The organism is Kitasatospora sp. NPDC127067 (assembly GCF_042724755.1).
GTDB classification, from domain to species: domain Bacteria; phylum Actinomycetota; class Actinomycetes; order Streptomycetales; family Streptomycetaceae; genus Kitasatospora; species Kitasatospora lactacystinica.
On the sequence record NZ_JBHXEM010000005.1, the window covers coordinates 1 to 108,498 of the forward strand.

Consider the following 108,498-nt stretch of genomic DNA (forward strand, 5'->3'; position numbering starts at 1 on the left):
CTCCGGGACCGGCTGCACCGCAAGCTGCCGCCGGAACGCCCCGAAGCGCCCCCGCCGACGCCGTACGCCGAGTGCGGCCGCTGCCACGACCCGGTGCCCCGCCCCGGGATCTGCCGCACCTGCGCGGGCCTCGGCACGAGAAGCGTCGCGGTCGGAACCGGCGCGCCCGCCACCCCCGGCGGCGTCGCCCGGGCGCGCGCGGCCCTGCGCGGGTGGCCTCGGCAGCGGGCCGCCGCAGGCTCGTAGCCGGCGAAGCCGCTCTCGGGGTGGATGATCTCCAGGTCGGTGCCGTCGGGGTCGTCGAAGTGCGCGACCCGAGTGCCGAGGGCGGCGTTCGGGGTGGCCTCGCCCGCCACGTCGTCGCCGAGGTCCTGGCCGATCACGCGTAGGCGGGCGGAGGGGTGGCGGCCGCTACCGGTTCAGTACACCCACAGTGCGCCGGACTGGCCCTTGTACTCCCACTGCTGGGCGTTGGCCCCGTTCGCGGTGGAGGAGTTGGTGATCTCCAGGACCTTTCCGCTGTGGTTCTGGAGCTTGTACCGGCTCATGCCGCCGCCCCACCGGACCTGGATCAGCTTCCACTTCGCGCCGTTCTGGCCGTTGCACGTCCACTGCTGGGCCGCGGCGCCGTTCGCGGTGGAGGAGTTCTCGATCTCCAGGCACTTGCCGCTGTGGACGTTCACGACGTTGTAGAAGCCGTCGCCCGCGGACTGCCACTGCCACTTCGAGCCGGCCTGGCCCTTGCAGTCCCACTGCTGGGCCCTGGCGCCGTTCGCGGTGGAGGAGTTCTCGATCTCCAGGCACTTGCCGCTGTCGTTCGGGAACTCGAACGTGGCCGAGAGGCCGGCGTGCGGCGCGGCGAAGGCCTGACCGCCGCCGAGGGCGGTGAGCCCGAGCGTCAGGGCGGCGATGCCGACGGCGGCGGCGGATCGCAGGGTCGTGCGGGGCCGGGTTCCGTTGCTGGACATGGATGTTCCCCCTTCGAGGGTGCTGGTGTCGGTCCGTGTCCGCCGGAGGAGCCCCCGTGGTGGACACGGCATCAGCTTGCCGATCCCCCAGGGGGGTTGTCGTTAGCAGCCGGTCCACGTCCGCTTCGCTCAGCGTCCACCCGTGGCCGTCGCGGCGGCACCGTGGCGGTAGTCGCTGGGTGGCAGCCCGTACGCGCCGCGGAAGGCGCGGCTGAAGTCGGCGGCGCGGGGGAATCCGCAGCGGGCCGCGATGGCGTGGACGGGGGTGGTGGCCAGGGCCGGGTCGGCGAGGTCGCGGCGGGCTCGTTCGAGGCGCTGGCGGCGGATCCAGGCGGCGACGGTCTCCTCCTCGGTCTCGAAGAGGCGGTGCAGGTAGCTGACCGAGATGTGGTGCGCGGCGGCGACGGCGCCGGGGTTGAGGTCCGGTTCGTGCAGGTGGGCGCGGACGAAGGCCCGGATCCGTTGGACCAGTGCCCGGCGCCGGCTCTCCGGTGGTACGGCGTCCTCGGCGTCGAGGTGGTGGGCGAGCAGCGCCGACACCAGGTCGAGGGCGGCGGCGCCCAGCCGGGGCGCGTCGCCGGTGCGGTAGGCGCCGGTGTCGGCGGCGATGCCGTTGAGCAGCTGGACGAGCAGGGCGCCCACCCCTTCGCCCCCGGGCATCCGGCGGGCGATCAGCCCGGCCACCTTGTCCGGTGGCAGCGGCACGGCCTGCCGGGGAAGGGTCAGCCAGGCCCCGCGGATCTGCCGGCGCGGATCGTCGGTGCTCACCTGGAGGGCGATGGGCCGGACGCTGTCGTACATCACCAGGTCCTGCGGGCGCCATTCGCCGTGGCCGTCGCGCCGGGCCGCCGGCCCGGCACCCGGGAACGGCAGTGAGAGGAGGTAGAACTCCGGGTCGGACGAGCGGATCAGGCGCGCCGGCCGGCGCACGGTGATCGACGGGCTCTCCATGTTCCAGAGCTGCATCTCACCGAGCGTCAGGACGCGCAGCTCCGCCCGGAAGTCGGCGGCGTGTCCCGTGCTGGCCTCGATCGGCGCGCTCATCTCGGAGAGTCGGTGCCGCCAGTACTCCAGGCGGTCCGGCGGCGCCACGTCCTCGGTCCGGTGCACCGTCTCGTCCAGCATGCCCGCCCTCCCCGACTCGCGCTTCCGGTAAGGGCATTGTCACATCACGAACGGTCTCGTTCAGGAAGGCCCTCGGGGCACCTGGTGCTGCCACTCCCGGGCGAACACCACCGAGCCCGCCTCCAGTGCCCGCAGCTGGACGACGCTGATGAAGTGTTCGGCGTCGCAGCGCAGTTGGGTGCGGGTCTGGACGGTGACGTCCCAGCCGATGTCGGGCCGCTCCAGCCGGACAGTGCGGTCGGTGCGGGCCTGGGCGCTGAGCGGGGCGCCGGCGAGCACCCGGTAGGCGGTGACGGTGTGTTCGTCGCGGACCAGGCCGTCGGGGTGGGTGCGGGTGCCGTCGGTGGCGGGGGAGAGCTCGGCGCGCCACTCGTGGCGGCCGATGTCGTGGACGGTGAGGTGTTCGGGCCGGACGGTGAGCGGTTCGGTGAGGTGGATGTCGAGCGGTGCGGGCAGCACCGGGGGCTCGAAGGTGACGGGCGGGGCGCCGACGTCGGCGGCGAGGTGGCGCACCGGCAGGCTCAGGGTGGAGCGGGACGGGTCGACGCCGTACCCGGTGTCCTCCGCGGGGGGCCAGACCCAGGGCCAGTAGACCGAGGAGAGGGCGAGCCGCAGCCGGTGCCCGGCCGGGACCGTCCAGGCGCAGGCCGCGAGCTCGACCTCGGCGTCGGGTCCGTCGGCGACCAGGAAGCCCCGGGTGACCAGCTCCGAGGTGCCGTCCGGGCCGACCGCGCACAGCCGCACCGTCACCTGGACGGGTGCCCCGTCCTCGCGCAGCCGCAGCCGGACGGTCGGGGCGCCGAGCAGCTCGACGGGTTCGGGCAGCGGCTGGGAGTCGAAGCAGACCGAGCGGCCGTCCTCCTCGCGCTGGTCCGGCGGCCGGTCGGCGGGGCGGCCGTGGGGGACGTAGGCGCCCGCGTTGAGGCCGGTGTGCTGCGGGGACCGGACCGGGACGTACCGGTCGTGGGCGGCGGTGCCGGCGGTGCGCAGCGGCCCGTCCAGGCCGTAGTGGATCTCCCGGACGTCGGGGGAGGGCCAGGCCTCGTCCCCGGTCCAGCGGGTGGCGAGCCAGGCGCGCAGGGCGGGTTCCTTGAGGGCGCCGTTGTCGATGCCGCGCAGCCAGTGGTCCCACCAGCGCAGCGTGTCGGGCAGGGCGGCCTCGGGCAGGCCGTGCGGCCAGGGGCCGATCAGGGCGCGCGCGGTGGGGGACTCGGCGAGCAGCCGCAGCACGAAGGAACAGGACGGGTCGCCCCAGCCGGCCACGGCGAGGGCGGGCACGGACACCGGGACGGTGCTCTCGCGGGGTGCGAGCCAGTCGTCGACGGGCGGCTGCAGCGCCTCCAGCCGGGCCAGCCAGGCGGCCCGCCAGGCGTCGCCGACGTGCCGCGGGTCCGGCGGCAGGGCGGCGTCGGCGACCAGGGCGGTGAGCCGGGTGTGCAGGTCGGCGGCGAGCACGGCCCCGCCGAGCCGGTGGCCGCCCTCGGGGCAGGCGGTGACGACGGCGCCGACGGTGCCGGGGGTGCGGGCGGCGAGCCGCAGGGCGGTGGTACCGGCGGTGCCGGTGCCGAGCAGGCCGAGCCGGCCGTTGCACCAGGGCCGGCGGGCGAGCCAGTCGACCACGGCGGCGCCGTCGGCGAGCTCCTGTTCGCCGCCGGGTTCGCCGGGGATGCCCTCGGAGTTGCCGTGCCCGCGGGTGTCGACCCGGACGGCGGCGTAGCCGTGGCCCGCGTACCAGGGGTGGCGGCGGGCGTCCTCGGCGGCGGTCCGGTCGGTGAGGCGGCCGCCGGAGTACTCCAGCAGCGCGGGGCCGGGCTCGTCACCGACCGGCCGCCACAGCCGGGCGGCCAGTCGGGTGCCGTCGGGCAGCGGGATGCGCAGGTCCTCGCGGGTGGTGTGGAAGGGGTAGGACGGCATGGCCGCTCCCATCGGTCCCTGGCGTCGGCCTTCCGACGGTTCGGTATTTCCGACAGTAGGGGAGGGAGCGGCCCTTTTCCTGATGAGAGGGGCCTGATGAGCGGGGCCTGATGAGGAGGCCTGGTGAGCGGGGGCCCGGTGAGAAGGTCCCGGCGAGCGGGGCCCCCGGTGGGGGCGTCCCCGGTCAGGCCTTGCTCAGCCAGGCGGTGGCGTTGAGGGCGAGGGCGGCGTCGGTGCCCGCCGGGTCGTCCCAGCCGTTGTACAGGGTGTTGCCGGACTGGCCGGTGCCGTCGTCGATCGGGGAGCTGTCGCCCCAGATCACGACCCGGCCGGAGCCGAAGGTGCTGGTGACGAAGAACGCGCCGGTGTTGCCGCTGTAGCCGGTCCGGTAGACCAGGCCCTTGACGTTCGGGTTGTCGGCGGGCTTGAGGGTGAAGGTGGTGCCGTTGCGCAGGATCGAGCCGGTGACGGTGCCGAAGGGGCCGTGCAGCACCGGGTCGGTCGGGGCGTCGGCCGCGCGCGGGTTGTCGGTGGTGATGTTGAGCAGGTCGACCGAGAAGCCGAAGGGGTCGTTGTTGTTCACCCCGTTGTTGGTCAGCAGGTCGTTGATGATCTTCGGGGAGTCCCAGCCGTCGTTGTTGCGGTCGCTGTTGTTGTGGTCGGAGACCAGGAAGAGCCCGCCGCCGTTCTTCACGAAGTTCATGATCGCGGCCTTTTCGCCCGCGGAGAAGCGCGTGTTGGGCTCCGGGATCACGAAGGTGTCGAAGTTGGCGAGGTCGAGCGCGGCGCCGGTGCCGTAGCTGATGGTGGACCCGGCCGGGAGGGTCTTCAGGCTGTACTGGCCGGTCTTCTGGAGGGCGACGCCCCAGGCGGACAGGGCGCCGGTCCAGCTCTTCTCGGTGGTGGGGTTGGCGTTCTGGGCCAGCGGGTCGGGCTGGCTGGTGCTGATGATCCAGTCGGCGTTGCCCGCGGTCTCGGCCTTGCTGTTGTCGAACAGCACCCGGTGCGGGGTGGCGCCGACGGTGGCGGTCCTGGCGGCGGGCGCGGTGAGTGCGGCGGGCGCGGCGGTGGCGGCGGGGGTGGTGAGACCGGCCGTGAGCAGGGCCGTTCCGGCGAGGGCCGCGGCGGTTCGGATGCGGATCGTCATGTGCCGTTCCTCCGTGGGGAGTTGAGGGGGCAGCGCTCAGGTTTTCGCGCGTAGAACGGGAGTATCCGCGCGTAGAGCGCGGGGTGAAAGCCCTCCGAGGTTACGAAGCCTTGTACGGGTCGTGACGATCTTCGGGAGGGGGGTGGAAGCCGGGGGAGAGCGGGGGGAGACGAATCCGTAATTGCGCATGACTTGCAACTGCGCGCACCGAGGCGGAAAGATGGCCCAGCTTCGACCGCCCGACCGAAAGGACACGATGATGACCGCCCCCCGCTGGCGCGACCGGCTCACCCGTGAGGAGTGGATCCGCCTGGCCGGAATGGGCGGATTCATCCTCGCGCTCCACGTCATCGGCTGGTTCACCCTGCTCGCGGTGGTCGAGCCCGAGCACTACGACGTCGGCGGCCAGGTGTTCGGCGCCGGCATGGGCCTGACCGCCTACACCCTCGGCATGCGGCACGCCTTCGACGCGGACCACATCGCCGCCATCGACAACACCACCCGCAAGCTGATGGGCCAGGGCAAGCGGCCGCTGTCGGTCGGCTTCTGGTTCTCGCTCGGGCACTCGTCGATCGTCTTCGGCCTCTGCGCGCTGCTGGCCCTCGGCATCCGCTCGCTGGCCGGCCAGGTGGAGTCCGACGACTCGACGCTGCACGAGATGACCGGCCTGATCGGCGTCGCCGTCTCCGGCACCTTCCTGCTGCTGCTCGGCCTGATCAACCTGGGCGCCTTCAACGGCATCCTCAAGGTCTTCCGCCGGATGCGCGAGGGCGACTACGACGAGGCGGAGCTGGAGCGCCAGCTGGAGCGGCGCGGGCTGATGAACCGCATCCTCGGCAGGGTCACCAGGGCCGTCACCAAGCCCTGGCACATGTACCCGGTGGGCCTGCTGTTCGGCCTGGGCTTCGACACCGCCACCGAGGTGTCCCTGCTGGTGCTGGCGGGCGGCGCGGCGGCCTTCTCGCTGCCCTGGTACGCGCTGCTCACGCTGCCGATCCTGTTCGCGGCCGGAATGAGCCTGCTGGACACCATCGACGGCTCGTTCATGAACTTCGCGTACGAGTGGGCCTTCTCCAAGCCGGTCCGCAAGATCTACTACAACCTGACCGTCACCGGGCTGTCGGTGCTGGTCGCGCTGGTGATCGGCTCGATCGAGCTGATCGGCCTGCTCGGCGAGAAGCTGGACATCACCAGCGGTCCGGTCGCCTGGATCGGCGCACTGGACCTCAACTTCGTCGGCTACGCCATCGTCGGACTGTTCGTGCTCACCTGGGCCGCGGCGATCGCCTACTGGAAGCTCGGCAACGTCGAGGAGAAGTGGTCGGCCGGGCTGGCCGCCGGTTCCGCGGCCGGTGCCGCCTCCGCCTCCGCGAAGTCCGAGTAGGGCGCGCAGGACCGAGGGGCCGGTGACCGGGGGTTCGGTCGCCGGCCCCTCGGGGCTTTCCGGGGGCGCGCCGGGCGGGCGCCGCGCGGGCGGCGGTTCGGGCGCCGCGGCCGCGCTACTTCAGCGCGGCGAGCACCGCCTGGGCCATCACCTGCTCGCCGGTCGCGTTGGGGTGGAACGGCACGGCGGGCGAGCCGGGCAGCGCGCCCTCGATCCAGCGGTCGTCCGAGCAGACGTCGTGCCCGAGGGTCGGCGTCGCGGTGTCCACGTAGGTCGCGCCGTTCGCGGCCGCGGTGGACTTCAGCGCGGCGTTCAGCTTGTTGAGCACGCCGTGCATGTACTCGACGTCGCCCGGCGTCACCGGCTGGCGCAGGATGCACTTCGAGCCGTCGGCGGGCAGCACGGACGGGTAGCCGACCAGCAGCACCCTGGCCCCGGGCGCCTTGGCGTGGATGCGCTTGAGGGTGTCGGCCAGCTGCGGGGCGATGGTGGTGCGGATCCGCTCGGCCAGGTCGTCGGTGCCGTACTGCCAGGACATGCTGCTCCAGTCCCAGTAGCCGTGGTGGTAGACGTCCTTGCAGGGCGTGCCGAGCGGGTTGACGACGGCGCCGGCGATGCAGGTGGCGACCAGTTCGCCGAGGCCGAGGTCGCTGGCCGCGAGGTCGTTGCCGCCGATCCCGAGGGTGACCAGGTCGGTGTCGGCGGTCACCGCGTCCAGCTGCGGGTCGTTGACCCTGATGAAGGCGTCGTACTGGGGCTGCGTCATCGCCTTGATCTTGGCCGCGGAGCAGGTGACGTCGGTGTACCGGCCGGACTTGAGGGCGGCGGCGACCAGGTGGCCGTAGTTGCGGTCGGAGCGCAGGCACAGACCGGCCGACTGGCCCGGCACGCCGGCGCCGGCGGCGTAGGAGTCGCCGAGCGCCACGTAGTGCTTCGGCGCGGCGCCGGCGGCCTGGGCGCTGGTGGAGGTGAGCGCGAGTGCGGCACCGAGGGCGACGGCGGCGAGCGCGGTGGAATTCCGGAGGTGCCGGGATTTCCGGGCAGGGCGGAGCACGATTCCTCCTGGGGGAGAGAAACGACGGGTGGGGGTCGCATCGAGCCGGGCCACAGCTACTCGCAGGTAAGTTACTGCCAGGTTTCCCGGACGTCCATGGTTTGCGCGGAAATTGCCGACATTCCGTCAGGCGGGCCCGGACGGAATTCCGCATTTCGCCCCACCGGGTGCCGAACGGCTATCGCACGGCTCTCGAACGGCTATCGCGCCACTGTCGGCGGCAATTCCGAAACGGCCCGGAGCGGAATTCACGCGGGCGGTTGTTACCCGCCGGTTGACCGGACGTCACCGCAGACCGCAGTATCGGGCGCACAGCGGCGGCGCGTCCCGGACGTGCCGCCACCGCGAGCCCCGACGGAGGACTGCGCATGGCCCTGGACGCCGACGTCATCGTCATCGGAGCGGGCCTCGCGGGCCTCGCCGCCACCGCCGAACTCGCCGACGCCGGACGGAAGGTGATCCTCCTCGACCAGGAGCCCGCCGCCTCCTTCGGCGGCCAGGCGCACTGGTCCTTCGGCGGCCTCTTCCTGGTCGACTCGCCCGAGCAGCGCCGGATGCGGATCCGCGACTCGCACGCCCTCGCCCTGCGGGACTGGCTCGGCACGGCCGGCTTCGACCGGCCCGAGGACGCCTGGCCGCGCCGCTGGGCCGAGGCGTACGTGGACTTCGCGGCGGGCGAGAAGCGCTCCTGGCTGCACGGCATGGGCGTGCGGTTCTTCCCGGTGGTCGGCTGGGCCGAGCGCGGCGGCTACCTCGCCGACGGGCCCGGCAATTCGGTGCCGCGCTTCCACATCACCTGGGGCACCGGGCCGGGGCTGCTGGCGCCCTTCGTCCGGCGGGTCCGCGCCGCCGCCGCGCGCGGCCTGGTGGACCTGCGCTTCCGGCACCGGGTCACCGGGCTGTCCGCCACCGCGGGCGCCGTCGACACCGTCACCGGCGAGGTGCTGGTGCCGAGCCCGGCAGGCCGGGGCGAGGCCAGCTCGCGGGAGGCCGCCGGGAGCTTCGAGCTGCGCGCCCAGGCCGTGATCGTCACCTCCGGCGGCATCGGCGGCAACCACGACCTGGTCCGCAAGGCCTGGCCGGCCCGGCTCGGCACCCCGCCCGCCAGGCTGCTCTCCGGGGTGCCCGCGCACGTGGACGGACTGATGCTGGAGGTCGCCGGCCGGGCCGGGGCCAGTCTGATCAACGGCGACCGGATGTGGCACTACACCGAGGGCATCGAGAACTGGGACCCGATCTGGGCCCGGCACGGCATCCGCATCCTGCCCGGCCCCTCCTCGCTCTGGCTGGACGCGCGGGGCAGGCGGTTGCCCGTCCCGCTGTTCCCCGGCTTCGACACCCTCGGGACGCTCGAACACATCATGTCCACCGGGTACGAGTACACCTGGTTCGTGCTCAACCAGCGGATCGTCGAGAAGGAGTTCACCCTCTCCGGCTCCGAGCAGAACCCCGACCTGACCGGCAAGTCGGTGCGCGGTGTGCTCGGGCGCGCGCTGCCAGGGGCCCCCGGCCCGGTCCAGGGCCACCTGCGGCACGGCCGGGACTTCGTGGTCGCCCGCGACCTCGCCGACCTCGCCCGGGGCATGAACGCCAGGACCGGCGAACCGCTGATCGACCCGGACGAGCTGCGCCGCACCGTCGAGGACCGCGACCGGCAGCTGGCCAACCCCTTCGCCAAGGACCTCCAGGTCACCGCGATCCACGGGGCCCGCCGCCACCTCGGCGACAGGCTCATCCGCACCGCCGCCCCGCACCGCATCCTCGACCCGGGCGCCGCACCGCTGATCGCCGTCCGGCTGAACATCCTGACCCGCAAGTCGCTCGGGGGACTGGAGACCGATCTGTCCTCCCGGGTGCTGCGGCCGGACGGCGAGGTGCTGCCGGGGGTGTACGCGGCCGGCGAGGCCTCCGGGTTCGGCGGCGGGGGCGTGCACGGGTACCGCTCCCTGGAGGGGACGTTCCTGGGCGGCTGCCTGTTCTCGGGCCGTACGGCGGGACGGGCGGCGGCCCGGGCGGTCGGGTAGCGCCGGCCGTCGGACAGCGGGGCCGTCGGACGGCGGGGCGCGAGGCGTGGGGCGCGGACGCGGGCGCGCGAGGTGGGAGGGGTCCCTGTCGAAGCGCCCGCGGTCCGGGCCCGGGTCCGACCCGCGGCCCGGGCGCCGGCGGGGTGACAGGTACAGTGCGGAGGCCGGTGCGCAGGGTGCCGCAGCCCAGGAGGGGTCAGGAGAACCGATGAGCCGCCGAGACCGCGACGGTGCCCGGGACCGCAAGCGGGGCGCCGGCGCCCCCGTGACCGTCACGGTGTGCCGGGGCTGCTGCTGCGGCACCGAGGCGAAGCACCCCGGGGTGGACCACGCGGGCCAGTACGAGCGGCTGCGCACGGCGGTGGGCCCGGCGGGCCGGGTCCGGGCGGTCAAGTGCCTGGACGTGTGCACCCAGTCCAACGTGGTGGTGGTGGGCCCCTCGGCCGAGGGCCGGGCGGCGGGCGGCCGGCCGGTCTGGCTGGGCTTCGTGCTGATGGACGAGATGATCGACGAGATCGCCGCCTGGGTGCGCGCGGGCGGCCCGGGCCTGGCCGATCCGCCCGGGCTGCTCGACCTCCAGCTGATCTCGGTCTCCCGGCGGGTCCGCGAGGGCCTGCCCGAGTGAGGCCGTGCCCCCGGCGCTACCGACTGATCGTCAGATCGTATTCAACCGGGACGGATCCGGGGCTGCCCGGGGGCCGTCAGCACTACCATGACCGGTGGCGCCGGGCCCTCGCGGACGGCACCGAGCCGATTCCGCGCGAGGGAGGAAGCCGATGACGACGGTCTGCCGCATCTGCGCGGGCACCGGCCGGACCGCCGGTCTCAGCTGCCGGACCTGCCAGGGCACCGGCACCACCGAGGTGGGCGGCGGGGGCGGCAACTGCTTCCTCTGCGACGGCACCGGGGTCTACGTGCGCTACCGGGTGGACGCGACCGGGGCCAAGCACGCCTACCGGGACGAGATCTGCCGCACCTGCGACGGCACCGGCAACCGGGCCGCCACCCAGTGGGACGAGCCCTCCGGCTGAGGACGGACCCGGCCGGCCGGTGGCGCGGTCCGCGGGTCCGGGCGGGCCCCCGGCACCGCCGACGACCGCTCAGTCCGGGGGACCGGTGGGGGCCATGATGCGGCGTCGAGACGGTGCGGGTACGCCCTTTACCGAATCATGGTCGAACATTGGCGTTCGAATGGTGGGTACGCTGCGACCCGTTCACCCGGCGTCCGTGCGCGATCAACGTGCCGCTGGAAGAGTCCCGCGCATGGATATCCCCAACATGGGCGTGCCGGCCAAGCTTGCCGACCGCATGAGCATGGCCGAGCAGCACGAGTACCTGCGGGCCCGTTTCTCCCGCCGCCGGATGCTGCGCGCCGGTGCCGTGACCGTGGGTGCCGTCGCCGTCGGCGGCGCACTGGGCAGCGGGACGGCCTTCGCCGCCCCGGCCGGCCCGCAGCTGCTGACCGGTGGCACGACCAGCGGCATCGACGGCGCGCTGGTCGCGCCGACCGGCCGTCACCTCCAGTTCGGCCCCGAGCCGGACACCCAGTTCCGCGTCTCCTGGCAGGTGCCGGCCCCGGTCAAGAAGCCGTTCCTGCGCTTCGGAAGGACCCCGTGGGAGCTGAGCCACAAGGTCCAGGCCGAGGTCCGCGCCCTGCACACCCCGGCGCTGACCCCGAACAGCCAGCCGGTGGACCAGTACTACCTGCACGTGGCGCTGGAGGACCTGCGCCCCGACACCACCTACTACTACGGTGTCGGCCACGAGGGCTTCGACCCGGCCTCGCAGCAGCAGATCTCCACCCTGCACACCTTCCGCACCGCGCCCTCCCGCGACCACCGCTGGGGCAAGGTGTACGAGCCGTTCACCTTCACCGCCTTCGGCGACCAGGGCGTCAGCGCGCACGCGGCCGGCAACGACCACATCATCAAGGCCCAGAACCCGGCCTTCCACCTGCACGCCGGCGACATCTGCTACGCCGACCCGGCCGGTTCCGGCACCGACCCGGACAAGTCCGTCTTCAACGCGAAGACCTGGGACGACTTCCTGGTGCAGACCGAGACGGTCGCCGCCGAGATCCCGTGGATGGTCGCGTACGGTAACCACGACATCGAGGCCTGGTACTCGCCGAACGGCTATGGCGGCGAGAACGCCCGCTTCTTCCTGCCGAACAACGGCCCGGACCCGCGCGCCGTCCCCGGCGTCTACACCTTCCGCTACAAGAACGTCGGCGTCATCTCGCTGGACGCCAACGACGTCTCCTACGAGATCCCGGCCAACCTGGGCGTCTCGGCGAACAAGCAGACCAAGTGGCTGGAGCGCACCCTCAAGGACCTGCGCAACGACGAGACCGTCGACTTCGTCGTGGTCTTCTTCCACCACTGCGCCTTCTCCACCACCGTCGCGCACGCCTCCGAGGGCGGTGTCCGCGAGGCCTGGGTGCCGCTGTTCGAGAAGTACCGGGTGGACCTGGTCATCAACGGCCACAACCACATCTACGAGCGCACCGACGCGATCCTCGGCAACAAGGTCTCGAAGCAGGTGCCGAGCGGCGCCACCATCGAGCCGGCCAAGGACGGAGTGGTCTACGTCACCGCGGGTGCGGCCGGCCGCAGCCTGTACAAGTTCGACGTGCCGGACACCTACGAGGGGCACGAGAACCACCAGGACGAGGTCAAGACCTACTACTGGAGCAAGGGCAGGGTGAAGACCCCCGAGACCATCCAGTGGTCGCGGGTGCGCTACACCGGCTACTCCTTCATCAAGGTCGACGTCACCCCGAAGCACCTGGGCCAGAAGTCGGTCATGAAGGTCACCGCGCTGGCCGAGGACGGCACGCAGATCGACAACTACACGATCCTGCGCACGGTCGGCGAGGGCTGGGACTCGAACCGCGACGACGACGGCCAGGGCGGCGGCTGGGGCTGGTAGTCCCCGAGCGGCCGGCGCTCCCCGGACGCGCCCGACGGGCCCCGGCGGTGAGGGAGGACCTCAGCGCCGGGGCCCGTACATGATGACGCCGACCCCGGCCAGGCAGACCAGCGCGCCCAGTACGTCGTAGCGGGTCGGCCGGAAGCCGTCCACGACCACGCCCCACAGCAGCGAGCCGGCCACGAACACCCCGCCGTACGCGGCCAGCACCCGGCCGAAGTTGCTGTCCGGCTGCAGGGCGGCCACGAAGCCGTACGCGCCGAGCGCCACCACCCCCAGGCCGGCCAGCCACCACGGCCGCTGCTCGCGCACGCTCTGCCAGACCAGCCAGCAGCCGCCGATCTCGGCGACGGCGGCGAGGACGAACAGGGCGACGGAGCGAAGGACGGTCATGCCGTCGAGCCTAAGGGCGTGTCCCGGGGCGTCAGCTCTGGCGGTACGTGGCCAGGAAGCGCCCGATCCGGTTGACGGCCGTCTCCAGGTCGTCGGCCCGGGGCAGGGTGACGAAGCGGAAGTGGTCCGGGCGCGGCCAGTTGAAGCCGGTGCCCTGGACGACGTGGATCTTCTCGCGCAGCAGCAGGTCCAGCACGAACCGCTCGTCGTCGACGATCCGGTGCACCGCCGGGTCCAGCCTGGCGAAGGCGTACAGCGCGCCCTTGGGCTTGACGCAGCTGACGCCGGGGATCTCGTTGAGCGCCTTGACGGCGATGTCGCGCTGCTCGGTGAGCCGGCCGCCGGGCAGCACCAGGTCGTTGATGGACTGGTGGCCGCCGAGCGCCGCCTGCACGGCGTACTGGGCGGGCACGTTGGGGCACAGCCGCATGCCGGAGAGCATGGTCAGGCCCTCCAGGTAGTCGGTGGCGTGCTGCCGCGGGCCGGAGACGACCAGCCAGCCGCTGCGGAAGCCGGCCACCCGGTAGGACTTGGAGAGGCCGTTGAAGGTGAGGGTCAGCACGTCGTCGGCCAGGGCGGCCAGGCAGTGGTGCTCGGTGCCGTCGTAGAGGATCTTGTCGTAGATCTCGTCGGCCAGCACCATCAGGTGGTGGCGGCGGGCCAGGTCGAGGATGCCCTCCAGCAGTTCCTTCGGGTAGACGGCGCCGGTGGGGTTGTTGGGGTTGATGACGACGATCGCCTTGGTGCGGGCGGTGATCTTGGCGGCGATGTCGTCCAGGTCCGGGTACCACTCGGCCTCTTCGTCGCACAGGTAGTGCACGGCCTTGCCGCCGGCCAGCCGGACCGCGGCCGTCCAGAGCGGGTAGTCGGGCATCGGCACGAGGACCTCGTCGCCGTCGTCCACCAGCGCGGTGACGGCCATCTGGATCAGCTCGGAGACGCCGTTGCCGAGGTAGACGTCGTTGACGGTGACGCCCTGGACCCCGCGCTGCTGGTAGTACTGCACCACCGCCCGGCGGGCCGGCAGGATGCCGCGCGAGTCGCTGTAGCCGTGCGCCTTGGGCAGGTTGCGGATGATGTCCTGGATGATCTCCTCGGGCGCCTCGAAGCCGAACGGGGCCGGGTTCCCGGTGTTCAGCCGCAGCACGCTGTGCCCGGCCTCCTCCAGGGCGTTGGCCTGGTCGACCACCGGGCCCCGGATCTCGTAGCACACGTCATTCAGCTTGCTGGACTGTCGAAACTCCATCTGCGGCCTCCCGACCGTCACCACCGCTCCGTTGCTTCAGCTTTGTTCTACCAAGTGTGTACTTGGAAAGTCCAACCTCTTGGCTATGCTGATCCACATGTCACGCCGAAGCTACGACCAGTACTGCGCCGTCGCCCGCGCCCTGGACGCGGTGGGGGAGCGCTGGAGCCTCCTGATCGTCCGTGAGCTGCTCGGCGGCCCGCGCCGCTACACCGACCTGCACGCCGACCTGCCCGGCGTCTCCACCGACATCCTGGCCGCCCGGCTCAAGCAGCTGGAGGCGGAGGAGCTGGTGACCCGCCGCCGGCTGGAGCGGCCCGCCAACGCGACGGTCTACGAACTGACCGGGCGGGGCCGTGAACTGCGCCCGGTCGTCGAGGCGCTGGGGGAGTGGGGGCTGGCCGCCCTCGGCGAGCAGCGGCCCACCGACGCCGTGCGCGAGCACTGGTTCACGCCCCGCGGGGCGGAGGAGTCGGCGGCGGTCGCGGCCGGCTGACGACCGCGGTCGGCTGACGACCGCGGGCGTGCCCGGTCGCCCGGACGGGGCGGCGGCAAGGCCCCCGTCGCCGACCGCCGCCCCGTGTGCCCTCAGTGTGTCCCGGGCCGATAAACGAACGATCGGCGTGCGATGAGCGCCGGGGTCCGTCGCCGCCCCGGGCGGGCACGCACGTACGATCGTCGGATCGTCGGACCGCCGGAGTCGTTCCAGGAGAGCGGAGGCCAGCCCGTGCCCACCCCCTACCGCAGCTATGTCGCCGTCGGCGACTCCTTCACCGAGGGCATGGGCGACGACCTGCTGCCGGACGGCCACTACCGGGGCTGGGCCGACCGGGTCGCCTCGGCACTGGCCGCCGAGCGCACCGACGCGCAGCCCCCGGACGCCGGCTTCCGGTACGCCAACCTCGCCGTCCGCGGCAAGCTCATCGGCCAGATCCACGACGAGCAGCTCGCCGCCGCCACCGCGATGGGGGCCGAGCTGGTCACCCTGGCCGGCGGCCTCAACGACGTGCTGCGCCCCGGCTGCGACATCGACGCGGTCGAGCGGCTGCTCGGCCGCTGCGCCGCCGGGCTGCGCGCCACCGGCGCCACCGTCGTGCTGTTCACCAGCACCGACCCCACCCGGCGCATGGCCGGCAGCGCCCGGCTGCTGCCCGCCATCCTGCGGATGAAGGCCTTCGTCCAGGAGCTGGGTCGGCAGGACGGCTTCGCCGTGGTCGACCTGTTCTCCGCGCCCTGCTTCGACGACCGCCGGCTGTGGGCCGAGGACCGCCTGCACCTCTCGCCCGAGGGCCACCGCCGGGTCGCCGCGGGAGTGCTGGAGGCGCTCGGCCGCCCCGCGGCCTTCGACTGGCGCGCCCCGCTGCCCGCCGCCGCCCCGGCCGGCCGCGCCGAGCGGCTGCGCCAGGACGCCCGCTGGCTGGGCACCCACCTCGGCCCGTGGATCGGCCGCCGCCTCACCGGCCGCTCCTCCGGCGACGGCCGCCCCGCGAAGCGGCCGGAGCTGCTGCCGTACCGCTGAGGTCCGCTACCTCTCGGCTTGGACGCTCGGCGCGTCGAGGACCAGGCTCGCCATCGGGGCGTGGGTGGTCCAGCCCATCGCCTCGTAGAGCGCCTGTCCCTCCGGCGTGCCGACCAGTACGCCGGTGTGCGCGCCCCGCTCGTGCGCGGCGGACTGGAGCGTTCGCATCACCAGGACGCCCAGGCCCCGGCGGCGGTGCTCGGGCACGGTGGTGATCTGGTCCGGTACGGCCACCGGGCCGGCCAGGCCCGCCTGGCCGCGCGCGGCGAGGTGCCCGTCCCCGGTGCGCACCAGCGCCCGGAGGACCCCGCCCCGCTCCCAGGCGGTCACGGTGTACCCGGCCGGGACCTCGGGCCGCTCGGCGGCGAGCGGCACGCTCATCAGGAAGCCCGGCGCGTCCAGGCGCCACCGCTCGTCCAGCCAGGGGCGCACCGTGGCGTCCTCGGCGAACAGCTTCAGCCAGGTGGTCGGCGCGGTGACGGTCTCGGCGAGCTTGCGGACGTCGGCCTCGGTCGGTTCCGGCAGCACGTGCCGGCCCACCTCGCCGGCCGGTGCGCCGACGTCGATGCTCCAGCCCCAGGGCTGGTCCACCGGCTCGGCGGAGCCGCGCGAGACGGCCCAGCCCGAGATCCACATCCGGACCAGGTCCCTGGTGTCCGGTTCCCGCATGTCGCCCACCCCCGTGTGTAATGGTCTCAAAGGCAGTGCATAGCTTACCGACAGCGAGGGTCGTCGGGCCAGTAGGATTTCCGGGTTCACGGCGCCGCCCGGCGCCGACTGCTGGAAGGACCCCGGAACGTGCGCGAGACCGAGCCGCCGCAGGACCCCACGGCGGCCGCGCCGACCCCGCTGGAATCCGACTGCGGCAGCTGCTTCGGCCTCTGCTGCGTCGCGCTGCCCTTCGCCGCCGGCAGCGACTTCGCCATGAACAAGGCGGCCGGCAGCGCCTGCCACAACCTCCGGACCGACTTCCGCTGCGGCATCCACGCCCAACTGCGCGACCGGGGCTTCCAGGGCTGCACGGTCTACGACTGCTTCGGCGCCGGGCAGCGGGTCTCCCAGGTGACCTTCGGCGGCCGCAGCTGGCGCGAGGAGCCGGACAGCGCCAAGGCGATGTTCGACGTCTTCCCGATCGTGCGGCAGCTGCACGAGCTGCTCCGCTACCTCGCCGAGGCGCTCACCTTCGCCGCCGCCGCTCCCGTCCACGACGAACTGCGGCAGGCGCTGGCGCACACCGACCGGCTGGCCGGCGGCACCTCCGAGGAGATCCTCGCCGTCGACGTCCCGGCCCACCGGCAGCGGGTCAGCGAGCTGCTGCTGCGCGCCGGTGAACTGGTCCGCGCCGCCGTTCCGCGCCGCCGCGAGCTCCGGGGTGCCGACCTCTTCGGCGCCCGCCTGCGCGGCGCCGACCTGCGGGGGGCCAACCTGCGCGGCGCCCTGCTCGTCGCGGCCGACCTCTCCGGCGCGGACCTGCGCCTCGCCGACCTGGTCGGCGCCGACCTGCGGGACGCCGACCTGGCCGGCGCGGACCTCGGCACGGCCCTCTTCCTCACCCAGGCCCAGCTCAACGCCGCCCGCGGCGACGCCACCACCCGCCTCCCGGACGGCCTCGCCCGGCCCGCCCACTGGCCCGAGACCGCCCCGGCCCCGGCGGCCGGCGGCCGGGCCGGCGGAGGGGCCGGGCCCCGCTCCGGCAAGGGCGGCAGCCGCCCCGCCCGGGGCGGACGCCGACGCCAGGTGTGACCGACACCCCCGCAAGCCCCGGCGGGCCGGCCGACTTCCCGCGCGGGGAGGCGGGGCTCAGCCGGTCAGCAGGCGGGCGCGCAGGGCGGCGGTCTGCTCCCGGTCGATGCCGAGGGTGCCGGTGAGGTAGGCCTCGACCGAGCCGTAGCGGTCGGCGAGGTCGGCGAGGGTGAGCCGGATGACGGCCTCCGGGGCGCGCCCGAAGGCCGGCCAGCGCAGGGTGCGGCCGGGGTGGGCGGCGTGCCAGTCGGCGACGAAGTGCGGGGTGGCGAGCTCGGTGAGGGCGAAGTCGGCGGCGATGTCGTCCTCGCCGACGCCGAGCAGGGTGAACAGCAGGGCGGCGATCAGCCCGGTGCGGTCCTTGCCGGAGGCGCAGTGGAAGACCACCGGGGCGTCGGCGGCCGTGATCACGTCCAGGGTCTGGCGGATCTCCTTCACCCCGTCCTCGGCGACCTCGGCGAAGCGGTCGGCGAGGTAGCGCCACGGGTCGAGCTCCGGGTCGATCTCGGCCTGGTCGTACGGGCGGTGCTCGATCGAGAGGTTGTGGTACTCCAGGCCCTCGAACCCGGGCACCCGGCCCTTGGCGGCGATCTCCCAGGGGTAGCGCAGGTCGATCACGGTCCGCACGCCGAGGGCGTGCAGCCGGTCGAGGTCCGCGGGGGAGTCGAGCTTGCCGAGCGAGTCGGAGCGGTACAGCAGCCCCCACCGGACGGAGCGTCCGCCGGCGGCCGCATAGCCGCCCAGGTCGCGGAAGTTGTGCAGGGCATCGAAGGAGTGGTGACGCGTCGTCATGCGCGCACTCTAGTCAGCGGCGGGCCGCTCGCCGCGGGGTGGGCCGTAGCCGTGGGCGAGCAGGTCGAAGGCGCCGGTGGCGTCCCCGACGGCCTCGGCGTACAGCTCGTCGGCGGTGCGGCCGTCCCGGATGCGGCGCCAGTTGTGCAGGGCGAGGACCCGCTGGGTGGCGGTGACCTGGGCGGCGAGCAGGGTGGCGGTGAGCTCCTGCGGCCCGGGCAGGCCGGGGCTCGCGCGCAGCGCCTCGGCCAGCGACTGCTCGGCGCGGGCCACGTACTCGCCGACCCGGGCGGCCAGGCTGGGGGTGCCGTGGACCAGGCCGGTGAAGGCGAGCACCGCGGGGTGGTCGTTGAGGCCGGTGACCGGGTCGCGCCGGGTGAGCCCGGCCAGGAAGTCCCGCAGCAGCGCGTCGAGCACCGGTTCGCCGGGCGGCCGGGTGCGGACCACCTCGGCGGCCTGTTCCTGGTGGTCGGCGAAGCGGTGGACGACCAGGTCCTCCTTGGTGGGGAAGTAGGAGAACAGCGTCGGTTTGGAGACCTCGGCGGCGGCCGCGACGTCGGCCACCGACACCCGGTCGAAGCCGTGCTCCAGGAACAGCGCGATGGCCGCCTCGGAGATGGCCCGCCGGGTCCGCTCCTTCTTCAGCTCCCGCAGTCCCGTCATGCGCCTCAGGCTAGCAGCGGGGATTGACCGGGACAGGTTTTGGACCCGGTCCTCCGGCGGGCGTGTCCCGGCCCGGGAGGGCCGCCACCGTGCACGGCGGACGGACCCTAGACACCGCGGTCGGCGAGCACCTCGCGGACGACGTGGCGGGCGTTGGCGGTCAGCGCCTGGTCGGTGTGGCGGTAGTACGGGATCGTCACCAGGGCGATGGAGAACGCCCAGGCGCGGCCGCGGGCCCACATCGCCTCGTCCGCGCGCAGGGCGGTGCGGAAGGCCGGCCGGGCGGCGGCGGGCAGCAGGTTCCAGGCGACGATCAGGTCGGCGGTCGGGTCGCCGACGCCCATCAGGGCGAAGTCGATGACGGCGGAGAGCCGCCCGGTGGGGGCGAGCAGCAGATTGCCCGGGGTGAGGTCGCCGTGCATCCAGACCGGCGGGCCGGCGTACTCGGGCAGCCGAAGCGCCTTGTCCCACAGGGTGGTTGCGGCGCCCGTGTCGATCGAGCCGGAGAGCTGGGCGATGGCCGCGCGGGTGGCGCCGTCCCGGGAGGCGAGCGGGGTGCTGCGCTGGGAGGGCGGGGCGCCGGCCGGGTCGACGGCGCGCAGCGCGTTGACGAAGCCGGCCAGGTCGCGGGCCAGGGCCTGGGGCGCGGCCAGCGCGTTGACGGCCGGGTTGGTGCCGTCCAGCCAGTGCAGCACCGACCACTCCCACGGGTAGCCGGCGGCGGGCCGGCCGACCGCGAGCGGCGCCGGGACGGGCAGCGGCAGCCGCGGCGCCAGCCGGGACAGCCACTGCTGCTCCCGCCGCAGGCCCCCGGCGGCCCACTCCACCCGGGGCAGCCGGACGGCGAGTTCGGGCCCGAGGCGGAACATCGCGTTGTCCGCCCCGGGGGCGGGGACCGGGGTGATCGGAAGGCGCTCCCACTGCGGGAACTGGACGGAGATCAGCCGACGGACCAGGGTCGCGTCGACCACCGGCCCGTCGGGGTGCATCCGGGTGGCAGCGCACATGCCCGGCAGCGTACAGCGCTGGTCGTTACCGTTCAGCCCGATTCCCGAACTGCGCACATTCCGAAGGCCATTCGAAAGCGATCAGCGGACGATCAGTCGAAGGTGACCCGCACCCCGATGGTGCCGCCCTTGCCGAAGCGCAGCACGTTGGCGGTCAGCGCCACCGCGCACAGCAGCCCGTACTTGCGCCGCAGCAGCTTCCGGTAGGCGGGCGCCCGGTCCGGGTCCAGCACCGCGGCGGCCGGCACCTGGGCGCCGAGCAGGTTCCCGCGGATGTCGCTCGGCCCGACCAGCACGTCCGAACGGTTGCGCAGGCGCTTGACCTTGCCCGTCTTCGTGACGGTGGTGAAGACCAGCGCGTCACCGTCGCGCGCGACCCACACCGGGGTGGCGACCGGAGTGCCGTTCCTCCGGTACGTGGTGAACAGCAGGTACTTGGCGGCGGCGAGCCGCTCCAACTCGGCGGCGGCATCCAGAGTGTCCATGCCCGCCAGCCTAGGAAGCGGCAACTGGGCGACGCTCAAGCCTCGGTGGAGCCGCCCGGCACGGTACCGGACGGCGCGCCACGCCCGGCCGTCCCGGGTGCGGCCGGGCGTCGTCGTCGGCACCTGCCAGAATGCAGGGCGTACGGCGCAAGCACTGATGGAGAAGGTGACCGGCTTCGTGACCACGGCAGTCGAACAGGTGGCCCAGCAGGCCCAGCAGGCGATCGAGCGGAAGATCGCCGAGGAGCTGGGTGTCCGCGAGGGGCAGGTGAAGGCTGCCGTCGACCTGCTCGACGGCGGCTCGACCGTCCCCTTCGTGGCCCGCTACCGCAAGGAGGTCACCGGTTCCCTCGACGACGCCCAGCTGCGCGCCCTGGAGGAGCGGCTGCGCTACCTGCGCGAACTGGAGGACCGCCGGGCGGCCGTCCTGGAGTCGATCGAGGCCCAGGGCAAGCTGGACGACGCGCTGCGGGCCCGGGTGCTCGCCGCCGACTCCAAGGCCCGGCTGGAGGACATCTACCTGCCGTTCAAGCCGAAGCGGCGCACCAAGGCGCAGATCGCCCGCGAGGCCGGCCTGGAGCCGCTCGCCGACACCCTGCTGGCCGACCCGGGCCAGGACCCGGCCGCGCTGGCCGCGCGGTACCTGAACGAGTCGGTCGCGGACGGCCCCGCCGCGCTGGAGGGCGCCCGGGCGATCCTGGTCGAGCGCTTCGGCGAGGACGCCGACCTGGTCGGCTCGCTGCGCGAGCGGATGTGGACCCGCGGCCGGCTGGTCGCCCGGGTCCGCGACGGCAAGGAGGGCGACGGCGCCAAGTTCGCCGACTACTTCGACTTCGCCGAGCCGTACACCAGGCTCCCCTCGCACCGCATCCTGGCGATGCTGCGCGGCGAGAAGGAGGAGGTGCTCGACCTCGACCTCTCCCCGTACGACGGCGAGTCCGAGGGCGACCTGCCCGGCGAGAACGACTACGAGCAGCGCATCTCCGCCCGCTTCGGCATCGCGGACCGCGGCCGCCCGGCCGACAAGTGGCTCGGCGACACCGTCCGCTGGGCCTGGCGCACCCGCATCCTGGTCCGGCTCGGCATCGACCTGCGGGCCCGGCTGCGCGCCGAGGCCGAGGAGGAGGCGGTGCGGGTCTTCGCCGCCAACCTGCGCGACCTGCTGCTCGCCGCCCCGGCCGGCACCCGCGCCACCATGGGCCTGGACCCGGGCTTCCGCACCGGCGTGAAGGTCGCCGTGGTGGACGCCACCGGCAAGGTCGTCGCGTACGACACGATCTACCCGCACCAGCCCGCCAACAAGTGGGACGCGGCCCTGGCCACCCTGGCCGCGCTGGCGGCGAAGCACGGCGTCGACCTGGTCGCGATCGGCAACGGCACCGCCTCCCGGGAGACCGACAAGCTCGCCGAGGACCTGCTGGGGCGCCACCCCGAGCTGAAGCTCACCAAGGCGATGGTCAGCGAGGCCGGCGCCTCGGTGTACTCGGCCTCCGCGTTCGCCTCGCAGGAGCTTCCGGAGCTGGACGTGTCGATCCGCGGCGCGGTCTCGATCGCCCGCCGGCTCCAGGACCCGCTGGCCGAGCTGGTCAAGATCGACCCCAAGTCGATCGGCGTCGGCCAGTACCAGCACGACCTGAGCGAGGTGAAGCTCTCCCGCTCCCTGGACGCCGTGGTCGAGGACTGCGTCAACGCCGTCGGCGTGGACGTCAACACAGCCTCGGCCCCGCTGCTCACCCGGGTCTCCGGGATCACCGGCACGCTGGCCGACAACATCGTGGCGCACCGCGACGCCAACGGCCCGTTCCGTACCCGCAAGCAGCTCAAGGACGTCTCCCGGCTCGGCCCCAAGGCCTTCGAGCAGTGCGCCGGCTTCCTGCGCATCCCCGGGGGCGCGGACCCGCTGGACGCCTCCAGCGTGCACCCCGAGGCCTACCCGGTGGTGCGCCGGATCCTGGCCGCCACCGGCGGGGAGCTGCGCGAGCTGATCGGCAACGGCGAGCGGCTGCGGGCGCTGCGTCCGGCGGACTTCGCCGACGACACCTTCGGCGTCCCGACCGTCACCGACATCCTCGGCGAGCTGGACAAGCCGGGCCGCGACCCGCGCCCGGCCTTCCGCACCGCGACCTTCAAGGAGGGCGTCGACAAGATCGGCGACCTGGAGGTCGGCATGGTGCTGGAGGGCGTGGTCACCAATGTCGCCGCCTTCGGCGCCTTCGTGGACGTGGGCGTCCACCAGGACGGGCTGGTGCACGTCTCGGCGCTGTCGAAGAACTTCGTCAAGGACCCGCGCGAGGTGGTCAAGCCCGGCGACATCGTCAAGGTCCGGGTGCTCACGGTGGACGTGCCGCGCAAGCGGATCGGGCTGACCCTGCGGCTGGACGACGAGGTCGGGCGCGAGCGCGGCGGCGACCGGGGCGACCGCGGTGACCGGGGCGACCGCCAGGGCCGCCCGCCGCGCCAGGAGCGCCGCGGCGGCGGTCAGGGCAACCAGGGCGGTCAGGGCGGCCGTGGCGGCCAGGACCGGCGCGGGAGCGGTGACCGGGGCAACGACCGGGGCGGCTCCGGCGGCGGTGCGCCCGCCAACAGCGCCATGGCGGACGCGCTGCGCCGCGCGGGCCTGACCGGCGGTGGCGACGGCGGCTCGGGCGACCGGCGCTCCGGGCGGCGCTGAGCCGGGACGGACGGATCACGGCCGGGGCCGGTCGACGCGTACCACCGCGTCGACCGACCCCGGCCGTGTGACCGTCCGGATCGTCGTGACCGTCCGGACGTTCAGGCCAGGACCTTCTCCTTGGCCTTCTGGTACTCCTCCTCGGAGATGGCGCCCTTCTCCTTCAGGTCCGCCAGTTTCGCCAGTTCGTCGGCGTGACTGCGGCCGGCGGCCTCGGGCCCGGACGTTGCCGCGTCCCGGACGTAGGCCTTGAAGGCGGCCTGGTTCTCCTGGGCCTGTTGGATGTCGCGCTTGGTCATCGATTGCCCGCGGGCGATCAGGTACACCAGGACGCCGATCAGGGGCAGGATGATCACCAGGACCAGCCAGCCGGCCTTGCCCCAGCCGCTGAGGTCGTGGCTGCGGAAGATGTCCGTGATGATCTTGAAAAGCAGGAAGAACCAGAGGACCCAGAGGAAGAACTCCAGCATCGTCCAGAAGATGTTGAGCACCGGGTAGTCCACGGCCAGTGAAGTGGTGTCCATGGCTGAGTAATACCATCACAAAACGGACATCTTCACTTGGTGTTCCGCCATTCAAGTGACCTTCCGCAGCCGCGGGAACGGCCGGCGGGGCCGGGTTCTCAGCCCAGGCCGGCCTGTCGGCGCAGTTCCACCGCCAGCGCGACCAGCTCGCCCCACCAGGCGTCGTGCCCGGTCAGCAGCAGCCGCTGGGCCTCCGCGGGCGGCACCGCGCGGACCTCGACCACCTGCTCGCCGTCCGTCGGGTTGGTCGGCGCGGAGTCCAGCGCCACCTCGCCCCAGCCCCACAGCCAGGCCTTCTCCGGGTGCGGCTGCCACGGCCGGTAGGGCGTCGGGTCCTCGGTGCGGCAGCGGTGCGCGCCCAGCCAGTGCGGCTCGCCGAGCAGCCGGGCGCCCGCCTCCTCGCCCAGCTCGCGGGCGAGGCAGGAGACGATGCTCTCGTCCCGCTCCCGGGTGCCGCCGGGCAGGAACCAGTGGTCCCGGTCATCCCGGCAGAGCACCACCCGACCGTCCGCGAAGCCGAACAGGTGGATGTTGGTGACCAGCGCGTCCGGCGGCAGCTCGGTGGAGAACTGCGCGTCGAACCGCCCCCAGCTCCAGTACTGCGGTGCGTGCAACGCCGGGAACCTCGCGGCGAGTTCGGCGGCTCTGGCGGAGGTGTCGGCGCGGTCCGTGGTGTCAGTCATTCGGCGATGGTAGTGCCGGCCGGGAAACGGCGGGGGGCGGTCGGATGGACGAGGGCAATGTCGGAGGTGGAGATGGCTCGCGGGCGGCGAGGGCGTGGCGCCTCGGCCGGTGCGCCGACCCAACTGCCCAGTGAGATCTCGGCGGTGATGCCCGGTCCGAAGCCCGCGATCAGGCCGGTGGTGCCCTCGGGCACGCCGCCGTCGGCGAACAGCCGGGCCAGGGCGTCGAAGACCACGGCACTGGCGATGTTGCCGCGCTCGGTGAGCGTCGCCCGGCTGTAGCGGAAGGTGGCCGGCTCCAGGTTGAGGTAGCGGCACAGGTCGTCGAGGATGCGCGGGCCGCCCGCGTGCACGATGTAGAAGCCGAGCCCGGAGACGTCCCAGCCGTGCTCCCCGGCCAGGGCGCGCAGCGCGGGCGCGAGCATCTCCATGGTGCCGGGCACCCGCTTGTCCAGCTGGAAGTGGAAGCCGGTGTCCTTGACCCCGTACGAGATCCAGTCCTCGGTGTGCGGGACGAGGTGCGAGCCGTTGCGCTCGACCTGTACGCCGTACCCGCCGTTGTCGCGCATCACCACGGCGGCGACGGCGTCCCCGAACAGGCCGTTGGAGAGCAGCGAGCCGACGCCGAGGTCGGTCGGCTGGTAGCAGAGCGAGCAGAACTCGCAGGCGACGATCAGCACGTTGGCGCCCGGGTAGGCGCGGCAGAAGTCGTGCGCCCGGTTGACGGCGGCGCCGCCGGCCGCGCAGCCGAGCTGGGCGATCGGCACCTGGCGGGTGTCGGCGCGGAAGCCCATGGTGTTGATCAGCCAGGCGGTCATCGACGGCATCATGAAGCCGGTGCAGGACACGTAGACGATCAGGTCGATGTCCCTGGCGGTCAACTCGCCGTGGGCTAGGGCGCGTTCGACCACTTCGGGGACGCGTCGCTTGGCCTCGCGCTCGTACACCTCGTTGCGGACGGTGAAGCCCGGGTGGGTGAGGGTCCGCTCGATCGGCTGGACCAGGTGCCGGGTGCGCACCCCGGTGTTCTCGATCAGCCGCAGCGCCAGGCCGAGCTGGGGGTGGCCGGCGTGCAGGGTGCGGGCCAGGTCGAGGGTCTCGTCCAGCGTGATGACGTGCTCGGGCACGCCGATCGCCGGGCGGCAGAGAGTTGCCATGGGTGGGTCTCCCCTGGGGGCCTGGTGGCAGGCCGGTGGATGCGTGGAGCGGTACGGGCGCCGCGCGGCCGCGGGTGACGGGCGGCTGCGGGCGGGCGGGCGGCGGCAGGTGGGGCGGCGGCAGGTGGGGGAGTCGGCTACCAGGCCACCGGCAGGGTGCGCGGGAAGCGCCAGATCGAGCCGGAGTTCCAGTCGAGTTCGGCGGGGTCGACGGCCAGCCGCAGACCGGGGAAGCGCCGCAGCAGGGTGCCGATGGCGACCTGCAGTTCCATCAGGGCCAGGTGCGAGCCGGGGCAGCGGTGCTGGCCGTGCCCGAAGGTCATGTTGACGGGCCCGGCGTCGCGGTCGAGGTCCAGCTCGTCGGGGCGCTCGTAGGCCGCCGGGTCCCGGTTGGCGGTGAGGTAGGAGACGTGCACGGCCTCGCCGGCCCGGATCGGCACGCCGCCCAGCTCGACGTCCTCGGTGGCGACCCGGGCGATGCCGACGCCCTGGCGGAAGGGGACGAAGCGCAGCAGCTCCTCCAGGGCGCGCGGCAGCGTCTCCGGCCGGGCGCGCAGCTCGGCGAGCTGCTCGGGGTGGGTGAGCAGGGTGTAGGTGAGGTTGCCGAGCTGGTAGGTGCTGGTGTCGTGGCCGGTGACCAGCAGGACCATCGCCATGACGGTCAGCTCGTCCGGGTCCAGCAGTTCGTCGCCGTCGCGGGCGGTGGCGAGGGCGCTGATCAGGTCCTCGCCGGGGTGGGCGCGGCGTTCGGCGGTCAGCTCGGCGAAGTAGCCGCGCAGGGCGGTCTTGGCGGCCTCCTGGCCGTCCCGGCTGCCCGGGCCCATCCGCATCATCGCCACGGCGTGGCGGCGCAGTTCGGCGCGGTCGGCCGCGGGGACGTCCAGCAGCTCGCAGATGGTGGCGAGCGGGAGGCGGTCGGCGAGGAAGCGCATCAGGTCGGCGGGGGCGCCGTGCTCGGTCATCTCGTCGAGGTAGCCGTCGACGGTCCGCTGGGTGGCCGGGCGCATCCGCTCGACCTGGCGGTTGGTGAAGCCCTGGGCGACCAGCCGGCGCAGCCGGTTGTGGGCGGGCGGGTCCATCAGGTTGATGGCCTCGGCCTGGGCGATCGGGGCGGGCGTCATCCGGGGCAGGTCGCGGCCGATGCCCGCGGCGCGGCTGAACCGGCGGTCGGTGGTGACGACCCTGACGTCCTCGTAGCGGGTGGCCAGCCAGGCTTCGCCCTCGCCGTGCGGCAGCCGGATCCTGGCGACCGGGTCCTCGGTGAGCAGTCGCTTCAGGAGGGGGTCGAACTCCAGGCCGTCGGTGTGGTGGAAGGGGCAGTCCCACACGGGGGGGTTGGTGGTCACGGGCCGGTCCAAGTGTTGTCGTCATGCCGGGGGGTGGCGCCCGAGGTGTGTCGGTCCGGCTCGGGCGTGGACATGCAGATGGTGCCCCATGAATTGGCAAAAATGGGAATTCGGTGAAGAGTTAACTCCAATGAGTGAGATTCGGATGATAGTCACGCGAATTGGTGCGGATGGGCGGCGAGTTGACGATCAGCCGCCACCCGGCGCGACCAGCCCGGTCTCGTAGGCGAGCACCACCGCCTGCGCCCGGTCGCGCAGGTTCAGCTTGGCGAAGATCCGGGCCACATGGGTCTTCACCGTCGACTCGCTGAGCGTCAGTTCGCGCGCCAGCTCCGTGTTGGACAGCCCGCGCCCGAGCAGCGTGAGCACCTCCGCCTCGCGCGGGGTCAGCGGGGCGAGGTCGCGGTGCAGCGCCGGGCCCTCGGAGCCCGGGGCCGGCCGCGGCGCGCCGGCCGCGAAACGCTCGACCAGGCGGCGGGTGATCGAGGGGGCGAGCAGCGCGTCCCCGGTGTCCACCAGCCGTACGGCGGCGGCGAGGTGGGCCGAGGTGACGTCCTTGAGCAGGAAGCCGCTGGCCCCGGCGGACAGCGCGGCGTAGACGTAGTGGTCCAGGTCGAAGGTGGTCAGCATGATCACCCGGCAGCCGGGCACCCGGGCCAGGATGCGCCGGGCGGCCTCCAGGCCGTCCGTGCCGGGCATCCGGATGTCCAGCAGCGCGACGTCCGGGCGGTGCAGCACGGCGGCGGCCACCGCCTCGTCGCCGTCGGAGGCCTCGGCGACCACGTCGATGCCGCGCGCGGTGAGGATCATCCGGAAGCCGGTGCGGACCAGCTCCTGGTCGTCGGCGATCACCACCCGCGGACGGCGCTCCGGCGGCTGCTCCGGGTCCGTGCGGCCCCCCGTCACGGCCGGTCCAGCGGGATCCGGGCGCGGACCCGGAAGCCGCCGCCGAGCCGGCGCCGGGCATCCAGGTCACCGCCGTACACCGCGACCCGCTCGCGCAGGCCGAGCAGCCCGCGCCCGGCGCCGTCCGGCCCCGGCCCGACCGGTGCGGCGGGTGCCCCGGAGAGCACGCTCGGACCGCTGTTGAGCACCTCCACCCGCAGGTAGTGGTCCGCGTAGCGCACCGTCACCTCCGCCGTCACCCCGTCCCCGTGCTTGAGCGCATTGGTCAGTGCCTCCTGGACGATCCGGTACGCCGTCACGTCGATGCCGCCGGGCAGCGGCCGCGGCTCGCCGGAGATCCGCACCTCGACCGGCAGCCCGGCGAAGGCGAACCGGTCGATCAGCGGGCTCAGCCGGCTCAGGCTGGGCTGCGGCGCGAAGCCGTCCGCGGCCGGCTCCTCGCCGCCGTCCGCGGCGGGGGCGAGCAGGCCGAGCAGGTGCCGCAGTTCGGTCATCGCGTCCCGCCCGGCCGCCTCGACCGCGGCCATCGCCGCCGCGGCCTCCTCCGGCATGGTGGTCAGCACCTCGCGCGCGGCCCCGGCCTGCACCACCATCAGGCTCACGTTGTGGCTCACGATGTCGTGCAACTCGGCGGCGATCCGCGCCCGTTCGGCGTCCACGGCGGTCCGGGCGGCACTCTCCCGCTCCCGTTCCAGCAGCCAGCCGCGCTCGCCGACGGCCGCCCGGTGCAGCCGCCGCGCCCGGGCCAGCGCCACGGCCAGCCAGCAGGCCGCAGCGGCCGCCGCCCCGGCCGTCGCGACGGCCGCCCACTCCCACCCCGATCCCCACACGGCACCAGCCTCCCAGGTCATGGCATGATCCACATCATCCGGGGGTGCCGCCCCCGTACATCCCGGGTACTACGGCCGCCCGCGGTTACACCCGGGGTGGGACGTGCCGGCGACGGCCCCGCGCCTACGGTCGTCCACCATGAGCAACGACCACGACGGGACCTCCCGGCCGGGCGACGCGCAGGTCGTCGTCGAGCTGTCCGGGGTCCACAAGGAGTTCGGCGACGCCAAGGCGCTCGACGGCGTCGACCTGCGGATCCGCGCGGGCGAGGCGGTCGCCGTGATGGGCCCCTCGGGGTGCGGCAAGTCCACCCTGCTGAACATGGTGGCCGGACTCGACCGGCCCACCGCCGGCACCGTCCGGGTGCAGGGCCAGGACCTCGGAGGGCTGAACGAGAACGGACTGGCCCTCTTCCGCCGCCGCCACATCGGCATGATCTTCCAGTTCTTCAACCTGATCGACGACCTCCCCGCCCTCGACAACGTCGCCCTGGCCGCCCAGCTGACCGGCACCAACGCCCGCCAGGCCCGCCGCCGGGCACTGGAGCTGCTGGACGAACTCGGCGTCGCCCACCGCAAGGACGTCTACCCGGCGACGCTCAGCGGCGGCGAGCGCCAGCGGGTCGCGGTGGCCCGCGCCCTGATGAACCGCCCGGCCCTGCTGCTCGCCGACGAGCCCACCGGCGCGCTGGACAGCCGCTCGGGCGAGCAGGTGATGGACCTCCTGATCGACCTCAACCAGATCGGGCAGACCCTGCTGATCGTCACCCACGACCCCGGCCTGGCCACCCGCTGCGCCAGCCGGCTGGTCGAGATGGCGGACGGCCGCGTGGCGAACGAGCGGATGCTGGAGCCGCAGTCATGACCGGCGCGGTGTGGCGGGCCTCCCGGGCGGCCGTGAAGCGCCGCCGGGTGCAGACCGTCGTGATCGGCCTGGTCGTCTTCTGCTCCACCGCGACGGTGCTGCTCGCCCTCGCGGTGATCAGCGCCGCCCGGGCGCCGTTCGACGCGGCCTTCGAGGCCGAGCGCGGTGCGCACGTCACCGCCGCCTTCGACCCGGCCAAGGCCTCGGCGGAGCAACTGGCCGCCACCGCCCACCGGCCGGGCGTCGAGGCGGCCGCCGGACCGTTCGACCAGGCCGTGGTGGAGATCCCCACGGACTGGGTCGGCCGCCCGCCCGGACCGCTGACCCTGGTCGGCCGGGCCGACCCGGCGGACGCGCCGGTGGACCGGGTGGACCTGCTGGCCGGCCGCTGGGCCACCGCGCCCGGCGAGGTCGTCGTCAACAACCCGGCCGGGGGCGCCGGGACGAGGAACCTCGGCTATCAGCTCATCACCAGCACGGGACTGAAGCTCACGATCGTCGGCTTCGCGACCGGCATGAGCCAGTCCTCCGGCGGTTGGGTCACCCCCGCGCAGGCGGCCGCCCTGCACCCCACCGCCCGGCAGATGCTCTACCGCTTCACCGACGCGGCCACCGAGCAGCAGCTGACCGCCTCGCTCGGCACCGCCACCGAGGGCGTGCCCAAGGACGCCCTCACCAGCACGCAGTCGTACCTGGTGCTCAAGCAGGCCTTCTCGGCGGGCGCCGACGCCTACCTGCCGCTGATGACGGTCTTCGGCGTGCTCGGTCTGATCGTCGCCGCGCTGATCGTCGGCAACGTGGTGAGCGGCGCGGTGGTCTCCGGCTACCGGCACATCGGCGTGCTGAAGTCGATCGGCTTCACCCCGCGCCAGGTGGTCACCGTCTACCTGACCATGGTCTCGGTGCCCGCCGTCGTCGGCACCGTCCTCGGGACGGCGGCCGGCTGGGCGGCGGCGTACCCGATCCTCCGGACCGCGTTCTCCGGGATCTCGACCGGCTCCGCCGTGATCGAGCCGGCCCGCTGGCTGCCCGCCGCCACCCTGATCAGCGTCCCGCTGCTGGTCGTCCTCGCCGCGCTCGTCCCCGCCTCGCGCGCCCACCGGCTCTCCGCCGCCCAGGCCATCTCGGCCGGCAGCGCGCCGCGCACCGGACGCGGGCTGAAGGTCCAGCGCCGGCTGAGCGGCACCCGGCTGCCGCGCGCCGTCAGCCTCGGTCTCGGCCAGCCCTTCGCCCGCCCGGCCCGGACCGCGCTGACCATCGCGGCGATCGCGCTCGGGGTGGTCACCGTGACCGTGACCACCGGCCTGAGCAGCACCCTGAGCAAGGTCATGGCCTCGGCCGACGGCAGGACCCATGTCAACGTGCAGACCAGCCACTTCGCGGGCAGCGGGATCGAGCCCCGGCTGACCCCGGAGCAGACCGAGGCGATGCTGCACGCCGCCCCCGGCGCCGAGCGGGTCTCCGTCCGCGGACTGGTCCGGATCGGCATCGTCGGACAGCCCCAGCCCGTCTTCGCCAACTTCTACGGCGGCGACGCCATGGTCGACCACCGGCGGCTCGACGTGGTCGAGGGCCGCCCGGCGACCGGGCTGAACGAGGTCGAGGCCGGGCCGGCCTTCCTCGACCAGCACGGGATCAAGATCGGTGACCGGCTCACCCTGGTCCTGGACGGCCGGCAGACCACCGTCACCCTCGTCGGCGAGGAGATCCAGGGCAACGCCAACTCGATCTCCTCCAACGACGCCACCAGGGCCCTGCTCACCCCCGACCCGCACGTGGTCGAGTACGACGTGCGGCTCGCCGACGGCGCCGACGCCGAGGCGTACCGGAAGGCGGTCACGGCCGCCGACCCGAGCCTCTCGCCCTCGATCGTCACGGCGAGTTCGGAAGGGCCCGTCGTCGCGATCAAGACCTTCAGCACGACCTTCAGCGTCCTGCTGTCGGTGGTCGCCGCGCTCGGCGTCTTCAACACCCTGCTGCTCACCATCCGCGAGCGCCGTCGCGACCTCGGCATGCTGAAGTCGATCGGGATGACGCCCCGGCAGGTCGTCGCGATGACGGTCACCTCGGTGGCCTGGCAGGGCGTGGTCAGCGGCATCATCGGCATCCCGGTCGGCATCCTGGTGCACCGGCTGATCGCCGAGAACGTCCGGATCATCAACTTCCCGGAGGCGACGATGGACGTCTGGGGCGCCCCGCTGCTCGTCGGCCTCGCCCTGGCGGGCGTCGCGATCGCCGTCCTCGGCGCGCTCGTCCCGGCGCGCTCGGCGGCCCGGCTGCCGATCGCCGAGGTGCTGCACAACGAGTGAGCCCGCGGGCCCCCGCCAGGGGCGAGGGGTGGGCGGCCGGTCGGGACTCCCGACCGGCCGCCCGTGTTGTCCGAGCTTGCGGAATCCCGCGCCGCGTGTGTCATACCGCCTGACGCATGCTCAATCACCGCCGTGCGGACGCCTATCATCGCGCCATGGCCACCGCTGAGCTGATCCGCATCGTCTCCCGCTCCTCGCCCATGGCGCTCGCCCAGGTCGAGCGGGTCCGCACCGAACTCGCCGCCCTGCAGCCGGGCCTGCGCACCGAGGTGGTGCCCGTCACCACCTCGGGCGACCGCTGGACGGGTGATCTGGCCCAACTCGGCGGCAAGGGCGCCTTCACCAAGGAGGTCGACGCCGCGCTGCTCGCCGGGGAGGCCGACGTCGCCGTGCACTGCCTCAAGGACGTACCCGCCGACCGGCCGCTGCCGGCCGGCACCGTCTTCGCCGCCTACCTGCGCCGCGACGACATCCGCGACGCCCTCGTCCACCCCGGCGGCCTGTCGCTGGCCGCCCTCCCGCCGGGCACCCGGATCGGCACCTCCTCCGTCCGCCGGGTCGCCCAGCTCGCCGCCTCCCACCCCCACCTGGAGTGCGTCCCGATCCGCGGCAACGCCAACAGCCGGCTCGCCAAGCTGGACGCCGGGGACGTCGACGCCCTGCTGCTCGCCGTCTCCGGCCTGGAGCGGATCGGCCGTACGGAGCGGATCACCGAGGTGCTCGGCATCGAGGCGATGTGCCCGCCGATCGGCGCCGGCATCCTCGTCCTGCAGTGCCGCGAGGGCGACACCGCGACCATCGAGGCGGTCACCGGCCTCGGCCACCATGACACCTGGCGCGAGGCGGCGGCCGAGCGGATGTTCCTGCACGCGCTCCAGGGCCACTGCAACAGCCCGATCGCCGGCTACGCCCGGGCCGAGCGGGACGGCCGCCTCTCGCTGCGCGGACGCGTCTTCACCCCGGACGGCAAGCGGGTGCTGGACGCCCACGAGTGGGCTGGCGCGCTCAGCCCGGAGGACCTCGGGACCTCGGTGGCGCTGGCGCTCAAGCGGCAGGGGGCGCAGGAGCTGATCTCCTCGATCCCGCACTGACCCGGCCTCCGGGCCAGGGGTGCCGCGGTCGGTTTTTCCCCGTCGGAGCGAGAACCGGGCGGGTGCCCGGGGCGTCCGTCTGAGGCGTGATCAGTACGGTGCTCGGCGGGATGCCGATGTTCTGGCCCGGGCTGCTGCTCTCGCTGGTGCCCGCGGCCCTGTGGAACCGGCCGGTGGGGCGGTTGCTGCGGGCCCACTGGGTGGTGGGCTTCGTGCTGCTGCTCGGACTCGGCGGGGTGGTCGTGGCGACGCTGCTGCCGGACGCCTTCCGGCTCACCGAGGGCGCCGTCCGGCACTGCGCCGTGGAGGGCGGCAGGCCGCGCTCGCCGTACGAGCTGCTGCACGTGCGGCACATCGAGCTGAAGCTGGCGACCTACGCCCCGGTCGGCTTCGCGGCCGCGCTGGCCGGGACGCGGCGGCGGGCGGTGGTGGCGCTGGTGGGTGCGGCGGTGCTGCCGTTCGCGGTGTCGGCGGTGCACTACGCGGTGCCGGCGATCGGGCGGGCCTGCGATGTGCAGGACGTCTGGGACGGGGTGCAGGGGGTCGCCCTGGGGGCGGTGCTGGGGCTGGTGGCGGGGCCGCTGGTGCGGGCGGTGCGGGCGCGGTCGCGCGCTGTCTGAGCTATTGGTCGAGGAGCGGGAAGAGCCGGGCGACGGCGGCGACCGGGCGGGCCCCGGCGGGCCGGGTGGCCGGGTCGGTGTCGCGGCCCCGGTAGCGGGCCAGCACCCGGCGGAACTCCTCGGCGACAGCGGCCAGTTCGGCGGGGGTCAGATGGACGACGGCGCTGAACGCCTCGTCCTGCTGCCACTCGGCCGGGGCCTCGGCGCGCCGGGCGAGCCAGTGCCGGTGGCTCTCGTCCTCCAGGCCGCGCGCCAGTTCGCCGAACCCGCCGTCCGTCTCCGCCCGTCGGGCCGTCGGCAGCCGCCACGGCCGGGCCCGCCCGTCGGCGGCCGGGGCCTCCTCGATCAGCCCGTACCGGGCCAGCTGCCGCAGGTGGAACGAGCAGAGGCCCGAGCTGAGGCCGAGCCGGCCGGCGGCCTCGGTGGAGGTGACGGTGTCGTGCTCGGCGAGCAGTTCCAGCAGCGCGGTGCGGACGGCGTGCTCGGGGAGGGAGCCGGTTCTGACGAGGTCTTCGGTCACTTTGCAAAGTCTGCTACTTTGCAAAGCTGACAGCAAGTCCATCGAGGGAGTGCCTGTGTCCGAGTTGCGCGAACGCCCGACCGTCCTGCGGATCACCGAGGTGGGGGAGGAGATCCTGCGCCGCACCTGCCGCCCGGCCACCGAGGAGGACTTCGGCAGCGAGCGCCTCGCCCGGCTGATCGACGACATGTTCGTCACCATGCACGTCGCCGACGGCTGCGGCCTCGCCGCCAACCAAGTGGACGTCGACCTGCGCCTGTTCGTCTACGACTGCCCCGACGACGACGGCGTCCGGCACACCGGCCACATCCTCAACCCGGTGATCGAGGAGCAGGAGCCCGGGCGCGCGCTCATCGAGGAGACCGAGGGCTGCCTCTCCGTCCCCGGCGCCAACACCGGGCTCGCCCGCCCGGCCCGGACCGTGGTGCGCGGCGTCAACCAGCACGGCGAGCCCGTCACCATCGAGGGCACCGGCTACTTCGCCCGCTGCCTCCAGCACGAGACCGACCACCTGAACGGCGGGCTCTACATCGACCGGCTCTCCGCCCGCGACCGCAAGCGGATGATGAAGCAGACCGCCGACCGTCGGGAGAAGGTCTTCGCCGAGCGCGCCACCAGGGCCGCCAAGGCCGCGCGTTGACCGACCCCGCGCACCTCGCCGCCGTCCGGGACTCCTACGACACCGTCGCCGCCGACTACCTCCGCCTCGTCGTCCCGCCGGAGGGCATGGACCCGGTGTCCCGGGCGATGCTCGCCGCCTTCGCCGAGCTGGTACGGGAATCGGGCGGCGGCGAGGTCGCGGACCTCGGCTGCGGACCGGGGCGGGTGACGGCGTACCTGAGCGGGCTGGGGCTGTCGGCCTTCGGGGTGGACGTGTCCGGCGGGATGATCGCGCTCGCCCGCCGCGCCCACCCCCAACTTCGCTTCCTGCAAGGCTCGATGGCCGCACTCGACCTGCCCGACGCGGCCCTCGGCGGCATCCTCGCCTGGTACTCCGTCCACCACACCCCGCCCGCGCAACTGCCCGCGCTCTTCGCGGAGTTCGCCCGCCTCCTCGCACCCGGCGGCCACCTCCTCCTCGGCGGCCACGTCGGCGAGCCCCAACTGCTGCGCCCGGCCCGGGCGTACGGCCACCCGGTGACGTACGCCTCGCACCTGGTCCCGGCCGGGCGGCTCGTCGAACTCCTCGAACAGGCCGGTTTCACCGTCACGGCGCGGGTGGAACAGCCGAACCCGCAGCGGGAGGACCGCTCCTACGTGTGTTTGCTGGCCCGGGCGTCGGGCGGACGCTGAGCCCCGCGGCGACTGGACCTTCCGGGCGGTGCGATGCCTCCGGATTCACCTGGACAGTGCACGTACCCGCGCAGGCCGGTGTCACTTCGGGGACGATCGAGCCGTTCCCCAGCCCGGCCGGTCGTTCCACGATCCGTGGTGCCACCCGGGCGAACGGGGTCATCCGGAAGGCCGAAGGAGCATCCCCATGGGCCACTGCATCACCGACGTGAACGTCCTCGTCGCCTACGACAAGAATCCGGTCCCCGTCCCCACCGGTTGGAAGGTGCTCGACACCGACCTCAACAGTGGTGTGTCGGGCGACTACCTCTACCTCGTCCACGAGCGGTGCGACCAGGACCACCCGATCACGGACATCCGCGTACTCGTCGGGGACGAGAAGCCGCCCAAGGGCTACGAGAAGATCCCGGTGGACCTCAACAAGGGCGCCGTCGACGCGGACTCGGGGAAGCCCCACCCGCTCTTCATGGCCGTGACCCGAACGGCCGTCGCGGGCCACCCGCCCATCGAGGACCTGCGGATCGCGTCCTGGGTCGAAGGCGACAAGAAGGTCGACCCGCCGTCCGGCTACAGCAGGATCAACGCCGATCTGAACGCCGGAGTCAGCAAGATCGACGGCGCGGGCAAGACCACCACGACGCACATCTACCTCGACCGCAAACCCGCCGCTTCATGAGAGCTACTCGCCCGGCTCTCACCGCGATCGCGCTCACCACCGTCCTGGCGACCGGAGCACCGGCCCTCGCTGCCCCGTCACCCGCCTCGGCGCCGCCCGCCGCAGCCGCGAACTGTCCGATACTGGACACCCGTCTGTCCTGGTACGGGGACAACCGGCAGAAGCTCCAGGAGTTCATCGACGCGTCCGGCGGCTGCACGCACCCCGGTGCGCACCCGCTGGCCCTGTTCGACTGGGACAACACGCTGGTGAAGAACGACGTCGGCGACGCGACGATGTCCTGGCTGCTGCGCAACGACAAGATCCTCCAACCCGCCGGCCAGGACTGGTCCACCACCAGCCGCTACCTGACCGCCGAGGCCACCACGGCCCTGGGCAAGGCCTGCGGGGATGCCGCCACGGCCGGGAGCCCCCTCCCCACGAGCACGAACGCCGGATGCGCCGCCGAAATCCTCTCCGTGTACGGCGAGCACGTCACCACCGGCGGTGCGGCGGCCTTCGCGGGATTCGACCACCGGCGCATCAACCCCGCCTACGCGTGGGGCGCGCAGCTCCTCGCCGGGCACACGCTCGACGAGGTCGCGGCGTACGCCCGCCAGGCCCGCGCGGAGAGCCTGGCGGCGTCCCCTTCGGATGCCGCGCAGGCCGTCCGCACCGTCTGGGTGCGGTACTACGAGCACATGCGCGATCTGGTCGGCACCTTGCGTCGGGCCGGCTTCGACGTGGGCGTCGTCTCCGCCTCCCCGGAGCCCGTGGTGCGGGTGTGGGCCGAAGACCTCGGGTTCGCCGCCGACGAGGTGATCGGGATCCGCAACAAGACCGAAAGCGGCAGGCTGACCGCCCACTTGGCCGACTGCGGTGCCGCGCCGGCGGATTCCGTGATCACCTACATCGACGGCAAGCGCTGCTTCGTCAACCAGGACATCCTCGGGATCCAGGGCCAAGCCGCCTTCCAGCGGGCCCCCGAGGCCGAGCGCCAGGCGCTCGCCGCCGGGGACTCCACCACCGACGTCACCTTCGTGGGCGATGCGACGGGACTCCGCCTGGCGATCAACCGGCAGGCGGCGGAGCTGATGTGCCACGCCTACCGCAACGAGGACGGGAAGTGGCTGGTGAACCCGATGTTCATCGACCCCCTGTCCGCCCTGCCCTGCCGGTACCCCTGCTCCACCACGGCCTACACCGGGCCCGACGGCACGCCGGGGCCGGTGCGCGACGACGCGGGCGACGTGATTCCCGACCAGGTCGACGCCGTCCACTGAAATGGAAGTCTTGCTCCCGGGGAATATGAATCCTGCACGAACCATAATGGATTTCCCGGGGTGCGACTCGGAGTGATCGGGCGTACGCTGACCGTGGTGCTGACATGTGGTCATCCACCTCGCAAGGGCGTACAGGACGGGCGTGAGCGCGCCGCCCGCACAAGGCGCTTGGAACCGCAAAATACACACGACCCTGAAAGGGATCCATCATGGGATTCAGTCACGTGGACGCAGTCATGGCCGTCCCTGACAAGCCTCGCCAATTCTGGTTCTTCTCCGGCCGTAACTACAAGCGCATCGAGATCGAGGTCAAGAGCGCTCACCCGTACGGGGACAAGCTCATCAGCGAAGGCACGATCAAGTCGGACTGGCCCAGCCTGTCCGACTTCACCACGGTGGACGCCATCGTGAAGGTTCCGGACGGCAGCAACGAGTACTGGGTCTTCTCCGGCGACCAGTTCGTCCGCATCAACGTGAACGACGGCGAACCGCACGAGGACAAGAAGACCTACGGGCCGGCTCCGCTCAGCGAGTGGGCAAGCCTCACCCGGAACTGACGCCTCGCCGAGACGGGCCGCCCGGCCGGCTGTCCGGCCGGGCGGTCCGCGCGGAGCCACGAAAGCACCCAGGGAGACGAGAATGTCCGACAAAACAGTCCCGTCCGACCTTCCGCCCTCGCTGATCGAGGCGATGAAGCGCAAGCCGCCGGCAGGAGGGCTCGGCGCGGTCAAGCACGTGGTCCTCCTGATGCAGGAGAACCGTTCGTTCGACCACTACTTCGGCAAGGGGGTCGACGGTGTGCGGGGGTTCGAGGACCGCAACACGGTCCTCCTGCCCGACGGCAAGACCTCGGTCCTGAAGCAGCCGGACGGGGACGATCACGTCGGGCCGCACCAGTGGCCGGCCCCCGGAGTCGACTACGACGCGGACATCGCCCACGACTGGGCCACCGGTCATCAGGCTTGGCACGACGGCTGGTGGGACCGCTGGATCGAGGCAAAGCGGGACAAGGACCATCCCAAGGCCGCCAACACGATGGGCTACTACGACCAGCCCGAGGTGGTCGGGTTCTACCGGAAACTGGCCGGTGCCTTCACCATCTGCGATGGCTACCACTCGTCCGTCATGGGCGAGACCACCAGCAACCGCAACTACCTCTTCTCCGGATTCGGCGGCTGGGAACCCACCGGGGAGCGGGTGACCGGCACCGATGCCCATAAACGGGAGAGGGATCCGGGGGACCCGGGAGCCTACAACTGGACGAGCTACCCGGAACTGCTGGAAGCCAACGGCGTGTCCTGGCAGGTCTACCAGGAGTGGGACAATTTCTACGACAACAACCTGGAGTTCCACGACAGGTTCAAACGAATTGCCACCTCCGTTCTGAAGGGGATGCCCAAGAAATATGTGAGCATGTACCGCTTCTACCATCCGGTGGACGACGACGCCCGTCCTCCCGGGCCCGACGACATCAGCGACAACGACCTGGAGGCGCTGGACGGCGAGGTCAAGAAGCTGTCCAGTGCTGACCGGAGCCTCTTCGAACGCGGACTGCGCCGTCAGCGGCCCAGCAAGAACGGAGGCGGCGTCGAGAACATCCGCGGTTTCGTCCAGGCGTTCAAGGCCGACGTCGAGGCGGGCAAGCTGCCGCAGGTGTCGTACCTGGTCTCCTCGGCGCGGGATTCGGAGCACCCCGGGAACTCCTCCCCGGGGTACGGCCAGCAGATCGCCTATCAGGTCCTGGACGCCATCGCCTCCAATACCGACGTGTGGGACTCCACCATCGTGTTGATCAGCTACGACGAGAACGACGGCCTCTTCGACCACGTCCCGCCGCCAGTGCCGCCGGGGCGGTGGGACGACGAGTTCGTGGGCAAGCAGCCCATCGGGCTGGGCACCCGGGTTCCCATGATCGCGGTGTCGCCGTGGACGGTCGGCGGCTACGTCAACTCCCAGGTCTTCGACCACACCTCGCAGGTCCGCTTCCTGGAGAACTGGCTGGACGTGCGCCAGCCGGCGATCAGCCGGTGGCGCCGCACGGTGGCGGGCGACCTGTCGTCGGTCTTCGACTTCGACCGCACCACTGCCGTCACGAACCCGTACAAGGGCTCCGGCCCCCGCCCGGCGCGGCCGCTGCCCTACCAGCCCGACGCGCACGGGGCGCTCGATGCCGGCGCGCAGAAGTTCTCCCTGTGGATGGACAACAGCGGCAGGGCCAGCGCCCACCTCGCGCTCTACCCGTACGCCGGCGAGTACGACGTCCCCCAGCACTTCGATGTCCTCGGAGCCGTCGTCGAGGCTGTTCCGGTCAAGGACGGCGTTTACAACTTCACCCTCACCGGGCCGAACGGCTTCCGCCGCGAGTTCGCGGGCGAGACCACGGGCGACGCAGCGTTGGTCGATGTCGCCACGGTGGTGGACGGGGCCACCCGCGAGCTGAAGCTTTCGATCACCAATCGGGGCGCGTCGGTGCTCAAGGTGAAGGTGGCCCCGAACGCGTACAGCAAGGTTCCCGCGAAGGATTACGACGTTCCTGCGAACGGGCAGCCTGTTGTGGTGACTTGGAAGACCGATGATGCCCAGGGCTGGTACGACCTGACCCTCACCGTCGAGCAGGACTCCTCCTACCGGCGCCGCTTCATGGGCCACATCGAGAACGGCAAGGAGAGCATCAGCGGCTGAAGCGCGCCTGCCCGGGCCCGTACAGAGCGGATCTGTCGGGCGGGGGCCGGCCGGCCGCCGGTACGCCAACGGCCCGCCGCCGGGAAGGCGGTGGGCCGTTGAGGGGAGGTCCGGAAGGTGTCAGACCTCGCTGGTGGCGGCGAACTTCACGAACATCTCCCAGGCGGCCGGCTCGAAGGCCAGCTGGGGGCCGCTCTTGTCCTTGGAGTCACGTACGTGGACGGTGCCGGGGGTCTCGGCGACCTCGACGCACGCGGCGCCCTCGTTGGTGCTGTAGCTGCTCTTGAACCACGCCAGCTCGGCCATGCCTACCGCTCTCCCAGAATCGCTTCGATCAGGGCCAGGGACTCCTTCAGCCCCAGGGCCTGGGCCCGGATGCTGCTGTACCGTGCGGCCATATTACGGACTTCCGCCGGATCCGTGATCAGACGGTTCACGTGCTGCGCCTCGACATATCCGATCTGCGGGCGGTTGGGCGGGGTCAGCAGGATGAACGAGCCGCCCATGCCCGCGTGACTCATTCGGTCGAGCGGCATGACCTGGAGTTCGGGGCCCCGCATCTGCCCCACCTTCAGCAGGTGCTGGAGCTGCTCCTTGTGCACGTCCCACCCGCCCAGCGGGCGCCGCAGCACGCTCTCGTCGATCACCCAGGTCACCACCGGCAGGGGCCAGCGGGTCAGGATCTCCTGCCGGGCCAGTCGCGCCGCCACCCATTCGTCGATCTTCTCGGGCGAGAGCATCGGCCGGCGCATCTCGTACAGGGCGCGGATGTACGCCTCGGTCTGGAGCAGTCCCGGGATCACCATCGTGCCGTACTCGTGGATCTCGATGGCCCGGTTCTCCTCCGAGGTGAAGGCCTTCGAGTAGGCCGGATGACGCTCGCTCATCCGGATCTTCGCCTTCATCACGTCGTCCGCGATGAGCTTCAGGGCGCCGCCCGCGTTGATGAGCGGATCCACCTTCGTGAGGTACTCGATCCTCGCCGTCCGGACGCCGCGTTCCATCGCGCCGATCTGGTCCTCGCTGTAGCCCGTCAGGGCTGCCAGCTGCTTCTGCGTGATCCCGGCCTTCTCGCGGAAGTGCTTGATCAGCTTGCCCACCGCGCTGTAGAACTCCGCGACCCCGTCCGAGTTCTCCGCCGTCTCACCGTCATCGAACATCGTGCGTTCGACGCCAGCCATGTGTACCACCCGCCTTTGCGACCGATTGATCCGAGCCGACCGACAAGTCGGCCCTCCGTGTCCGTACAGGCACCCTCCGTGCTCGCCCGGCTCCTGGCCAGGGTACTTCCGCCCCGCCACGCTTACTCCCATGACGACCGAAAACCCCCTCGACAACCCCCGGTCCCGTACCGCCACCCTCATCGCCTCCCCCAAGGGCGCCGCCATCTGCCGTCGCCTGGCGCGACGTCAACTCATGGACTGGGAGCTGGACTCCACGCACACGGAACCGTTCCACTGCGCGCTGCTGATCGTCGCCGAGCTGGCCGCGAACGCGATCACGCACGGGCGTCTTCCGGGGCGCGGGTTCGAGGTTCACCTCTCGCTCACCACCTCCGTGCGCCGGGGTGCCACCCTGCGCATCGAGATCAGCGATCCCCGGGGGGACAGGCTCCCCGTCCTCCCCACCGTCCACACCCCGAACGCCCAGACCGGTCGCGGCCTCACCCTCGTCGACGCCCTCTGCCACCGCTGGGGCACCATCCCCCGCCACCCCAACTCCAAGACCGTCTGGGCCGAACTCGACCTCGTCGAGGCCCCCGACGCCCCCGACGCCCCCGACGGCCCCGACGCGCCCGAGGCCCCCTGAGCCCCGCGAGACCCCACCGGTCCTCCGAGCCGCCCGGAGTGGGAAGTCGGCCCGTCCGACTTCCCACTCCTCCGGTCGACGCCCTGGGCCCGGACCATCCCAGGTTTGTGGGATGTCCCCAGGCCGACCGCCGCTGCCAGGATGTGCCGCACGGAGCCGAACGCTCCGGCCGGGCTTCGGAGTTCGGGCTCCGCGGGCTGTCGCGGGGCTGCGCCGGAGCACCCGGCTCTCCGGCAGAGAGATCCACATCCATGAAGATCCGTCGACTGGCCGCCACCGCGGTCGCCGCGGCAGTGCTGGCCCCCGTGCTCGTCCTGGCCACCGGCACCCAGGCGAACGCCTACCCGCGGCAGCTGTCCAAGAGGGAGCAGTGCACCGCGGCGTGGAACGTCAACTACTGGTCCGGTGGCGAGTCCTTCGCCCGCGGCCAGTGGAGGGCCTGCATGGGGGGCTGACCGCCTCCGCGGCCCTGGCGCCCCGAGCGCCCCAGCACCCCAATGGGCCACAGGGCAGGGAGTGGGAAGTCGGCCGGTCCGACTTCCCACTCCCTTCTGTGTCGCGCCCGTCCGTGGCAGTGCCGTGCCCAGTGCCGCCGCCCGGGCGAACGCGCGCATTCCGGCCGGCCTCCCGTGCCCTCGCCGCCCCCGGTGGCGTTAACCCGGTGACGATCACTCGGAGCGCGAAGGAGACCGCCGTGGAACGACGTCGAATCCGCAACGCCGTCCTGGGAGCGTGCAGCGCGGCGGCGGTCATGGGTGTGCTCGTGCCGGCGCAGCCGGTCCGGGCCGCCGAGGCCTTCCCCCGTCCCGCGCTTCCCCTCCTCACGGACCAGGCGTTCCAGGACGAGGCCATCCGGACGCACAACCGGTACCGTGCCGCGCACAGTGCCCCGCCCCTGACGCAGGATCCCGAGCTCGTCGGGTACGCCGAGCAGCGCGTCACCCGCCTGAGCACCGGTCACAAGCTCGACCTGGTGAACGAGGGCCGGGTCAAGGGCGTGGGGGAGAACATCTGGTGGGGCTGGATCGGGTCGGTCGAGCCGGGCACCGAGCCGGCCCCGGCCGGTGTCGCGGTGGACCGCTGGTACCAGCAGGGCCGCGACTACCGGTACGACCAGCCCGGCTACGACCAGAACCCGGGGACGGGCGGGTTCACCCAGGTGGTGTGGAAGGCCACGACCCGCATCGGCTGCGCCCGGGCCGCCGGCGCGGGGACGGCCGACACCAAGGACGGTCTGGAGTCGTACATCGTGTGCCTGTACAAGGAGCCGGGCAACGTCGACGACCCGGCCGCCTACCGGCAGAACGTGCTGCGGCCGGTGGAGGGCTGACCGCCGCCCGGGCACAGGCCCCCGGCTCGCCGGTCGTCACCGACGGAGGAAGACAGCCTCAGGAAGCCGGGCGGTCGCAGACCGCCGCGGTGCCCTGCGCGGGCGGGCGGGTGGTGCCCCGGAAGCCGCCCGCGCGGAGGATCCCGTCGATCCCGGCGTTGACCGATTCCGCGCAGCGGCGGGCCGCATACAGGTCGAGCAGGGCGCTTCTCAGGCCGGCCTGGTCGCGGGCGGTCAGTGCCTGGGTACAGCGGCGACTGCCGTTGTCCGCCTTGGTGGTCAGCGCGTGCCAGTCGGCCCGTAGGCGCGGGTCGGCGGGCACGCGGAACCAGACCGTCTCGAACCAGGCGGCGCTCCCCCACTGGGTGCAGGCCGGCCGGAGGCGGCGGTCCAGCGCGTCCCAACTGTCCTTGGCGGCCTGGGCCTCCCGGACGGCGGCGGTCAGGCGACTGTCGTACGAGACCGCCATGTCGATGAGATCGTCGCCGCTGAGGCGGTACCAGGCCCGGATCTGCCGCAGGCGGGTGAACTCCGACCGCGGCGGGTCCGGGAGCCCCCAGAACTGCACCAGGGAGCGCTGGGACGTGAGCTCGTTGACCATGAAGCCCAGCTGGTACCTCCTGAAGCCGCCGTCCGTCGCGGTGCCCGCGACCGCCACGACGCACAGCAGGATCACCGCGAGGCGGCGTGCGCGCGGTCCACGGGCCCGAGGTTCGCCGGCCCGGGTGTCGGGGCAGTGGGTGTCGGGGCGGCGGGTGGCGCGCGAGGCGGACGGCCGTCGACGGCGGACGGCCGTGACGGCGACAGCGGTGAGCGCGGCGACGACGGCGGTGAGCCCGGAGAGGACGAGGGCGTTGTTCAGCACGAAGGTGAACGGGAACAACGGCCTCCACCAGGCCGGCCGCCAGGCGCAGCTGTCCGAGAGGACGTTGAGCGGGGCGACGCAGCCGTCCACCGAGACGAGGAGCGTCATCGCGGCGGCCCCCAGCACGGTCGCCGTCCCGGCGGCGATCAGGGCGCCCAGCAGCCGGAAGCGCCGGTCGGCGGCGCTCGCCACGGCGGCGGCCAGGCCTGCGGGCAGGCAGAGCGCCGACAGCAGGAGGCCCGCGTACCGCAGGGCGTAGAGCCCGCCCCGCGCGTCCGGTACCGGCTGCCCGGTGTGGATCCAGGCCTGGACGCCGACGACGGACAGGCTCGCCAGTGCTCCACCCAGCAGCCCGGGCAGCATGACCTTGCGCAGCGGCGCCACGGGACGTTCCGGCCGGGGTACCCGGTCCGGCATCCAACGCGGGGTCCGGCCCGCCGTGCCGGACGCCCAGGCGAGCAGCGGCACGACCCACAGGACGATGACGGCCAGTGAGCCCATCGGCGTGTCGGCGACGTTCGACAGCTGCGGCAGCACCGTGGCGAGGCCGGGAATCCTGGTCAGGTCCCCGGTCGGGGCTTTGGAGGGAAGCCACTGCAGGACGGACTGGGCGACGGCCTGGGCGCCCGGAAAGTCCCGGTTCAGCGCCGTGGCTCCGGCGAGCATCCACCAGGTGAGCCACGACGTCATGGCGACGCAGCCGGCGGCCAGGCAGAGCGTGAGCGCGGGGCGCGGGGTCCGGCCTCGTGAGGTGCGGGTCCACAGGTGCGCGCACTGGGTGGTCCACCAGCCGAAGGCCGCTCCCGCCGCCACCGGTACCAGCAGGACCAGCGGCCGCTGCGGTTGCCAGGCCCAGCCCGCGCCCCAGCCGCTGAGGACCAGGCCGGCCGACATGCCGGCGCCCAGCCACCCCCCGGCCCACGCCCCGGAGGGCACCCGGGTTCCGGTCAGGACGGCGTACACCACCGCCCGCCACAGGGCGACGACGATCACGCCGGTCACCAGGGCACCGGGAACGATGACGAGCAGCGTCATCAGGTTGTTGGTGAAGTTCACGCGGTACGGCGCGATCTGCCGGAGCACCTGCTGCACGGCCAGGACGGGCACGGTGCCGATGAGGAAGAGCGGCAGGACCGAGGTGCGGAACAGCGGGGCGGGATCGACCAGGGCCCCCTGGCGCAGGCCCCACCGTGGATGGGTGCGCCACAGGTCGAGGAAAGCGTCGAGCAGGCGGCGCACCGCGCTCCCGGACGGTGCGGCGCTGACGGACCAGCCGTGCGGGTCCGCACCCCAGCGCACCGCGGCCAGGTCGGCGTAGATCTCCCGGCTGCGCAGCGCGTCGGAGCGGGCGAGGTACAGCAGCACGACCATGACGACGGCCAGCGCGACGGCCCGGTCCAGCTGCGGCACCCGGCCGTCCGCCACCACGCCGTAGATCACGTAGCCCAGGCAGAGCACGTACGGCAGCAGCACCAGTGCGAGGAAGACCCGCCACAGGGCGACCGTGAGGTACGTCAGGGTGACGTCCCGGTTGGCGATGTGGGCGAGTTCGTGCAGCAGCACCGCCCGGAACCGCTTCGGATCGCGCCGCCGGACGGCGAGCAGGCCGCCGTGCAGGCAGACGACCGGGCGGCGGGTGCGGCCGAAGACCACCGCGCTGACCGAGGCCGCCGCGGGGTCGACCACCACCCGGGGCGTCGGCGCCACGCCCGTCGCCGTGCACAGTTCGGTGAGCAGGGCGAGGAGTTCGCCGTCCGGATCGACCGCGGCCAGCGGGATGACGCGGCCGCGCCGGGCCTTCCAGTGCGGCAGCGCGGCGAAGAGCAGGGCGGCCACCACCAGCAGGAGCAGCGGCCAGGCGGCCACCTGCCACCACGGCGGCGCGGGCGCCCACAGGGACAGACAGAAGCGGGAGGCGGTGACCTGGCCGGAGATGCTGAGCGAGGTCTTCCAGTAGCTGCCGTCAGCCGGGTCCACGCCCGCGGCGAGGCTGCACCCGGACTCGTCCCCGTCGGCCAGGACCCTGACCACTTCGAGGATCATGGCGCCGCCGGCGGTGAGCATCAGGAGCAGCAGGACGACGAACCGGGGGCCCGTGCCCGCGCCGAGGACCCTTTCGTCGATCCGCAGCCGTCCGGGCGGCGCCCCGGTGGCGTTCACCTAGTCCTGCCCGGTGCCGGTGGGGTCGGTGGGGGGCTCCGGTGCCGGTGGGGTGGGCGGAGCGGGCGGGTCCAGTGCGCGGGACAGGGCCAGCCGGGCCACGACCCTGTCGGCGATCTCCTCGGTGAGATCGGGCGCGAGGCCGCGCTGCTCGCCCGCCGTCAGGAGCAGGGCCCGCACCTCGACCAGCTGCTCCCTGGTCAGCGGCTGGAGCTCGGCCGCGGGGGCCGGTCGCCGGAACAGCCGCCGCACCAGGCCCGTGGCCCCTCGTGAGGCGCGGTCCACCGTCGTGGCCACCATCCGCTGCGCCACCTCGTCGAGCACCAGCCACACGACGGGCGTCACCAGGGCGGCGACCTCCCCGATCCCGAACCCCAGCGGCTCGCGCCGCCCTCCACCGCGGCTCAGCCGCCGCACGACCGTGGCGTCGTCGAAGCGGCGGAGCCCCTCCACCAGGAACAGTTCCTCCGGTGCGAGGGTCTCCACGACCGATCGCACCACGTCACGCACCAGCACTGTCGGCCGGCCGTCGCCGGTCATGTCGGTTCCGGATCCCACTCGTCCCCCAGACCTTCGAGAATCCTTCCGGCTCGCACGAGGTCGGCGCGCCGGATCGTCCACTGTGGCACGGGATGTGACGGACGGGCAGGACTTTTCCCGAGCCTGCTCCATCTGCTCACGGAGCCTACGGACGTCCCGATCGAGCGGGCGCTGCGGAGCCGGGTGCTGCGGAGCCGGGTGCTGCGGAGGCGGGTGCTGCGGAGCCGGGTGCTGCGGAGGCGGGTGCTGCGGAGCCGGGCGTGACGGAGCCGGGCGTGACGGCCCGGGTCAACGGGAAGCCGGATCCGCTCCCGTGGCGGCGGTCGGTGGCCGGATCGGTTCCGGGCGGGTCGGTGCCGCCCCGCGTGTGCGCAGTTCCCGCAGGTCGTGCGGGGTGTTGACCGCGTACCAGAAGCCGTCGGCGCGGTATCCCGCCAGCTGCCGCAGCCGCACCAGGTGGGGGAGTGTCGTGTTCGCGTGGTCCCCCCCGGTCCGGCAGCAGGGGGACGACGCCGGGCTCGAAGGCGTACACGCCACCGTTGACCGTGCAGACGGGCGGGGGCGGCGCGGCGAGTTCGGCGACCCTCCCCAGGGCGTCGCAGCGGACCGTGCCCCGGGGCAGCCGGGGAGGGACCAGTGCGACCGTGGTCAGTGCCCCGCATCGCAGGTGGTGGGCGCCCAGCGCGGTGAGGGGAAAGTCGGCCCAGATGTCGCCGTAGACGGCGAACCACGGTTCCCGCGGCGCCGGAAGTGCGCGGGCGGCGAGTTTCAGCCCTCCGCCCCGCCCCAGCGGGGAGTCCTCCACGACCACGGTGGTGCGGATCGGCAGGGGCGAAGCTCGTACGTAGTCGGTGATCAGCTGCGAGCGGTAGCCCGCCGAGACCACCACCGTCTCCACGCCCGCGTCGGCGAACCGGTCGATCTGGTGGCGCAGCAGCGGTGTGCCGTTCACCTCGACCATCGCCATGGGGCACAGGTTCGTGTGCGGGGCGAGTCGCCTGCCGCGTCCGCCCGCGAGGATCACGGCCTGACGGATCGGAGCGCAGGCGTCCGGCGATGACATTCCCGACCTCCCGGGAGCGACGGCGCGGCGTCGGAGCACCGGCCGCGAGGCGCGGACGGAGCGGACGACTGCGACGAGGGTAGCCCCCGATACGCCGTTGGAGAGGCAATCGACCCGCTCGCCGGGCAGGACGGCGGCTGCGCCTCCTGCGCCTCCTGCGCCTCCTGCGCCTCCTTCGCCGACGACCGACCGCCCCCCCCTGCGCCACCCCTCCGGGCCGACCCTGACGGAAGGTCGGGGAACGACGGCTCCCCGCCCCTGATGTCCGGGGCGGCCGGGGCCGGAAGACTCGTCGCCGGGCCGGGAACCACCGGTCCGGACGACGACCATCCTGGAGCCGGACCCGCATGAACGCGCAAACGAACCGCACCCGTTGGGCCGTCCTGGCCGCCGCCGGCGCCCTGGCGGCCGCGCTGACGGTCGGGGCGGGCAGCCCGGCCCTCGCCACGACGCCCTCCGTCGGCACCTCGGCGCCGGCGAGCCCGTCCGCACTGCCGCCGCTGGAACCGGCGGCGCTCCGGGCCGCCCTCGCCCAGCGGCCCGCCGCCGACGTCTCCGCCGCGTTCCTGCGGGTCACCGGTTCCGCCGGGAGCTTCGAGGGCGGCTCGGCGGAGAGCGGGATGCGGGTCGACCCGCACGGCCGGTTCCGGATCGGGTCGATCTCGAAGGTCTTCACCACCACCGTCGTCCTCCAGCTCGCCGGCGAGGGCCGGATCGACCTCGACGGCGCCGTCCGGCAGTACCTCCCGGACTTCCCCTACGCGTCGGTCACGGTGGGGCAGTTGCTCAACCACACCAGCGGACTGCCCGGCGGCTCCAACGTGCCCTGGGGTGACGGCACCACCGGCTGGTTCGCCGAGCACCGGTTCGACTCCTTCACCCCCGAGGAGGTCCTCGCCACGATGGCCGGGCAGCCGCTGGGCTTCACGCCCGGAAGCGCCCAGCAGTACAACGGCATGAACACCTTCGTCGCCGGGCTGATCGTGGAGAAGGTCACCGGCCACCGCTACGCCGACGAGCTTCACGCCCGGATCGTCCGCCCGCTCGGCCTGCACGACACCTCCCTCCCGGACGCCGACGACCCGCGGCTGCGGCACCCCGCGACCCGCCCGTACCTGACCGTCCCCGACGCGGACGGCGGCTCGCGCCGGGTGGACGTGACCGAGCAGAGCCCGTGGCCCTGGGCCGAGGGCGGCATGATCTCCAGCGCCCCCGACCTGGACCGCTTCATGACGGCGCTGTTCCGGGGCCGCCTCCTGCCGCCGGCCCAGCAGGAGCTGCTGTTCACGGTCCCGGACGTGCCGATGGCCGGGCACGGCGGCCACTGCCCGGACGGCACGGCCTGCATGAGCACGGGCCTCGAACGCCTCACGGCCGGCGGCATCGTGGTCTGGGGCAAGACCGGGTCGCGGCCGGGCTCCACCAGTGGCGTCTTCGCCACCCGGGACCTCGCCCGCGAGGTCGTGTACTCGGTCGACCCGACCGCGCTGAACGGCGCCGAGACCCCGTACCTCCTCGGGCTGCTGACCACCGCGTACGGCCTGGGGTCCAAGGGCTGACGTCCGTTCTCCACCGCTGGGCCGAGGGCGGGTTGGCTCGCGCGGGGGAGGCGGGCGGGCCGTGCGGTGGACGTGCGGCGGGGGTGGTGTCCGGGACGGTGGAGCCATGCTGATGGACATCCCGGTGGGCGACACCGAACGCCCCGTTCCCCGTTGGGCCCTGCGACTGGCCAAGGCCCTCCCGTTGATCGTGCTGCCGCACTGCCTGTGGCGGCTGCCGTTCGCCTTCGACTTCCGGATGGGCACCGTCGACCCGGCCGCCCCGCCCTACGTCTGGTGGGCCGCCCCGTACGTGATCGGTCTGAGCGTGGTCACCGAGGCGCTGACGCTGCTGACCCTGGGGCTGGTCAGCGGCTGGGGCGAGGTGTTCCCGCGCTGGGTGCCCGTGCTGCGGGGCCGTCGGGTGCCGCCGCTCGCGGCGCTCGTCCCGGCCGTGCTCGGGGGCCTGATCCTGGTGGCCCTCTTCGACGGCATGCCGCTCGCCTGGCTGGGCGTGTTCGCGGAGGTCGGCTACAGCAACGGCTGGTGGATGCTCCTGGGTCGGATCTGCACCTCGACGGCGATGTTCTGGGGCCCGATCACCCTCGCCCTCGCCTGGGCCTACCACCGCCGCCGCCGGCCGGGCACCGCGTGAGTCCGCCCGCCCCGCCCCGCGCCGGCGGGGCGGGGCGGGAGCGCGGGCCACTACGACACCTGAGCGGCCGCCCCGGCCCGCCCGGGCCTCACCACTGCGCCACCCGGTAGTCCTTGAGGAACACCCCCGACACCGGGTCCCCGGCCTCGCCTCGGACGATCGGGTCGTAGACCCGGGCCGCGCCGTCCACGATGTCCAGCGGGGTGCGGAACCCCTGGGCGGCGAGGTGGGCCTTCTTCGGGGCCGGGTTCTCGTCGGTGATCCACCCGGTGTCCACGGCGCACATGTGCACGCCCCGGGGGGCGAGTTCGGCCGCGCTGGTACGGGTGAGCATGTTGAGCGCGGCCTTCGCCATGTTGGTGTGCGGGTGCCGGGCGGTCTTGTTGCGGACGGCGAACCGGCCCTCCACCGCCGTGACGTTGACGATGTAGCGGGCGGGGTGCGGGGAGGCCAGCAGCAGGGGCAGCAGCCGGTCGCAGAGCAGGGCCGGGGCCAGCACGTTGACCAGCTGGGTCTCCAGGACCTCCGCCGGGTCGAGCGAACCGAGCACGGCGGACCAGGAGTTGGCGGGGGCGAGGTCGGGCAGCAGCCCCGACTCGTCGGTGAGGTCCAGCAACGACCCGGCGCCGGAGGAGAGCCGGGCGAGGCCGGCGACCGGCCGGAACCCGGGGGCGTGCTCGATCGCCCGGCGGTCGGCGGCGGGCAGGGCGTCCTGCTCGCCCGCGGCCAGTGGCGCGTACGACTCGGGCGGGCGGCGCAGGGTCTGGGCGGCGTTGTTGACCAGGATGTCGAGCGGGCGCCCGTCGGCGCGCAGCCGGTCGGTCAGGCCGATGACCTGGCGCGGGTCGCGGAGATCGATGCCGACCACGCTGAGCCGCTCCCACCACTGCCCGCTGCCCTCGGCGGCACGGAAGCGGCGGACGGTGTCCTGCGGGAACCGGCTGGTGACGATCAGCTCGGCGCCGTCGCGCAGCATCATCAGGGCGAGCTGGAAGCCGATCTTCACCCGCCCGCCGGTGAGCAGCGCCCGGCGCCCGCGCAGGTCGGTCCCCAGGGCGCGGCGGGCGGTGTTGTCGGCCGCGCAGTCCGGGCAGAGCATGTGGTAGAAGCCGTCGACCGAGCGGTAGGCCTGCTTGCAGACGTAGCACTTGCGCGGGACCAGCAGCTCGCCGACCGATCCGTCCGCGGCGGCCAGCGGTGCGTCCTCGCGGCGGGTCCGGCTGCCGGTCGCGGTGGTGGCGAGCAGGTCGGCGTCGGCCTGCCGCACGGCCTGCCGGGCCTCCTGGCGGCGGCGCTTGCGGCTCTCCATGACGAAGGAGCCGAGCTGCCGCTCGGCGTGCAGCCGGGTGCGGTCGTGGGCGGGGAGGGCGCGCAGGCGGCCGAGGGTGCGGCTGAACGCGGCGAGTTCCTCGGCGGTGAGGCCCGCCGCACCGGCGGCGTCGCTCGCCGGATGGATGGTGATCAGCTGGTGATGGTCGTCCCGGACCGTCATGTCCGCCCCCTCGTGCCGTACAGGTGGGAGGGACTGTAGTGGACGGTCCGGGACGATGAGATGCCAATTTCCGCTGGTGGGCGGTGGGCGGTGGGCGGTGGGCGGCGGACGCCGGGTCCGCCGCCGGGGGCGTGGGCTCAGCCCGCGTACTGGCCGAGGATCTTCGCGAACTCGTACGGCTGCTGCGGGATGTTGGTGCACTTGGACAGCGAGCCGCCGGTGCAGGCGTTGGCGTCCCGGGTGGCGTCCCAGAAGGACACCATCCCGAGGTGGTTCTGCCGGGCGAAGGCCACCAACTGCTGGGCGTCGGCCTGGTTGTAGACCTGGTGGTCGTCGTTCTCGCCGATCATCGGCGTGACGCCGACCATGGCCCACAGCTGGGTGTCGGTCCTCGCCGGGTAGAGGGCCTTGAGCTGGCCGAACAGCGACTGCGCGGCCTGGACGGCGGCGTTGCCGTAGTCGGTCCCGCTCCGGTAGTAGTCCATCGCCATGATGTTGACCACGTCGACGGCCACCCCGGCGTCCCGGGCGGACTTGACGATGGCGACGCCCTCGGCGGTCAGGCCCTCCGGCAGGACGGGCAGGGTGAAGGAGACCTTGAGGCCCGGGTGGGCCTGCTGGAGCTTGGCGAGCGCGGCGGAGCGGCGGTCGTTGGCGGCGGTGTCGGCGATGGCCGCGCCCTCGATGTCGAAGTCGACGTAGCGCAGGTTGTAGGCGTTCACCACGGCGTCGTACTCGGCGAACAGCGAGTCCACCGTGGTGCAGGCGGCGGCGAGTTCGGTGCCGGCGGCGCCGCCGAAGGAGACCTTGACGTCGCCGCCGGCCGCGCGCAGCGCGTCCACCTGGTCCTTGGCCCAGGCGGTGCGCGGGTCGTAGGCGTTGAACCAGCTGGCCTTGCAGCCGACGCCGGTGACGAAGCCCATGGTGTAGCCCTTGAGGCCGCCGGCCTTGGCCAGGTCGGGCATCGAGGGGGTGGGCCAGGCGCCCATGTCGATGTACGGGGCGACCGGGAGCGCGACGTTCGGTGCCGGGGGGGTCGGTCCGCCGGTGGGCGTGCCGGTCGGGGTGCCGGTCGGGCTCGGCGGGGTCGAACTCGGCGGCGGGGTGGTCGGGTTGCCGCCGCCGGGGCCGGTCAGCGCGATGTCGTCGGCGAGGTAGCCGCCCTGGCCGTACCAACCGTGCAGGTACACGGTGACGCTGGTGGTGGCGGGCCCGGTGGTGAAACTCGTGGACAGCTGCTGCCAGCCGGGGCCGCCGGCGGTCCAGGTGGCCGGGTCGGTGAAGCCGCTGCCGGTCGCGCCGAGGTAGACGTACTGCCCCTGCACCCAGGCGCTGAGGGTGTACTTGGTGTTGGGCTGGACGGCGACGCTCTGGCCGCACTGCGCGGTGTCGCTCGCGCCCACCGCCCCCTTGAGTGCGTACGTCCCGCTGTGCGCACCGGAGTTGACCAGGCTCCCGGTGCCGGCGGAACAGCTCCAGGGGCCGACCGCGCCGCTCTCCAGGCCGCCGTTGGCGAGCAGGTTGCCGTCGGCGGCGCCGGCGTTCCCGGCGAGGACGGCCAGGCCGCCGGCGGCGAGCGCGGTGGCGGCGGCGAGGCCCAGCAGGGTGGTCCGGCCGGCGGGGCGGCGGTGCGTGGGGGCGTGCAGGGGCGCGCTGGGCATGGGGGTGCCTCTCGGGACGTGGTGGGGCCGCCCGCACCGCGAGGGGGGAGACACGGGGCGGGCGGCGGCCTGGGGGTGTTCCGGGCGTGGGGAGCGCGGTGCGGGGGAGTGCGGTGCGGGGGGAGCGCGGTGCTGAGCATCAAACTGGACTAGACCAGCTGTGCACGTCAAGCACTTCCCGGCCCCGGACGCCCCACCGGGGGCAGGTTTTAGGAACGGTTAAGACGGCGACGGGGCGGGCTTCGAAAGGGACTTGACCTGGAGTGCACTCCAAGGTGAAAGCTGAGGGCATCGAACGCGCCACCACGCGAACCACTGCTGCGGCCACCGCCAAGGAAGCCGCGAAACCCACGATGGGAGCACCCTCATGCGCAACGCCCCGTTCGGTACCGGCGGCCCCGAGATCGGCGTCATCGGCCTCGGCTGCATGGGCATGACCTGGGCCTACGACATGGGGAGCCGGGACGACGAGAACTCCGTCCGGGTGATCCGGCAGGCGCTGGACCTCGGCGTCGGCCTGATCGACACCGCCGACATGTACGGCCCGTACACCAACGAGGAGGTGGTCGGCGCCGCGCTGGCCGGGCCGTACCGGGAGCGCGCCTTCCTGGCCACCAAGGTGGGCATCGTGCCGGGCGGTGCGGGTCAGCAGGAGCGCAACGGCCGGCCCGAGCACGTGCGCCGCTCGATCGACGAGAGCCTGCGCCGGCTGGGCACCGACCACGTCGACCTCTACCAGCTGCACCGGGTCGACCCGGACGTCCCGATCGAGGAGACCTGGGGCGCGTTCGCCGAGGCCGTCGCGGCCGGCAAGGCCCGGAGCATCGGGCTCTCCGAGCCGACGGTCGAGGAGATCAAGCGGGCGCAGTCCGTGCACCCGGTGGCCTCGGTGCAGTCCGAACTGTCGCTGTGGACCCGGGACGTGCTGGCCGAGGTGCTGCCGTACACCGAGGAGCAGGGCATCGCCTTCCTGCCGTTCTCGCCGCTCGGCCGGGGCTTCCTGACCGGCGGCATCACCTCCTTCGACGAGCTGGCCGCCGACGACTTCCGCCGCCGGCTGCCGCGCTTCCAGCAGGACGCGCTGAAGGCCAACCTGGCGCTGGTCGAGAAGGTCCGGACGGTCGCCGGACGGACCGGTGCCAGCCCCGCGCAGGTGGCGCTGGCCTGGGTGCTGGCGCAGGGCCGGTACGTCTTCCCGATCCCGGGCACCCGGACGCCGCGCTACCTGGTGGACAACGTGGGCGCGGCCGGGATCGAGCTCTCGGCGGCGGACCTGGCCGAGCTGGACGCGCTCCCGGCCGCGACCGGCGAGCGTTACTGAGGCCGCGCCGCGAGCGCGGGCGGTGCCGGCGGATCGGTGCTCGCCGAGGGTCGGTGCCCGACGGGGGGTCGGGAGCCGGTGCCGCGCCGGGAGTCAGCGTTCCATCACCCACACCAGCTGCCGTCCGGTCTCGCCCGGAGCCCGGACGGCGGTCTCGGCGACCCGGTCCAGCCGGTAGCCGAGCTTGCGCGGGACGGCCGCGCTGGCGCCGTTCGCCCGGTCGCAGCGGATCTCCACCCGGGTGATCCCGGGCAGTGCCAGCGCGGCCTCGGTCAGTGCCCCGGCCGCGGCGGTGGCGATGCCGCGGCCGACGTGCCCGGTGGCGACCCAGTAGCCGATCTCCAGCGCGCCCGGCCCGATCCGCCCGTGCAGGCCGAAGGCGCCGATCACGCCGCCGGGTTCGGCGTCCAGGCCGGCCAGGTACATGAAGTCGGTGCCGGCCTCCCAGGCGGCCGCGCCGGCCCTGGTCAGCTCGGCGGTCCGGGCCCGGGAGGGGGCCTCGGCCGCCCACTCCATCCAGGGCCGCAGGTGGTCCAGGTTGGCGCGGACGGCTCGGTTCAGCGCGGCCGCGTGGGTGCTGCGGCGGCGCCGCAGCCAGAGGCCGCCGGGCAGCCGCAGTCGTTCCGGCGGCCGCCCGGTGGTCACCGCCGCCACCGGCGGGGCGAGGCCGCAGGACCGTGACTGTGCTTGGCTCATGACGGCGATTATGTCCTTGGCCGGGACCTGTCACCATCCGGTGTCCCCCCGGTGGCGGGCGCGCCCGCCCGCGCCCCGGCGCGTCAGAGCCGGACCATCACCTCGTCGAGCTCCTTGCGCCGCAGGTCCGGCACGCGCGCCCCCTCGGCCGGGTAACCTACCGGGATCACGTACGCCGCGCGCTCCTCCGCCGGGCGGTCGCACACCTCGTTGAGGAACTTCATCGGACTCGGGGTGTGGGTCAGCGTGGCCAGCCCGGCCTGGTGCAGCGTGGCCAGCAGCAGCCCGACGGCGATCCCCACCGACTCCTTGGTGTAGTACGGGCGCGGCGAGTCGGGGCCCTTGTGCACCTCGAACACCACGATCACGGCCGGCGCGTCCTCCAGGAACGGCTTGCGCCAGTCGGTGCCGATCGGGGCGAGGGCAGCCAGCCACTCCTCCGACGCCCGGTGGCCGTAGAACTCGCGCTCCTCGGTCTCGGCCGCCTCGCGCAGCCGCCGCTTGCGCTCCGGGTCGGTGATCACCACGAACCGCCACGGCTGGACGTGCGCGCCGCTGGGCGCGGTGCCGGCAGTCCGGATCGCCCACTCGACGACCCCGTCCGGGAGCGGGCGGGTGGAGTAGTCGCGGACGGTCCGGCGCCGGGCCATCACGTCGTGGAAGGACCTGCTGCGGGCCTCGGCCTCGTGGGCGGGCACCGTCATGGGGGCGAGCGGGACGGTCGGGTGGGACGTCCCCGCCACGGCGCTGTCTGTGCTGTCAACCATGGCGGACAGCACAGCACATGACGGCCCCTCCGGGAAGAGGTACAGACCGATAGGTACAGACCGAGAGGTGCAGACCGGGAGGTAGAGACCAATCGCCGGTCGGCGCCGGCTCAGAGCTCGTGCACCCGCCCGTCCCGGACCTCGATCCGGCGGTTCACCGACACCGTGTCCAGCATCCGCCGGTCGTGGGTGACCAGCAGCAGGGTGCCGGTGTACGAGCCGAGCGCGGACTCCAGCTGCTCGATCGCCGGCAGGTCCAGGTGGTTGGTGGGCTCGTCCAGCACCAGCAGGTTGACCCCGCGGGCCTGCAGCAGCGCCAGCGCGGCCCGGGTGCGCTCGCCGGGGGAGAGGGTGGCGGCCTGACGCAGCACGTGCACCGCCTTGAGGCCGAACTTGGCCAGCAGCGTGCGCACGTCCTCCGGCGCGAGCTCCGGTACGGCGGCCGCGAAGGCCTCCAGCAGCGGCTCACCGCCCAGGAACAGGCCGCGCGCCTGGTCCACCTCGCCGACCACCACGCCGGAGCCCAGCGAGGCGCTCCCGCCGTCCAGCTCCAGCCGGCCGAGCAGGGCGGCCAGCAGCGTGGACTTGCCCGCGCCGTTGGCGCCGGTGATGGCGACCCGGTCGGCCCAGTCGATCTGCAGGTCCACCGGGCCGAAGGCGAAGTCCCCGCGCCGCACGCTCGCCCCGCGCAGGGTGGCGACCACCGAGCCGGAGCGCGGCGCGGTGGCGATCTCCATCCGCAGCTCCCACTCCTTGCGGGGCTCGTCGACCACGTCCAGCCGCTCGATCATCCGCTGGGTCTGCCGGGCCTTGGCGGCCTGCTTCTCGGTGGACTCGGTGCGCATCGCGCGCCCGATCTTGTCGTTGTCGGAGGACTTGCGGCGGGCGTTGCGCACGCCGTTCTCCATCCAGCCGCGCTGCATCCGCGCCCGGGCCTCCAGCCCGGCCTTGGTGTCGGCGTACTCGTCGTACTCCTCGCGGGCGTGCCGACGGGCCACCGCCCGCTCCTCCAGATACGCCTCGTAGCCGCCGCCGTACAGGTTGACCTGCTGCTGGTGCAGGTCCAGCTCCAGCACCTTGGTCACGGTGCGGGCCAGGAACTCGCGGTCGTGGCTGATCAGCACGGTGCCCGTGCGCAGGCCCTTGACGAAGGCCTCCAGACGCTCCAGACCGTCCAGGTCGAGGTCGTTGGTGGGCTCGTCGAGCAGGAAGACGTCGTAGCGGGAGAGCAGCAGCGAGGCGAGGCCGGCCCGGGCGGCCTGGCCGCCGGACAGGGCGGTCATCGGCAGGTCCAGCGAGACCTTCAGCCCGAGCGAGTCGGCGACCTCCTCGGCGCGCTCCTCCAGGTCGGCGCCGCCGAGGTCCAGCCAGCGCTCCAGGCCGACGGCGTACGCGTCGTCGGCGCCCGCCCGGCCCTCGACCAGGCCCTCGGTGGCCTCGTCCAGCGCGGCCTGCGCGGCCGCCACCCCGGTGCGGCGGGCCAGGAAGTCGCGCACCGACTCGCCCTCGCGCCGCTCCGGCTCCTGCGGCAGGTGGCCGACGTTGGCGCTCGCCGGGCTCAGCCGCAGCGAGCCGCCCTCGGGGGCGTCCAGGCCGGCCAGCAGCCGCAGCAGGGTCGACTTGCCGGCGCCGTTCACGCCGACCAGACCGATCACGTCGCCGGGGGCGACGACCAGGTCCAGGCCGGAGAAGAGGGTGCGTTCGCCGTGGCCGGCGCTGAGGTCCTTGACTACGAGTGTCGCGCTCATGATGGGGCCGATTGTAGGAGGAGCGGCCCGCGCGACGGAAAAAAAGCGGGGGCCGCGGCTGTCCTGCCGCGGCCCCCGGATCACCCGGCCCGGATCACCGGGCCTTGATCACTTGGCCTTCTTCGAGAAGTACTCGAACATGTGCTGGGCCACGTCCTCCAGGTACGGACCGGCCTCGTAGGTGTTCGCGCCGTTGCCGATGGAGGTGTCGCTGACCAGCGCCGGCTTGCCGTCCTTGGTCGCGTACCAGCCGCCGCCGCTGCTGCCGCCGGTCATGTTGCAGCCGATCAGCAGCATCGCCGGGCGGCTCGGGTCGCCGGTCTTCTTGGACGGCTTGCCGCCGTCGCAGTGCTCCAGCTCCACGCCGTCGAAGGGCTTGCCCTCGGGGAAGCCGTAGTTGCTGACGGCGCCGACCTGGTCACGCGGGGCGTTGAACCAGAGCGGGACGGAACCGCCGACGGTCTCCTCCAGCGACTTGCCGCCCGGGTTGGGGTTGGCGACCTTGATGATGCCGAAGTCGTACTGGCTCCACGGGCCGCCCTTCTCCGGGTCGGCCTCGCCGGCCCACTGCGGCGAGACCATGCCGGCGGTGGCGGTCCACTCGCCGTACGGCTCGGCGTCCTCCAGCTTGGCCTGCTTGTTGCCGTTGCTCAGCACGCCGTTGCTGTTGAAGGCCGGGGCGAAGGTGATGTCGGTGTAGTACTTGTTGCCCTTGCCGCCGTGCAGGCAGTGGCTGGCGGTCCACACCAGGTTGCTCTTGCCCGGGTTGGCCGGGTCGGAGACGACGGTGCCGGAGCACACGTAGTCCTCGTTGCCGTCCTTGAAGAAGATCTTGCCGTTGACGTGCATGTTCTTCGGGAACGGGTGCGCCACGGGCTTGGCCGGGACCACGGCGGGCAGCTGGTCCGCGCCGCCGCCCGGCTGGGCGGCGGTGGGCGCGCTGGTGGCCGACGCGGCGCCGGTGGGCTGCGCGGGCGGCTGGGTCGCCTCCGGGGCGGGCTGGGGCAGCGGCTTCGGCTTGGCCTCCAGCAGCTTCTGCAGGGTCCAGTAGCCCTTGACCGCCGGGGTGATCACGTTCGCCTGGGCCCACTTGTCCCAGTCCTCCAGCTTCCAGGTCTTCAGCTCTTCGAGCGTCGGAAGCTTGATCGGAGCCGCGCCCGGGGTGCCGGCGGCGCTGGCCGCGACGCTGGGAGCCGCGGTCGCGGCCGGATCGGCGTTGTCGGGGCCGCACGCGGTGGCGACCACCATGGTCAGCGCGGCGACGGAGGCGCCCAGGACGGCACGGCCCGGCCGGGATATCGGTGACATGAGTTCAAATCCCCCTGTTGACTACCGCCATGCGACCCGATCCCCGGGTGCGGCCCGCTTCGGCCGCCGGCATGGCAGGTGAGGAGTCTGCCATGCGGCCGGGGGACTCCTGACATCCGCCCCCGACCGGGACGGGGCCGTCACCGGATCGGCACCGGATCGGCACCGGGCCCCCGCCGGGTCCCCGTCGGACCTCCGTCGGGGGTGCGTCCCCGCCGCGACCTCGGGGCCGGTAAATCGGTTGCGGGTGGCGTACGGGCTGCCTAACGTGGTCCGGGTCATCAGCCAGACAAGGAGAAGGCCGTTGCTCTACTGAGGTCCCGGGACACCGCCCCCGCCGCGCAGGCCCTGCTGCCGTTGCGCGGTGCGCGAGTGTGCGACCTCAGTCACGGCCCGTGGCGCTCCTCTTCGTGACGCCACCCCTTCGTTCTCCTCCGGCCGTCCCCGGTTCCGCACCCGCGGTGTCTCCCCGTGTTGCTCACCACCCCTTCGGCAACCACCCCGGGAGGCCCTTGTGGCACACCAACCCACCACCACCGCCGTCCTCTGCACCGAGCTCTCGTTCGAGTGGCCCGACGGCAAGCCCGTCCTGGACGGCTTCCAGCTCGCCGTCGGACCCGGCCGCACCGGCCTGATCGGTCTCAACGGCGCCGGCAAGTCCACCCTGATGCGGTTGATCGCCGGCGAGCTCACCCCCACCGGCGGCACCGTCCGGGTCGACGGCGAACTCGGCTACCTGCCACAGGGACTGACGCTCGACACGACGCTGCGGGTGGACGAGGCGCTCGGCATCCGCGGCGCCCGCGAGGCCCTGCACGCCATCGAGTCCGGCGACACCGACCAGCGCCACTTCGACGCGATCGGCGACGACTGGGACGTCGAGGAGCGCGCCCGCGCCACCCTCGACCGGCTCGGCCTCCACCGCCTCGGCCTCGACCGCACCACCGGCGAACTCTCCGGCGGCGAGGTGGTGCTGCTGCGGCTGGCCGCCCTGCTGATGGCCCGCCCCGACGTCCTGCTGCTCGACGAGCCCACCAACAACCTCGACCGGGCCGCCCGCGAGCGGCTCTACGAGACGGTGGCCGGCTGGAACGGCGTGATGCTGATCGTCAGCCACGACCGCGAACTGCTCCGGCACGTCGATCGGATCGCCGACCTGCGGGACGGCGAAGTCACCTGGTACGGCGGCGACTTCGAAGACTACGAACGCACCCTCGCGGCCCAGCAGGAGACGGCCGAGCGGCTGCTGCGCAACGCCGAGGCCGATGTCCAGCGCCAGAAGCGGGACTTGGCCGAGGCCCGCGTCCGGCTGGACCGCAGCGCCGCGTACGGCAAGAAGCGCTCGGTCACCCGCAACGACCCGCACATCTTCGCCGGGATGCTCAAGCGCAAGGGCCAGGAGACGGCCGGCCGCCTCCAGGGCATGCACACCGAGCGCCTTGAGGAGGCCAGGGCGCGGCTCGGCGTGGCCGAGGAGGCGGTGCGGGACGACGCCGAGATCCGGATCGACCTGCCGCGCACCGCCGTCCCGGCCGGCCGTACCGTGCTCACCCTGGACAAGGTCCGGCTGCCCTACGGCGCCACCGCCGACCTCGACCTGCGCGGGCCCGAGCGGATCGCCCTGGTCGGCCGCAACGGCGCCGGCAAGTCCACCCTGCTGCGCACCATCGCGGGCGAACTCGCCCCGCTGGCGGGGGAGGTCGTCACCCCGGTGCCGCTGCGGCACCTCCCGCAGCGGCTCGACCTGCTGGACGACGAGCGCTCGGTCGTGGAGAACGTCAAGCTGTTCGCCCCCGGCGCCGGGGACAACGCGGTCCGCGCCCGGCTCGCCCGCTTCCTGTTCCGCGGGGCCCGGGCCGACCAGCCCGCCGCCACCCTCTCGGGCGGCGAGCGCTTCCGCGCGACACTGGCCGCCCTGCTGCTGGCCGACCCGCCGCCGCAGCTGCTGCTGCTCGACGAGCCGACCAACAACCTGGACCTCGCCAGCGTCCGCCAGCTCACCCAGGCGCTGGCCGCCTACCGGGGGGCGCTGATCGTGGCCAGCCACGACCTGCCGTTCCTGCGCGGCCTGGGGCTCACCCGGTGGCTGGAGCTGGACGGCGAACTGCGGGCGGTGAAGCCGATGTAGCGCCTGGCGTCGCTGCCGTGCCTGCCGTTGTTACTCCCGGTCGCCCAGGGCGCCCTGGTCGGCCCGGTCGGCCTGGGCGTCCTGCCGGCCCTGGGTGGCCTGCCGGCCCCGGGCGTCCTCGACGAGCATCCGGCGGGCCGTGCTCAGGGCCGAGTCCCTGAGCGCGGCCAGCTCGTCCGGGGTGAACACCGGGGTGCGGACGTTCGGTGGGATGCCCGGTCCGTCGAAGGTGCCGCCGCTCCGGGTGAGGTACTTCTCGTTCGGCAGGCCGACCATCAGGTCCGGCGAGAGCTTCTTGATCATCACGTCGGAGAAGACACCCTGGGTGTTCTCACCGACCCGCAGCACCTTCGGGGAACGGCCCATCATGGCCTGGGTGAAGGTCTCCGCCGCACTGGTGGAGATCGAGGAGGTGAGTACCGCCACCGGGCCGTTGAAGCGCGCGCCCGCCGAGGGGCGCACGGTGACCGGCTCGGGCCGGGTGAACCTCGCCGGGTCGGCCGGGTCGTTGCGCGCCACCTTCCGGTAGGCGACGTAGGGGCGGTCGGTGAGCCGGGCGGCGATGTGCAGCCCGAGCGCGTCCGAGCCGCCGCCGTTCAGCCGCACGTCGACGACCAGTCCGGCCGGGCGGTCCGGGCCGGCCAGCAGGGCGTCCAGCGCGCGATCCAGCTCGTCGAGCTGGCTCTGGTGGCCGCCCGCGGCGTACCTGCCGAAGCTGCTCACCCGGAGGTAGCCGACGCCGTCGGGGAGCCGGCCCACGCCGAGCCGGCCGTTGGCGAAGAGCTGCTCCGGACCGGTGAGCCGGGCGGCCGAGGCCTGCCGGGCGCGGGCGGTCAGCTCCTCGGTCTCCTCGGTCGACCCGGGCCGCTGCCCGCCGAAGACCAACTCGGGGTGCCCGTCGACCACCCGGGCCAGTGAGGTGTGGGCGTCGCCGAGCGGGCGGAGCATGTCCACGAAGACGGCCTGCAACTGGTCGACGGTCGTCGTCGGGGTGATCGAGCGCCGCTTCTCGTCCCGGACGGCGTGCCAGTCGATGCCCTTGGCGGCGAAGAAGGGGTAGTTCTCCTCGAAGTTCTCCCAGAACCGGTCGAAGACCGCGAGCGGGTCGTTCGCAGCCGGCGTGGCGCACAGCGGCGGCAGGGCGTCCAGACGGTTGAGCGTCTTGCTGCCGACCCCGCCCTCCTCGCGCTCCACCGCCCGGTTCCGGCCCCGGGGGGTGAGCGTCAGGGCGTTGTCGCCCATGCCGTAGCGGGTGGTGCCGTCCGGTCCGGGCGCCGCGGTCCGGGTCCCGGTGATCCACCCCGGCACGCAGCTGTGCGCCGTCACGTCGTAGGTGGTGAGCCGGTCCCCGGAGACCGCGACCAGCAGGCCGTAGCCCTCCGTCCGCCAGACCCCGTCCAGCGGGTTCGCCCGCCCTTCCTGGGCCGCGGCCGCCCCCGGCGCCGCCAACCCCACCGCCGCCGCGAGCGCCACCGCCGCGGCCGCCGCCCTGCCCGTGCTCCTGCGTGTCATCTCCGGCCTCCGCCGAACCCCGGTCTCCCCCGCGGAACCCCTCCGCCACCGCTCCCGGCCGACGCTACGGCGGGCCCCACCGCCCGGGCGTCATCCGGCGAGCCGCACCCGCTTCCTCCTGCGGGCCCATCCGCTTCCTCCTCAGGGCTCATCCGGGGCCGGGAGGAATGGTCCCCGGTGGTCTCGACAGCGGCCCGGTGCGCCGTCGGGCAGGAGTTCGCCGAGGCTGAAGGTCTCCGCGGCTGAAGGTCTGCGTGGCTGAAGGTTTCCGCGGCGGACGGGCGTCAGGCCTGCGGCGCGGGCCGCAGCCGGCCCGCGATCCGGGTCCCGAGCCGGTCCAGTCCGACGACGAGGGCGGCGAGCACCACGAACTCGACGGTCAGCAGGGCGATCTGGCCCCAGACGTAGCCGTAGCCCTTGGTGGTCGGGTCGAAGAAGAAGTAGGGGTAGGGCATCGGGTAGTCGTCGAACAGCGCGTTGCGGGCGAGCACGATCGCCGCGTAGCCGAGGGGGAAGCCCAGCCAGAGCGGTATGTCCTTCCAGGCCGCGGCGTTGCGGGGCTTGAGCACCAGCCAGTCGACGATCACCAGGACCGGCGTCACGTAGTGCAGGAAGAACGACGACCAGTGCGCCAGCCTGTCCGGGCCGCTCACCAGCCCGGGCAGCGGGTTGGCGCCGTGTTCGAGCAGGACGTGCGAGACCAGCCCGGTGATCAGGATGTACAGCGTGGCGGCGCCGCGCAGCCGGGGCGCGGGTGCGTCCACGGTGCCGCGCTTGAGCATCCAGTACACCGCGCCGATGAAGTAGCCGAACACGATCACGTTGCTCTGCACGGTGAAGTAGACCAGCGGCGCGGTTCCGAGGATCAGGCCGAGGCCCGCCGAGAGCACGATGCCCATGCGCCACCACAGCGCGGGCCGGGTCCGGACAGTCATACGGCCACCAGTTCGTTCCAGGCGATACGGGAGGTATCGGAGGTTTTCGGGGGAAAATCGCACTCTACTCGCTGGTGACGATCGGGTGGAATCCACGTTCGATTTGCGCGGCGCCGGGAAAGCCGCTTGAGCGGGTGTCAGCCCGGCAGCACGAAGCCCGACTCGTACGCCGCGATGACCGCCTGGGTGCGGTCCCGGGCGCCCAGCTTGGCCAGCACGCTGCCGACGTGCGTCTTCACCGTCTCCGGGCTCACCACCAATTGCCGCGCGATCTCGCCGTTGCTGAGCCCGGTGGCCATCAGTCGCAGCACCTGGCCCTCCCGCTCGGTCAGCCGCCGGATCGGCCCCCGGCCCGCCCGGTCCGCCCGCTCGGCCTCCCGGCGCCGGTCCGCGCCGTGGCGCAGCGCGAGTTCGCGGACGGCCGCCGGGAACAGCAGCGAGTCGCCGCGCGCGACCAGCCGCACCGCCTGCACCATCTCCTCCGCCCGGGCCCGCTTCAGGAGGAACCCGGCGGCGCCCGCGCGCAGCGCGTCGTACACGTGGTCGTCGTGCTCGAAGGTGGTGACGACCAGGATGCGCGGCGGCGCGGCCATCCCGTTGACGAGCTGTTCGGTGGCCCGGATGCCGTCGATGCCGGGCATCCGGACGTCCATCAGCACCACGTCGGGGCGCAGTTCGCGCACCAGCGGGACGACCTCGGCGCCGTCGGCGGCCTCGCCGACCACGGTGAGGCCCGGTTCGCTGTCGATCACCACCCGCAGGCCCAGGCGGACCAGCCGCTCGTCGTCCGCGATCACCACCCGGATGCTGTCCGCGGCCCGGCCCACGCCTGCGTCCGCGCCTTCGTGCTCGTTCACGCCTTCGTCCACGCCTTCGTGCTCGTTCACGTCGTCCCTCCCACCGGCAGCCAGACGGCCAGCCGCCACGTCGTTCCGTCCTCGCCGGGCCCCGCCGTGCTGCCGCCGTGCAGGGCCGCCGCCCGTTCCGCGATCCCGCGCAGTCCGCGTCCGCCGCCGGGGCGGCTCGGCCGGGCGGGGCCGAGCGGGTTGGTCAGCTCGATCTCCAGCCGGTCGCCGGCCAGCCCGACCCGGAGCCCGGCCGACGCGGGCCCGGCGTGCCGCAGCACATTGGTCAGGCCCTCCTGCACGATCCGGTACGCCTCGCGGGAGACCGCCCCGGGCAGGCCGCCCAGCCCGGGCGCCAGCTCGGCGTCCACCGCGACCCCGGCCCGGCCGAGCTGGCGCAGCAGGTCGTCGAGCCCGGCGAGGGTGGGCCCGGACGGCTCGGCGGCCTCCGGGTCCTCCTCGCGCAACAGCCCGAGGACGGCGTCGAGTTCGGCGACGGCGCCCCGGGCGGTCTCCTCGATCGCCGCGAGCGCCTCGGTGGCGAAGTCCGGGTTGCTGCGCAGCACCCGGGCGGCGGCCGAGGCCTGGATGCCGACGGCGCTGAGCGCGTGCCCGACCGAGTCGTGCAACTCGCGGGCCAGCCGGTTGCGCTGGGCGAGCACGGTGGCCCGGCGCTCGGCCGCGGCCACCCGCTCCTCGGGGGTCGGGCCGAGCAGGACGGGCGCCCAGCGGGCGAGCAGCGCCCCGCAGACGGCGTTGGTGCCGACGATCAGCAGCAGCACGCCGAGGCCGAGGGCCGGGCCGGTGACCAGCCAGCCGGGGAAGTGCCGCTCCCACATCCGGACGAACTCCCCGGTCCCCGCGAAGCCGAGGACCAGGACCACCGCGAAGGGGGTGCCGGCCAGCGTCATCCCGGCGACCACCCCGCCGAACAGGACGTGCAGCACGTACCAGAGCGCGGTGCGCCGGCGGGCGGTCCAGGAGCGGGCCGGTCCGGTGGCGAGTTCCTCCGGCCGGGCCACCGCGCACAGCGCCCGCGCGGCCGCGCCCTCCAGGCCCCGCACCGTCGGCACCAGCGCGGTGACCGCGGCCATCGGCAGCGAGGTGAGCAACGACAGCACGTACATCAGCAGTTGGCGGGCGGGCGACTGGTCCGGGTTGAGCGCCCCGTACAGCACCACCGACAGCATCCAGTACGGCATCAGCAGCGCGCCGCCCAGCACCAGGTGCACCCAGCGCAGGCGGGCCCGACGCCCCAGCGCGGCCCCCGCCGCACGCCGCAACCGGCGGCCCACCCCCGTGATCACCCGCGCGACTCTACGGCAGCGGCGCGCCGGCGGGCACCCCATTCGGTCAACGCCGTCGCCCCGACCGCCAGGACCAGCACCGAGGCCACCACCTGGGCGCTCTGCACCAGAGGTGTCAGCCCGGGCACGGCCGTCCGCAGCTCGGTCACCCGGGTCGTCGTCACCCCGAAGGCCACCAACTGCCAGCCGCCCCAGCCGAACAGCGAGCCGGCCGCCGTCCACACCACCAGCAGCGGCCCGAGCACCCGGCGCCCCGGCCGGATCCGGAAGACCAGGACCAGCAGCGCCGCCGCCGCGGCCACCGCCATCACCGCGGCCACCCCGTCCATCACCGCCACGCCCCGGCTCCGGGCCTCGGCCATGTCCCGCGGAAGTCCGGCGGTGCCGCCGAGCGCCCAGTAGGCGCGGACCGCCGCGACGCCCGCGGCGAGCAGTGCGGCGACGCAGGCGAGGACGCGCTGCACGGTCAGGGTGGGGGAGTCGGGCAGGTCGCCGATCCGCTCCCGCAGCAGCCCGGCCCAGCGCCGCCGGGCGTACAGGGCGAAGGCGGTGAGCAGGGCGAGGCCCTGGACGGCGAAGCCGCCGTACACGACGAGGAAGACCCAGTCGCCGATGCCCTTGTCGTCCGGGTCGCCGCGCTCCGGCCCGAGCACCAGGACGCTCAGCAGGTACAGCGGCAGCGCGATCAGGATCGTGCCGAGCAGCCCGGTCGCCACCCACATCGGGAACGCCACCAGTCCGGCCGGCGCCCGCCGCCCCCACGGCCGGGCGAACGCCAGTGCCAGCGCCACGGCGATCGCGTCCATGCCGAAGGTCAGCAGGTTCACCAGCCACAGCCGGTCCATCTCCCCGGGGGCGTCCGACCCCACCGGGTGCCCGGTCAGCCAGAGCAGCTTCAGCGTCAGGTACGGCCCGGTCGCCGCCACCGCCGTCCACGCCGCCCCGGTCCGCACCGCGTGCTCGTTGATCCTCATGCCCCCACCGTCCCGCCGGGCCCCGCCCCGGGGCCTCCGCCCACGGTCCGATCCCGCTCCCCCCGGCGGGGGATCTCCGGCTCAGGCCGGTGCGACGGCCGGGGCCATCCGGTGGATCACCCGGTCCTCCTCGTCGGTGCGGCCGTCCGGGTCGGCGACCAGCCCGAGCCGCTCGGCGAGCCGGCGCGAGGGCAGGTTGTCCGCGTGGATCAGGGCGATCACCGGGATGCCGGGGTGGCGCGGCAGCCCTTCGGCCATCGCCGCCCGGGCCGCCTCCGCCGCGTACCCCTTGCCCCAGGCGGACGGCCGGAACCGGTAGTAGAGGTTGAACACCCGCTCCCCGTCCAGGGTGTGCAGGTAGAGCCCGGCGAACCCGATCACCGCCCCCGGGTCCTCCCGGGTGGCGACGGCGCAGTACCCCACCCCGTCCCGCACCCAGTCGGCGACGAACCCGTCCAGCATCTCCTGCGCCTGGGCGATGTCCCGCTGCGGCCCGTTCGGGTTGTACCGGTTGGTCTCCGGATCCCCGTGGATCGCGAACATCGCCTCCAGGTCCCCCTCCCGGGGCCGCGTCAGCACCAGCCGCTCGGAGACGGCGACGATCGTGCGGGAGGTCGGGTCGGTGGTGGTGGTCATGGCGTTTCCCCGTGTCTCGCGTAATAGGTCCATCGCAAGATAGACCATTACCCGGAGGCCCGTCCGCCCATTTTCCGCCCGCGGTAGGGGGCCGCTACAGGATCGGCTCGCAGCCGATCGCCTTGCCCCCGGCGGTGACGAACTGCGTCCAGGTGGTTTTGCTGTCCGGGACGAGGTCCCAGAAGCCGTTGAGGTCCATCCGGAAGTAGGTGGGCCGGCCCTGGCAGGTCGCCACCATCTCGCCGGGCTTGATCCAACGGGCCCGGCCGACGCCCGGCTCGTCCTTCGGGGGAGCCGGGAGCAGCAGCCGGGGCTCGGTGCCGATGGTGAAGGTGATCGAGGACCGCGGGTTCGCGTCGGAGTGGATGAGGCAGGTCCACAGCGGGTCGGTCGTGGTGGTCACCGTTTCCCTGAAAACGGGGCCTCCGGGGGTTTCGGGGACGGTGACCCCCGGCAGGCCGCAGACGGCGTTTCGGTCGAGATCGTGGTCCTGGCCGGCCGGGGACAGCTGATGCGGTGCGGGCATCGGTGACGTGCCGCACCCCTGTTGTGCCGCGATGCGGTCGGCCGTCGACACGGCGAGTGCGGCGAGCTTCCCGGCGCCGGGTCGTTCGCCGCGGTCCGCCCTGACGGTGACGCGTTGCCCGCTGTCGCACCCTTGGGGAAGCAGCGCCCAGGCCCGGTAGTCGAATGCCGCGCCGGATGCTCCGCCGTTGGCCGAAGCGCCGAACAGCCTGGCCTCCGAGTCCTGCGCGACGACGGAGAGGTCGGGGTTCCTGCGAAGCTCCACGGTGACGGACCGTTCGTCGCCGAAGACCCCCGAGCTCACCTTGGCCATGCAGAGGGCGGATCCGTTGCGCAGGTGCCCGTCGCCGAATGCCTGATCACTGACCTTGCCGGGCCCGAGTGCGTCGTTCAGCAGATCCGCGCTCACGGCGCCCCCGCACACGCTGTCCGGCCCGAATGCATTGGTCAGGTTGTCCACGAGGAACGTCCCCGCCCCTGCCGCGACCACGGTCACCGCCACCACGGCGACCGCCGCCCGCACCCGAAGCCCCTGGGTGGTGAACCCCTTCCGGTCGAGCACGGCGTCGACGCGTCCGGCGAGACCCGTGGCGGAATCCTCGGGCTGACCGGCAGTCTGTTGTGCCTTCGCCATCTCAGCGCCCACCCAGCGCATTGCGGTACGTCTGGTTGACGCCCGTCCCGTAGCTGTCGGACACCCCGCGCAGGAGCGCCTGCGGCACACCACCGGTCAAGGTGGCGTCTGCGCTGGTGAGGCCGGCCTGTTCGACCCTTGTACTGATCATCTGCTTCAGCTGGTTCTCTCCGGCGTTGAACATCTTCGACAGACTCGCCTGGGTCGCCTGGTCCTGCTCGCTGTTGAGCCCGTTCGCCCACTCCGACGTGCCGACGTCGACGAGGCGCTGGACGAAGTCGCCCACGACCGGTATGGGAGTCAGGGGCGTGCCGATGAGGTGGTAGTTCATCTTCGCCTGCCAGTTGTTCTGGAACACCACGTCGTCGTGGTGACGGGTCATGACGTCCGATTGAGTGCCGCTGAGCGCACCCAGGAGCTGGCCGGCTTCGTGCACGAAGCCTTCGATGGCGGGCTTGGGGCGCCCGGTGGCGTCCGGCTTGAACGCGTCGGCGGGGTAGGTGTCGAGCCGGCGGGCCACTTCCTGGCTCTCGGCGTAGTGGATGGCCCTGAACGCCTCCGGGTCGTCGGACACCCCTCGGATGACCCGGATGAGACGGTCCCGGTCGATGGTCAGCCCGCTGGTCTCGGAGTGCCCGTTGACTTCCTTGCCGATGATCTCGTAGGTGTCGGCCGCGTAGTCGGCGATCATGTTGCCGAACGGTCGGCGCAGTCCGACCGGGAGCTCGGTCACATGGCCGGCGGAGTCGCCTCCGAAGTGGGTCATCGTGTCGGACATGATCCGCGCCATCGCCGCGTCGTGCGGGCGGACGGGCGGCTGGTTGCCGTTCGGATCGCGACCGGTGGTGGCGGCCTCCAGGGCGTCGCCGAACGCGCCGCGGGAGGTGTTGCGCGCGACCGGGTCCAACTGGTTGTGCTCGTAGCCCTGGTTGGGCCACTCGCGGGCCTTGAGCAGGTAGTCGAGGTTCTTGTTGGCCGCGGGGTCGAAGAAGTCCTTCGAGGCCTCGGGGTTGCGGCTCATGGCCTGCATGAGGTCCCGCATCGGATCGCCCTGGTGGCCGGAGGCGTTGCTCCAGTCCGGGCCCCACAGGTTCTCGCCCTTGAGCTTGCTGCCGCGCTCGTAGTCGACCAGGTCGGTGCCGACCGTGGTCAGGAAGCCCTTGTCGAAGTTCCCCTTCGCATTGAGCAGCGCCGTCAGTGCCGGGTAGTTGTCGTTGTATCCCGCCGCAGATGCCCCCGGGCGACGGGCAGCGGCCAGCAGGCCGTCCTCCCACTCCTTGCCCATCCCGCCGTCGCGGGTGGCGCTGGCGAGGGCGACGGACAGGTTCTTGTAGACGTCCTGGTAGCCCGCGGCGTTGTGGTTGCCGTGGGCGAGCCCGTCGTAGACCTTGCTGTACTCCAGCAGGGCCTCGGGGCCGGTCTTGCCGCCGGCGTTGAGGCCGTTGAGCAGGGTGGTGGAGAAGTCCTTGTTCTCCGCGTTGGCGGCCATCAGGGCCTGCAGCTGCTTGAGCTGGTCGTCGGAGAGGCTGCCGGCCTTGGACATCAGGTCCGTGGCCCGCTTGGCGTCGGCGACCGGGCCGGCGCCGTACGGGGCGGCGTTGAAGGCGGTGGTGCTGGTGCCGATGTCACCCTGGAGGGCTGCGGTGGCCCGCTGGTCGGCGGCAGAGGCCTTCTCCACGGCCTTGCCGAGCCGGTCGGAGATCGCCTGGGCGTTGGCCCGGATGGTGCGTTCGGCCTCGGGGTCGTTCCTGGACTCCTTCGGCACGGTCCAGTTGACCGCACCGTCCGCGGTGACGCTCAGGGTGGTGTCGGCCTGGGCGTCGTGGAGTGCCGTGTCGAGGTCGCGGCGGGCGGCGGCGAAGTCCTCGGCGGCGGTCTTCATGATCGCGGCGAGGGCGGTGGCGACGGCCGAGGCCTGCTTGAAGTCGCCGTCGATGCCCTGCATCGCCTTGGTCGCCTCGTCGGCGGCGTCGCCCTTCCAGCCGGCCCGCTGGGCGGTGCTGGTGAGGTCCTTGGCGACCCGGCCGTCCATGGAGGTGAGGGCCTTGGCCACGCCGGCCCAGGCCTCGGCGGCCTCGTTCACCCCGGAGAAGTCGGCTTCGTGCAGTTCCTTGAAGGACACCATCTCTTCGTTCCCCCTTGCCTTCTACCGACCCGGACGGAAGCCGGCGGCGATGGCGGCTTCGTTGGACTGGTAGTACTGCTGTGTCCGGTCGAGGTTGTTGGCGGTGCTGCCGAGCTTGCCGTGCAGGGTCTTGCACTGCTGCAGCCAGCGTTCGGTGCTGCCGGTGAGGGCGCCGCCGAAGGAGAAGCCGCGGATCCTGGTCGACGCGGTGCTCGCGTACTCGGTGAGGCTGTGCGCGCCCGCGCCCGCCTTGCCGTTGGCGTTGTCGAGGTCGGTGGCGATCTGGCGGGCTATCGCGGCGGAGGCGGTGAGCTCGTACGGGGTGTCCAGTCGGGTGGTGGCCTTGCCGGGCGGCATGAGGGGGAGCGGCGGCACGGTGGTGTCGCTCGGCTGTGCGGGATTGGCGTACGGCGATTTCGCGGCGTACGTGGCCGCCGGGCCCGGTATCGGGTCCTTGGCCGGTGCGACCGGTCCCGTGACGAAGTTCGGGCTACCCATGTGCGGAAATCCTCCCCATTCGGCGATGCGGCCGCTCCCCTGCGGCATGACGACCGTACAGGGGGGCACTGTCAGTGCACTGACCCACCCTCCGTCATTCCGGATGCGCGGGGAGTGGCCGGGCTCAGCGGGGCCCGGTCGAGGGGGAATTGGCGGTTCGGCGCGAGGGCGGAGGTCTTGTTACTGGCGAGTCGCTTGCCTATCATCCCGAGTGTTACAGCTTTACTGTCAAACCCGTCGGGAAGGGTTCAGCTGCCAGTGGGTGACGCGAGCGGTGCGCCGGAGGCCGGGGGGCCGCTGGCGGGTGTGCGGGTGGTGGAGCTCGCCGGGATCGGGCCGGGGCCCTTCGCGGCGATGCTGCTGGGGGACCTCGGGGCGGACGTGGTGCGGGTGGACCGGCCGGAGCCCTCGCCGCTCGGCACCGATCCGGCGTACGACCTCAGCAACCGCAACAAGCGCTCGGTGCTGATCGACCTGAAGTCCCCCGAGGGCCCCGGGCGGGTGCTGGACCTGGTCGAGCGGGCGGACCTGCTGATCGAGGGCTACCGGCCCGGTGTCGCGGAGCGCCTCGGCGTCGGGCCGGAGGCGTGCCTGGCCCGCAACCCGGCGCTGGTGTACGGGCGGATGACCGGCTGGGGGCAGCACGGCCCCCGGGCGGCGACCGCCGGGCACGACCTCGGGTACGCGGCGGTCGCCGGGGTGCTCGGGATGGTGGCCGCGCCGGGCGGGGTCGAGGAGGCCCCCGGCATCCCGGCCAACCTGCTGGGCGACTACGCGGGCGGTTCGCTCTACCTGGTCGTCGGCCTGCTCGCCGGTCTGCACCACGCCCGGGCCACCGGCGCGGGCCAGGTGGTGGACGCCGCGATCGTGGACGGCGCGGCGCACCTCGGCAGTATGCTGTGGGGCCTGCTGGCGGCCGGTCACTGGCAGGACCGCCGGGGCGTCAACCTGCTCGACGGCGGCGCGCCGTTCTACGCGCTCTACCGGGCGGCCGACGGCGGGCACCTGGCCGTCGGCGCGCTGGAGCCGCGCTTCTATGCCGAGTTCGCCCGGCTGCTGGAGCTGGGCCCGGACGCGCCCGGCCAGTACGACCCGGCCCGCTGGCCCGAGCTGCGGGCCCTGATCGCCGCCCGCTTCGCCACCCGGACCAGGGCCGAGTGGGAGGCCGTCTTCGCGGGCTCGGACGCCTGCGTGGAGCCGGTACTGACGATGCGCCAGGCTGCCGTGGACGGCCACCTGTCGGTGCGCGGGACGTACGTCGAGGCGGACGGTGTCACCCAGCCCGCTCCGGCCCCGCGCTTCTCCGCGACCCCCGGCGCCCTGCGCCGCCCGCCGGCCCGGCCGGGCGCGGACACCGGCGAGGTGGCCCGCGACTGGGGCGTCACCTCCCTCGACCCCGGCGCCCCCTCCCTGGAACCCGGCGTCCCGCCACTCGGCCCCGGAATCCCGTCACCCAACCCTTCGGCAGAGCAAGGAGAGTAGCGTTGCAGCGCGAGATCTTCACCGAGCAGCACGACGACTTCCGGGCCACCGTGCGGGCCTTCCTGGCCAAGGAGGTGCTGCCGCACTACGACCGCTGGGAGAAGGCCGGCATCGTCGACCGCTCCGCCTGGCTCGCGGCCGGCCGCCAGGGCCTGCTCGGCCTCGCCGTCCCCGAGGAGTACGGCGGCGGCGGAACCCCGGACTTCCGCTACGCCGCGGTGCTGGCCGAGGAGTTCGCCCGGGCCGGCGCCTCCGGTCTGGCGATCGGCCTGCACAACGACATCATCGGCCCGTACCTCACCTCGCTCGCCACCGAGGAGCAGAAGCGCCGCTGGCTGCCCGGCTTCTGCTCGGGCGAGCTGATCACCGCGATCGCGATGACCGAGCCCGGCACCGGCTCCGACCTCCAGGGCATCCGCACCCAGGCGGTCGACGAGGGGGACCACTACCTGCTCAACGGCGCCAAGACCTTCATCTCCAACGGCATCCTCGCCGACCTGGTGATCGTGGTCGCCCGCACCACCCCCGAGGGCGGCGCGCACGGGCTGAGCCTGCTGGCCGTCGAGCGCGGAACGCCCGGCTTCGAGCGCGGCCGCAACCTCGAAAAGATCGGCCAGAAGGCCCAGGACACCGCCGAGTTGTTCTTCGAGGACGTCCGGGTGCCGAAGGAGAACCTGATCGGCGAACTCAACGGCGGGTTCGTCCACCTGATGCAGAACCTCGCCCAGGAGCGGCTCACCATCGCCGCCGCGGCGATCGCCGGAGCCGAGTACCTGGTCGAGATCACCACCGACTACGTCAAGCAGCGCGAGGCCTTCGGCCGTCCGCTCGCCAAGCTCCAGCACGTCCGCTTCGAGATCGCCGAACTGGCCACCGAGTGCGCCGTCACCCGGGCCTTCGTGGACCGCTGCATCACCGAGCACAACCGCTGGGCGCTCACCCCGGCGGACGCCTCGATGGCCAAGTGGTGGGCCACCGAGCTGCAGAAGCGCACCGCCGACCGCTGCCTCCAACTGCACGGCGGCTACGGCTACATGAGCGAGTTCCCGGTCGCCCGGGCGTTCACCGACGGCCGCATCCAGACCATCTACGGCGGCACCACCGAGATCATGAAGGAGATCGTCGGCCGTTCCCTCCTCGGCTGACCGTTCCACCCCCGAGCTTTTGGGCGACCCCGCTCACCCCCTGCCCCGAAACCCGCTGAAAGGCGTTCCACCGTGACCACCGAAGCGTACGTCTACGACGCGATCCGCACCCCGCGCGGCCGGGGCAAGGCCTCCGGCTCGCTGCACGGCACCAAGCCGATCGACCTGGTCGTCGGACTGATCCACGAGCTGCGCAACCGCTACCCCGGGCTGGACCCGGCCGCGATCGACGACATCGTGCTCGGCGTGGTCAGCCCGGTCGGCGACCAGGGCTCCGACATCGCCCGGATCGCCGCCATCGCGGCCGGCCTGCCCGACACCGTCGCCGGCGTCCAGGAGAACCGCTTCTGCGCCTCCGGCCTGGAAGCCGTCAACCTGGCCGCCGCCAAGGTCCGTTCCGGCTGGGAGGACCTCGTCCTGGCCGGCGGCGTGGAGTCGATGTCCCGGGTGAAGATGGCCTCCGACGGCGGTGCCTGGTTCGCCGACCCGATGACCGCCTACGAGACCAATTTCGCCCCCCAGGGCATCGGCGCCGACCTCATCGCCACCATCGAGGGCCTCTCCCGCACCGACGTGGACGCCTTCGCCGCCGAGTCCCAGGCCCGCGCCGCCAAGGCCCAGGCGGACGGCCTGTTCGACCGCTCGGTCGTCCCGGTGCGCGACCGCAACGGCCTGGTCGTGCTGGAACGCGACGAGTTCATCCGCCCCGGCACCACCGTCGAGACCCTGGCCGGCCTCAAGCCCTCCTTCGCCGCCATCGGCGAGGCCGGCGGCTTCGACGCCGTCGCACTCCAGAAGTACCACTGGGTCGAGGCCATCGACCACGTCCACCACGCGGGCAACTCCTCCGGCATCGTGGACGGCGCGGCGCTGGTGGCCATCGGCAACCGCGAGGTCGGCGAACGGTACGGGCTGCGCCCGCGCGCCCGGATCGTCTCCGCGGCCGTCTCCGGCTCCGAGCCGACCATCATGCTCACCGGCCCCGCCCCGGCCACCCACAAGGCGCTCGCCAAGGCCGGGCTCACCGCCGCCGACATCGACCTGGTCGAGATCAACGAGGCCTTCGCCGCGGTCGCGCTCCGCTTCATCCGCGAACTCGGCTTCCGCCACGACCAGGTGAACGTCAACGGCGGCGCGATCGCGCTCGGCCACCCGCTCGGCGCCACCGGCGCGATGCTGCTCGGCACCGTGATCGACGAACTGGAGCGGCGCGACCTGCGCTACGGCCTGATCACCCTCTGCGTGGGCGGCGGCATGGGCATCGCCACCATCGTCGAGCGCATCTGAGCCCGCCCGTCGCCCGCCGCCACCCTTCCTGGGACACGCCGGGCGTGGCACCTCCTCCGCAGACCGGTAGACCTGGAGACCGTGAACCCATGAGCGACACCACCACCATCCGCTGGGAGCAGGACCAGGACGGCGTGGTCACCCTCGTCCTCGACGACCCCGCCCAGTCCGTCAACACCATGAACGAGGCCTTCGCCGCCGACTTCGAGACCGTCGTCGAGCGGCTGGCGGCCCTGGCGTCCTCGGACGCGCTGCGCGGCGTGGTGATCACCTCCGGCAAGAAGACCTTCTTCGCCGGGGGAGACCTGCGGATGCTCTCCGCCGCCCGCCCCGAGGACGCCGCGGCCGTCTTCGAGAAGTCGATGCGGATCAAGCGCTCGCTGCGCAAACTGGAGACCCTCGGCAAGCCGGTCGTCGCCGCCCTCAACGGCAGCGCGCTCGGCGGCGGCCTGGAGATCGCCCTCGCCTGCCACCACCGGATCGCGCTGAACACCCCCGCCGGCCGGATCGGCCTGCCCGAGGTGACCCTCGGCCTGCTGCCGGGCGGCGGCGGCGTGGTCCGTACGGTCCGGCTGTTCGGCATCACCGACGCCCTGCTGAAGTTCCTGCTCCAGGGCCGCCAGTACCGTCCGGCGCAGGCGCTGGAACACGGACTGGTGCACGAACTGGTCGACAACCCCGAGGAGCTGGCCGCCCGGGCGCGCGCCTGGATCGAGGCCAACCCGAGCGCCGTCCAGCCCTGGGACGTCAAGGGCTACCGGATCCCCGGCGGCACCCCGGCCACCCCGGCCTTCGCGGCCAACCTCCCCGCCTTCCCGGCCAACCTGCGCAAGCAGCTGAACGGCGCGCCCTACCCGGCCCCGCGCAACGTCCTGGCCGCCGCCGTGGAGAGCGCCCAGGTGGACGTCGACACCGCGATGACCGTCGAGGCCCGCTACTTCACCGAGCTGGTCTGCGGACAGACCAGCAAGAACATGATCCAGGCGCTGTTCTTCGACATGCAGGCGGTCAACTCCGGCGCCGGACGCCCGAAGGACGTCGAGAAGCGGCCGGTCCGCAAGGTCGCGGTGCTCGGCGCCGGGATGATGGGCGCGGGCATCGCCTACGCCTGCGCCAAGGCCGGCATCGACGTCGTGCTCAAGGACGTCAGCGTCGAGGCCGCCGAACGCGGAAAGGCCTACTCCGAGGGGCTGCTGAACAAGGCCGTCGCGCGCGGGCGCTCCACCGAGGCCGGGCGCGACGAGCTGCTGGCCCGGATCACCCCCACCGCCGAGGCCGCCGACCTGGCCGGCTGCGACGCGGTGATCGAGGCCGTCTTCGAGAACACCGAGCTCAAGCACAAGGTGTTCCGGGAGATCGAGGGCGTGGTCGACGCCGACGCGCTGCTCTGCTCCAACACCTCCACCCTGCCGATCGGCGTGCTCGCCGAAGGCGTCGAGCGCCAGGGCGACTTCATCGGGCTGCACTTCTTCTCGCCGGTCGACAAGATGCGGCTGGTCGAGATCATCCGCGGCCCGCAGACCGGGGACGAGGCGCTGGCCCGCGCCTTCGACCTGGTCCGGCAGATCGACCGGACCCCGATCGTGGTCAACGACTCGCGCGGCTTCTTCACCTCGCGGGTGATCGGCCAGTTCCTCAACGAGGGCGTCGCCATGGTCGGCGAGGGCGTCCACCCGTCCAGCATCGAGCAGGCCGCCGCCCAGGCCGGCTACCCCGCCAAGGTGCTCTCCCTGATGGACGAGCTCACCCTCACCCTGCCGCGCAAGATCCGGGACGAGTACCGGCGCTCGGTCGAGGCCGTCGGCGGCACCTGGACGCCGCACCCGGCGGACGCGGTGGTCGACCGGATGGTCGACGAGTTCGGCCGTCCCGGACGCAGCGGCGGCGCGGGCTTCTACGAGTACGGCGAGGACGGCAGGCGCGGGCGGCTCTGGCCGGGGCTGCTGGAGCACTTCCCCGCAGGGGCGGCGGACGTCCCCTTCGAGGACCTCAAGGAGCGGATGCTGTTCAGCGAGGCGCTGGACTCGGTGCGCTGCCTGGAGGAGGGCGTGCTGACCTCGGTCGCCGACGCCAACGTCGGCTCGATCCTCGGCATCGGCTTCCCGGCCTGGACGGGCGGCGTGTTCCAGTACATCAACGGCTACGAGGGCGGCCCGGCCGGCTTCGCGGCCCGCGCCCGCGAACTCGCCGCCGCGTACGGCGAGCGGTTCGCGCCCCCGGCGCTGCTGGAGCGGGTGGCGGCCGAGGGACGGACCTTCACGGACTGACCCGACGCCCTGCTCGGATCCCGGTGGGGCCGTGCGCCGCACGGCCCCACCGGGCCTCCGCCCCTACCCGTACCCCTACGCCTGTACCTGCTCCTGTTCCTGGGCCTGCTCCTGCCCTTGCTCCTGGCGCAGTTCCTCGCCCAGTTCCTCCCGCAGGTACCGCTGGAAGGCCGTGACCAGCGCCTGCGCCACCATCGGCTGGATGTGGTCCGTCAGCGCCCGCATCCGGGCCAGCTCCTGGGGCGCGGGCTCGCTCTCCCGGTACGGCTTCCACACCGTCTCGCGGAACAGCCGCTGCAACTCCCGGGCCGTCGCCCGGCTGTGCTCCACCACCACCGACCGGGCGGCCAGCAGCGTCTCCAACGGGATCGGCACGTCCAGGATCCGCACGCCCAGCGGCAGCAGTCCGGGATCCACCCGGAACACCTCCGGATCTCCCGTCCGCTCCAGCGCCCCCATCGCGGCGAGCCGCCCGACCTGTTCCTCCGTCAGCCCCCGCCCGGCCCGCCGCTCCAGCTGAGCCCTGGTCGCCTCCTCCGGGGCCTCCGGCGTCCAGGACGCCACCAGCGCACGGTGGATCGCCAGGTCCAGCGGTGAGCTGTCCTGCGGCAACCGCGCCAGGTACCGCTCGATCGCCGCCAGCGTCAGCCCCTGCCGCTGCAACTCCTCGATCAGCTCCAGCCGGTCCAGGTGCGCCGCCCCGTACAGCCCCACCCGCCGCGGCCCCAGCTCCGGCGGCGGCAGCAGCCCCTTCGTCCCGTAGAACCGCACCGTCCGCACCGTCACTCCGGCCCGCGCCGCCAGCTCGTCCACCGTCAGCCGCAACCCGACCCCCACCCCGCCGTGCTCCCCCACCCGCCGCCTCCCGCGCTGGCACACTCCTGCTGTGACAGCAGCAGTGTGACAGTGCCCGTCGCCCCGGGTCCATCGGTGCACCGGCTCAGGAGGCCGGCCGGCGTCCGGTGGCGAGGCCGCGGGCGTAGCGGCGGAGCAGGTCGTGGGGGGAGGCGTACCGGCGGGGTGCGGGGAGACGAGCAGTCCGACGTTTACCAGCGCCTCGGTGAGCACGCTCTCTCCGCCTCGGGGCGCTGCCGGCGATCCTCTGCGTGATGTCGGTCGTGTCGACCGTGTCGGTCTTGCCGCCGCTCCGACAGCGCTGGGCCGACGGGCCCCGCCGGCCCGGGCACCCCGCGTGGGGCGCCCGGGCCGGAGGGCTGCCGGTGGGGAGCATCGGTGCGGTGCGGGCTCCGCGCCGCACGGGTCAGGCGAGGGCGGCGTGGTGGCGGCGGGTGACTTCGGGGTGGGCCCTGGTGTAGCCCTTCCACTCGTTGAGGCCGAAGTCGGCGAAGAGCGGGTTGGCCGGGTCCTCGGTGGCGCCGGGGGCGCGGTGGGCGAGCGGGAAGTCGAGCGGCTCGATGTGGGCGTCGAGGCGGGGGTTGTAGAAGAACGGCACCGAGAAGCGCTCGCGGGCGCCGGGCGGGCTGACCACACGGTGGCTGGTGGCCTTAAGGTAACCGTCCGTGGCCACCTCCAGCAGCTCGCCGAGGTTGACGACGAAGGCGCCGTCGAGCGGCGGGACGTCCAGGAAGGTGCCGTCCGCGCGCTCGACCTGGAGGCCGCCGACGGTGTCCTGCAGCAGCAGGGTGATGAAGCCGTAGTCCTTGTGGGTGCCGACGCCCTGGCCGGTGCCGTCCGGGGCGCTGCCGGGGTAGCGGACCAGCTTGAGGCGCAGGTGGGGGTGGCCCGCGAAGGCCTCGTCGTAGAAGTCGGGGTGGGCGCCGATCGCGGTGAGCAGCTCGTGCAGCAGGTGGCGGGCGACCCCGCCGAGGTGGTCGATCCAGCCGAGCGCGGCGGTGCGCAGCTCGGGGAGCGCCTCGGGCCACTGGTTGGGCCCCTCCAGCCACCAGTACGGGGGCTCGCCGGTGCCGGGGACGTGCGGGGGCAGCTCGGCGCCGATGTCCAGTTGGTCGCGCCAGTCCTGGCTGCCACCAGTGCGCTCGTCGCCGGTGCGGGTGTAGCCCCGGTAGTGGGGGGAGTTGAGGTTGCTCACGGCGAGCCGGTCGGCCTCGGGGAGTGCGAAGAAGGCGCGCATGGCCCGGGCGAGTGCGGTGGTCTCGTCCGGGGTGACACCGTGGCCGACGAGCTGGAAGAAGCCGACGCCGGTGGCCGCGTCGCGGAGCTCGTCGTGCAGGCGGCGACGGTCCTCCGGGCTGCCGTCGGCGAGCGACAGGTCGATCACCGGGAGGGCGTCCGCCGGGGCGGGGTCGGTGCCGGTCTCGGATATGGGCGTGTACTGCTGCGTCATGTGTGACATCCGCTGGGTCTCGTCCCGGCTGGTCCCGGTGGTCGACCGGGGACGGCCGGAGCAGCGCCTGGTGCGGCGGGTGCTCGGGGAGCCGGGAGGTGGTGGCGGCCGGGCAGGGGTCGCCGGTGAGGGTGGGTGGCGCGAGGTTCAGCCGGAGCGTCGACAGGACATGGTCGTCACGCGGAGCAGGTCCACGTGGCGGCGGCGAACAAGGATGAGCACCTCACCAGCCTAATTGACCCGTTCTGCAGCAGGCGAGCCCCGTGCAGCGGAGGGCCACTCGCCACTTGTCGGTGATCTATCAAGTTGTGCGGGGTCGGTGTCGGAGCGCGGGCGATGGCGGCTCCTTTCAGGAGTTGTTGAGGTAGGCCAGGACGGCCAGGACCCGACGGTTGTCGTCATCGGAGGGCTGGAGGTCGAGCCGGACGAAGATCGACGCGGTGTGCTTGGCGACCGCCCGCTCGGTGATCACCAGCTGCTGGGCGATCGCCGCGTTGGACCGGCCCTCCGCCATCAGCGCCAGCACCTGCCGCTCGCGCGGCGAGAGGGTGGAGACCGGGCCGGCCGAGGAGTTGTGGGTGAGCAGTCGGGTGATCACCTCCGGATCCATGACGGTGCCGCCCTGGGCGACCCGCCGGACGGCGTCGATGAACTGGGTACCGTCCATCACCCGGTCCTTGAGCAGGTAGCCGATCCCGCCGGTGCTGCCGGCGAGCAGCTCGCGCGCGTAGAGCTGCTCCACGAACTGCGACAGCACCAGGACGGGCAGGCCCGGGTGGGCCCGGCGGGCCGCGAGCGCGGCCCGCAGCCCCTCGTCCGTGAAGCCCGGCGGCAACCGGACGTCGACCACGGCGATGTCGGGGCGGTCCGCGGCCACCGCGGCGAGCAGCTGCTCTCCGTCCTCCACCGCCGCGGTGACCTTCATGCCGTTGGCCTCCAGCAGCCGGGTCAGGCCGTCCCGGAGGAGGAAGAGGTCTTCGGCGATGACAACGCGCACGGGATCTCCAGGTTCACAATGGTCGGCCCGCCGGACGGGCTGCTGATCGCGAGCACCCCGTCGAAGGCGGCCAGTCGGCGTTCGGTTCCGCTGAGGCCGGTTCCCCGGGACGGGTCGGCGCCGCCGCGCCCGTCGTCGGTGACCGATATCCGCAACAGTCCGTCACTGTGCCCTATCTCGATCCACACCTGCGAGGCCCCGGCGTGCTTGACCACGTTGGCCAGCAGCTCCGTCACCGCGAAGTAGGCCGCCGACTCCACCGGGGCGGATACCCGGCCGGGCAGGTCGCCGCTGAAGCCGACCGGCAGCGGCATGTCGAGCGCCGTCGCCCGAACCGCGTCGGCCAGGCCGCGGTCGGCGAGCACCGGGGGGTGGATGCCGCGGACCAGGTCCCGCAGCTCGCCCAGCGCCTTCACCGAGGACAGCCGGGCCTCGGCCAGCAGCGGCCCGAGGGCGTCCGGATCGTCCTTCAGCTGCTCGGCCACGGTCAGCAGCATGCCCAGGGCCACCAGCCGGGCCTGCGCCCCGTCGTGCAGGTCCCGTTCGATCCGGCGCAGCTCGGCCGCGCCGGCGTCGATGGTGTCCGCCCTGGTCCGCGCGAGGTGGCTGACCCGGCGGGCGAGCTCGGCCCGCCGGGAGGGCCCGAGCAGGGCCCGGGCGGCCTTCTCGTGGAACCGCAGGACCGGTGGGGCGGCCCACAGCACGGCCAACGGGGCGACGGTCAGACCCATCCCGTAGACGACGCCCAGGGCGAAGAACCGGCCGTTCCGGCCGAAGACCTCCAGGGCGACCGGGGTCAGCAGGACGATCGCGGCGGTGAGCAGCACGGCGGCGCCGGTGAGCAGGGTCCAGGCGATGTCCCGCCAGGTCGCCGGGTCGGTGAGCCAGCCGCCGGTGCGCAGCCGTCGCCAGGGCCCGGCCCCGACCGGCCGACGGTACGGCACCGGGATCGGCCGCCCGCTCCACTTCCCGACCGTCCGCCTGCTCTCCGTCGCGGCCCAGCGGGCCCCGAACAGCCCGAGCACCAGCAGCGAGGGCGCCAGCCAGAGCGAGCCGGACCGGCCGCCGGGCGCGGCACCCCCGTAGAGGTGCGTCGCCATCAGCGCTATCGCCCCCGGGGCGAACAGCGCGGCGCCGACCGCCCGGCCGCCGCCCCCGGTGGCCCAGCAGAGTGCCCAGAGGGCGACCGGCCCCATCGGCACCACCAGGATCAGCGGTCCGCCCGGGTGGAGGTCCAGGGGCTCGTCCGGTCCGAACAGCGCGGAGGCCAGCAGGACCGGCCCCGCCAGCAGCGCGAGGAAGCCCGTCACGGCCAGCGTCGCCGCGTACCAGGCCCGCACCCCGTCCGCGCACGCCCGGCCGACCCTCAGGGCCAGTTCTTCCAGCACTCCCGCGTTCATGACGCGCCCCCTCTCCCTTCCGCGGCCCCCGTCCGGGGACCTCGGAGCCGCGGGCCCGGAGCGGCGGACCCGAAGCCGTCGCCCCGAAGCCCCGCGGACCCCGGTTCCGATCTTTCGACGGGTCAGTCTGCCCGTCCGGGGCGCCCGGCGCTCTAGGCCTGAACACCCAGTTCGGGGTGTATCTGGATACACCCCGCAGAGGCCGTCCAGACGGCTGTCGGCACCCCGCCGCGGATTCGTAGCGTCATGTCCCGTCAGCCGGCCCGGGGTTCCCGGGGCCGGACCCCGAACCGTGGAGGGCCCGTGAAAGCGCCGATCATCCGGATCCGCGGCGTCAGCAAGACGTACGACCGATCCGACGCCGCCCGTCCCGCCCTGGCCGGGCTCGACCTGGAGGTCCGGGCCGGCGAGGCGCTGGCCGTGCTCGGCCGCTCGGGCAGCGGCAAGTCCACCCTGCTGAACCTGGTCGCCGGCCTCGACCGCCCGAGCGAGGGCGAGGTGGAGGTGGACGGCGTCGCCGTGCACCGGCTCGGCGAGGCCGCGCTGGCCGAGTACCGGCGGGCGCGGATCGGCATGGTGTTCCAGTTCTTCAACCTGCTGGACGACCTGACCGCGGAGGACAACGTGCTGCTCCCGGCCCAGCTCGCGGGGATGCGGCGGGAGCCGGCCCGGGCCCGGGCCGGGGAACTGCTGGAGCGGCTGGGAGTGGCCCGGCACGCCAAGGCCTTCCCCGGCCGGCTCTCCGGCGGTGAGCGCCAGCGGGTCGCGGTGGCCCGGGCGCTGATGAACCGTCCGCCGCTGCTGCTGGCCGACGAGCCCACCGGAGCGCTGGACACCGCCTCGGCCGCCGACGTCCGCGACCTGCTGCGCGGGCTCAACGCGGAGGGCCAGACGATCCTGCTGGTCACGCACGACACCGCGCTCGCCGACGCCTGTGCCGACCGGACGATCGAACTGCTCGACGGCCGGCTGGTCCGGGACACGGCGGCCGCGCCGGCGCCGGGCGGTGGCCGATGAGCGCGCTCGGCAAGGTGGTGCGCGCCGGCGTCGGCCGCCGGCGGGTGCAGACACTGGTGATGGTGCTCACCACGATGGTGTCCGTGACGGCGTGCATCCTCGCGCTCGGGCTGCTGGTCGCCGCCCAGGGCCCCTACCAGCGCTCCTTCGCGGACCAGCGCGGCGCCCACCTCAGCGTGCTGTACGACCGGGAGAGAGCGAGCCCCGCCCAGCTCGCCGCGACGGCCCACGCGCCCGGCGTGACGGCCACGGCCGGCCCCTACCAGGCGGTGACCGTCCAGCCGCGCTCCGGCCCCGACACCCGGATCCCGCCGGCCGGGAGCCCGCTGCCGCCGATGACGCTGGTCGGCCGCGCCCAGGACGGCCCACTGGACGGCCTGCGGATCACCGAAGGCCGCTGGATCGCGGGCCCCGGTGAGGTGGTGTTCCTGGACGGGCACTCCCCGCTGGCGGTCGGCGACAGCATGGAGTTCCCGGACCGGCCGGGGCACCCGACGCTCAAGGTCGTCGGCCTGGCGGCCTCGGTCTCCTGGAGCGCGGACGGCTGGGTCGCCCCGGAGCAGGTGGCCGGGCTGGCGGCGCCCGGCACGGTGCCCGCGGTCCAGTACCTCTACCGCTTCGCCCACGCCGACGACGACGCCGAGGTGGCCGCGGACCGCGCCGCGTTGGCCGCCGCCGTCCCCGGTGACGCGCTCGCCGCGGTCACCTCCTACCGGCCCGCCCGGGAGGAGGCGAACCGGACGGCCTCGACCTTCGTCCCGTTCGTCACGGCCTTCGGGGTGCTCGGGCTGGCCATGTCGGTGCTGATCATCGGCGTCGTGGTCAGCGGCGCCGTCAGTGCCGCCACCCGGCGGATCGGCATCCTCAAGTCCCTGGGCTTCACCCCCGCCCAGGTGGCACGCGCCTACGTCGGCCAGGCGCTGATCCCCGCCGGGCTCGGCACGGCGCTCGGCGTGCTCCTCGGAAACCTGCTCTCCGTACCGGTCCTCGGGCTGGCCCACAAGGCCCTGCGCGGCGGGCTGCTCGGCATCCCGGTCTGGGTGGACGCCGTGGTCGCGGTGGCGGCGCTGGCGGCCGTGGCGGGCACCGCGGTGGTACCGGCCCTGCGGGCCGGGCGGCTGCGGACGGTGGAGGCACTCGCGGTCGGCCGGACGGCTCCCGGCGCCAAGCGGGCGGCCGCCCGCCGCACGGCCGGCGGGGCGGGGGCGGCGGGTCCGCTGTCCCGGGCGCAGGACCTGATCGGCCGGCTGCCGGTGCCACGTGCGTTCAGCCTCGGGCTGGCCTCCCCGCTCAACCGGCCGGGCCGCTCGGCGACCACCGGTGCCGCCGTGGTGCTCGGCACGGTCGGGGTCACCCTCTGCGTCGGTCTGACGCTCTCGCTGAGCTCCATCCAGGAGGGCCTGACGGCCGACCGCGCGGGCAAGGTGGTGGTCCAGGTCCCGATCGAGGGCGCCGCGCAGCCCGTCGACCACGTGGACGAGGCGGCCGTGGCCAAGGCCGTCGAGTCCCGAACGGGCACCCGCGCCTGGTACAGCACCGCCCCGGCCCCGGTCGCCCTGGCCGGGAACACCGGGCGCTCCGAGGTGGTCGCGTTCAGCGGCGACGCCTCCTGGAGCGGCTTCCAACTGGTCTCCGGCCGCTGGTTCCACGGCCCCGGCGAGGTGGTGGTGGCCGCCGCCTACCTGCGGGCCAACGAGGCGAAGGTCGGTGACACCGTCACACTCACCGACCACGGCCGCAGCACCCCGGCGAAGATCACCGGCGAGGTCCTGACCACCAACGACGTGGTGTTCACGGACCGGGCCACGCTGGCGCCGCTCGGTGGAGCGATCCACGCCGAGGCGCTCACCTTCCACATCGACCTCACCCCGGGCACCGACGCGCAGTCCTACGCCGACGGGCTGGACCAGGCCGTGAAGCCGATGGGCCTGGGCGCCGAACCCGGCGGGGAGCACCTCAACATCGTGGTGCTGGCGATGAACACCCTGGCGGGCGTGCTCACACTGCTGCTCTCCGTGGTGGCGGGGCTCGGGGTGCTCAACACCGTGCTGCTGGACACCAGGGAACGGGTGCACGACCTCGGGGTGCTCAAGGCGCTCGGGATGGCACCCCGGCAGACGGTCGGCATGGTGCTCACCTCGGTCTGCGGCAGCGGGCTGGCGGCCGGATTGATCGGAGTCCCGATCGGTGTCCTGGTGCACCACCAGGTGATGCCCGCGATGGCCCGGGCCGCCGGAATCGGGGTGCCGGACGCCGACCTCGCCGTGTTCGCCCCGCCGGTGGCGGGGCCGCTGATACTCGGCGGCCTGGTGCTGGCCCTGCTCGGCGCCGCCCTCCCGGCCACCTGGGCGGCCCGCACCCGGACGGTCACGGCGCTGCGCACGGAGTGACAAGGAGGGAGGACCAGGAGCGGAGCCACCCGGCGTCCGACCCGGTCCGGGAGCCCCCCGTAAGGCTCCCGGACCGGACCGGGTTGGGCCAGGCCGGTCCGGTCCGGCCCGACCCGGCTCAGGACAGCCGCGCCGCCGCGTACGCCTCCATGGCGGCACGCTGGTACGCGGCCAGGCCCGGGGCGATGGCCTCGTACGCGGCGCTCCACTGCTCGTTCTCGGTGCAGGAACGGGCGATCGCCAGGTACTCCTCGGCCGGAACCGAACGGATGGTGCGGAGCAGCTGGTACTCCTCGTCGATCGTGCTCTGCACGGGCTCGGCGTCGGCCGGGTGGCCGGCCGCCATCAGCTCCGCCAGGTGGATCATGCGGGCGGTCCGCTCGCGCTGTCCGGCCTCGATCTCGGCCGGAGACATCGCGGCGGTCGCGCGCCGAGCCGCCTCGGCGTGCTCGGGGAAGTCGCGCAGGCTCGCGTCGACGTCGTCGGGCTGGATGCCCTCGAACAGGTTCTCGGGGCGGTTGATGGTCATGGGCGTGCCGTCCTTCCGGGAGCGTTCCAGGTCGGCGATCGTGCGGGAAACAGTGGTGGCCAGGGCGTCGAGCCGGTCGCGCTCGGCGACCAGCCGGCGGCGGTGGCCCCGCAGGGCCTCCAACTCGTCCACCTGATCGCCCAGGATCCGGGCGATCTCGGTCAGCCCCACGCCCAGTGCCCGCAGTACCAGGATCTGTTGCAGCTGGAGCAACTGCCGTTCCTCGTAGTAGCGGTGGCCGTTGGATCCGATCCAGGCCGGGGGCAGCAGTCCGATCTCGTCGTAGTGCCGCAGCGTCCTGGCGGTCACGCCGGACATCCGGGCCACATCGGCGATGGGCCAGGCCATGGCCGCCTCCCTCGTTCTCCACGTCCCCACGTTCGCGTGGACCGGGGCCGGTTCTCCGGCCCTGGTCACGACGGTAGAAGCTGCCGCTGCGGCAGCTTCAAGCCCGAGACTCCCGCCGGTTTACCCGCTGCCGTACACCGCCGCGCACCGCCGCGCACCGCCTGTGCCTCTCTGCCTCGCCGGGCCACGCCTCGCCGAACCAGTCCAGGGACTGCCCGTGCGGCCCGGTGAAGGCCACCGGCCGCTCGTCCAGCGCGAGCGCGAACAGTCCGGAGCCGGCCGGGGCCGGGCGGGGGAGGCGTCGGGCGACGGTCGGCAGCACGGAAACCGCCTCGTTGGAGATCCAGTGGCCGGGCAGCTCGCGCATCGTCGCCGCGAACTCCTCCCGCTCCTCCGGTGACAGGTACGCGAGTACCGCGCTGTGGAACACCACCGGCGTCGACCCCGCCGGGGCCCGAGCCACCAACTCGCCCACCGTCGCGTTGAGATCGCCGCGCACCAGCAGCGGCGGTTCGGCCCGGGCGACCCGGACGGCGCCGCGCAGCCGGTCCAGCCGGTGGGTCTGCTCGGGCCAGACCAGCGACTCCAGCCACCGCACGTCCTCCTCGGCCCGCACATCCAGCGGATTGAGGTCGATCCCGGCCCGCCACACCACCTCGGGCAGCCGCTCCCGCAGGGATCCGGGGAGCGGCACCGGACCGCTCACCGCGCAGTCCAGCGTCACCGGGCTCGCCTCGGCGCCGAACTCGGCGACCGGGGTACTGGCCCGGCTGCCGCTGCCGCTGCCGCTCCCGCCCCCACTCCTGCGCCCGTCTCCGGCCACGTACCGGTACCGGTACCGGTACCGGTACCGGTCCGGGTACAGGCAGAGTCCGGCCGAGGCGCCGACCTCGATCAGGGCGAGCGGCTGCGGCAGCGCGGCCAGCAGCGGCAGCAGGGTGGCGCAGCGGCCCGCCTCGTTGGTCTGCGTCCGCCGCTCCAGCATCGTCGCCGAGACCCCGGCCCAGTGCTCCGCCGCCCAGCCGTGGAAGGCCGGCCAGCCCTCCGTCACCGGCCCGCCCAGGTGCCGGACCGCGCCGAACAACAGGTTCGGCTGCCGCTTCGCGATGGGCAGCCCATCCAGCAGCGCACACAACTGCCGCTCCTCGGCGACGCGTTCGGCCAGCTCCTGGTAGATCGGCGAGTTGCCGTGCGCCTCCCTCTCCGCGAACGCGCGGTAGAGCTCCCCCGTATCGCTGCGCATCCCTCGCAGCTCCCTTCGACGCCTTCTCAAGTGATCGAATCGGCTCAGCCTACGCCCGGCCGTCACCCCTCCCGCAGCGCGTCGACCGGCCCGCCACCCCTCCCGCCTCCCGCCTCCCGCCTCCCGCCTCCCGCCGCCCGCCTCCCGCCTCCCGCCGCCCGGCGCCCCGGCCACCGCCCGTCACCGGAGCCTGGCCGGGCGAAGCGCTCAGCCGAGCAGGCCGCCCATGTGCCCGTCCTCGGCGAGCAGTCGCCAGGAGCAGCCGGGCGAGGCGAACGCCTCCGGGTCGACGGTCTCCACCAGTCGGTCCACCACCGCGCTCAGCAGCGCCTGCGGATCGAACACCGCCCAGGTGCCCCGGGCCCGGCCGTACTCCCAGCGGTCCCACTCGGCGCGCAGCCGCTCGTACGTCCAGAGGGCGTAGAGCAGGGCGGACAGGTCGCGGTTCAGGTAGGCCTCGGGGTGGCCGTCGTCGTACCAGTCCGGCAGCTCCAGCCGGCCGGTGGCGCCGTCCAGGGCGATCGTGAGGTCGGTCGGCCAGTCCCCGAGGGCGAGGAAGTCCCGCTGGTACGGCCGTTCCTCCTCGCCGTCGAAGTACTCCGGGTACGCCTCGCCCATGGTGACCAGCGGTTCCTCGCACACCCCGAACATCGCCCCGCCCAGCGGCAGGCCGACCTCGGTCAGCAGCCGCCGGGTCGGCTCGTGCACGAGAGCGGCGGGCAGTTCCTCGGGCCGGAACCGGTGCACCCGGCCGGGGCCGCCGTCCTGGTCCGTCAGCGCGGCCAGCTCCGCCACCAGCTCCGGGGCCGTCTCGTACGCGGGCCCGCCCGGCCCGCCCGGCAGCGCGCCCCAGCCCAACGCCCCCACCAGCAGCGCGGTGCCCCAGTGCGGGGGCGGCGCGGACCCGTCGTCGAACAGCCCGGGATCGATCTCCCGCATCCGCTGCTCGGCCCCCGCCAGCACCTCGGCCACCACGGTGGGCCCGCGCCGCCCGTCCAGCGCCTCCGGCCGCCGGGCCCCCTCGGCCACCGCGTCCACCTCGCGCACCAGGCCCGCCAGCGCGGCCACGCCGGAGGCCAGCAGGTCGCGCCGTGGGCCACCGTTGTCCAGGAACACCTCGCCGGTCACCCCGTCCAGCAGCACCAGGCTCCCGCCGGCGGCGAACGGCGTGCAGTACTCCGTCTCCCCGAGGACGAACAGCCGCTCCGCCTCCGCCGGGAACGCCGTCAGCTCCCCGTCGCCGAGTGCCTCGAAGTCCAGGAACGCCCCGGTCGCCGGAAGCCCCTCCCGCACCAGGAACTCCCGACTCCCCGCGTGCACCACCTCACCCGGCAGCTCCGCCGCCCGCACAAACCCCACGTGCCCCAACCCTTTCCCTGCCTGCCCCGTGACCCACAGACCCTAGCGGCCCGGCCCGACAACACCGAGGACTCCCGGGCGGGGGAGGGGTGCGGCGGCGGGTCGGTGTGAGCGGCCGGCCGGGGGCGGGGTGGGTTCGGTTGGTCGCTCGGGGCGCTCGCCGCGTGTGGGCGGAGGGGAGCGCGCTTGGGCGGCTCACGGTAGCGCGGCCCCGTCGACGTTCCAGTGCTCGGGCAGGTCCGCGTCGCAGAAGACGCAGGCGTAGTGCTCCTCGCGGACGAGGTTGCACCGGGCGCACCGGGGGCAGCGGCGGAAGACCACCGCGTGGGTGAAGGCGTCGGGGTGCGGCAGCCCGAGGCGGGCGAGGGCGGTGGCGACGGCGGGCCAGGACGTGGTGTCGGGGCAGTAGCCGGTGGAGTGGTTGCTGACCGTCTCGACCTCCCATCCGTCCGGTGACCGCCGGAACCCGATCTCCCCGGCGCTCAGCACCAACTCCCCGCCCGCACAGTCCACATGCTCGCTGCGGCGCGGAGCGAGCCGCAGCGCGCCGCCGAGGTCGACCACGAAGGTGAACGGTTCGGCGAGCTCCTCCGCCGACCGCCCCTCCACCCAGGCGGCGAACTCGCCCACCGTCCGCGACCGTTGACCGCCACCACCGGTGCCGTCGCCCGCCGCCCACAGCTCCGGCGGCCCCACGTACCGGTACGCCCTCCCGAAGCCGTCCGCCACCTCCGCCTCGATTCCGCGCCCGGCCAGCCGCGCCCGCCAGTAAGCCATCTCTACGGCTGTCCCGCTGAGGCCGAAGTCCCGCAGCTCGTCGAGGAGTTCCCGCGCCTGCCGGAGTGTGATGCCCGCTCCTTCGCGGAGCGTCCGCAGCGCGGCCACCGGGTCGGTGAGCGGCCCGGTGAGCCGGAGCCGGGCCGGTCCGTGGGTGGTCAGCAGCGTCTCGCGGACGTCCTGGGGTGCGGCCTCCGGGCCCGCGTCCTCGCAGCAGGCGGCGCCGCACTGCGGGCAGAAACGCTCGGCGTCCCACCACAACTCCCGTCCGTGCAGGAGGAACTGTCCGAAGCTCCGGACCGCGTCGCCGCCGCAGTCCGCGCACCGGACGGTCACCCTCGCGCCCTGCTCCGTACCCGTCACGCCGGAGGTCCCCATGCCCGAAATCCTAGGGAGCCGCTTCGCTGCCGCTCCACCCGGTCCGTAGAGTGCGGGGATGAAGCGCTACCTGCTGACCGGCACCCCGGGGGCCGGGAAGACGGCGATCCTGCGGTGGCTGGAGTGGGCGGGCCATCCGGTGGTCGAGGAGGCCGCGACGGACGTCATCGCGCTGCGGCAGGCCCAGGGCGATCCGGAGCCGTGGACGGACCCGTCGTTCGTGGACGCGGTGGTCGACCTGCAGCGGCGACGGCAGGAGGGGGCCGTCGGCCGACCGGGGGAGGTGCGGTTCTTCGACCGCTCGCCGGTGTGCACGTACGCCCTGGCGGTGTACCTCGGCCATCCGGTGACCCGGGCCCTCACCCGGGAGCTCGACCGCATCCGGGAGGCGGGGGTGTACGAGCGGCGGGTGTTCTTCGTGGAGAGCCCGGGCTTCGTCACCCCGTCCGAGGCCCGGCGCATCTCGTACGAGGAGTCGCTGCGGTTCGAGCGGATCCACCGGGAGGCCTATGCCGGGTTCGGGTACGTGTGCGTCCCGATCGCCCCGGGGTCCCTCGCCGACCGGGCGGCGACCGTGGTGCGGCACGTCGGCGCGGACGCGGCCCCGCACGAGAGCTGACGGCCCCGGCCCCCTCGGCCCTCCAGTCCTCTCGGTCCCTCCGACTTTCCGGCCCCTCCGGCTCTCCGGTCCCCTCCGGCTCAGGCCAGGCCGCCGGCCTGCCGGGCCGCCTGCTCCACGCGGTCGTGGTGGGACCGCCACCAGTCGGCGTCGCCGGGGGCGGTGTTGGCGCCGTCGGAGCGCTGGCCGGTGGCGCCGTCCACGAGTTCGCGGACCAGGTCGGCGTGTCCGACGTGGCGGTGGGTCTCGGCGATCATGTGGACGAGTACCCGGTGCAGGGTCTGTTCGTGGCCGGCGCCGAACGGGACCTTGCCGACGGCGTCCAGCGGCAGGGCCTCGATGGTGGCGTCGGAGTGTGCCCAGACCCGCCGGTAGCGCCCGGTGATCTCCTCGGTGCTCTCGTCCGCCCGCGCCCACAGGTCGCCGTTCGGCTCGGTCCCGCCGGTGATCCACACGGGGGCCGGTTCGGGGAAGGGGCGGCCGAAGGTGTCGCCGAAGTACAGGGCCTCGGCGCCGGTGACGTGCTTGACCAGGCCCAGCAGGTTGGTTCCGGTGGGGGTGAGCGGGCGGCGCAGGTCGTACTCGGAGAGGCCTTCGAGCTTCCAGAGCAGGGCGTCGCGGGCGTCCTGGATGTAGATCCGAAGGTCGGTCTTGTCATCTGTCACGGTCATGGGATCAGTCTGCTGATCACGGAATGCCTGTCCATCGATTTCCCGCTCCGCGAACCTCTGGCCAGGAGTCAACTCGTGCCAGGATCAACTCCGTTCGCCCAGGGCCGGATCCCTGGCCGAACCCCCGGTCGGACCCCTGGAGGAGCAGCCATGACAGACGACCCCTGGTCCTGGGACGAGACGCTGTTCGCCGGAACGGCCGCCCACTACACCCGCGGCAGACTCCCGTACGCCCCCGGACTGGCGGAGGCGCTGGCCGAAGCGCTGGGGCTCGACGGGCGGGGGCGGCTGCTCGACGTGGGGTGCGGGCCGGGCACGCTGGCGCTGGGCCTGGCGCACCTGTTCGGCGAGGTCGTCGGAGTGGACCCGGACGCCGGGATGATCGCCGAGGCGCGCCGGGCCGGTGCCGCGGAGCCCAAGGCCACCTGGGTGCGGGCCCGGACCGAGGAACTGCCGTCGGGCCTCGGTACCTTCACACTGGCGACCTTCGGCCAGTCCTTCCACTGGATGGACCGCGACCTGGTGGCGGCGACCGTACGGCGCGTGCTGCGGCCCGGCGGCGCCCTGGCGCACGTCTCGGACCTGAAGGGCGAACCGCGGCCCACCGAGGGGCTGCCGCACCCGCCGGTCCCGTACGCCGCGATCGGCGAGCTGGTCCGGCACTACCTCGGCCCGGTCCGCCGCGCCGGGCAGGGGCTGCTGCCGCACGGCACGCCGGACGGCGAGGCCGCCGTCCTCGCCCGGTCGGGCTTCACCGGCCCGCAGCGGATCGTCGTCCCGGGCGGGCGACCGCTGGAGCGCACGGCCGACGAGGCGGTCGCGGGCGTCTTCGCGCTCTCCTCCTCGGCCCCGCACCTCTTCGCGGAGCGCCGCCCGGCCTTCGAGTCGGACCTCCGCGGCCTCCTCGCCCGGACCTCGCCGTCGGGGCTCTTCTCGGAGCGGCAGCCGAGCAGCGAGGTGTTCATCTGGCGCACCGCAGAGGAGCGTTGACGGTCCGGTCCGGTCCGGTCCGGTCCGGGACGCGGGACACCGGAGGCCGGAGACCGGACAGGAGGGCCGCCCCCGCCCAGACCCCCGTCGACGCTCTCGCCGCCGGCGCAGGGGAGCGGAGCAGCCGGGGAACGGTCAGCGGACGACGTCGAAGACCTGCTTCTGCAGGCCGTTCCCGTACACCTCGTGCTCGACCAGCTTCAGCTTCTGGGTGTCCTTGTCCGTCGTGCTGAACAGGCGCTTGCCGGCGCCGAGCAGCAGCGGGAAGACGAGCAGGTGGTAGCGGTCGATCAGACCGGCGTCCGAGAGGGCGCGGTTCAGGGCGGCGCTGCCGTGGACGATGATCGGGCCGCCCTCGGTCTCCTTCAGCGCGGCGACCTCGTCGAGCGAGCGCAGGATGGTGGTCCCGCCCCAGTTCGGCACCAGGTCGTCCTCGGTGAGGGTGGTGGAGACGACGTACTTCGGCAGCGTCTTGTAGCGGGCGAACTCCGGCATGTCCGGCCACACCGGGCTGAACGCCTGGTAGCTGACCCGGCCGAGCAGCATCGCGGTGGCCTCCTCCTGCTCCCGCCCCTTGATCTCGAACGCCTCGGGGAGGAACTCGATGTCCTTGAAGGTCCAGCCGGAGTTGCGGTAGCCGGGCTCGCCGCCGGGGCCCTCGACGACGCCGTCGAGCGAGATGAAAGCGGTGCTGATCAGGGTGCGCATGGGTGGTTCCTCGGTTCTCGTGCGGATCTGGAGCGGTCGGGCCGGTCGGGGCGGGTAAGTCGGCCGGGTCGGGCCGGCCGGGTCGGGCCAGGGAGGTCCGAACGGCCGGAAGGAGCAGGTCAGCCGAGGACCCCGGACAGCCACTGCTGCCAGGCGGCCTCGGCCCCGTCCGGAGCCGGGCCGAAGAGGTGGTGGAACATCAGCATCAGGCCGGAGCCGTGGTGGAAGGTGTAGAGCCCGTCGGCGGTGCGGACCTCGAAGCGTTCGTCGTCCGCCCAGGCCACCTCGCCGTCCAGCGGGGGCAGGCCCGCCGGTTCGCCGTGGACCCGCGTGCCCGCGGTGACCGGGAGCGGCAGCGACAGGGCGTGGGCGAGGAGGGCCCGGACCTCCGGTTCCGGCCGGCCGGCCGACGGCGCGGCGGCGAAGACGGGAACGGCGGTGCGCCCGGGGAAGTGGGTGAGGTACTCGCGCAGCGTGTGGAGGTGGAAGGGCCAGCCGCGGCGCAGCGCGTCGTACTCGTCCTGCCAGTCGTCGCCGAGCAGGCCGCTGTGGACGACGCGGAGCACGGTGGCACCGCCGTCCCGGCCCTCGATCAGGTACTCGAAGGCCATGAACCGGCCGTCCTCGCCGGCGGCCGTACGGGTGGCCAGGCGCTTGCCGGGCTCGTAGGCGGTGACGACCGCCTCCGCGCGGTGGCCCCCGGTCTCCATGACGGCGGTGCCGCCCTCGCGCGGGTCCAGTTCGTTGCGGCCCATGAACCAGGAGTCGATTCCCGGTCCGGTGGCGATCGCCTCCCAGACCTGTTCCGGGCTCGCCGGGAGGGAGGTCTCCAGCTCGATCTCGAACGGGTGGGTCATCGTGGGTTCTCCTGGTTCGGTGCGGTTCCGGCGCCTTCTGCCGCGCTGCCGGCGGCGTCGGCCTCCGGCCCGGTCCCGGCCGGTCCGGCCCCGGTCCCGGCCGCCCCCGCCTCCGCCCCGGGCTGTGCGGCGGGGATCTGGTGGAGTCCGACCACCACCCGGTGGCTGCGGCCCCCGGGGGCGGACTCGTCGTGGTAGCGGCTGACGAGGGCGGCCACGGACTGGGCCAACTCCTCGGCGAAGGCGGCCCGGTCGGCCGCGGAGGCGAACCGCACCTGCGCGTCGATGCCGAAGGTGGCGACCCGCCGCCGGGCCCGGGAGGCGCCGGTCAGCAGGGACCCGACCTCCTGCACCAGCCGGGAGCCGAGCGCCAGCAGCCAGCGGGCGGAGAGCTGGTCGGGGGAGCGGGCGGGGTCCGGGCTCACGGCGGCCAGGACGTTGGGGGAGATCACGTAGGAGGCCGCGGTGGCGCGGTACACCCGTTCGGTGACGTTGCCCTTGCGGCGCTCCTCGGCGAGTTCGACGAGGCCGTGCCGCTCCAGTTCCTTCAGGTGGTAGTTGACCTTCTGCCGGGGCAGCCCCAGCCGGGCGGCCAGCATGGCGGCCGAGCCGGGCTCGGTCAGGGCGGCGAGGAGGCGTGACCGCATGGGGTCCAGCGAGGCCTCGGCCGCAGCGGGTTCTTCGATCACGGCGACTTCCAGCACCGTTCCAGCATCCAACCGACAAAAAAATTTGTCAAGGAAAAAACGCTTGTCGGTAATCCGGTCGGGCGAGTGCCGCCGCCCGACCGGCGGAACACGGGGTCGCGGGGCGGAGGCCCGGACTTCGTCGGGGCGAGCCCTCCCGCTGCCCCCTTCGGTGCCCGCCGCCCTTCCGCCCCGCCGCCCTCCGGTGGGAGCCACTCAGACGGTGGAGCCCGTGACCGCCGACCGCGCCTCCTCCCCGTGCTCGTCGTGGCGGTCGGCGGCGGCCAGCTTGCACCGGCCGTCCTCGCAGGAGCGCTGGAGGCGGCCCCGCGAGACGGTCTGCGCCAAGCCGATCGCCCAGCACGTCGGGCAGCCGCGCAGGGCGAGCAGGCCGACCGGCAGGAGGGCCAGGCCGACCGGCCCGACCGCCGGGACGAGGGCGACCGAGCCGATCAGCGAGCCGATGCCCACCACGCCGCGCACGACGTGTTCGGTCAGGGACTTGCTCGCGAAGTCGGGGCCCCCGGGTCCGGTGGCGGCTCCGGTCATCGTGCCGGGCTTCGTTCCAGTCATCGTTCCCTCCACGGGCGGATTCAGGTGGTGGGCCGCAGTGTCCGGTGGACCGCCGAACGGGCCCGGTGCAGACGGGACTTCATCGCCGCCGTGCTGAGGCCCAGCGCGTCGGCGACCATCCGGCCGCTGTGGCCCTGGACGTCCCGCATGATCAGCACTCGGCGCTGGTCGGGGGGCAGGGCGGCGACCGCGGCCGCCACCGTGCCGGCTTCCAGGCGGCGCAGGGCGGCCTCCTCGGCGGAGTCCACGCAGACGTCCTGTCGCAGCGGCGCGCCGTGGTCCCGCAGCCGGGTCCGTGCGCGCCGGAGGCACTCGTTGCGGACGATGCGGAACATCCAGGACGCCAGGGCGCCGGAGGCCCGCAGCATCCCGATCTTGCGGTACAGGATGATCAGGGCCTCCTGCGCCGCGTCCTCCGCGTCCTCCGGGGTGGCGCAGAGGGAGCGGGCGAACCGCTGCACATTGGGGTGCGATCCCGACACCAGCGCGGCGATCGAGTCGACGTCGCCGGCCTGCGCGGCGGCGATCAACTGTTCGCCGGGCCAGGTCGATTCAGCCACGCCCGGCTCGCTTGCGCTTCACGGCCAGCATGCAGGTGCAGAGCAGCACCAGGGCGACGGCGATGCCGATTCCGATGATCATCACTACCTCCGGATCCCGTGCCCGACGTTTGTCGGAACGTTTATAAGAGGCGCCGGTCGCTCCAAAGGATTCGGCCCGCGCCGCGGAAAGTCGTCCGGGTTCCCGGCGGGGCGCCGACGGCCGTGCCACGGCCCGTACGGCCTGCGCGAGCGGCCGGGTGCACGGAGAGTTGTGACCGGTCGAGGTAGTTGTCACCAAGTGGTCGAGATTGTTGTCACCTGCCTCGCCCGGTCACGGCGGTTGTCACCGCCCGGGGCAGCGAACCGGCTGGTCAAGGTCGGCGCCCCAACCTGGCGGGTGACGACCGTCGTGCGCATCACCAGAGCACTACGCCGGCCCGACGCCTCAGGAGACGCAGATCGTCCGCCTCGCCGCCCAGGGGATGTCCAACCGGGACATCGCCGCCCAGCTCTTCCTGAGTTCGCGAACGGTCGGCTGCCACCTCTGGAAGGCCTGTCCGAAGCTCGGCGTCGGCTCGCGCGGGGAACCGGCGGCGCTGGTTCGACGGTGGTGGTCCGAAAAAACCGGTTGCGGGGGAGCGCGGCCCAGATCACGATGTGCGGCATGTACCTGTGCTGACGACTGCCACGTAGCAACTCACCCCTACGCGATCGACCTCTGCGCCGAGCCACCGGCCCCGCGCTGAGTCGATGACACGCGCGCTCACGCGATCGACCGCCCTCGGCGCTCGGCCATGCCACATGCCGTCATACCACATGCCGTCATGCCGTCATGCCGTCATGCCGCCATGTGGCCATGCGGTCATGTCCCGAGGCGATGAGACGCGCCGTCGCGAGTTGCCACGGAGAGATACGACCTGTCGCGCGATCGACCTCGGGGCGCCCCGCCATGCGGCCACCCGCCCCGAGGCGATGACACGCACCCTCGTGAGCACTCGTCAGATCCCAGGAGCCCCGGCCGATCCAGCCGATCCGGCCTGCGCGCGTTCCTGCTGAACCAGGAAACAGACCACCATGCATACCGAACGCAAGGCCCGCTGGGCCGTGCGCCAGTCCGCGCTGCCCACCGCCGTCCGCAGCTGCCCGGACTGCTCCAGCATGCGGCACCGGCCCTCGGGCAAGATCCGTGTCAACGCCAACGGCAAGCTCCTCGACGTCTGGCTGCTGCTCAGCTGCGCGGGCTGCGACCGGACCTCGAAGGTGCCCGTCCACGAGCGCGTCCACACGTCGTCGCTGGAACCCGCCCGCAGGGAGGCGTACGAGAACAACGACCTCTCCGTGGTGCGGGAACTGACGATGAGTGCGTCGCTCGCCGCCAAGAACGGCTACAGCCTGGACTGGAGCGGCACCTGGGAGCTGGAGGTGCGCACGCCGCTCCACGCGATCGACGATCCGACCCCGCTGACGGTGCTGGTGAGCTTCGAGCTGCCGGTCCCGGTCCGGGTCGAACGCCTGCTCATGTCCGGCCTCGGTCTCAGCCGCAGCCGGGTCCGCCGGATGGTCGCGGACGGCCGCATCCGTCTGCCGCTCGCCCCGGACGCCAAGGCGCGCCGCGACTTCGAGCTGACGGTCCACGCTCCGGCGGCGACCTTGGCTCGGCTCGCGGCTCCGGTCGCGGCGACGCGGCGGGAGGCGGTGCGCGAACTCGGCGCCGCCGACGCCGTCGAGGCGCCGCTGCGTCTGTCGCGCGCGGTGTCCGGGGCGTAGGCCGACGGCTCGGTGCGGGGCGGTACCCGCGCGCGGCTCACGGACTCGCCGTTCGTGAGCCGCGCGGCGGGCTCCCGCGTGGTGGGTCCAGCCTCCTTCGACGACGCAGGTCACCGGGCTGTGTGCTTCTACCGTCACTACCCGCAGCCGGTGGCCGCGGTGTGGCGGCACCTGTCGCGCCCGACCCTGCTGCGGCGCCGGCCGGCTGCCGCCGACCGGTTGGATCCGGCGGAGGGCGGCGCGGTGGTGCTGCGCTGCCGGTCACCGATCCCGACGGCCGCGTGGTGACAGACATCGCGACCAGGTGACAACTCGCCGAGACCCGCCATCGGCAACGCACCGACCGGCTCGGCGAGCTCCGACCGATCGCTGCCGCCCTCGACGCCTGCGCACGCGACCTCGCTGCCGAAATCGACCAGCCGGGCACACCCCGAAACCCCTGACCGAGACCCCGACCGCGAGGTCCGCCGAACCCTGGAACCGTCCCCGGGTGAAGCGGTACCCAGGTCACCGGACGCGGTCACCGGCCCGATCACCCCGGGGCGACCGCCGCTGAGGCAGCACCCCCGGGGCCGGGGCGTTCGGCGCGTCGGGCCCGTGGTGGGTTGACCAGGTCGGACTTGAATCTTTGCGAACGAATGTTCGATCCTGGGGGTGTGCCCGTTTTCGAATCTGTTTTCGAATCCACCGCCGAGCAGCCCGCACGCCCCGTGCTCCGCCCGGTGGCGTCCCCGGCTGCCGCGCCGGGGGAGCGGGGGGAGCGGGGGGAGCCGCGGGAACGGGAGGAGCGAGAGGGACGGGCGACACCGGCCACCGGGCGGACGGCGGAGCCCCGGGGGCTGCTGCCGGTGCCGTCCGCGCTGCGGGAGGTGCTGCCCGACGCCGGGCTGCGCCGGGGGACGGCGGTGTCGGTGGCGGGCGGGGACACCGGGCTGCTGCTGGCGCTCGCCGCCGGGGTGAAGGAGACCGAGGGCGGCTGGGCCGCGGCGGTCGGACTGCCGGACCTGGGGCTGGCCGCCGCCGAGGGGTACGGACTGGACCTGCGGCGGCTGCTGGTCGCGGACGATCCGGGGCCGCACTGGGCCGAAGTGGTCTCGGTGCTGGCCGGCGCGGTCGAGCTGATCATGCTGCGCCCGGACGGGCCGGTGCCGCCGAAGCTGGCCGCCCGGCTGGCGGCGGTGCTGCGGCGCAGCGGCTGCGTGCTGCTGGTCGCCGGACCGTGGCCGGGCGCGGTGCTGCGGCTGGGGGTGCGCTCCGGGCGCTGGTTCGGGCTGGGCGACGGCCACGGGCAGCTCGTCGGCCGGCAGGTGGAGGTGGTGGCCGAGGGCCGCGGCTCGGCGGTGCGCAGCCGGACGGCCCGGCTCTGGCTGCCCGACGAGCACGGCGCGGTGCGCCCGCTCCAGGAACAGCCGCGACAGGGACGGCCGCAGCCGGTGGCGGAACCGGCGATGCCGGCACTACCAGCGCTACCGGCACTACCGGCGATACCGGCGGCGGAGCCGATGGCACCCCGCGTGGCGGCGGTGGTCTGAGATGGCGGACGACGGAACCCCCCGGGTGCTGGTGGTCTGGTGCCCGGACTGGCCGGTGGTGGCCGTCACCGGCGACGACCCGGTCGCGGTGACCGAGGGCGGGCGGATCCTCGCCTGCTCGGCGGGCGCCCGGGCGGCCGGGGTGCGGCAGGGGCAGCGGCTCAAGCTGGCCCAGCGGCTCTGTCCGGAGCTGGAGCTGCGCGACCGCGACCCGGAGGCGGAGACCCGCCGCTTCGAGCCGGTGGTCGCGGCGGTGGAGGCGTTCACGCCCCGGGTGGAGGTGATCCGTCCGGGACTGTGCGCGATCCCGGTGAAGGGCCCGGGCCGCTACTTCGGCGGCGAGGAGGCGCTGGCCGGCAAGGTCGGCAGAGCGGTGGCGGACGCCCTCGGACGGCCCCTCGTCCCGGACGCCGTCCCGGGCGCGGTGGCCGTCGAGGCCCGACCGGCAACCGCATCCCTACCCGAAGCCGCCCCGCAGACCCGGACCGCTCCGGCCGAAGCCGCCCCGCAGGCCCGGGTCGGTGTCGCCGACGGCCTGTTCGCCGCCGTGCTCGCCGCCCGGGCCGGGGTGCTGGTCCCGGCCGGCCGGACGGCGGAGTTCCTCGCCCCGTACCCGGTGAGCGCGCTGGGCGACGAGACGCTGGCCGAACTGCTGGGGCGGCTCGGCCTGCCCACCGTCGGGGCCTTCGCCGCCCTGCCGGCCGAGTCGGTCGCGGACCGCTTCGGCCCGTCCGGGACGGTCGCGCACCGGCTGGCCCACGGCTTGCAGCCGCGCCCGCTGGTGCCGCGCGACGAGGAGCCGGACCTCGCCGTCGAGCAGCGCTTCGACCCGCCGGAGCCGCTGGCCGAGCCGCTGGTGTTCGTCGCCCGCACGCTGGCCGAGCAGTTGCACCGGCGGCTGGCCGGGGCCGGGCTGACCTGCCGCCGGGTGGCCGTCGAGGTGGCCTGCGCGGACGGTCGGACGGCCTCCCGGCTGTGGCGGCACGAGGGCCGGTTGTCCGCGACGGCGCTGGCCGAGCGGGTCCGTTGGCAGCTGCAGGCCTGGCAGGGCGCGGGCACCTTCGCCGGCAACGGGGAAGGCGGGGAGGACACGGGCTTCACCCTGCTCCGGCTGGCCCCCGACGGCCTCTCCCCGGACCAGGGCCGCCAGCTCGCGCTGTGGGGCCAGGCCGTCGCGGACGACCGGGTGGAGCGCGCGGTCGCCCGGGTGCAGGCGGTGCTCGGCCACGCGGGGTTGCGCCGGATCGAACCGGCGGGTGGGCGCGGCCCTGGCGAGCAGGCGGTCAAGGTGCCGTGGGGCGAGCCGTACGAGGCGGCGGTGGCGGCCGACGCGCCCTGGCCGGGGCGGCTGCCGGAGGTGTGGCCCGCCGTGGTGCTGCGGGAGCCCGCGCCGGTGCGGGTGCTGGACGGGGCCGGGCAGCCGGTCACGGTGGACGGCCGGGCGGGGGTGTCGGCCCGGCCGGTCCTGGTCGTGGTCCGGGGCCGGGAGGAGCGGGTGGACGGCTGGACCGGTCCCTGGCCGGCGGTCGAGTACTGGTGGGACCAGTCGCTGGCCCGGCGCCGGGCGCGGTTCCAGGTCGTGGTGGGCGGTGGCCGGGCGCTGCTGCTCACCGTGGAGGGAGGTGCCTGGTACCTGGAGGCCGGCTACGACTAGCGGCCGGCCCGGACCCGGGGGGAGTGGAACGAGCACGAGAACGACGAAGGCAACCCCGATGGGCTTCACCAGCCACCCCACCCTCCCCTGGAGCGAGCTGCACCGCCGGCTGACCGGTGCGGCGCCGGACCGCACGGTCGTCCCGCTGCGCCGCCCCGCTCCCGAGCTTCCCCCTGCTCCCGAGCCTGCCCCCGCTCCCGAATCCCCTCCCGCTCCGGCGGAGCCCGAGCTGGGGACCGGCCCGGGTAGGGCCGCCGAGCCCTGGGCCGAGCTGCACGTCCACTCCGCCTTCAGCTTCCTGGACGGCGCCAGCGACCCGGAGGACCTGGTCGCCGAGGCGGTCCGGCTGGGCGTGGAGAGCCTCGCGATCACCGATCACGACGGCCTGTACGGGGCCGTCCGGCTCGCCGAGGCGGCCCGGGGTACGGGCCTGGCCACCGTGTTCGGCGCCGAGCTGACCGTTCGCGAGGGCGGGGCGGAGGAGCACCTGTTGGTCCTCGCCCGCGACCCGGCCGGCTACCGCCGCCTCTCGGCCGCGATCGCCGCCGCCCAGCTGGCCGGCGGCGCCAAGGGCAGCCCGGTGTACGACCTCGCGGCGCTCGCCGGGGCGCACGACGGCCACTGGGCGGTGCTCACCGGCTGCCGGCTCGGCCGGGTCCCCGCCGCGCTGCCCGACCGGGGCGAGGCCGAGCGTCGGCTCCGTACCCTCACCGAGGCGTTCGGCCGCGAGAACGTCCACGTCGAGCTGATCGACCAGTGGCTGCCCGGCGACGACCGGCGCAACGACGCCCTCGCCGCCCTCGCGGCGACGGCGCGGCTCCCCGTCGTCGCCTCCACCAACGCCCACCACGCCGGCCCCGCCCAGGGCCGCCTCGCGCAGAGCCTCGCCGCGCTGCACGACCGCCGCACCCTCCAGGACGCGGTCGGCTGGACCAGGGCGGCCGGCACCGCGCACCTGCGCTCGGGCCGCGAGATGGCCGGCCGGCTGGCCCGCTTCCCCGGGGTGCAGCGGGCCACCGCCGAACTCGGCCGGGCCTGCGCCTTCGACTTCGCCCGGCTGGATCCGGAGCTGCCCGGTTTCCCCGTGCCCGAGGGCGAGAGCGAGATCAGCCACCTGCGCGCCCTGGTCGCGGCCGGCGGCCCGGGCCGCTTCGGCCCCGGCAACGCCGCCGCCCGCCGCCAGCTCGGCAGGGAGCTGGACGTGATCGAGGACCTCGACCTGGCCGGCTACTTCCTGATCGTGCACGACATCGTGGACTTCTGCCGGAGCCGGGACATCTGGTGCCAGGGCCGCGGCTCGGCCGCCAACTCGGCGGTCTGCTACGCCCTCGGGATCACCGCCGTCGACCCGATCCACTACAAGCTGCTGTTCGAACGCTTCCTCTCCACGGCCCGGGACGGGCCGCCCGACATCGACCTGGACATCGAGAACCGCCGCCGCGAGGAGGTCATCCAGTACGTCTACGGCCGCTACGGGCGCGAGCACGCCGCCCAGGTCGCCAATGTGATCACCTACCGGCCCCGGCTGGCGATCCGCGACGCCGCCCGGGTGCTCGGCTACCCGCAGGGGCAGGTGGACGCGTTCAGCCGGCAGACCGACTTCCGCTCGGCCCCCGGCGCGGACGCCGTCATCCCCGCCGACGTGCTCCAGCTCGCCACCCAGCTGCACGGCCTGCCCCGGCACCTGGGCATCCACTCGGGCGGCATGGTGCTCACCCGGGAGCCGATCGGCGAGATCTGCCCCACGGAGTGGGCCCGGATGCCCGGGCGCTCCGTGCTCCAGTGGGACAAGGAGTCCACCGCCGGCGCCGGACTGGTGAAGATCGACCTGCTCGGCCTCGGCATGCTGGCCGCCCTGCACGACGCCTGCGACCTGGTCGCGGAGCACCACGGTCTGCGCTACGACCTGGCCACCATCCCGGACGACGACGAGGGCGTGTACGCGATGCTGCGCCGGGCCGACACCGTCGGCGTGTTCCAGGTCGAGTCCCGGGCGCAGATGGCGACCCTGCCCCGGCTCAAGCCGGACCACTTCTACGACCTGGTGGTCGAGGTCGCGCTGATCCGCCCCGGACCGATCCAGGGCGGCTCCGTCCACCCGTACCTGCGCCGCCGCGCCGGGGCGGAGCCGGCCGGCTGCCCGCACCCGCTGATGGAGAACGCGCTCGGCAAGACCCTGGGGGTGCCGCTGTTCCAGGAGCAGATGATGCAACTCGCCATCGACTGCGCCGGGTTCACCCCGGCCGAGGCCGACCGGCTGCGGCAGGCGATGGGCGCCAAGCGCTCGCACGAGCGGGTCGCCCGGCTGCGCGACCGGCTGCTGGGCGGGATGGCCGAGCGCGGCATCCCGCCCGAGGTGGCGGAGGACGTCTACGGCAAGATCGAGGCCTTCTCCAACTACGGCTTCCCGGAGAGCCACGCGATCAGCTTCGCCTACCTGGTGTACGCCAGCGCCTGGCTGAAGCACCACTTCCCGGCGGCCTTCACCTGTGCCCTGCTGGCCAACCAGCCGATGGGCTTCTACTCGCCGCTCAGCCTGGTCGCGGACGTCCGCCGGCACGGCGTGCGGGTGCGCGGGGTGGACGTCAACGCCAGCGGGGCGCGGCCCACCCTGGAACCGTACCGGGGGCCGACCCCCGGGCCGCCGCTGACGGCAGGGCGCCCGCAGCCGGCGATCCGGCTCGGCCTGGAGACGGTGCGCGGCATCGGCACCCCGCAGGCCGAGGCGATCGTGGCCGGGCAGCCGTACGCGGACCTGGAGGACTTCGCCCGCCGCACCGGCCTGCCCGGGCCCGCCCTGGAGGCGCTGGCGACGGCCGGGGCCTTCGACTGCTTCAGGTTGACGAGGCGTCAGGCGCTGTGGGCGGCAGGGGCGTTCGCCGGGATATCGGCCGATCTGATCCCCGGCACCACGCCCGGCACCGAGGCGCCGGAGCTGCCCGGGATGAGCCCGGTCGAGGAGACCATCGCCGACCTGTGGGCCACCGGCACCTCCGCCACCAGCCACCCGCTCCAGCACCTGCGCGCCCGGCTGGAGCGCGGCGGCGCCCTCTGCGCCGACCGGCTCCCGGACGTACCGCCGGGAACGGCGGTGGTGGTCGGCGGCCTGGTCACCCACCGGCAGCGGCCGCCGACGGCCGGCGGGGTGCTCTTCCTCAGCCTGGAGGACGAGACCGGGCTGATCAACGTGATCTGCAACCGCCCGGTCTGGGAGTCCCAGCGCCGCACCGCCCTGGACCGGGCCGGGTTGCTGGTCCACGGGTACATCGAGCGCGACCGGGGCGCCACCAACCTGATCGCCACCCGGCTCGCCCCGCTCCGGATCGGCCTCTGAGCGGATCGGTCCCTACGCCTGCGCCTCCGGCTGCCGCCCCTTGCCCGGCGCTCCGGCGAAGGCCTGGGCGATCGGGAGCCAGGCGGTGGCGACCGGCCCGGTGGCGGTGAGGGCGAGGTCGTCCCGGTGGCGGCGCTGGGTCACCAGCAGGCAGAAGTCCAGGGCGGGGCCGGACACCACGTCCTCGGCCCCGGTCGGGCCGATGGACCAGGTCCCGCCGTCCGGCGCGGTCAGGTCGAGCCGGACCGGCTGCTCGGGCGCGGGCAGTCCGTGCAGGGTGAAGGCGAAGCCCAGGGTGCGCAGCCCCAGGTGGGCGATGTGCCGCAGCCGGTCGGTGGGCTCACGGGTGGCGCCGAGTGCGTCCGCGACGTCCTGGCCGTGCGCCCAGGTCTCCATCAGCCGGGCGGTGGCCATCGAGGCGGGCTTCATCGGCGGGCCGAACCAGGGCAGCCGGACGTCGGCCGGGGCGGCGGCGAGTGCGGCCAGCACCTGCGCCCGACCGGCCCGCCAGCGGGCGAGCAGTGCCGCGGGCTCGGCGGCCGCACCCGTGCGGGCGCCCTCCTCGACCGGGTCGGCGCCGGCCGCCACCAGCTCGGTGAAGCGCCCGCCGAGCGAGGTGCCGAAGCCCTCCGGGTCGCGCGCGGCCAGGGCCGTCCAGTCGTCGGTCCAGGCCAGGTGGGCGATCTGGTGCGCCACCGTCCAGCCCTCGGCGGGCGTCGGGCGGGCCCAGCCCCCGGCGGGCAGTCCGGCGACCAGGTCGTCCAGCACCGCGCTCTCGTCCCGCAGGTCCGCCAGCAGTCCGCCCAGGACGTCGCCCGGGGTGTTCGGGTCGGTCATCGGTTTCCCTCCGGTCGAAGGCGGTTGCCGTCCGGCAGTTGCTACCCGCCGGTAGCGTACGGGCGCACCCTATGCCCGCCCGGCCGCCGGTGTCCGCGACTCCACGAAACACGCATGTCAGGACTCTCGCCACCGGCCCCACCGCGTGTGACAATTCCGCGATGACCAGGGCTGCGGACCCCCACCTTGCGCAACCCGTCGCCGACGCTGCGCGACCCGACGACCCCGAACTGGCCGCGCGCGCCGCCGAGCTGGTGCGGGACGCCGTGCTCGGTGACCTCGCCCGCCGGGTGGTGGCCGAGTGCGGCGCCGACGTCGGCCTGGTCGGCGTGCCCGAGCCGCTGCCCGGCAGCCGCCCCGACAGCGAGGGCATGGTGCTGCGGCACTGGGCCGGCACCCGGGCCGACCTGCTGCACGACGTCCCCGTCCCGGCCGGACTCGGCCTCGGCGGCCGGGCGCTCGCCGAACGCGCGCCGACCTGGGTGCCCGACTACCGTGCGGCGACGACGATTTCGCACCACTACGACGCGGCCGTGGCCGCCGAGGACCTGTACGCGATGCTCACCGTCCCGCTGATGGACGGCGGCACCGTGCACGGCGTGGTGTACGCCTCGCTGCGCACCGTCGTCCCGTTCGGGGACGTGCGGATCTCCGCGGTCGGCACGCTGGCGAGGGCGGCGGCCCGGGCGCTCGCCGGGGCCGCCGCCTGGAGTCGCGAGCGGCCCCGGAAGGACGCCCCCGTACCGCCGTTGACCCCGCGCGAGCACGAGGTGCTGCGCTGGGCGGCGACCGGCCGGACCAACCCGGAGATCGCCGCCCGACTGGGCCTGACCTGCAACACGGTGACGGGCTACCTCAAGTCCGCGATGCACAAGCTCGGCGTCCGCAACCGGACCGAACTCGCCCTCGCGGCGAGGGAGTCGGGGCTCGTCAGTTGACCTGGCGCTCCCGCCCGGTCCAGTACGGCTCGCGCAGCCGGAACTTCTGCAGCTTCCCGGTGGCGGTGCGCGGCAGGGCGTCCCGGAACTCCACCGTGGTGGGTGACTTGTAGCCGGCCAGCCGCTGCTTGCAGTGCGCGATCAACTCGGCCTCGGTGACCTCCTCGTGGCCCTCCCGGAGCACCACCAGCGCCTTCACCGTCTCGCCCCACTTCTCGTGCGGCACGCCGATCACCGCCGTCTCGGCGACCGCCGGGTGGTCGTACAGGCAGTCCTCCACCTCGATCGAGGAGACGTTCTCCCCGCCGCTGATGATGACGTCCTTCTTGCGGTCGGAGATGGTCAGCTGCCCGTCCGTGAGGGTGCCGCCGTCGCCGGTGTGGAACCAGCCGTCCCGCAGTGCCTCGGCCGAGGCCTCCGGCTGCTGCCAGTAGCCGTCCAGCACGGTGTTGGAGCGCACCAGCACCTCACCGGAGGGATCCACCCGCAGCTGGGTGCCGAGCGCCGGGGCGCCCGCCTGCACCAGCTTCTCGGCCCGTTCGGCGGCCGGCAGCGCGTCCCACTCGGCCCGGGTGCGGTTGACCGTGACCGCGGGGGAGGTCTCGGTCAGGCCGTACAGCTGCATGAACTCCCAGCCCAGCTGTTCCTCGACCTGCTGCACCACCGAGGTCGGCGGCGGGGCGCCGGCCACGATCATCCGCACCCGGTCCCGGCCGGGCACCGGGCCGTCCAGGTCGGCGGCCGCGTCCAGCACCATCTGGACCACGGCCGGCGCGCCGGACAGGAAGGTCACCCCGTGCCGCTCGACCCGGCGCAGGATCTCCGCGCCGTCCACCTTGCGCAGCACGATGTGCCGGGCGCCCAGGCCGGTGAGCGAGAACGGCAGGCCCCAGCCGTTGGCGTGGAACATCGGCAGGGTGTGCAGGTAGACGTCCCGGTCGTTCGCGCCGTAGTGCAGGCCCATCAGCATCGCGTTCAGCCAGATGTTGCGGTGGGTGAGCTGAACGCCCTTGGGGCGGGCGGTGGTTCCGCTGGTGTAGTTGATGGTGGCGGTGTCGTTCTCGTCCACCGCGTACCGCCGCGGGGTGCCGTCGAAGTCGTACAGCACGGCGTCGCTGTCCGCGCCCAGCACGAACTTGTGCTTGGCCACCACCCCGTGCAGGGAGTCGGCGACCTCGGGGTCGACCAGCAGCACCGAGGCGCCGCTCTGCTCGACGATGTACGACACCTCCTCGGCCTTCAGCCGGAAGTTCACCGGCACCAGCACCCGGCCGTGTCCGCTCACCCCGAAGAAGGAGGTCAGCAGCCGGGCCGAGTTGTGCGAGACGACCGCGACCCGCTCGCCCGGCCCGACGCCGAGCCGGTCCAGCCCGGCGGCCTGGGCCCGGGCCAGCTCGGCGACCCTGCGGTAGCTCAGCTCGCCCCAGGATTCGGCCGGCTGCACCGGCTCGTCGACGATGCCGACCCGGTCGCCGTAGACCAGCTCGGCCCGGTCGAGGAAGTCCATCACGGAGAGTGGAATCTGCATGCGCCCACTGTCCTCCCCCGTCCGCGCCCTGCACACCCCCGAACGGGGGTGTCACCCGCCCGTGGGCGGCGGGCCGGTGTCAGCGGGCACCGGGCCGGTGCTCGTGGGCACCGGATCCGCCTCCCCGGCCGCCGTCAGCGCCGCCACCAGCCGGTCCCGGGCCTCCGTCTGGGCGGCGATCCGGCGCTCCAGCACCGCCAGCCGCTCCCGGGCGATCCCCAGCACCCGCGCGGACGGCCGGCCCGCCAGCACGTCCCCGTCCAGGCACCCCAGCAGCGGCCGGAGGTCCTCCAGGGTGAGCCCGGCGGCGACCAGCGCGCGGATGTTGCGCACCCGGACGACCGCCGACCCGCCGTACTCGCGGTAGCCGTTCGGCGCCCGCCCGGACTCGATCAGCCCGGCCTGCTCGTAGTGCCGCAGAGCCCGCACGGTACTGCCCGTCCGGGCCGCCAGCTCGCCGATCCGCACCGCCACCCGTCCCCTCCCGGTCAGCCCACCAGCGCGCCGCCGTCCACCGAGAACACTACGCCGGTCACGAACGAGGCCTGCGGCGAGGCCAGTTGGGTGATCGCCCAGGCCACCTCCGCCGGGCGGCCGATCCGGCCCAGCGGGGTGTGCTCGATCTGCCACCGCCGGATCGCCGCCCGCTGCTCGGGGCCGTACCCGGAGTGCTCGCCGATCGGCGTGTCGATCGCCCCGGGCGCCACCGCCACCACCCGGACCCCGCGCGGCGCCAGCTCCACCGCCCAGCTGCGGGTGACCGTCTCCAGCGCCGCCTTGCTCGCCGCGTACACCGAGTTGCCCGGCCAGCCCCGCTGCCCGACGGCCGTGCTGACGTTGACCACCACGCCCCGGCTCCGCTCCAGCTCGGGCAGCGCGGCCTGCCCGAGCAGCACCGGGGCGACCAGGTTGGTGGCCAGCAGCTCCTCGACGCCCGCCCGGTCGAAGTCGCCGAGGCCCTGCCGGCTCTGCACGATCGCGGCATTGTTGACCAGCACGTCCAGCCGCCCGAACCGTTCCACGGCCACCCGGACGATCTCCTCCGGCGCGTCCGGCCCGGTCACGTCCGCGGTCAGCGGCTCGATCAGCGCCGGGTGCGCGGCCGCCGTCCCGGCCAGCGGTTCGAGCCGCCGTCCCACCGCCAGCACCCGTGCCCCCTCGGCCGCGAAGGCCCGCGCCGTCTCCCGCCCGATCCCCGTCCCGGCCCCGGTGACCACCACGACCCTGCCCCGCGTCCCGCTCTCGTCGTTCATGGCCCCACCCTGCGACCCTGTCGCCAACGTCAGGGTCAAGCGGGAGCCCCGTCCGCCGCTCGCCGAACCCGGCGCTCGCCGAACCCGCCGCGAACGGCGGGCCCGGGCCCGCCGGTCGCGCCCCCGCCGGCGAGGAAGGTCGCAACCCACGGTCCAACCACCGGGGGCACAACCAGTCTCGTA

Annotated in this window: 95 protein-coding genes and 4 pseudogenes; 41 read left to right on the plus strand and 58 right to left on the minus strand. The window is 73.6% G+C overall.

Annotation, left to right across the window (positions count from 1 at the left end):
* The 5 genes and pseudogenes from ACFWJ4_RS03365 to ACFWJ4_RS03385 form a co-directional block, all read right to left on the minus strand.
* Positions 1-383 (minus strand): annotated as a pseudogene (locus tag ACFWJ4_RS03365) (hypothetical protein); the annotation flags it as partial.
* 36 nt (positions 384-419) lie between these two features.
* Complete coding sequence (locus ACFWJ4_RS03370; RefSeq protein ID WP_380538641.1) at positions 420-968, minus strand: RICIN domain-containing protein; 549 nt, start codon at positions 966-968, stop codon at positions 420-422.
* 129 nt (positions 969-1,097) lie between these two features.
* Positions 1,098-2,093 carry a helix-turn-helix domain-containing protein gene (locus ACFWJ4_RS03375; RefSeq protein ID WP_380538643.1) on the minus strand — a complete coding sequence of 332 codons (996 nt, stop codon included), beginning with the start codon at positions 2,091-2,093 and terminating at the stop codon, positions 1,098-1,100.
* 60 nt (positions 2,094-2,153) lie between these two features.
* Positions 2,154-4,007, minus strand: a complete 1,854-nt coding sequence (locus ACFWJ4_RS03380) for a CocE/NonD family hydrolase (protein ID WP_380538645.1) — start codon at positions 4,005-4,007, stop codon at positions 2,154-2,156.
* Between the two features lie 187 nt (positions 4,008-4,194).
* A pseudogene (locus ACFWJ4_RS03385) lies at positions 4,195-5,154 on the minus strand (hydrolase); the annotation flags it as partial.
* A 259-nt stretch (positions 5,155-5,413) separates the two neighbouring features.
* On the opposite strand from ACFWJ4_RS03385, the gene ACFWJ4_RS03390 reads away from it, so the two are divergent.
* A complete protein-coding gene (locus tag ACFWJ4_RS03390; RefSeq protein WP_380538647.1) occupies positions 5,414-6,538 on the plus strand; it encodes a HoxN/HupN/NixA family nickel/cobalt transporter in 1,125 nt (374 codons plus the stop codon).
* 115 nt (positions 6,539-6,653) lie between these two features.
* Here ACFWJ4_RS03390 and ACFWJ4_RS03395 read toward each other — a convergent pair whose 3' ends face one another.
* Entirely contained in the window at positions 6,654-7,592 is a 939-nt protein-coding gene (locus ACFWJ4_RS03395; RefSeq protein WP_359912285.1) for an SGNH/GDSL hydrolase family protein, read from the minus strand.
* A gap of 368 nt (positions 7,593-7,960) precedes the next feature.
* Between ACFWJ4_RS03395 and ACFWJ4_RS03400 the strand changes: the two genes are divergently transcribed.
* The 4 genes from ACFWJ4_RS03400 (at position 7,961) to ACFWJ4_RS03415 (ending at position 12,547) form a co-directional block, all read left to right on the plus strand.
* Positions 7,961-9,616, plus strand: a complete 1,656-nt coding sequence (locus ACFWJ4_RS03400; protein WP_359912282.1) for an FAD-binding dehydrogenase — start codon at positions 7,961-7,963, stop codon at positions 9,614-9,616.
* 208 nt (positions 9,617-9,824) lie between these two features.
* Positions 9,825-10,241 carry a (2Fe-2S) ferredoxin domain-containing protein gene (locus ACFWJ4_RS03405; protein ID WP_380538649.1) on the plus strand — a complete coding sequence of 139 codons (417 nt, stop codon included), beginning with the start codon at positions 9,825-9,827 and terminating at the stop codon, positions 10,239-10,241.
* Positions 10,242-10,392: 151 nt separating this feature from the next.
* A complete protein-coding gene (locus ACFWJ4_RS03410; protein ID WP_359912273.1) occupies positions 10,393-10,647 on the plus strand; it encodes a hypothetical protein in 255 nt (84 codons plus the stop codon).
* Positions 10,648-10,879: 232 nt separating this feature from the next.
* Positions 10,880-12,547 carry a fibronectin type III domain-containing protein gene (locus tag ACFWJ4_RS03415; RefSeq protein WP_380538650.1) on the plus strand — a complete coding sequence of 556 codons (1,668 nt, stop codon included), beginning with the start codon at positions 10,880-10,882 and terminating at the stop codon, positions 12,545-12,547.
* 60 nt (positions 12,548-12,607) lie between these two features.
* Here the strand turns inward: ACFWJ4_RS03415 and ACFWJ4_RS03420 are convergent, their stop codons facing one another.
* A complete protein-coding gene (locus tag ACFWJ4_RS03420; RefSeq protein ID WP_359912267.1) occupies positions 12,608-12,940 on the minus strand; it encodes a YnfA family protein in 333 nt (110 codons plus the stop codon).
* Positions 12,941-12,971: 31 nt separating this feature from the next.
* Positions 12,972-14,186 carry a pyridoxal phosphate-dependent aminotransferase gene (locus ACFWJ4_RS03425; protein WP_380538651.1) on the minus strand — a complete coding sequence of 405 codons (1,215 nt, stop codon included), beginning with the start codon at positions 14,184-14,186 and terminating at the stop codon, positions 12,972-12,974.
* A 97-nt stretch (positions 14,187-14,283) separates the two neighbouring features.
* On the opposite strand from ACFWJ4_RS03425, the pseudogene ACFWJ4_RS03430 reads away from it, so the two are divergent.
* A pseudogene (locus ACFWJ4_RS03430) lies at positions 14,284-14,637 on the plus strand (winged helix-turn-helix transcriptional regulator); the annotation flags it as partial.
* A 276-nt stretch (positions 14,638-14,913) separates the two neighbouring features.
* Positions 14,914-15,705 (plus strand): SGNH/GDSL hydrolase family protein, encoded by a 792-nt coding sequence (locus ACFWJ4_RS03435; RefSeq protein ID WP_380538653.1) that lies wholly within the window; start codon positions 14,914-14,916, stop codon positions 15,703-15,705.
* A gap of 6 nt (positions 15,706-15,711) precedes the next feature.
* On the opposite strand, the gene ACFWJ4_RS03440 is transcribed toward ACFWJ4_RS03435, so the two are convergent.
* On the minus strand, positions 15,712-16,374 hold the full coding sequence (locus tag ACFWJ4_RS03440; RefSeq protein WP_380538655.1) for a GNAT family N-acetyltransferase: 663 nt from the start codon (positions 16,372-16,374) through the stop codon (positions 15,712-15,714).
* A 129-nt stretch (positions 16,375-16,503) separates the two neighbouring features.
* Between ACFWJ4_RS03440 and ACFWJ4_RS03445 the strand changes: the two genes are divergently transcribed.
* Positions 16,504-17,448, plus strand: a complete 945-nt coding sequence (locus ACFWJ4_RS03445; RefSeq protein ID WP_380538657.1) for a pentapeptide repeat-containing protein — start codon at positions 16,504-16,506, stop codon at positions 17,446-17,448.
* 57 nt (positions 17,449-17,505) lie between these two features.
* Here ACFWJ4_RS03445 and ACFWJ4_RS03450 read toward each other — a convergent pair whose 3' ends face one another.
* The 4 genes from ACFWJ4_RS03450 to ACFWJ4_RS03465 all read right to left on the minus strand — a co-directional run bounded on the left by ACFWJ4_RS03450 (position 17,506) and on the right by ACFWJ4_RS03465 (position 20,395).
* Positions 17,506-18,240: a tyrosine-protein phosphatase gene (locus ACFWJ4_RS03450; protein WP_380538659.1), complete on the minus strand. Its 735-nt coding sequence runs from the start codon at positions 18,238-18,240 to the stop codon at positions 17,506-17,508.
* Positions 18,241-18,249: 9 nt separating this feature from the next.
* Positions 18,250-18,903 carry a TetR family transcriptional regulator gene (locus ACFWJ4_RS03455; RefSeq protein WP_380538661.1) on the minus strand — a complete coding sequence of 218 codons (654 nt, stop codon included), beginning with the start codon at positions 18,901-18,903 and terminating at the stop codon, positions 18,250-18,252.
* Positions 18,904-19,010: 107 nt separating this feature from the next.
* Positions 19,011-19,910, minus strand: coding sequence for an aminoglycoside phosphotransferase family protein (locus tag ACFWJ4_RS03460; RefSeq protein WP_380538663.1), 900 nt, complete (start codon positions 19,908-19,910; stop codon positions 19,011-19,013).
* Positions 19,911-20,002: 92 nt separating this feature from the next.
* Positions 20,003-20,395, minus strand: a complete 393-nt coding sequence (locus tag ACFWJ4_RS03465) for a PPOX class F420-dependent oxidoreductase (protein ID WP_359912243.1) — start codon at positions 20,393-20,395, stop codon at positions 20,003-20,005.
* A gap of 178 nt (positions 20,396-20,573) precedes the next feature.
* On the opposite strand from ACFWJ4_RS03465, the gene ACFWJ4_RS03470 reads away from it, so the two are divergent.
* Positions 20,574-23,066, plus strand: a complete 2,493-nt coding sequence (locus tag ACFWJ4_RS03470; protein ID WP_380538665.1) for a Tex family protein — start codon at positions 20,574-20,576, stop codon at positions 23,064-23,066.
* Between the two features lie 101 nt (positions 23,067-23,167).
* Here the strand turns inward: ACFWJ4_RS03470 and ACFWJ4_RS03475 are convergent, their stop codons facing one another.
* The 6 genes from ACFWJ4_RS03475 to ACFWJ4_RS03500 all read right to left on the minus strand — a co-directional run bounded on the left by ACFWJ4_RS03475 (position 23,168) and on the right by ACFWJ4_RS03500 (position 28,533).
* Positions 23,168-23,590, minus strand: coding sequence for an SHOCT domain-containing protein (locus tag ACFWJ4_RS03475; protein ID WP_380538667.1), 423 nt, complete (start codon positions 23,588-23,590; stop codon positions 23,168-23,170).
* Positions 23,591-23,688: 98 nt separating this feature from the next.
* Positions 23,689-24,273 (minus strand): NUDIX hydrolase, encoded by a 585-nt coding sequence (locus ACFWJ4_RS03480; RefSeq protein ID WP_380538669.1) that lies wholly within the window; start codon positions 24,271-24,273, stop codon positions 23,689-23,691.
* Positions 24,270-25,430 (minus strand): type III polyketide synthase, encoded by a 1,161-nt coding sequence (locus ACFWJ4_RS03485; RefSeq protein WP_380349544.1) that lies wholly within the window; start codon positions 25,428-25,430, stop codon positions 24,270-24,272. The genes ACFWJ4_RS03480 and ACFWJ4_RS03485 overlap by 4 nt, the downstream gene beginning before the upstream one ends.
* A 137-nt stretch (positions 25,431-25,567) precedes the next feature.
* A complete protein-coding gene (locus ACFWJ4_RS03490; protein ID WP_380538671.1) occupies positions 25,568-26,776 on the minus strand; it encodes a cytochrome P450 in 1,209 nt (402 codons plus the stop codon).
* Positions 26,777-26,965: 189 nt separating this feature from the next.
* The gene (locus tag ACFWJ4_RS03495) at positions 26,966-27,682 is read right to left on the minus strand and encodes a response regulator transcription factor (RefSeq protein ID WP_359915336.1); all 717 of its coding nucleotides are present in this window, start codon (positions 27,680-27,682) and stop codon (positions 26,966-26,968) included.
* Positions 27,679-28,533: a sensor histidine kinase gene (locus ACFWJ4_RS03500; RefSeq protein WP_380538673.1), complete on the minus strand. Its 855-nt coding sequence runs from the start codon at positions 28,531-28,533 to the stop codon at positions 27,679-27,681. Before ACFWJ4_RS03500 ends, ACFWJ4_RS03495 begins: the two co-directional genes overlap by 4 nt.
* A gap of 118 nt (positions 28,534-28,651) precedes the next feature.
* On the opposite strand from ACFWJ4_RS03500, the gene ACFWJ4_RS03505 reads away from it, so the two are divergent.
* From ACFWJ4_RS03505 to ACFWJ4_RS03520, 4 genes are all read left to right on the plus strand, one after another.
* Positions 28,652-29,377: an ABC transporter ATP-binding protein gene (locus tag ACFWJ4_RS03505; protein WP_380538675.1), complete on the plus strand. Its 726-nt coding sequence runs from the start codon at positions 28,652-28,654 to the stop codon at positions 29,375-29,377.
* Positions 29,374-31,686 carry an FtsX-like permease family protein gene (locus tag ACFWJ4_RS03510; RefSeq protein ID WP_380538677.1) on the plus strand — a complete coding sequence of 771 codons (2,313 nt, stop codon included), beginning with the start codon at positions 29,374-29,376 and terminating at the stop codon, positions 31,684-31,686. The genes ACFWJ4_RS03505 and ACFWJ4_RS03510 overlap by 4 nt, the downstream gene beginning before the upstream one ends.
* Positions 31,687-31,841: 155 nt before the next feature.
* On the plus strand, positions 31,842-32,777 hold the full coding sequence (gene hemC / locus ACFWJ4_RS03515) for a hydroxymethylbilane synthase (protein WP_380538679.1): 936 nt from the start codon (positions 31,842-31,844) through the stop codon (positions 32,775-32,777).
* Positions 32,778-32,863: 86 nt separating this feature from the next.
* A complete protein-coding gene (locus ACFWJ4_RS03520; RefSeq protein WP_380538681.1) occupies positions 32,864-33,397 on the plus strand; it encodes a hypothetical protein in 534 nt (177 codons plus the stop codon).
* Between the two features lies 1 nt (position 33,398).
* Here ACFWJ4_RS03520 and ACFWJ4_RS03525 read toward each other — a convergent pair whose 3' ends face one another.
* Positions 33,399-33,917 carry a helix-turn-helix domain-containing protein gene (locus ACFWJ4_RS03525; protein WP_380538683.1) on the minus strand — a complete coding sequence of 173 codons (519 nt, stop codon included), beginning with the start codon at positions 33,915-33,917 and terminating at the stop codon, positions 33,399-33,401.
* Positions 33,918-33,966: 49 nt separating this feature from the next.
* Here ACFWJ4_RS03525 and def point away from each other — a divergent pair, with 49 nt between their 5' ends.
* From def to ACFWJ4_RS03555, 6 genes are all read left to right on the plus strand, one after another.
* Positions 33,967-34,557 (plus strand): peptide deformylase, encoded by a 591-nt coding sequence (gene def / locus ACFWJ4_RS03530; RefSeq protein ID WP_380538685.1) that lies wholly within the window; start codon positions 33,967-33,969, stop codon positions 34,555-34,557.
* Positions 34,554-35,210, plus strand: coding sequence for a class I SAM-dependent methyltransferase (locus tag ACFWJ4_RS03535; protein ID WP_380538687.1), 657 nt, complete (start codon positions 34,554-34,556; stop codon positions 35,208-35,210). Before def ends, ACFWJ4_RS03535 begins: the two co-directional genes overlap by 4 nt.
* A gap of 187 nt (positions 35,211-35,397) precedes the next feature.
* Positions 35,398-35,886, plus strand: coding sequence for a hypothetical protein (locus ACFWJ4_RS03540; protein ID WP_380538689.1), 489 nt, complete (start codon positions 35,398-35,400; stop codon positions 35,884-35,886).
* The gene (locus tag ACFWJ4_RS03545; protein WP_380538691.1) at positions 35,883-37,148 is read left to right on the plus strand and encodes a haloacid dehalogenase-like hydrolase; all 1,266 of its coding nucleotides are present in this window, start codon (positions 35,883-35,885) and stop codon (positions 37,146-37,148) included. Before ACFWJ4_RS03540 ends, ACFWJ4_RS03545 begins: the two co-directional genes overlap by 4 nt.
* Before the next feature lie 209 nt (positions 37,149-37,357).
* Entirely contained in the window at positions 37,358-37,705 is a 348-nt protein-coding gene (locus ACFWJ4_RS03550) for a hypothetical protein (RefSeq protein WP_380538693.1), read from the plus strand.
* Between the two features lie 82 nt (positions 37,706-37,787).
* Positions 37,788-39,830 carry an alkaline phosphatase family protein gene (locus ACFWJ4_RS03555; RefSeq protein WP_380538695.1) on the plus strand — a complete coding sequence of 681 codons (2,043 nt, stop codon included), beginning with the start codon at positions 37,788-37,790 and terminating at the stop codon, positions 39,828-39,830.
* A gap of 120 nt (positions 39,831-39,950) precedes the next feature.
* Here the strand turns inward: ACFWJ4_RS03555 and ACFWJ4_RS03560 are convergent, their stop codons facing one another.
* Together ACFWJ4_RS03560 and ACFWJ4_RS03565 are read right to left on the minus strand one after the other, a co-directional pair.
* Positions 39,951-40,136, minus strand: coding sequence for a DUF397 domain-containing protein (locus ACFWJ4_RS03560; RefSeq protein WP_380538697.1), 186 nt, complete (start codon positions 40,134-40,136; stop codon positions 39,951-39,953).
* Positions 40,137-40,138: 2 nt separating this feature from the next.
* Complete coding sequence (locus tag ACFWJ4_RS03565; protein ID WP_380538699.1) at positions 40,139-41,011, minus strand: helix-turn-helix domain-containing protein; 873 nt, start codon at positions 41,009-41,011, stop codon at positions 40,139-40,141.
* A 130-nt stretch (positions 41,012-41,141) separates the two neighbouring features.
* Here ACFWJ4_RS03565 and ACFWJ4_RS03570 point away from each other — a divergent pair, with 130 nt between their 5' ends.
* From ACFWJ4_RS03570 to ACFWJ4_RS03580, 3 genes are all read left to right on the plus strand, one after another.
* Entirely contained in the window at positions 41,142-41,639 is a 498-nt protein-coding gene (locus ACFWJ4_RS03570; protein WP_380538701.1) for an ATP-binding protein, read from the plus strand.
* A gap of 251 nt (positions 41,640-41,890) precedes the next feature.
* Positions 41,891-42,094: a hypothetical protein gene (locus ACFWJ4_RS03575; RefSeq protein ID WP_380538703.1), complete on the plus strand. Its 204-nt coding sequence runs from the start codon at positions 41,891-41,893 to the stop codon at positions 42,092-42,094.
* Positions 42,095-42,333: 239 nt separating this feature from the next.
* Positions 42,334-42,969: a CAP family protein gene (locus tag ACFWJ4_RS03580; protein ID WP_380538705.1), complete on the plus strand. Its 636-nt coding sequence runs from the start codon at positions 42,334-42,336 to the stop codon at positions 42,967-42,969.
* A 58-nt stretch (positions 42,970-43,027) separates the two neighbouring features.
* On the opposite strand, the gene ACFWJ4_RS03585 is transcribed toward ACFWJ4_RS03580, so the two are convergent.
* The 3 genes from ACFWJ4_RS03585 to ACFWJ4_RS03595 form a co-directional block, all read right to left on the minus strand.
* Positions 43,028-45,994, minus strand: coding sequence for a M48 family metalloprotease (locus ACFWJ4_RS03585; RefSeq protein ID WP_380538707.1), 2,967 nt, complete (start codon positions 45,992-45,994; stop codon positions 43,028-43,030).
* Positions 45,995-46,552, minus strand: a complete 558-nt coding sequence (locus ACFWJ4_RS03590; RefSeq protein WP_380538709.1) for a hypothetical protein — start codon at positions 46,550-46,552, stop codon at positions 45,995-45,997.
* Positions 46,553-46,679: 127 nt separating this feature from the next.
* The gene (locus ACFWJ4_RS03595) at positions 46,680-47,927 is read right to left on the minus strand and encodes an NDP-sugar synthase (protein WP_380538711.1); all 1,248 of its coding nucleotides are present in this window, start codon (positions 47,925-47,927) and stop codon (positions 46,680-46,682) included.
* 17 nt (positions 47,928-47,944) lie between these two features.
* Here ACFWJ4_RS03595 and ACFWJ4_RS03600 point away from each other — a divergent pair, with 17 nt between their 5' ends.
* Both ACFWJ4_RS03600 and ACFWJ4_RS03605 read left to right on the plus strand, forming a co-directional pair.
* A complete protein-coding gene (locus ACFWJ4_RS03600) occupies positions 47,945-49,156 on the plus strand; it encodes a serine hydrolase domain-containing protein (protein ID WP_380538712.1) in 1,212 nt (403 codons plus the stop codon).
* 106 nt (positions 49,157-49,262) lie between these two features.
* Positions 49,263-49,790, plus strand: a complete 528-nt coding sequence (locus tag ACFWJ4_RS03605) for a hypothetical protein (protein ID WP_380538714.1) — start codon at positions 49,263-49,265, stop codon at positions 49,788-49,790.
* A gap of 88 nt (positions 49,791-49,878) precedes the next feature.
* Here the strand turns inward: ACFWJ4_RS03605 and ACFWJ4_RS03610 are convergent, their stop codons facing one another.
* Together ACFWJ4_RS03610 and ACFWJ4_RS03615 are read right to left on the minus strand one after the other, a co-directional pair.
* Complete coding sequence (locus tag ACFWJ4_RS03610) at positions 49,879-51,282, minus strand: SDR family oxidoreductase (RefSeq protein ID WP_380538716.1); 1,404 nt, start codon at positions 51,280-51,282, stop codon at positions 49,879-49,881.
* Between the two features lie 137 nt (positions 51,283-51,419).
* Positions 51,420-52,943 carry a carbohydrate binding domain-containing protein gene (locus ACFWJ4_RS03615; RefSeq protein ID WP_380538718.1) on the minus strand — a complete coding sequence of 508 codons (1,524 nt, stop codon included), beginning with the start codon at positions 52,941-52,943 and terminating at the stop codon, positions 51,420-51,422.
* A gap of 367 nt (positions 52,944-53,310) precedes the next feature.
* On the opposite strand from ACFWJ4_RS03615, the gene ACFWJ4_RS03620 reads away from it, so the two are divergent.
* Positions 53,311-54,264, plus strand: coding sequence for an aldo/keto reductase (locus tag ACFWJ4_RS03620; RefSeq protein WP_380538720.1), 954 nt, complete (start codon positions 53,311-53,313; stop codon positions 54,262-54,264).
* 93 nt (positions 54,265-54,357) lie between these two features.
* On the opposite strand, the gene ACFWJ4_RS03625 is transcribed toward ACFWJ4_RS03620, so the two are convergent.
* From ACFWJ4_RS03625 to ACFWJ4_RS03640, 4 genes are all read right to left on the minus strand, one after another.
* A complete protein-coding gene (locus ACFWJ4_RS03625) occupies positions 54,358-54,960 on the minus strand; it encodes a GNAT family N-acetyltransferase (RefSeq protein WP_380538722.1) in 603 nt (200 codons plus the stop codon).
* An 83-nt stretch (positions 54,961-55,043) separates the two neighbouring features.
* A complete protein-coding gene (locus ACFWJ4_RS03630; protein WP_359900059.1) occupies positions 55,044-55,727 on the minus strand; it encodes a nitroreductase family protein in 684 nt (227 codons plus the stop codon).
* A gap of 110 nt (positions 55,728-55,837) precedes the next feature.
* Positions 55,838-57,475 carry an ABC-F family ATP-binding cassette domain-containing protein gene (locus ACFWJ4_RS03635; RefSeq protein WP_380538724.1) on the minus strand — a complete coding sequence of 546 codons (1,638 nt, stop codon included), beginning with the start codon at positions 57,473-57,475 and terminating at the stop codon, positions 55,838-55,840.
* 108 nt (positions 57,476-57,583) lie between these two features.
* Entirely contained in the window at positions 57,584-58,783 is a 1,200-nt protein-coding gene (locus ACFWJ4_RS03640; RefSeq protein WP_380538726.1) for a trypsin-like serine peptidase, read from the minus strand.
* A 514-nt stretch (positions 58,784-59,297) separates the two neighbouring features.
* On the opposite strand from ACFWJ4_RS03640, the gene ACFWJ4_RS03645 reads away from it, so the two are divergent.
* The gene (locus ACFWJ4_RS03645; RefSeq protein ID WP_380538728.1) at positions 59,298-60,911 is read left to right on the plus strand and encodes an ABC-F family ATP-binding cassette domain-containing protein; all 1,614 of its coding nucleotides are present in this window, start codon (positions 59,298-59,300) and stop codon (positions 60,909-60,911) included.
* A 30-nt stretch (positions 60,912-60,941) separates the two neighbouring features.
* On the opposite strand, the gene ACFWJ4_RS03650 is transcribed toward ACFWJ4_RS03645, so the two are convergent.
* The 9 genes from ACFWJ4_RS03650 to ACFWJ4_RS03690 all read right to left on the minus strand — a co-directional run bounded on the left by ACFWJ4_RS03650 (position 60,942) and on the right by ACFWJ4_RS03690 (position 70,902).
* Positions 60,942-62,423, minus strand: a complete 1,482-nt coding sequence (locus ACFWJ4_RS03650) for a S41 family peptidase (RefSeq protein WP_380538730.1) — start codon at positions 62,421-62,423, stop codon at positions 60,942-60,944.
* Between the two features lie 284 nt (positions 62,424-62,707).
* Positions 62,708-63,358, minus strand: a complete 651-nt coding sequence (locus ACFWJ4_RS03655; protein ID WP_380349507.1) for a Pr6Pr family membrane protein — start codon at positions 63,356-63,358, stop codon at positions 62,708-62,710.
* A gap of 137 nt (positions 63,359-63,495) precedes the next feature.
* Positions 63,496-64,215 carry a response regulator gene (locus tag ACFWJ4_RS03660; RefSeq protein WP_380538856.1) on the minus strand — a complete coding sequence of 240 codons (720 nt, stop codon included), beginning with the start codon at positions 64,213-64,215 and terminating at the stop codon, positions 63,496-63,498.
* A gap of 26 nt (positions 64,216-64,241) precedes the next feature.
* Positions 64,242-65,510: a sensor histidine kinase gene (locus ACFWJ4_RS03665; protein ID WP_380538732.1), complete on the minus strand. Its 1,269-nt coding sequence runs from the start codon at positions 65,508-65,510 to the stop codon at positions 64,242-64,244.
* Positions 65,507-66,484: a hypothetical protein gene (locus tag ACFWJ4_RS03670; protein ID WP_380538734.1), complete on the minus strand. Its 978-nt coding sequence runs from the start codon at positions 66,482-66,484 to the stop codon at positions 65,507-65,509. Before ACFWJ4_RS03670 ends, ACFWJ4_RS03665 begins: the two co-directional genes overlap by 4 nt.
* A gap of 81 nt (positions 66,485-66,565) precedes the next feature.
* Positions 66,566-67,120, minus strand: coding sequence for a GNAT family N-acetyltransferase (locus ACFWJ4_RS03675; protein WP_380538736.1), 555 nt, complete (start codon positions 67,118-67,120; stop codon positions 66,566-66,568).
* A 94-nt stretch (positions 67,121-67,214) separates the two neighbouring features.
* On the minus strand, positions 67,215-68,279 hold the full coding sequence (locus tag ACFWJ4_RS03680) for a hypothetical protein (protein ID WP_380538738.1): 1,065 nt from the start codon (positions 68,277-68,279) through the stop codon (positions 67,215-67,217).
* A 1-nt stretch (position 68,280) separates the two neighbouring features.
* Positions 68,281-70,404, minus strand: a complete 2,124-nt coding sequence (locus ACFWJ4_RS03685) for a hypothetical protein (protein ID WP_380538739.1) — start codon at positions 70,402-70,404, stop codon at positions 68,281-68,283.
* A 21-nt stretch (positions 70,405-70,425) separates the two neighbouring features.
* Complete coding sequence (locus ACFWJ4_RS03690; protein WP_380538741.1) at positions 70,426-70,902, minus strand: hypothetical protein; 477 nt, start codon at positions 70,900-70,902, stop codon at positions 70,426-70,428.
* 258 nt (positions 70,903-71,160) lie between these two features.
* On the opposite strand from ACFWJ4_RS03690, the gene ACFWJ4_RS03695 reads away from it, so the two are divergent.
* From ACFWJ4_RS03695 to ACFWJ4_RS03710, 4 genes are all read left to right on the plus strand, one after another.
* Positions 71,161-72,384 (plus strand): CaiB/BaiF CoA transferase family protein, encoded by a 1,224-nt coding sequence (locus tag ACFWJ4_RS03695; RefSeq protein ID WP_380538743.1) that lies wholly within the window; start codon positions 71,161-71,163, stop codon positions 72,382-72,384.
* Between the two features lie 2 nt (positions 72,385-72,386).
* Positions 72,387-73,529: an acyl-CoA dehydrogenase family protein gene (locus ACFWJ4_RS03700; protein WP_380538745.1), complete on the plus strand. Its 1,143-nt coding sequence runs from the start codon at positions 72,387-72,389 to the stop codon at positions 73,527-73,529.
* A 72-nt stretch (positions 73,530-73,601) separates the two neighbouring features.
* Complete coding sequence (locus ACFWJ4_RS03705; protein WP_359900090.1) at positions 73,602-74,816, plus strand: acetyl-CoA C-acetyltransferase; 1,215 nt, start codon at positions 73,602-73,604, stop codon at positions 74,814-74,816.
* An 89-nt stretch (positions 74,817-74,905) separates the two neighbouring features.
* Positions 74,906-77,083, plus strand: a complete 2,178-nt coding sequence (locus ACFWJ4_RS03710; RefSeq protein WP_380538747.1) for a 3-hydroxyacyl-CoA dehydrogenase NAD-binding domain-containing protein — start codon at positions 74,906-74,908, stop codon at positions 77,081-77,083.
* Between the two features lie 75 nt (positions 77,084-77,158).
* On the opposite strand, the gene ACFWJ4_RS03715 is transcribed toward ACFWJ4_RS03710, so the two are convergent.
* From ACFWJ4_RS03715 to ACFWJ4_RS03730, 4 genes are all read right to left on the minus strand, one after another.
* Positions 77,159-77,938, minus strand: coding sequence for a MerR family transcriptional regulator (locus ACFWJ4_RS03715; RefSeq protein WP_380538749.1), 780 nt, complete (start codon positions 77,936-77,938; stop codon positions 77,159-77,161).
* Between the two features lie 406 nt (positions 77,939-78,344).
* On the minus strand, positions 78,345-79,388 hold the full coding sequence (locus tag ACFWJ4_RS03720; protein ID WP_380538751.1) for an isopenicillin N synthase family dioxygenase: 1,044 nt from the start codon (positions 79,386-79,388) through the stop codon (positions 78,345-78,347).
* A 349-nt stretch (positions 79,389-79,737) separates the two neighbouring features.
* A complete protein-coding gene (locus ACFWJ4_RS03725; RefSeq protein WP_380538753.1) occupies positions 79,738-80,385 on the minus strand; it encodes a response regulator in 648 nt (215 codons plus the stop codon).
* Positions 80,337-81,785: a histidine kinase gene (locus tag ACFWJ4_RS03730; RefSeq protein WP_380538755.1), complete on the minus strand. Its 1,449-nt coding sequence runs from the start codon at positions 81,783-81,785 to the stop codon at positions 80,337-80,339. Before ACFWJ4_RS03730 ends, ACFWJ4_RS03725 begins: the two co-directional genes overlap by 49 nt.
* Positions 81,786-82,088: 303 nt before the next feature.
* On the opposite strand from ACFWJ4_RS03730, the gene ACFWJ4_RS03735 reads away from it, so the two are divergent.
* Both ACFWJ4_RS03735 and ACFWJ4_RS03740 read left to right on the plus strand, forming a co-directional pair.
* Positions 82,089-82,802 carry an ABC transporter ATP-binding protein gene (locus tag ACFWJ4_RS03735; RefSeq protein ID WP_380538757.1) on the plus strand — a complete coding sequence of 238 codons (714 nt, stop codon included), beginning with the start codon at positions 82,089-82,091 and terminating at the stop codon, positions 82,800-82,802.
* Entirely contained in the window at positions 82,799-85,192 is a 2,394-nt protein-coding gene (locus tag ACFWJ4_RS03740; RefSeq protein ID WP_380538759.1) for an FtsX-like permease family protein, read from the plus strand. Before ACFWJ4_RS03735 ends, ACFWJ4_RS03740 begins: the two co-directional genes overlap by 4 nt.
* A gap of 118 nt (positions 85,193-85,310) precedes the next feature.
* On the opposite strand, the gene ACFWJ4_RS03745 is transcribed toward ACFWJ4_RS03740, so the two are convergent.
* The 4 genes from ACFWJ4_RS03745 to ACFWJ4_RS03760 form a co-directional block, all read right to left on the minus strand.
* Positions 85,311-86,069, minus strand: a complete 759-nt coding sequence (locus ACFWJ4_RS03745; RefSeq protein ID WP_380538761.1) for a MerR family transcriptional regulator — start codon at positions 86,067-86,069, stop codon at positions 85,311-85,313.
* 97 nt (positions 86,070-86,166) lie between these two features.
* Complete coding sequence (locus tag ACFWJ4_RS03750) at positions 86,167-87,312, minus strand: DUF2332 domain-containing protein (RefSeq protein ID WP_380538763.1); 1,146 nt, start codon at positions 87,310-87,312, stop codon at positions 86,167-86,169.
* Between the two features lie 207 nt (positions 87,313-87,519).
* The gene (locus tag ACFWJ4_RS03755; protein WP_380538765.1) at positions 87,520-88,671 is read right to left on the minus strand and encodes an SUKH-4 family immunity protein; all 1,152 of its coding nucleotides are present in this window, start codon (positions 88,669-88,671) and stop codon (positions 87,520-87,522) included.
* A 195-nt stretch (positions 88,672-88,866) separates the two neighbouring features.
* Entirely contained in the window at positions 88,867-89,826 is a 960-nt protein-coding gene (locus ACFWJ4_RS03760) for a hypothetical protein (protein WP_380538767.1), read from the minus strand.
* A 58-nt stretch (positions 89,827-89,884) separates the two neighbouring features.
* On the opposite strand from ACFWJ4_RS03760, the gene ACFWJ4_RS03765 reads away from it, so the two are divergent.
* A complete protein-coding gene (locus tag ACFWJ4_RS03765) occupies positions 89,885-90,445 on the plus strand; it encodes an ATP-binding protein (RefSeq protein WP_380538769.1) in 561 nt (186 codons plus the stop codon).
* 80 nt (positions 90,446-90,525) lie between these two features.
* Here the strand turns inward: ACFWJ4_RS03765 and ACFWJ4_RS03770 are convergent, their stop codons facing one another.
* Positions 90,526-91,116: a DinB family protein gene (locus ACFWJ4_RS03770; RefSeq protein ID WP_380538771.1), complete on the minus strand. Its 591-nt coding sequence runs from the start codon at positions 91,114-91,116 to the stop codon at positions 90,526-90,528.
* Between the two features lie 150 nt (positions 91,117-91,266).
* On the opposite strand from ACFWJ4_RS03770, the gene ACFWJ4_RS03775 reads away from it, so the two are divergent.
* Entirely contained in the window at positions 91,267-92,106 is an 840-nt protein-coding gene (locus ACFWJ4_RS03775) for a class I SAM-dependent methyltransferase (protein ID WP_380538773.1), read from the plus strand.
* A gap of 135 nt (positions 92,107-92,241) precedes the next feature.
* Here ACFWJ4_RS03775 and ACFWJ4_RS03780 read toward each other — a convergent pair whose 3' ends face one another.
* The 5 genes from ACFWJ4_RS03780 to ACFWJ4_RS03800 all read right to left on the minus strand — a co-directional run bounded on the left by ACFWJ4_RS03780 (position 92,242) and on the right by ACFWJ4_RS03800 (position 95,490).
* Positions 92,242-92,814 carry a dihydrofolate reductase family protein gene (locus ACFWJ4_RS03780; RefSeq protein ID WP_359900117.1) on the minus strand — a complete coding sequence of 191 codons (573 nt, stop codon included), beginning with the start codon at positions 92,812-92,814 and terminating at the stop codon, positions 92,242-92,244.
* A 119-nt stretch (positions 92,815-92,933) separates the two neighbouring features.
* Positions 92,934-93,671, minus strand: coding sequence for an SRPBCC domain-containing protein (locus tag ACFWJ4_RS03785; RefSeq protein ID WP_380538775.1), 738 nt, complete (start codon positions 93,669-93,671; stop codon positions 92,934-92,936).
* Positions 93,668-94,375 (minus strand): ArsR/SmtB family transcription factor, encoded by a 708-nt coding sequence (locus ACFWJ4_RS03790; protein ID WP_380538777.1) that lies wholly within the window; start codon positions 94,373-94,375, stop codon positions 93,668-93,670. Before ACFWJ4_RS03790 ends, ACFWJ4_RS03785 begins: the two co-directional genes overlap by 4 nt.
* 198 nt (positions 94,376-94,573) lie before the next feature.
* On the minus strand, positions 94,574-94,930 hold the full coding sequence (locus ACFWJ4_RS03795; RefSeq protein ID WP_380538779.1) for a hypothetical protein: 357 nt from the start codon (positions 94,928-94,930) through the stop codon (positions 94,574-94,576).
* Between the two features lie 20 nt (positions 94,931-94,950).
* Positions 94,951-95,490 carry an RNA polymerase sigma factor gene (locus ACFWJ4_RS03800; protein ID WP_380538781.1) on the minus strand — a complete coding sequence of 180 codons (540 nt, stop codon included), beginning with the start codon at positions 95,488-95,490 and terminating at the stop codon, positions 94,951-94,953.
* A 422-nt stretch (positions 95,491-95,912) separates the two neighbouring features.
* Here ACFWJ4_RS03800 and ACFWJ4_RS03805 point away from each other — a divergent pair.
* The 6 genes and pseudogenes from ACFWJ4_RS03805 to ACFWJ4_RS03830 all read left to right on the plus strand — a co-directional run.
* Positions 95,913-96,071 (plus strand): annotated as a pseudogene (locus tag ACFWJ4_RS03805) (helix-turn-helix transcriptional regulator); the annotation flags it as partial.
* 475 nt (positions 96,072-96,546) lie between these two features.
* Positions 96,547-97,239 carry a DUF1062 domain-containing protein gene (locus ACFWJ4_RS03810; RefSeq protein WP_380538783.1) on the plus strand — a complete coding sequence of 231 codons (693 nt, stop codon included), beginning with the start codon at positions 96,547-96,549 and terminating at the stop codon, positions 97,237-97,239.
* Positions 97,240-97,359: 120 nt separating this feature from the next.
* Complete coding sequence (locus ACFWJ4_RS03815) at positions 97,360-97,527, plus strand: hypothetical protein (protein WP_380538785.1); 168 nt, start codon at positions 97,360-97,362, stop codon at positions 97,525-97,527.
* A 560-nt stretch (positions 97,528-98,087) separates the two neighbouring features.
* On the plus strand, positions 98,088-98,771 hold the full coding sequence (locus ACFWJ4_RS03820) for a hypothetical protein (protein ID WP_380538787.1): 684 nt from the start codon (positions 98,088-98,090) through the stop codon (positions 98,769-98,771).
* A gap of 1 nt (position 98,772) precedes the next feature.
* Complete coding sequence (locus ACFWJ4_RS03825) at positions 98,773-100,425, plus strand: DNA polymerase Y family protein (protein WP_380538789.1); 1,653 nt, start codon at positions 98,773-98,775, stop codon at positions 100,423-100,425.
* Between the two features lie 58 nt (positions 100,426-100,483).
* Positions 100,484-103,759, plus strand: coding sequence for an error-prone DNA polymerase (locus ACFWJ4_RS03830; RefSeq protein WP_380538791.1), 3,276 nt, complete (start codon positions 100,484-100,486; stop codon positions 103,757-103,759).
* A gap of 12 nt (positions 103,760-103,771) precedes the next feature.
* On the opposite strand, the gene ACFWJ4_RS03835 is transcribed toward ACFWJ4_RS03830, so the two are convergent.
* Positions 103,772-104,596 carry a TIGR03084 family metal-binding protein gene (locus ACFWJ4_RS03835; RefSeq protein ID WP_380538793.1) on the minus strand — a complete coding sequence of 275 codons (825 nt, stop codon included), beginning with the start codon at positions 104,594-104,596 and terminating at the stop codon, positions 103,772-103,774.
* Between the two features lie 161 nt (positions 104,597-104,757).
* Here ACFWJ4_RS03835 and ACFWJ4_RS03840 point away from each other — a divergent pair, with 161 nt between their 5' ends.
* On the plus strand, positions 104,758-105,534 hold the full coding sequence (locus tag ACFWJ4_RS03840; RefSeq protein ID WP_380538795.1) for a LuxR C-terminal-related transcriptional regulator: 777 nt from the start codon (positions 104,758-104,760) through the stop codon (positions 105,532-105,534).
* Here ACFWJ4_RS03840 and ACFWJ4_RS03845 read toward each other — a convergent pair.
* The 3 genes from ACFWJ4_RS03845 to ACFWJ4_RS03855 are packed head-to-tail and all read right to left on the minus strand — an operon-like array spanning position 105,527 to position 108,315.
* The gene (locus ACFWJ4_RS03845; RefSeq protein WP_380538797.1) at positions 105,527-107,062 is read right to left on the minus strand and encodes an AMP-binding protein; all 1,536 of its coding nucleotides are present in this window, start codon (positions 107,060-107,062) and stop codon (positions 105,527-105,529) included. The genes ACFWJ4_RS03840 and ACFWJ4_RS03845 overlap by 8 nt on opposite strands.
* A 51-nt stretch (positions 107,063-107,113) precedes the next feature.
* A complete protein-coding gene (locus ACFWJ4_RS03850) occupies positions 107,114-107,530 on the minus strand; it encodes a MerR family transcriptional regulator (protein ID WP_380538858.1) in 417 nt (138 codons plus the stop codon).
* 20 nt (positions 107,531-107,550) lie between these two features.
* Positions 107,551-108,315, minus strand: coding sequence for an SDR family NAD(P)-dependent oxidoreductase (locus ACFWJ4_RS03855; protein WP_380538799.1), 765 nt, complete (start codon positions 108,313-108,315; stop codon positions 107,551-107,553).
* Between the last annotated feature and the right edge of the window lie 183 nt (positions 108,316-108,498).

Coding starts and splice junctions, on each gene's coding strand:
- ACFWJ4_RS03540 (WP_380538689.1), top strand. CDS start 35,398: ATGGGCCACTGCATCACCGACGTGAACGTCCTCGTCGCCTACGACAAG.
- ACFWJ4_RS03740 (WP_380538759.1), top strand. CDS start 82,799: ATGAGCGCGCTCGGCAAGGTGGTGCGCGCCGGCGTCGGCCGCCGGCGG.
- ACFWJ4_RS03635 (WP_380538724.1), bottom strand. CDS start 57,475: ATGAGCGCGACACTCGTAGTCAAGGACCTCAGCGCCGGCCACGGCGAA.
- ACFWJ4_RS03775 (WP_380538773.1), top strand. CDS start 91,267: ATGACAGACGACCCCTGGTCCTGGGACGAGACGCTGTTCGCCGGAACG.
- ACFWJ4_RS03410 (WP_359912273.1), top strand. CDS start 10,393: ATGACGACGGTCTGCCGCATCTGCGCGGGCACCGGCCGGACCGCCGGT.
- ACFWJ4_RS03685 (WP_380538739.1), bottom strand. CDS start 70,404: ATGGTGTCCTTCAAGGAACTGCACGAAGCCGACTTCTCCGGGGTGAAC.
- ACFWJ4_RS03620 (WP_380538720.1), top strand. CDS start 53,311: ATGCGCAACGCCCCGTTCGGTACCGGCGGCCCCGAGATCGGCGTCATC.
- ACFWJ4_RS03835 (WP_380538793.1), bottom strand. CDS start 104,596: ATGACCGACCCGAACACCCCGGGCGACGTCCTGGGCGGACTGCTGGCG.
- ACFWJ4_RS03370 (WP_380538641.1), bottom strand. CDS start 968: ATGTCCAGCAACGGAACCCGGCCCCGCACGACCCTGCGATCCGCCGCC.
- ACFWJ4_RS03760 (WP_380538767.1), bottom strand. CDS start 89,826: ATGGGGACCTCCGGCGTGACGGGTACGGAGCAGGGCGCGAGGGTGACC.
- ACFWJ4_RS03595 (WP_380538711.1), bottom strand. CDS start 47,927: ATGGTCGTCGTCCGGACCGGTGGTTCCCGGCCCGGCGACGAGTCTTCC.
- ACFWJ4_RS03825 (WP_380538789.1), top strand. CDS start 98,773: ATGGCGGACGACGGAACCCCCCGGGTGCTGGTGGTCTGGTGCCCGGAC.
- ACFWJ4_RS03690 (WP_380538741.1), bottom strand. CDS start 70,902: ATGGGTAGCCCGAACTTCGTCACGGGACCGGTCGCACCGGCCAAGGAC.
- ACFWJ4_RS03730 (WP_380538755.1), bottom strand. CDS start 81,785: ATGAACGCGGGAGTGCTGGAAGAACTGGCCCTGAGGGTCGGCCGGGCG.
- ACFWJ4_RS03505 (WP_380538675.1), top strand. CDS start 28,652: ATGAGCAACGACCACGACGGGACCTCCCGGCCGGGCGACGCGCAGGTC.
- ACFWJ4_RS03460 (WP_380538663.1), bottom strand. CDS start 19,910: ATGTGCGCTGCCACCCGGATGCACCCCGACGGGCCGGTGGTCGACGCG.
- ACFWJ4_RS03795 (WP_380538779.1), bottom strand. CDS start 94,930: ATGACTGGAACGAAGCCCGGCACGATGACCGGAGCCGCCACCGGACCC.
- ACFWJ4_RS03610 (WP_380538716.1), bottom strand. CDS start 51,282: ATGACGGTCCGGGACGACCATCACCAGCTGATCACCATCCATCCGGCG.
- ACFWJ4_RS03840 (WP_380538795.1), top strand. CDS start 104,758: ATGACCAGGGCTGCGGACCCCCACCTTGCGCAACCCGTCGCCGACGCT.
- ACFWJ4_RS03565 (WP_380538699.1), bottom strand. CDS start 41,011: ATGGCTGGCGTCGAACGCACGATGTTCGATGACGGTGAGACGGCGGAG.
- ACFWJ4_RS03440 (WP_380538655.1), bottom strand. CDS start 16,374: ATGCGGGAACCGGACACCAGGGACCTGGTCCGGATGTGGATCTCGGGC.
- ACFWJ4_RS03480 (WP_380538669.1), bottom strand. CDS start 24,273: ATGACTGACACCACGGACCGCGCCGACACCTCCGCCAGAGCCGCCGAA.
- ACFWJ4_RS03650 (WP_380538730.1), bottom strand. CDS start 62,423: ATGACACGCAGGAGCACGGGCAGGGCGGCGGCCGCGGCGGTGGCGCTC.
- ACFWJ4_RS03785 (WP_380538775.1), bottom strand. CDS start 93,671: ATGACCCACCCGTTCGAGATCGAGCTGGAGACCTCCCTCCCGGCGAGC.
- ACFWJ4_RS03390 (WP_380538647.1), top strand. CDS start 5,414: ATGACCGCCCCCCGCTGGCGCGACCGGCTCACCCGTGAGGAGTGGATC.
- ACFWJ4_RS03575 (WP_380538703.1), top strand. CDS start 41,891: ATGAAGATCCGTCGACTGGCCGCCACCGCGGTCGCCGCGGCAGTGCTG.
- ACFWJ4_RS03560 (WP_380538697.1), bottom strand. CDS start 40,136: ATGGCCGAGCTGGCGTGGTTCAAGAGCAGCTACAGCACCAACGAGGGC.
- ACFWJ4_RS03375 (WP_380538643.1), bottom strand. CDS start 2,093: ATGCTGGACGAGACGGTGCACCGGACCGAGGACGTGGCGCCGCCGGAC.
- ACFWJ4_RS03450 (WP_380538659.1), bottom strand. CDS start 18,240: ATGACGACGCGTCACCACTCCTTCGATGCCCTGCACAACTTCCGCGAC.
- ACFWJ4_RS03405 (WP_380538649.1), top strand. CDS start 9,825: ATGAGCCGCCGAGACCGCGACGGTGCCCGGGACCGCAAGCGGGGCGCC.
- ACFWJ4_RS03770 (WP_380538771.1), bottom strand. CDS start 91,116: ATGACCGTGACAGATGACAAGACCGACCTTCGGATCTACATCCAGGAC.
- ACFWJ4_RS03380 (WP_380538645.1), bottom strand. CDS start 4,007: ATGCCGTCCTACCCCTTCCACACCACCCGCGAGGACCTGCGCATCCCG.
- ACFWJ4_RS03680 (WP_380538738.1), bottom strand. CDS start 68,279: ATGGCGAAGGCACAACAGACTGCCGGTCAGCCCGAGGATTCCGCCACG.
- ACFWJ4_RS03400 (WP_359912282.1), top strand. CDS start 7,961: ATGGCCCTGGACGCCGACGTCATCGTCATCGGAGCGGGCCTCGCGGGC.
- ACFWJ4_RS03745 (WP_380538761.1), bottom strand. CDS start 86,069: ATGGCCTGGCCCATCGCCGATGTGGCCCGGATGTCCGGCGTGACCGCC.
- hemC (WP_380538679.1), top strand. CDS start 31,842: ATGGCCACCGCTGAGCTGATCCGCATCGTCTCCCGCTCCTCGCCCATG.
- ACFWJ4_RS03605 (WP_380538714.1), top strand. CDS start 49,263: ATGCTGATGGACATCCCGGTGGGCGACACCGAACGCCCCGTTCCCCGT.
- ACFWJ4_RS03710 (WP_380538747.1), top strand. CDS start 74,906: ATGAGCGACACCACCACCATCCGCTGGGAGCAGGACCAGGACGGCGTG.
- ACFWJ4_RS03475 (WP_380538667.1), bottom strand. CDS start 23,590: ATGGACACCACTTCACTGGCCGTGGACTACCCGGTGCTCAACATCTTC.
- ACFWJ4_RS03415 (WP_380538650.1), top strand. CDS start 10,880: ATGGATATCCCCAACATGGGCGTGCCGGCCAAGCTTGCCGACCGCATG.
- ACFWJ4_RS03510 (WP_380538677.1), top strand. CDS start 29,374: ATGACCGGCGCGGTGTGGCGGGCCTCCCGGGCGGCCGTGAAGCGCCGC.
- ACFWJ4_RS03550 (WP_380538693.1), top strand. CDS start 37,358: ATGGGATTCAGTCACGTGGACGCAGTCATGGCCGTCCCTGACAAGCCT.
- ACFWJ4_RS03420 (WP_359912267.1), bottom strand. CDS start 12,940: ATGACCGTCCTTCGCTCCGTCGCCCTGTTCGTCCTCGCCGCCGTCGCC.
- ACFWJ4_RS03830 (WP_380538791.1), top strand. CDS start 100,484: ATGGGCTTCACCAGCCACCCCACCCTCCCCTGGAGCGAGCTGCACCGC.
- ACFWJ4_RS03670 (WP_380538734.1), bottom strand. CDS start 66,484: ATGAGGATCAACGAGCACGCGGTGCGGACCGGGGCGGCGTGGACGGCG.
- ACFWJ4_RS03615 (WP_380538718.1), bottom strand. CDS start 52,943: ATGCCCAGCGCGCCCCTGCACGCCCCCACGCACCGCCGCCCCGCCGGC.
- ACFWJ4_RS03720 (WP_380538751.1), bottom strand. CDS start 79,388: ATGACGCAGCAGTACACGCCCATATCCGAGACCGGCACCGACCCCGCC.
- ACFWJ4_RS03465 (WP_359912243.1), bottom strand. CDS start 20,395: ATGGACACTCTGGATGCCGCCGCCGAGTTGGAGCGGCTCGCCGCCGCC.
- ACFWJ4_RS03500 (WP_380538673.1), bottom strand. CDS start 28,533: ATGACCTGGGAGGCTGGTGCCGTGTGGGGATCGGGGTGGGAGTGGGCG.
- ACFWJ4_RS03810 (WP_380538783.1), top strand. CDS start 96,547: ATGCATACCGAACGCAAGGCCCGCTGGGCCGTGCGCCAGTCCGCGCTG.
- ACFWJ4_RS03485 (WP_380349544.1), bottom strand. CDS start 25,430: ATGGCAACTCTCTGCCGCCCGGCGATCGGCGTGCCCGAGCACGTCATC.
- ACFWJ4_RS03630 (WP_359900059.1), bottom strand. CDS start 55,727: ATGGTTGACAGCACAGACAGCGCCGTGGCGGGGACGTCCCACCCGACC.
- ACFWJ4_RS03780 (WP_359900117.1), bottom strand. CDS start 92,814: ATGCGCACCCTGATCAGCACCGCTTTCATCTCGCTCGACGGCGTCGTC.
- ACFWJ4_RS03845 (WP_380538797.1), bottom strand. CDS start 107,062: ATGCAGATTCCACTCTCCGTGATGGACTTCCTCGACCGGGCCGAGCTG.
- ACFWJ4_RS03640 (WP_380538726.1), bottom strand. CDS start 58,783: ATGTCACCGATATCCCGGCCGGGCCGTGCCGTCCTGGGCGCCTCCGTC.
- ACFWJ4_RS03425 (WP_380538651.1), bottom strand. CDS start 14,186: ATGGAGTTTCGACAGTCCAGCAAGCTGAATGACGTGTGCTACGAGATC.
- ACFWJ4_RS03765 (WP_380538769.1), top strand. CDS start 89,885: ATGAAGCGCTACCTGCTGACCGGCACCCCGGGGGCCGGGAAGACGGCG.
- ACFWJ4_RS03750 (WP_380538763.1), bottom strand. CDS start 87,312: ATGCGCAGCGATACGGGGGAGCTCTACCGCGCGTTCGCGGAGAGGGAG.
- ACFWJ4_RS03570 (WP_380538701.1), top strand. CDS start 41,142: ATGACGACCGAAAACCCCCTCGACAACCCCCGGTCCCGTACCGCCACC.
- ACFWJ4_RS03555 (WP_380538695.1), top strand. CDS start 37,788: ATGTCCGACAAAACAGTCCCGTCCGACCTTCCGCCCTCGCTGATCGAG.
- ACFWJ4_RS03675 (WP_380538736.1), bottom strand. CDS start 67,120: ATGACCACCACCACCGACCCGACCTCCCGCACGATCGTCGCCGTCTCC.
- ACFWJ4_RS03455 (WP_380538661.1), bottom strand. CDS start 18,903: ATGACGGGACTGCGGGAGCTGAAGAAGGAGCGGACCCGGCGGGCCATC.
- ACFWJ4_RS03625 (WP_380538722.1), bottom strand. CDS start 54,960: ATGAGCCAAGCACAGTCACGGTCCTGCGGCCTCGCCCCGCCGGTGGCG.
- ACFWJ4_RS03545 (WP_380538691.1), top strand. CDS start 35,883: ATGAGAGCTACTCGCCCGGCTCTCACCGCGATCGCGCTCACCACCGTC.
- ACFWJ4_RS03855 (WP_380538799.1), bottom strand. CDS start 108,315: ATGAACGACGAGAGCGGGACGCGGGGCAGGGTCGTGGTGGTCACCGGG.
- ACFWJ4_RS03655 (WP_380349507.1), bottom strand. CDS start 63,358: ATGACTGTCCGGACCCGGCCCGCGCTGTGGTGGCGCATGGGCATCGTG.
- ACFWJ4_RS03600 (WP_380538712.1), top strand. CDS start 47,945: ATGAACGCGCAAACGAACCGCACCCGTTGGGCCGTCCTGGCCGCCGCC.